At 33.1% G+C, this 110,605-nt stretch carries 137 protein-coding genes, 1 tRNA gene and 2 pseudogenes (2 of these 140 running past the window's edge); 66 read left to right on the forward strand and 74 right to left on the reverse strand.

The window, feature by feature from the left end; genetic code table 11:
- The 39 genes and pseudogenes from ACZ5CF_RS09460 to ACZ5CF_RS09650 all read left to right on the forward strand — a co-directional run.
- On the forward strand, positions 1-1,159 hold the 3' portion of the coding sequence (locus tag ACZ5CF_RS09460) for a GmrSD restriction endonuclease domain-containing protein (RefSeq protein ID WP_464579083.1). Its footprint begins 632 nt before the window's first position; 1,159 of the gene's 1,791 nt are visible here — the last part of the coding sequence; its start codon lies beyond the left edge, outside the window; the stop codon is at positions 1,157-1,159.
- A 679-nt stretch (positions 1,160-1,838) separates the two neighbouring features.
- Positions 1,839-2,039 (forward strand): hypothetical protein, encoded by a 201-nt coding sequence (locus ACZ5CF_RS09465; RefSeq protein ID WP_464579084.1) that lies wholly within the window; start codon positions 1,839-1,841, stop codon positions 2,037-2,039.
- A 483-nt stretch (positions 2,040-2,522) separates the two neighbouring features.
- Positions 2,523-3,632: a serine hydrolase domain-containing protein gene (locus tag ACZ5CF_RS09470; protein ID WP_464579086.1), complete on the forward strand. Its 1,110-nt coding sequence runs from the start codon at positions 2,523-2,525 to the stop codon at positions 3,630-3,632.
- A 185-nt stretch (positions 3,633-3,817) separates the two neighbouring features.
- Positions 3,818-4,417 carry a mercuric transport protein MerTP gene (gene merTP, locus ACZ5CF_RS09475; protein ID WP_464579088.1) on the forward strand — a complete coding sequence of 200 codons (600 nt, stop codon included), beginning with the start codon at positions 3,818-3,820 and terminating at the stop codon, positions 4,415-4,417.
- Positions 4,417-4,623, forward strand: coding sequence for a GDCCVxC domain-containing (seleno)protein (locus tag ACZ5CF_RS09480; RefSeq protein WP_464579090.1), 207 nt, complete (start codon positions 4,417-4,419; stop codon positions 4,621-4,623). Before merTP ends, ACZ5CF_RS09480 begins: the two co-directional genes overlap by 1 nt.
- 298 nt (positions 4,624-4,921) lie before the next feature.
- The gene (locus tag ACZ5CF_RS09485; RefSeq protein WP_464579091.1) at positions 4,922-5,437 is read left to right on the forward strand and encodes a hypothetical protein; all 516 of its coding nucleotides are present in this window, start codon (positions 4,922-4,924) and stop codon (positions 5,435-5,437) included.
- A 165-nt stretch (positions 5,438-5,602) separates the two neighbouring features.
- Positions 5,603-6,229, forward strand: a complete 627-nt coding sequence (locus ACZ5CF_RS09490) for a Crp/Fnr family transcriptional regulator (protein WP_464579092.1) — start codon at positions 5,603-5,605, stop codon at positions 6,227-6,229.
- A gap of 75 nt (positions 6,230-6,304) precedes the next feature.
- Positions 6,305-6,514 carry a YgaP family membrane protein gene (locus ACZ5CF_RS09495; protein WP_464579093.1) on the forward strand — a complete coding sequence of 70 codons (210 nt, stop codon included), beginning with the start codon at positions 6,305-6,307 and terminating at the stop codon, positions 6,512-6,514.
- Positions 6,515-6,737: 223 nt separating this feature from the next.
- Positions 6,738-9,122 (forward strand): AAA family ATPase, encoded by a 2,385-nt coding sequence (locus ACZ5CF_RS09500; RefSeq protein ID WP_464579094.1) that lies wholly within the window; start codon positions 6,738-6,740, stop codon positions 9,120-9,122.
- A 1,028-nt stretch (positions 9,123-10,150) separates the two neighbouring features.
- Complete coding sequence (locus ACZ5CF_RS09505; RefSeq protein WP_464579095.1) at positions 10,151-10,864, forward strand: hypothetical protein; 714 nt, start codon at positions 10,151-10,153, stop codon at positions 10,862-10,864.
- A 12-nt stretch (positions 10,865-10,876) separates the two neighbouring features.
- The gene (locus tag ACZ5CF_RS09510; protein WP_464579096.1) at positions 10,877-11,296 is read left to right on the forward strand and encodes a hypothetical protein; all 420 of its coding nucleotides are present in this window, start codon (positions 10,877-10,879) and stop codon (positions 11,294-11,296) included.
- Between the two features lie 131 nt (positions 11,297-11,427).
- Positions 11,428-12,195, forward strand: a complete 768-nt coding sequence (locus tag ACZ5CF_RS09515) for a hypothetical protein (protein WP_464579097.1) — start codon at positions 11,428-11,430, stop codon at positions 12,193-12,195.
- Between the two features lie 744 nt (positions 12,196-12,939).
- Positions 12,940-13,533 carry a DUF3841 domain-containing protein gene (locus ACZ5CF_RS09520; RefSeq protein WP_464579098.1) on the forward strand — a complete coding sequence of 198 codons (594 nt, stop codon included), beginning with the start codon at positions 12,940-12,942 and terminating at the stop codon, positions 13,531-13,533.
- Positions 13,534-14,392: 859 nt separating this feature from the next.
- Positions 14,393-14,878, forward strand: coding sequence for a hypothetical protein (locus tag ACZ5CF_RS09525; RefSeq protein WP_464579099.1), 486 nt, complete (start codon positions 14,393-14,395; stop codon positions 14,876-14,878).
- Entirely contained in the window at positions 14,871-15,446 is a 576-nt protein-coding gene (locus tag ACZ5CF_RS09530) for a helix-turn-helix domain-containing protein (protein ID WP_464579100.1), read from the forward strand. The genes ACZ5CF_RS09525 and ACZ5CF_RS09530 overlap by 8 nt, the downstream gene beginning before the upstream one ends.
- Positions 15,447-16,056: 610 nt before the next feature.
- The gene (locus tag ACZ5CF_RS09535) at positions 16,057-16,479 is read left to right on the forward strand and encodes a nuclear transport factor 2 family protein (protein WP_464579101.1); all 423 of its coding nucleotides are present in this window, start codon (positions 16,057-16,059) and stop codon (positions 16,477-16,479) included.
- A 300-nt stretch (positions 16,480-16,779) separates the two neighbouring features.
- The gene (locus ACZ5CF_RS09540) at positions 16,780-17,544 is read left to right on the forward strand and encodes a DUF6090 family protein (protein ID WP_464579102.1); all 765 of its coding nucleotides are present in this window, start codon (positions 16,780-16,782) and stop codon (positions 17,542-17,544) included.
- A gap of 8 nt (positions 17,545-17,552) precedes the next feature.
- Positions 17,553-18,581, forward strand: coding sequence for a serine hydrolase domain-containing protein (locus ACZ5CF_RS09545; protein WP_464579104.1), 1,029 nt, complete (start codon positions 17,553-17,555; stop codon positions 18,579-18,581).
- 101 nt (positions 18,582-18,682) lie between these two features.
- Positions 18,683-20,128: an amidohydrolase family protein gene (locus ACZ5CF_RS09550; RefSeq protein ID WP_464579105.1), complete on the forward strand. Its 1,446-nt coding sequence runs from the start codon at positions 18,683-18,685 to the stop codon at positions 20,126-20,128.
- A gap of 151 nt (positions 20,129-20,279) precedes the next feature.
- Positions 20,280-21,212, forward strand: coding sequence for a hypothetical protein (locus ACZ5CF_RS09555; protein WP_464579107.1), 933 nt, complete (start codon positions 20,280-20,282; stop codon positions 21,210-21,212).
- Positions 21,213-21,543: 331 nt separating this feature from the next.
- Positions 21,544-22,659, forward strand: coding sequence for a hypothetical protein (locus ACZ5CF_RS09560; RefSeq protein ID WP_464579108.1), 1,116 nt, complete (start codon positions 21,544-21,546; stop codon positions 22,657-22,659).
- A gap of 11 nt (positions 22,660-22,670) precedes the next feature.
- On the forward strand, positions 22,671-23,201 hold the full coding sequence (locus ACZ5CF_RS09565) for a hypothetical protein (protein WP_464579109.1): 531 nt from the start codon (positions 22,671-22,673) through the stop codon (positions 23,199-23,201).
- Between the two features lie 180 nt (positions 23,202-23,381).
- Positions 23,382-24,173 carry a hypothetical protein gene (locus ACZ5CF_RS09570; RefSeq protein ID WP_464579110.1) on the forward strand — a complete coding sequence of 264 codons (792 nt, stop codon included), beginning with the start codon at positions 23,382-23,384 and terminating at the stop codon, positions 24,171-24,173.
- Between the two features lie 404 nt (positions 24,174-24,577).
- Complete coding sequence (locus ACZ5CF_RS09575; RefSeq protein ID WP_464579111.1) at positions 24,578-25,042, forward strand: RDD family protein; 465 nt, start codon at positions 24,578-24,580, stop codon at positions 25,040-25,042.
- 248 nt (positions 25,043-25,290) lie between these two features.
- Positions 25,291-26,553, forward strand: coding sequence for an MFS transporter (locus ACZ5CF_RS09580; protein ID WP_464579112.1), 1,263 nt, complete (start codon positions 25,291-25,293; stop codon positions 26,551-26,553).
- A gap of 85 nt (positions 26,554-26,638) precedes the next feature.
- Positions 26,639-27,550, forward strand: coding sequence for a hypothetical protein (locus ACZ5CF_RS09585; protein WP_464579115.1), 912 nt, complete (start codon positions 26,639-26,641; stop codon positions 27,548-27,550).
- 145 nt (positions 27,551-27,695) lie between these two features.
- A complete protein-coding gene (locus ACZ5CF_RS09590) occupies positions 27,696-28,058 on the forward strand; it encodes a DUF2200 domain-containing protein (protein ID WP_464579117.1) in 363 nt (120 codons plus the stop codon).
- A 155-nt stretch (positions 28,059-28,213) separates the two neighbouring features.
- The gene (locus ACZ5CF_RS09595) at positions 28,214-28,960 is read left to right on the forward strand and encodes a toxin-antitoxin system YwqK family antitoxin (RefSeq protein ID WP_464579118.1); all 747 of its coding nucleotides are present in this window, start codon (positions 28,214-28,216) and stop codon (positions 28,958-28,960) included.
- A 39-nt stretch (positions 28,961-28,999) separates the two neighbouring features.
- Positions 29,000-29,491, forward strand: coding sequence for a hypothetical protein (locus ACZ5CF_RS09600; protein WP_464579119.1), 492 nt, complete (start codon positions 29,000-29,002; stop codon positions 29,489-29,491).
- A gap of 79 nt (positions 29,492-29,570) precedes the next feature.
- On the forward strand, positions 29,571-30,380 hold the full coding sequence (locus tag ACZ5CF_RS09605; RefSeq protein ID WP_464579120.1) for a helix-turn-helix domain-containing protein: 810 nt from the start codon (positions 29,571-29,573) through the stop codon (positions 30,378-30,380).
- A 92-nt stretch (positions 30,381-30,472) separates the two neighbouring features.
- A complete protein-coding gene (locus ACZ5CF_RS09610; RefSeq protein WP_464579121.1) occupies positions 30,473-31,021 on the forward strand; it encodes a cupin domain-containing protein in 549 nt (182 codons plus the stop codon).
- A gap of 658 nt (positions 31,022-31,679) precedes the next feature.
- The gene (locus ACZ5CF_RS09615; protein ID WP_464579122.1) at positions 31,680-32,312 is read left to right on the forward strand and encodes a hypothetical protein; all 633 of its coding nucleotides are present in this window, start codon (positions 31,680-31,682) and stop codon (positions 32,310-32,312) included.
- A gap of 11 nt (positions 32,313-32,323) precedes the next feature.
- Positions 32,324-32,692 (forward strand): hypothetical protein, encoded by a 369-nt coding sequence (locus ACZ5CF_RS09620; protein WP_464579123.1) that lies wholly within the window; start codon positions 32,324-32,326, stop codon positions 32,690-32,692.
- A 52-nt stretch (positions 32,693-32,744) separates the two neighbouring features.
- A complete protein-coding gene (locus tag ACZ5CF_RS09625) occupies positions 32,745-32,942 on the forward strand; it encodes a hypothetical protein (RefSeq protein WP_464579124.1) in 198 nt (65 codons plus the stop codon).
- A gap of 10 nt (positions 32,943-32,952) precedes the next feature.
- Positions 32,953-33,174 (forward strand): annotated as a pseudogene (locus ACZ5CF_RS09630) (FEKKY domain-containing protein); the annotation flags it as partial.
- Between the two features lie 115 nt (positions 33,175-33,289).
- Complete coding sequence (bla, locus tag ACZ5CF_RS09635; protein ID WP_464579125.1) at positions 33,290-34,030, forward strand: subclass B1 metallo-beta-lactamase; 741 nt, start codon at positions 33,290-33,292, stop codon at positions 34,028-34,030.
- A gap of 10 nt (positions 34,031-34,040) precedes the next feature.
- On the forward strand, positions 34,041-34,505 hold the full coding sequence (locus ACZ5CF_RS09640; RefSeq protein WP_464579126.1) for an AraC family transcriptional regulator: 465 nt from the start codon (positions 34,041-34,043) through the stop codon (positions 34,503-34,505).
- Between the two features lie 60 nt (positions 34,506-34,565).
- Complete coding sequence (locus ACZ5CF_RS09645; RefSeq protein WP_464579127.1) at positions 34,566-35,039, forward strand: DUF1572 domain-containing protein; 474 nt, start codon at positions 34,566-34,568, stop codon at positions 35,037-35,039.
- A gap of 21 nt (positions 35,040-35,060) precedes the next feature.
- Positions 35,061-35,741 carry a GNAT family N-acetyltransferase gene (locus tag ACZ5CF_RS09650; RefSeq protein WP_464579128.1) on the forward strand — a complete coding sequence of 227 codons (681 nt, stop codon included), beginning with the start codon at positions 35,061-35,063 and terminating at the stop codon, positions 35,739-35,741.
- 63 nt (positions 35,742-35,804) lie between these two features.
- On the opposite strand, the gene murA is transcribed toward ACZ5CF_RS09650, so the two are convergent.
- The 3 genes from murA to ACZ5CF_RS09665 all read right to left on the reverse strand — a co-directional run bounded on the left by murA (position 35,805) and on the right by ACZ5CF_RS09665 (position 38,142).
- The gene (murA, locus tag ACZ5CF_RS09655) at positions 35,805-37,112 is read right to left on the reverse strand and encodes a UDP-N-acetylglucosamine 1-carboxyvinyltransferase (protein WP_464579130.1); all 1,308 of its coding nucleotides are present in this window, start codon (positions 37,110-37,112) and stop codon (positions 35,805-35,807) included.
- Positions 37,113-37,134: 22 nt separating this feature from the next.
- Entirely contained in the window at positions 37,135-37,770 is a 636-nt protein-coding gene (locus tag ACZ5CF_RS09660) for a DUF4290 domain-containing protein (RefSeq protein ID WP_464579132.1), read from the reverse strand.
- A gap of 84 nt (positions 37,771-37,854) precedes the next feature.
- Positions 37,855-38,142: a DUF493 family protein gene (locus tag ACZ5CF_RS09665; protein ID WP_464579133.1), complete on the reverse strand. Its 288-nt coding sequence runs from the start codon at positions 38,140-38,142 to the stop codon at positions 37,855-37,857.
- Between the two features lie 97 nt (positions 38,143-38,239).
- Here ACZ5CF_RS09665 and ACZ5CF_RS09670 point away from each other — a divergent pair, with 97 nt between their 5' ends.
- The 5 genes from ACZ5CF_RS09670 to ACZ5CF_RS09690 all read left to right on the forward strand — a co-directional run bounded on the left by ACZ5CF_RS09670 (position 38,240) and on the right by ACZ5CF_RS09690 (position 42,766).
- A complete protein-coding gene (locus ACZ5CF_RS09670; RefSeq protein ID WP_464579134.1) occupies positions 38,240-38,785 on the forward strand; it encodes an AAA family ATPase in 546 nt (181 codons plus the stop codon).
- A complete protein-coding gene (locus tag ACZ5CF_RS09675) occupies positions 38,785-40,683 on the forward strand; it encodes a RecQ family ATP-dependent DNA helicase (protein ID WP_464579135.1) in 1,899 nt (632 codons plus the stop codon). The genes ACZ5CF_RS09670 and ACZ5CF_RS09675 overlap by 1 nt, the downstream gene beginning before the upstream one ends.
- Entirely contained in the window at positions 40,680-41,630 is a 951-nt protein-coding gene (fmt, locus tag ACZ5CF_RS09680; RefSeq protein ID WP_464579136.1) for a methionyl-tRNA formyltransferase, read from the forward strand. Before ACZ5CF_RS09675 ends, fmt begins: the two co-directional genes overlap by 4 nt.
- Before the next feature lie 183 nt (positions 41,631-41,813).
- Positions 41,814-42,086, forward strand: coding sequence for an HU family DNA-binding protein (locus ACZ5CF_RS09685; RefSeq protein WP_464579137.1), 273 nt, complete (start codon positions 41,814-41,816; stop codon positions 42,084-42,086).
- Between the two features lie 119 nt (positions 42,087-42,205).
- Complete coding sequence (locus ACZ5CF_RS09690) at positions 42,206-42,766, forward strand: YqgE/AlgH family protein (protein WP_464579138.1); 561 nt, start codon at positions 42,206-42,208, stop codon at positions 42,764-42,766.
- Here the strand turns inward: ACZ5CF_RS09690 and ACZ5CF_RS09695 are convergent.
- Positions 42,763-43,608 (reverse strand): aminotransferase class IV, encoded by an 846-nt coding sequence (locus ACZ5CF_RS09695; RefSeq protein ID WP_464579139.1) that lies wholly within the window; start codon positions 43,606-43,608, stop codon positions 42,763-42,765. The genes ACZ5CF_RS09690 and ACZ5CF_RS09695 overlap by 4 nt on opposite strands.
- 58 nt (positions 43,609-43,666) lie before the next feature.
- A complete protein-coding gene (locus ACZ5CF_RS09700) occupies positions 43,667-44,050 on the reverse strand; it encodes an START-like domain-containing protein (protein ID WP_464579140.1) in 384 nt (127 codons plus the stop codon).
- A gap of 136 nt (positions 44,051-44,186) precedes the next feature.
- Here ACZ5CF_RS09700 and ACZ5CF_RS09705 point away from each other — a divergent pair.
- Both ACZ5CF_RS09705 and ACZ5CF_RS09710 read left to right on the forward strand, forming a co-directional pair.
- A tRNA-Met gene (locus tag ACZ5CF_RS09705) sits at positions 44,187-44,260 on the forward strand.
- A gap of 46 nt (positions 44,261-44,306) precedes the next feature.
- Entirely contained in the window at positions 44,307-45,524 is a 1,218-nt protein-coding gene (locus ACZ5CF_RS09710) for a tyrosine-type recombinase/integrase (protein ID WP_464579141.1), read from the forward strand.
- On the opposite strand, the gene ACZ5CF_RS09715 is transcribed toward ACZ5CF_RS09710, so the two are convergent.
- Genes ACZ5CF_RS09715 through ACZ5CF_RS09725 form a run of 3 tightly spaced genes read right to left on the reverse strand, consistent with a single transcriptional unit; the run spans position 45,516 to position 46,567 of the window.
- Entirely contained in the window at positions 45,516-45,941 is a 426-nt protein-coding gene (locus tag ACZ5CF_RS09715) for a hypothetical protein (protein WP_464579142.1), read from the reverse strand. The genes ACZ5CF_RS09710 and ACZ5CF_RS09715 overlap by 9 nt on opposite strands.
- A complete protein-coding gene (locus ACZ5CF_RS09720) occupies positions 45,941-46,165 on the reverse strand; it encodes a hypothetical protein (RefSeq protein ID WP_464579143.1) in 225 nt (74 codons plus the stop codon). The genes ACZ5CF_RS09715 and ACZ5CF_RS09720 overlap by 1 nt, the downstream gene beginning before the upstream one ends.
- A gap of 57 nt (positions 46,166-46,222) precedes the next feature.
- Positions 46,223-46,567 (reverse strand): hypothetical protein, encoded by a 345-nt coding sequence (locus tag ACZ5CF_RS09725; RefSeq protein ID WP_464579145.1) that lies wholly within the window; start codon positions 46,565-46,567, stop codon positions 46,223-46,225.
- A gap of 143 nt (positions 46,568-46,710) precedes the next feature.
- Between ACZ5CF_RS09725 and ACZ5CF_RS09730 the strand changes: the two genes are divergently transcribed.
- The gene (locus tag ACZ5CF_RS09730; protein ID WP_464579146.1) at positions 46,711-46,998 is read left to right on the forward strand and encodes a hypothetical protein; all 288 of its coding nucleotides are present in this window, start codon (positions 46,711-46,713) and stop codon (positions 46,996-46,998) included.
- Here the strand turns inward: ACZ5CF_RS09730 and ACZ5CF_RS09735 are convergent.
- From ACZ5CF_RS09735 to ACZ5CF_RS09790, 12 genes are all read right to left on the reverse strand, one after another.
- Entirely contained in the window at positions 46,951-47,424 is a 474-nt protein-coding gene (locus ACZ5CF_RS09735) for a hypothetical protein (RefSeq protein ID WP_464579147.1), read from the reverse strand. The two genes, ACZ5CF_RS09730 and ACZ5CF_RS09735, sit on opposite strands and share 48 nt — an antisense overlap.
- A 5-nt stretch (positions 47,425-47,429) precedes the next feature.
- The gene (locus tag ACZ5CF_RS09740) at positions 47,430-47,876 is read right to left on the reverse strand and encodes a lysozyme (RefSeq protein WP_464579148.1); all 447 of its coding nucleotides are present in this window, start codon (positions 47,874-47,876) and stop codon (positions 47,430-47,432) included.
- Positions 47,860-48,423: a hypothetical protein gene (locus ACZ5CF_RS09745; protein WP_464579150.1), complete on the reverse strand. Its 564-nt coding sequence runs from the start codon at positions 48,421-48,423 to the stop codon at positions 47,860-47,862. The genes ACZ5CF_RS09740 and ACZ5CF_RS09745 overlap by 17 nt, the downstream gene beginning before the upstream one ends.
- Complete coding sequence (locus ACZ5CF_RS09750) at positions 48,420-48,608, reverse strand: hypothetical protein (protein ID WP_464579152.1); 189 nt, start codon at positions 48,606-48,608, stop codon at positions 48,420-48,422. Before ACZ5CF_RS09750 ends, ACZ5CF_RS09745 begins: the two co-directional genes overlap by 4 nt.
- A gap of 2 nt (positions 48,609-48,610) precedes the next feature.
- Positions 48,611-50,038, reverse strand: coding sequence for a hypothetical protein (locus tag ACZ5CF_RS09755; RefSeq protein ID WP_464579153.1), 1,428 nt, complete (start codon positions 50,036-50,038; stop codon positions 48,611-48,613).
- A complete protein-coding gene (locus ACZ5CF_RS09760) occupies positions 50,038-52,107 on the reverse strand; it encodes a phage upper tail fiber protein (RefSeq protein WP_464579155.1) in 2,070 nt (689 codons plus the stop codon). Before ACZ5CF_RS09760 ends, ACZ5CF_RS09755 begins: the two co-directional genes overlap by 1 nt.
- On the reverse strand, positions 52,104-52,619 hold the full coding sequence (locus ACZ5CF_RS09765; RefSeq protein WP_464579156.1) for a DUF6712 family protein: 516 nt from the start codon (positions 52,617-52,619) through the stop codon (positions 52,104-52,106). The genes ACZ5CF_RS09760 and ACZ5CF_RS09765 overlap by 4 nt, the downstream gene beginning before the upstream one ends.
- Positions 52,600-53,745, reverse strand: a complete 1,146-nt coding sequence (locus tag ACZ5CF_RS09770) for a hypothetical protein (RefSeq protein WP_464579157.1) — start codon at positions 53,743-53,745, stop codon at positions 52,600-52,602. Before ACZ5CF_RS09770 ends, ACZ5CF_RS09765 begins: the two co-directional genes overlap by 20 nt.
- 42 nt (positions 53,746-53,787) lie before the next feature.
- The gene (locus tag ACZ5CF_RS09775) at positions 53,788-54,402 is read right to left on the reverse strand and encodes a hypothetical protein (RefSeq protein ID WP_464579158.1); all 615 of its coding nucleotides are present in this window, start codon (positions 54,400-54,402) and stop codon (positions 53,788-53,790) included.
- Positions 54,386-54,973: a hypothetical protein gene (locus ACZ5CF_RS09780; RefSeq protein ID WP_464579160.1), complete on the reverse strand. Its 588-nt coding sequence runs from the start codon at positions 54,971-54,973 to the stop codon at positions 54,386-54,388. Before ACZ5CF_RS09780 ends, ACZ5CF_RS09775 begins: the two co-directional genes overlap by 17 nt.
- A gap of 71 nt (positions 54,974-55,044) precedes the next feature.
- A complete protein-coding gene (locus tag ACZ5CF_RS09785) occupies positions 55,045-56,106 on the reverse strand; it encodes a hypothetical protein (RefSeq protein ID WP_464579163.1) in 1,062 nt (353 codons plus the stop codon).
- Positions 56,106-57,314, reverse strand: a complete 1,209-nt coding sequence (locus ACZ5CF_RS09790; protein ID WP_464579164.1) for a hypothetical protein — start codon at positions 57,312-57,314, stop codon at positions 56,106-56,108. The genes ACZ5CF_RS09785 and ACZ5CF_RS09790 overlap by 1 nt, the downstream gene beginning before the upstream one ends.
- Positions 57,315-57,400: 86 nt before the next feature.
- Here ACZ5CF_RS09790 and ACZ5CF_RS09795 point away from each other — a divergent pair, with 86 nt between their 5' ends.
- On the forward strand, positions 57,401-57,634 hold the full coding sequence (locus ACZ5CF_RS09795; protein WP_464579165.1) for a hypothetical protein: 234 nt from the start codon (positions 57,401-57,403) through the stop codon (positions 57,632-57,634).
- 46 nt (positions 57,635-57,680) lie between these two features.
- Here ACZ5CF_RS09795 and ACZ5CF_RS09800 read toward each other — a convergent pair whose 3' ends face one another.
- The 14 genes from ACZ5CF_RS09800 to ACZ5CF_RS09865 form a co-directional block, all read right to left on the reverse strand.
- The gene (locus tag ACZ5CF_RS09800) at positions 57,681-57,899 is read right to left on the reverse strand and encodes a hypothetical protein (protein WP_464579166.1); all 219 of its coding nucleotides are present in this window, start codon (positions 57,897-57,899) and stop codon (positions 57,681-57,683) included.
- Complete coding sequence (locus tag ACZ5CF_RS09805; protein WP_464579167.1) at positions 57,899-58,153, reverse strand: hypothetical protein; 255 nt, start codon at positions 58,151-58,153, stop codon at positions 57,899-57,901. The genes ACZ5CF_RS09800 and ACZ5CF_RS09805 overlap by 1 nt, the downstream gene beginning before the upstream one ends.
- Entirely contained in the window at positions 58,153-61,080 is a 2,928-nt protein-coding gene (locus ACZ5CF_RS09810; protein WP_464579168.1) for a coiled-coil domain-containing protein, read from the reverse strand. Before ACZ5CF_RS09810 ends, ACZ5CF_RS09805 begins: the two co-directional genes overlap by 1 nt.
- Entirely contained in the window at positions 61,080-61,610 is a 531-nt protein-coding gene (locus ACZ5CF_RS09815; protein ID WP_464579169.1) for a hypothetical protein, read from the reverse strand. Before ACZ5CF_RS09815 ends, ACZ5CF_RS09810 begins: the two co-directional genes overlap by 1 nt.
- Before the next feature lie 5 nt (positions 61,611-61,615).
- Positions 61,616-63,634, reverse strand: a complete 2,019-nt coding sequence (locus ACZ5CF_RS09820; protein WP_464579170.1) for a hypothetical protein — start codon at positions 63,632-63,634, stop codon at positions 61,616-61,618.
- Positions 63,624-64,736, reverse strand: a complete 1,113-nt coding sequence (locus ACZ5CF_RS09825; protein WP_464579171.1) for a hypothetical protein — start codon at positions 64,734-64,736, stop codon at positions 63,624-63,626. The genes ACZ5CF_RS09820 and ACZ5CF_RS09825 overlap by 11 nt, the downstream gene beginning before the upstream one ends.
- Positions 64,736-65,206 (reverse strand): hypothetical protein, encoded by a 471-nt coding sequence (locus ACZ5CF_RS09830; protein WP_464579172.1) that lies wholly within the window; start codon positions 65,204-65,206, stop codon positions 64,736-64,738. Before ACZ5CF_RS09830 ends, ACZ5CF_RS09825 begins: the two co-directional genes overlap by 1 nt.
- Before the next feature lies 1 nt (position 65,207).
- Positions 65,208-65,639 carry a hypothetical protein gene (locus tag ACZ5CF_RS09835; RefSeq protein WP_464579173.1) on the reverse strand — a complete coding sequence of 144 codons (432 nt, stop codon included), beginning with the start codon at positions 65,637-65,639 and terminating at the stop codon, positions 65,208-65,210.
- Positions 65,608-66,213, reverse strand: a complete 606-nt coding sequence (locus ACZ5CF_RS09840; RefSeq protein ID WP_464579174.1) for a hypothetical protein — start codon at positions 66,211-66,213, stop codon at positions 65,608-65,610. Before ACZ5CF_RS09840 ends, ACZ5CF_RS09835 begins: the two co-directional genes overlap by 32 nt.
- Positions 66,189-67,616, reverse strand: coding sequence for a terminase large subunit domain-containing protein (locus ACZ5CF_RS09845; RefSeq protein WP_464579175.1), 1,428 nt, complete (start codon positions 67,614-67,616; stop codon positions 66,189-66,191). Before ACZ5CF_RS09845 ends, ACZ5CF_RS09840 begins: the two co-directional genes overlap by 25 nt.
- On the reverse strand, positions 67,597-68,172 hold the full coding sequence (locus tag ACZ5CF_RS09850; RefSeq protein WP_464579177.1) for a terminase small subunit: 576 nt from the start codon (positions 68,170-68,172) through the stop codon (positions 67,597-67,599). The genes ACZ5CF_RS09845 and ACZ5CF_RS09850 overlap by 20 nt, the downstream gene beginning before the upstream one ends.
- Positions 68,165-68,386, reverse strand: coding sequence for a hypothetical protein (locus ACZ5CF_RS09855; protein WP_464579178.1), 222 nt, complete (start codon positions 68,384-68,386; stop codon positions 68,165-68,167). Before ACZ5CF_RS09855 ends, ACZ5CF_RS09850 begins: the two co-directional genes overlap by 8 nt.
- Positions 68,358-68,690: an HNH endonuclease signature motif containing protein gene (locus ACZ5CF_RS09860; protein ID WP_464579179.1), complete on the reverse strand. Its 333-nt coding sequence runs from the start codon at positions 68,688-68,690 to the stop codon at positions 68,358-68,360. Before ACZ5CF_RS09860 ends, ACZ5CF_RS09855 begins: the two co-directional genes overlap by 29 nt.
- Positions 68,691-68,817: 127 nt before the next feature.
- Complete coding sequence (locus tag ACZ5CF_RS09865) at positions 68,818-69,042, reverse strand: hypothetical protein (RefSeq protein ID WP_464579181.1); 225 nt, start codon at positions 69,040-69,042, stop codon at positions 68,818-68,820.
- A gap of 438 nt (positions 69,043-69,480) precedes the next feature.
- On the opposite strand from ACZ5CF_RS09865, the gene ACZ5CF_RS09870 reads away from it, so the two are divergent.
- The 3 genes from ACZ5CF_RS09870 to ACZ5CF_RS09880 all read left to right on the forward strand — a co-directional run bounded on the left by ACZ5CF_RS09870 (position 69,481) and on the right by ACZ5CF_RS09880 (position 71,447).
- Complete coding sequence (locus ACZ5CF_RS09870; RefSeq protein WP_464579183.1) at positions 69,481-70,038, forward strand: hypothetical protein; 558 nt, start codon at positions 69,481-69,483, stop codon at positions 70,036-70,038.
- 146 nt (positions 70,039-70,184) lie between these two features.
- Complete coding sequence (locus tag ACZ5CF_RS09875) at positions 70,185-70,547, forward strand: hypothetical protein (RefSeq protein ID WP_464579184.1); 363 nt, start codon at positions 70,185-70,187, stop codon at positions 70,545-70,547.
- 108 nt (positions 70,548-70,655) lie between these two features.
- On the forward strand, positions 70,656-71,447 hold the full coding sequence (locus tag ACZ5CF_RS09880) for a TIR domain-containing protein (protein ID WP_464579185.1): 792 nt from the start codon (positions 70,656-70,658) through the stop codon (positions 71,445-71,447).
- Between the two features lie 373 nt (positions 71,448-71,820).
- On the opposite strand, the gene ACZ5CF_RS09885 is transcribed toward ACZ5CF_RS09880, so the two are convergent.
- The 18 genes from ACZ5CF_RS09885 to ACZ5CF_RS09970 form a co-directional block, all read right to left on the reverse strand.
- Positions 71,821-72,207, reverse strand: coding sequence for a protein-export chaperone SecB (locus tag ACZ5CF_RS09885; protein ID WP_464579186.1), 387 nt, complete (start codon positions 72,205-72,207; stop codon positions 71,821-71,823).
- Between the two features lie 3 nt (positions 72,208-72,210).
- A complete protein-coding gene (locus ACZ5CF_RS09890; RefSeq protein WP_464579188.1) occupies positions 72,211-72,435 on the reverse strand; it encodes a hypothetical protein in 225 nt (74 codons plus the stop codon).
- Positions 72,432-73,019, reverse strand: coding sequence for a hypothetical protein (locus ACZ5CF_RS09895; RefSeq protein ID WP_464579189.1), 588 nt, complete (start codon positions 73,017-73,019; stop codon positions 72,432-72,434). Before ACZ5CF_RS09895 ends, ACZ5CF_RS09890 begins: the two co-directional genes overlap by 4 nt.
- Before the next feature lie 24 nt (positions 73,020-73,043).
- Positions 73,044-73,217, reverse strand: coding sequence for a hypothetical protein (locus ACZ5CF_RS09900; RefSeq protein ID WP_464579190.1), 174 nt, complete (start codon positions 73,215-73,217; stop codon positions 73,044-73,046).
- Positions 73,214-74,026, reverse strand: coding sequence for a hypothetical protein (locus ACZ5CF_RS09905; protein ID WP_464579191.1), 813 nt, complete (start codon positions 74,024-74,026; stop codon positions 73,214-73,216). Before ACZ5CF_RS09905 ends, ACZ5CF_RS09900 begins: the two co-directional genes overlap by 4 nt.
- Entirely contained in the window at positions 74,023-74,814 is a 792-nt protein-coding gene (locus ACZ5CF_RS09910; protein WP_464579192.1) for a hypothetical protein, read from the reverse strand. Before ACZ5CF_RS09910 ends, ACZ5CF_RS09905 begins: the two co-directional genes overlap by 4 nt.
- An 8-nt stretch (positions 74,815-74,822) precedes the next feature.
- On the reverse strand, positions 74,823-75,005 hold the full coding sequence (locus ACZ5CF_RS09915; protein WP_464579193.1) for a hypothetical protein: 183 nt from the start codon (positions 75,003-75,005) through the stop codon (positions 74,823-74,825).
- On the reverse strand, positions 75,002-75,262 hold the full coding sequence (locus ACZ5CF_RS09920; protein ID WP_464579194.1) for a hypothetical protein: 261 nt from the start codon (positions 75,260-75,262) through the stop codon (positions 75,002-75,004). The genes ACZ5CF_RS09915 and ACZ5CF_RS09920 overlap by 4 nt, the downstream gene beginning before the upstream one ends.
- 15 nt (positions 75,263-75,277) lie before the next feature.
- On the reverse strand, positions 75,278-75,724 hold the full coding sequence (locus ACZ5CF_RS09925; RefSeq protein ID WP_464579195.1) for a hypothetical protein: 447 nt from the start codon (positions 75,722-75,724) through the stop codon (positions 75,278-75,280).
- 21 nt (positions 75,725-75,745) lie between these two features.
- Positions 75,746-76,039: a hypothetical protein gene (locus ACZ5CF_RS09930; protein WP_464579196.1), complete on the reverse strand. Its 294-nt coding sequence runs from the start codon at positions 76,037-76,039 to the stop codon at positions 75,746-75,748.
- A complete protein-coding gene (locus ACZ5CF_RS09935) occupies positions 76,036-76,599 on the reverse strand; it encodes a 3'-5' exonuclease (RefSeq protein ID WP_464579197.1) in 564 nt (187 codons plus the stop codon). The genes ACZ5CF_RS09930 and ACZ5CF_RS09935 overlap by 4 nt, the downstream gene beginning before the upstream one ends.
- A gap of 1 nt (position 76,600) precedes the next feature.
- Positions 76,601-77,812, reverse strand: a complete 1,212-nt coding sequence (locus ACZ5CF_RS09940) for a PD-(D/E)XK nuclease-like domain-containing protein (protein ID WP_464579199.1) — start codon at positions 77,810-77,812, stop codon at positions 76,601-76,603.
- Positions 77,813-77,814: 2 nt separating this feature from the next.
- Positions 77,815-78,231, reverse strand: a complete 417-nt coding sequence (locus ACZ5CF_RS09945) for a hypothetical protein (RefSeq protein WP_464579200.1) — start codon at positions 78,229-78,231, stop codon at positions 77,815-77,817.
- A 56-nt stretch (positions 78,232-78,287) separates the two neighbouring features.
- Complete coding sequence (locus ACZ5CF_RS09950) at positions 78,288-78,431, reverse strand: hypothetical protein (protein WP_464579201.1); 144 nt, start codon at positions 78,429-78,431, stop codon at positions 78,288-78,290.
- A 253-nt stretch (positions 78,432-78,684) separates the two neighbouring features.
- The gene (locus ACZ5CF_RS09955) at positions 78,685-78,882 is read right to left on the reverse strand and encodes a hypothetical protein (RefSeq protein ID WP_464579202.1); all 198 of its coding nucleotides are present in this window, start codon (positions 78,880-78,882) and stop codon (positions 78,685-78,687) included.
- Between the two features lie 9 nt (positions 78,883-78,891).
- A complete protein-coding gene (locus tag ACZ5CF_RS09960) occupies positions 78,892-79,149 on the reverse strand; it encodes a hypothetical protein (protein WP_464579203.1) in 258 nt (85 codons plus the stop codon).
- Positions 79,150-79,160: 11 nt separating this feature from the next.
- Positions 79,161-79,322 (reverse strand): hypothetical protein, encoded by a 162-nt coding sequence (locus tag ACZ5CF_RS09965; RefSeq protein ID WP_464579205.1) that lies wholly within the window; start codon positions 79,320-79,322, stop codon positions 79,161-79,163.
- Positions 79,322-79,651, reverse strand: a complete 330-nt coding sequence (locus ACZ5CF_RS09970) for a hypothetical protein (protein ID WP_464579206.1) — start codon at positions 79,649-79,651, stop codon at positions 79,322-79,324. The genes ACZ5CF_RS09965 and ACZ5CF_RS09970 overlap by 1 nt, the downstream gene beginning before the upstream one ends.
- 89 nt (positions 79,652-79,740) lie before the next feature.
- Between ACZ5CF_RS09970 and ACZ5CF_RS09975 the strand changes: the two genes are divergently transcribed.
- The 5 genes from ACZ5CF_RS09975 to ACZ5CF_RS09995 all read left to right on the forward strand — a co-directional run bounded on the left by ACZ5CF_RS09975 (position 79,741) and on the right by ACZ5CF_RS09995 (position 83,495).
- Positions 79,741-80,430 carry an XRE family transcriptional regulator gene (locus tag ACZ5CF_RS09975; protein ID WP_464579207.1) on the forward strand — a complete coding sequence of 230 codons (690 nt, stop codon included), beginning with the start codon at positions 79,741-79,743 and terminating at the stop codon, positions 80,428-80,430.
- 29 nt (positions 80,431-80,459) lie between these two features.
- Positions 80,460-80,981 (forward strand): hypothetical protein, encoded by a 522-nt coding sequence (locus ACZ5CF_RS09980; protein ID WP_464579208.1) that lies wholly within the window; start codon positions 80,460-80,462, stop codon positions 80,979-80,981.
- A gap of 305 nt (positions 80,982-81,286) precedes the next feature.
- Positions 81,287-81,745: a peptide-methionine (R)-S-oxide reductase MsrB gene (gene msrB / locus ACZ5CF_RS09985; RefSeq protein WP_464579210.1), complete on the forward strand. Its 459-nt coding sequence runs from the start codon at positions 81,287-81,289 to the stop codon at positions 81,743-81,745.
- Complete coding sequence (msrA, locus tag ACZ5CF_RS09990) at positions 81,738-82,277, forward strand: peptide-methionine (S)-S-oxide reductase MsrA (protein WP_464579211.1); 540 nt, start codon at positions 81,738-81,740, stop codon at positions 82,275-82,277. Before msrB ends, msrA begins: the two co-directional genes overlap by 8 nt.
- Positions 82,278-82,280: 3 nt before the next feature.
- Positions 82,281-83,495 (forward strand): bifunctional alpha/beta hydrolase/OsmC family protein, encoded by a 1,215-nt coding sequence (locus ACZ5CF_RS09995; RefSeq protein WP_464579212.1) that lies wholly within the window; start codon positions 82,281-82,283, stop codon positions 83,493-83,495.
- Here ACZ5CF_RS09995 and hisS read toward each other — a convergent pair.
- From hisS to rpsF, 6 genes and pseudogenes are all read right to left on the reverse strand, one after another.
- On the reverse strand, positions 83,492-85,174 hold the full coding sequence (hisS, locus tag ACZ5CF_RS10000) for a histidine--tRNA ligase (protein WP_464579213.1): 1,683 nt from the start codon (positions 85,172-85,174) through the stop codon (positions 83,492-83,494). The two genes, ACZ5CF_RS09995 and hisS, sit on opposite strands and share 4 nt — an antisense overlap.
- Positions 85,175-85,252: 78 nt before the next feature.
- Entirely contained in the window at positions 85,253-85,723 is a 471-nt protein-coding gene (locus tag ACZ5CF_RS10005) for a DUF6495 family protein (RefSeq protein ID WP_464579214.1), read from the reverse strand.
- Positions 85,724-85,789: 66 nt separating this feature from the next.
- Positions 85,790-88,964 (reverse strand): annotated as a pseudogene (locus ACZ5CF_RS10010) (TonB-dependent receptor).
- 98 nt (positions 88,965-89,062) lie between these two features.
- Positions 89,063-89,515, reverse strand: coding sequence for a 50S ribosomal protein L9 (gene rplI / locus ACZ5CF_RS10015; protein ID WP_464579215.1), 453 nt, complete (start codon positions 89,513-89,515; stop codon positions 89,063-89,065).
- A 14-nt stretch (positions 89,516-89,529) separates the two neighbouring features.
- Entirely contained in the window at positions 89,530-89,829 is a 300-nt protein-coding gene (rpsR, locus tag ACZ5CF_RS10020; RefSeq protein WP_464579217.1) for a 30S ribosomal protein S18, read from the reverse strand.
- 3 nt (positions 89,830-89,832) lie between these two features.
- Positions 89,833-90,171, reverse strand: a complete 339-nt coding sequence (rpsF, locus tag ACZ5CF_RS10025; RefSeq protein ID WP_464579218.1) for a 30S ribosomal protein S6 — start codon at positions 90,169-90,171, stop codon at positions 89,833-89,835.
- 242 nt (positions 90,172-90,413) lie between these two features.
- Here rpsF and ACZ5CF_RS10030 point away from each other — a divergent pair, with 242 nt between their 5' ends.
- Positions 90,414-91,106, forward strand: coding sequence for a LytR/AlgR family response regulator transcription factor (locus ACZ5CF_RS10030; protein WP_464579220.1), 693 nt, complete (start codon positions 90,414-90,416; stop codon positions 91,104-91,106).
- Positions 91,107-91,114: 8 nt separating this feature from the next.
- Here ACZ5CF_RS10030 and priA read toward each other — a convergent pair whose 3' ends face one another.
- Genes priA through nadC form a run of 3 tightly spaced genes read right to left on the reverse strand, consistent with a single transcriptional unit; the run spans position 91,115 to position 95,401 of the window.
- A complete protein-coding gene (gene priA / locus ACZ5CF_RS10035; protein ID WP_464579221.1) occupies positions 91,115-93,571 on the reverse strand; it encodes a replication restart helicase PriA in 2,457 nt (818 codons plus the stop codon).
- Between the two features lie 40 nt (positions 93,572-93,611).
- Entirely contained in the window at positions 93,612-94,541 is a 930-nt protein-coding gene (locus ACZ5CF_RS10040) for a YihY/virulence factor BrkB family protein (protein WP_464579222.1), read from the reverse strand.
- 2 nt (positions 94,542-94,543) lie between these two features.
- The gene (gene nadC / locus ACZ5CF_RS10045) at positions 94,544-95,401 is read right to left on the reverse strand and encodes a carboxylating nicotinate-nucleotide diphosphorylase (protein WP_464579223.1); all 858 of its coding nucleotides are present in this window, start codon (positions 95,399-95,401) and stop codon (positions 94,544-94,546) included.
- Positions 95,402-95,472: 71 nt separating this feature from the next.
- Between nadC and rlmH the strand changes: the two genes are divergently transcribed.
- The 5 genes from rlmH to ACZ5CF_RS10070 all read left to right on the forward strand — a co-directional run bounded on the left by rlmH (position 95,473) and on the right by ACZ5CF_RS10070 (position 99,858).
- Positions 95,473-95,946, forward strand: coding sequence for a 23S rRNA (pseudouridine(1915)-N(3))-methyltransferase RlmH (rlmH, locus tag ACZ5CF_RS10050; protein WP_464579225.1), 474 nt, complete (start codon positions 95,473-95,475; stop codon positions 95,944-95,946).
- Between the two features lie 3 nt (positions 95,947-95,949).
- Complete coding sequence (locus tag ACZ5CF_RS10055; protein ID WP_464579226.1) at positions 95,950-96,522, forward strand: non-canonical purine NTP diphosphatase; 573 nt, start codon at positions 95,950-95,952, stop codon at positions 96,520-96,522.
- Between the two features lie 149 nt (positions 96,523-96,671).
- Complete coding sequence (locus tag ACZ5CF_RS10060; protein WP_464579227.1) at positions 96,672-98,363, forward strand: DEAD/DEAH box helicase; 1,692 nt, start codon at positions 96,672-96,674, stop codon at positions 98,361-98,363.
- A 79-nt stretch (positions 98,364-98,442) separates the two neighbouring features.
- Positions 98,443-99,204, forward strand: a complete 762-nt coding sequence (locus ACZ5CF_RS10065; protein ID WP_464579229.1) for a carboxypeptidase-like regulatory domain-containing protein — start codon at positions 98,443-98,445, stop codon at positions 99,202-99,204.
- A gap of 12 nt (positions 99,205-99,216) precedes the next feature.
- Positions 99,217-99,858: a SanA/YdcF family protein gene (locus tag ACZ5CF_RS10070; RefSeq protein WP_464579231.1), complete on the forward strand. Its 642-nt coding sequence runs from the start codon at positions 99,217-99,219 to the stop codon at positions 99,856-99,858.
- 6 nt (positions 99,859-99,864) lie between these two features.
- Here the strand turns inward: ACZ5CF_RS10070 and ACZ5CF_RS10075 are convergent, their stop codons facing one another.
- The 7 genes from ACZ5CF_RS10075 to ACZ5CF_RS10105 are packed head-to-tail and all read right to left on the reverse strand — an operon-like array spanning position 99,865 to position 102,963.
- Positions 99,865-100,458 carry a hypothetical protein gene (locus tag ACZ5CF_RS10075; RefSeq protein WP_464579232.1) on the reverse strand — a complete coding sequence of 198 codons (594 nt, stop codon included), beginning with the start codon at positions 100,456-100,458 and terminating at the stop codon, positions 99,865-99,867.
- Positions 100,459-100,474: 16 nt separating this feature from the next.
- A complete protein-coding gene (locus ACZ5CF_RS10080; RefSeq protein ID WP_464579233.1) occupies positions 100,475-100,702 on the reverse strand; it encodes a VOC family protein in 228 nt (75 codons plus the stop codon).
- 7 nt (positions 100,703-100,709) lie between these two features.
- Positions 100,710-100,850, reverse strand: coding sequence for a VOC family protein (locus ACZ5CF_RS10085; protein ID WP_464579234.1), 141 nt, complete (start codon positions 100,848-100,850; stop codon positions 100,710-100,712).
- Between the two features lie 7 nt (positions 100,851-100,857).
- Positions 100,858-101,385 (reverse strand): SRPBCC family protein, encoded by a 528-nt coding sequence (locus ACZ5CF_RS10090; protein WP_464579235.1) that lies wholly within the window; start codon positions 101,383-101,385, stop codon positions 100,858-100,860.
- A gap of 37 nt (positions 101,386-101,422) precedes the next feature.
- Positions 101,423-101,839 (reverse strand): SRPBCC family protein, encoded by a 417-nt coding sequence (locus ACZ5CF_RS10095; RefSeq protein ID WP_464579236.1) that lies wholly within the window; start codon positions 101,837-101,839, stop codon positions 101,423-101,425.
- 7 nt (positions 101,840-101,846) lie between these two features.
- Complete coding sequence (locus tag ACZ5CF_RS10100) at positions 101,847-102,257, reverse strand: VOC family protein (RefSeq protein ID WP_464579238.1); 411 nt, start codon at positions 102,255-102,257, stop codon at positions 101,847-101,849.
- A gap of 40 nt (positions 102,258-102,297) precedes the next feature.
- Complete coding sequence (locus ACZ5CF_RS10105) at positions 102,298-102,963, reverse strand: TrmH family RNA methyltransferase (protein WP_464579239.1); 666 nt, start codon at positions 102,961-102,963, stop codon at positions 102,298-102,300.
- Between the two features lie 44 nt (positions 102,964-103,007).
- On the opposite strand from ACZ5CF_RS10105, the gene ACZ5CF_RS10110 reads away from it, so the two are divergent.
- A complete protein-coding gene (locus tag ACZ5CF_RS10110; RefSeq protein WP_464579240.1) occupies positions 103,008-103,682 on the forward strand; it encodes an SIR2 family NAD-dependent protein deacylase in 675 nt (224 codons plus the stop codon).
- Here ACZ5CF_RS10110 and ACZ5CF_RS10115 read toward each other — a convergent pair.
- Together ACZ5CF_RS10115 and ACZ5CF_RS10120 are read right to left on the reverse strand one after the other, a co-directional pair.
- Entirely contained in the window at positions 103,671-104,909 is a 1,239-nt protein-coding gene (locus ACZ5CF_RS10115) for a glycosyltransferase (protein WP_464579241.1), read from the reverse strand. The two genes, ACZ5CF_RS10110 and ACZ5CF_RS10115, sit on opposite strands and share 12 nt — an antisense overlap.
- A gap of 6 nt (positions 104,910-104,915) precedes the next feature.
- The gene (locus tag ACZ5CF_RS10120) at positions 104,916-105,386 is read right to left on the reverse strand and encodes a heme-binding domain-containing protein (RefSeq protein WP_464579243.1); all 471 of its coding nucleotides are present in this window, start codon (positions 105,384-105,386) and stop codon (positions 104,916-104,918) included.
- 42 nt (positions 105,387-105,428) lie between these two features.
- Here ACZ5CF_RS10120 and ACZ5CF_RS10125 point away from each other — a divergent pair, with 42 nt between their 5' ends.
- Positions 105,429-105,992 (forward strand): adenylosuccinate lyase, encoded by a 564-nt coding sequence (locus tag ACZ5CF_RS10125; protein ID WP_464579244.1) that lies wholly within the window; start codon positions 105,429-105,431, stop codon positions 105,990-105,992.
- A gap of 63 nt (positions 105,993-106,055) precedes the next feature.
- Positions 106,056-107,399 carry an adenylosuccinate lyase gene (gene purB, locus ACZ5CF_RS10130; protein WP_464579245.1) on the forward strand — a complete coding sequence of 448 codons (1,344 nt, stop codon included), beginning with the start codon at positions 106,056-106,058 and terminating at the stop codon, positions 107,397-107,399.
- Between the two features lie 50 nt (positions 107,400-107,449).
- Here the strand turns inward: purB and ACZ5CF_RS10135 are convergent, their stop codons facing one another.
- Genes ACZ5CF_RS10135 through ACZ5CF_RS10150 form a run of 4 tightly spaced genes read right to left on the reverse strand, consistent with a single transcriptional unit; the run spans position 107,450 to position 109,541 of the window.
- Complete coding sequence (locus ACZ5CF_RS10135) at positions 107,450-107,992, reverse strand: DUF4252 domain-containing protein (RefSeq protein ID WP_464579246.1); 543 nt, start codon at positions 107,990-107,992, stop codon at positions 107,450-107,452.
- 56 nt (positions 107,993-108,048) lie between these two features.
- On the reverse strand, positions 108,049-108,588 hold the full coding sequence (locus ACZ5CF_RS10140; protein WP_464579248.1) for a DUF4252 domain-containing protein: 540 nt from the start codon (positions 108,586-108,588) through the stop codon (positions 108,049-108,051).
- Positions 108,589-108,610: 22 nt separating this feature from the next.
- The gene (locus tag ACZ5CF_RS10145; protein ID WP_464579249.1) at positions 108,611-109,045 is read right to left on the reverse strand and encodes a hypothetical protein; all 435 of its coding nucleotides are present in this window, start codon (positions 109,043-109,045) and stop codon (positions 108,611-108,613) included.
- Complete coding sequence (locus ACZ5CF_RS10150) at positions 109,032-109,541, reverse strand: RNA polymerase sigma factor (RefSeq protein WP_464579250.1); 510 nt, start codon at positions 109,539-109,541, stop codon at positions 109,032-109,034. Before ACZ5CF_RS10150 ends, ACZ5CF_RS10145 begins: the two co-directional genes overlap by 14 nt.
- A gap of 148 nt (positions 109,542-109,689) precedes the next feature.
- Here ACZ5CF_RS10150 and ACZ5CF_RS10155 point away from each other — a divergent pair, with 148 nt between their 5' ends.
- Positions 109,690-110,605, forward strand: the 5' portion of a protein-coding gene (locus ACZ5CF_RS10155; protein WP_464579252.1) for a S41 family peptidase. The gene runs 587 nt beyond the window's last position; 916 of the gene's 1,503 nt are visible here — the first part of the coding sequence; it begins with the start codon at positions 109,690-109,692; the stop codon falls past the right edge of the window.

The raw sequence follows: 110,605 nt of genomic DNA on the forward strand, positions 1-110,605 counted from the left end.
TGCAATGAGTAAAATTGCAGCCGATACAGAAAATGGCGGTAACGATTTAAGGAAAGCAATTGATTATTTTTGTCATCTAACCATAGCACCCGACTTTTATAAGCATATTGTAGATAATGACAAGGAATTTGCAAAGTCAAATTACTTTCAAAAAATGCAATGGCTAAAAACTGAAAACGAAGACCTTTACGACCCTGATTATACAGATTTAATTCGTGTTGCGTTCACTTCGCAATTTAACAGAGGACGACTTTCAGATTTGGTTAGCTTACTTTCGGGTAGAAATTTTGAAACAAGAGCTTATGAGGCAGAAATCGCTCAAAAATCTTTTGAAACCCTAAAAATTGGCGTAGAAAATTTCATCAATGAAACCAATTTCAAAAGGTTTTTAATGATAATTAAATCGGCAGGATTTATTTCGCCAAAACTTATTCGCTCTAAAAATGCAATAAATTTTGCGTACATCATTTACTTAAAGTTAAAAGACCTTGGAGTAAATTCAGTTGATATTGAAACTTATGTCAGACGTTGGTTTGTATATTCCATTCTTACAGGAAGATATTCAGGTTCACCTGAAAGTACTTTTGACTTTGACATTAAACAAATTTCAAAGAAGCCTTTCAATGAAATTTTAGAAGAACGCGAAGAAGCGGAACTTTCGGACGCTTATTGGAACGCTTCACTTCCGCAAAGTTTAGACACATCAGTTGCGAGCAGTCCATATTTTCACGTTTTTCTTGCTTCACAAGTTAAAGCGAACGACAAAGGATTTTTATCAAAAGACGTCTTGATTGGCGACCTTATTTCACTTCGTGGAGACATTCATCATCTTTTCCCAAAAGATTATTTAAAGAAAAATGGACTTGATAGAGGAAAATATAACCAAATTGCCAACTATGTTTATATGCAATCGGAAATCAACATAAAAGTTGGAAACAAACCACCGAAAGAATATTTTGACTTGATAAAAACACAAATGATTGATGACAATAAACAAGTAAGCGGAATCTCAACTGAACAAGAACTTTTAGACAATTTAAAACAAAACTGCGTTCCAAAAGAAATTATGGAAATGACAATAGACGATTATCAAGACTTTTTAATGCAACGTAGAAAGTTAATGGCAAATAAAATGAGAGATTATTATTTTGGACTCTAAAAAATAAACAACGAACAGCCAACATTGGCTATAAACAATTGGGGCGAAAGTGATAAAGCCAAAAGTATAAACATAAAAACAAAGGTCGGTGCTAAACCGAAAAGTTAGGGTATAAAACGCCCAACTGTTCATAGCTGAGACCGTTGGCATTCATTGACAAAAAAACTCAAAAATGAATTAAAAATAAAAAATATGATTAAAAGAAACCTAGCATCAATTTTAATAATAATTTCAAGTGTTATGGGAATCTTGACTGTTGATTTCTCTAATGTTTCAGACCCAAAACATTATTGGAATTTAATTTTACCATCGTTTATTATTTTGGCATCATTAATATTAATTTACAATACTGAATCCAAATTCAAAAGAAACTGAATTGAAAAACAAGGTCTTATTGAACATTATATTGACCGAATAAATTCAAATACTAGAAAAGCGAGAACAGAATTAAGTCTAATAAAATAAGTTGGAATAAAAAACGAAATGCCAACAATGGCTATAATTCAGCGTGGCTGACTAACTTTAAATTAAAAACATTCTTATTGGAATTATTTCTCTATTATCTTTTTCGATCTATTCCCAAAATAATAATCCCGAAAAGTTTCAAACAGAAGCAAATGTCTCTAAAATCGAAATAACTATTGAAACCTTTGATGAGTTAAAGAATTTTAACTGGAATATGATTAATGAAGCTTTCGAAGGAAATAATCCAGATCAAGAAATAAGTGTTCGATTCATGTTTGAAAACAATGAACAAACTGATAAATCTGACACAAGAGTTGAAAAATTTAATTTCGCTGTTTCTGGTAAAACCTCTGAATTGAATAAATTAATAGAAAAGCTGAAAAATTCGGTTTCCAAGATATTGGAAATACAATAAAAACTAAAGCCAACAATGGCTATAATTCAACGTTGCTTTTTTTTCTTACAAAATATTTCCTACTTTTAAACAACTGATTTCTTTAGCGGAAAATCTTAATCAGATTTTCCACGTCGAAATCATAGCCGAGAACGTTACCTATAATTCGCAAAAAAATACACGTTGCGTATATCGCTCCGGTTGAATTTCCTCCTATTCTATCTTTTTAATAAGCCGAATAATTCGAGCTCTTTTTGAAACTACTCGGAATTTTTAATTGTTCAAATCCTGCCCAAGCCGAACGGCTAAAGTTCAATTGCCTTTGCTTTCCCGTGTTTTGCGCTTGCAAACAATAGGTAACAATGGCTATAATTCAACGTTGCTTTTTTTCTTACAAAATATTCCCTACTTTTAAACAACTGATTTCTTTAGCGGAAAATCCTAAGCGGATTTTCCACGTCGAAATCATAGCCGAGACCGTTGGCGGTCATTAAAAATAAAAATATGAACTATAAAATTAGTATTGTATTCCTCCTCTTTTTGGGGTGTAAATCAACAATGAAATTTTCAGCTCCGGTAATAGAAAATAATATCTCGGAAACTCAATTGTCAAAAGAACAAATAGAACTAATTAGCAATGCAATTGCCGAATTTCCAAATGAATCTGAAATGTCGATTGCTATAATTAATGATGATAATACTACCTTCTACGGCATAAAAAGACAGAACGACACACTAAAGCTCAAGACTAATTATAAAAGTGTTTTTGAGATAGGTTCTATTACTAAAGTTTTCACAACACAACTTTTATTGAATGCGATTAACGATGGTTTAATAGAAAGTTTAGATGAACCCATTAGCAAATATTCTCCATTTACAATTAAAGGAAACCCAAACATAACATTTAAGCAATTGGCAAACCATACCTCAGGGTTACCTAATAATATTTCAGTAAGTATCTTTAATACAAAGCGTACAAATCCTTATAAAAATTGGGACTATGACAAATTGAAAACATTTCTTAAGGAAGATATCGAGATAAAAAGCACTCCGGGAGAAAGATATGTTTATTCTAATATTGGAATGGCACTACTTGCCAACATAATTTGCCATATCAGGGCAAATAACTATGAAAACATTTTGCAAGAAGAAATATTTACACCCTTGCAAATGACAAACACAACAACGAAAAGAGAAGCAGTTCAAAAATCATTGGTTATAGGATATAATTGGAAAGGAAAACCTACCGATAATTGGAGTTTGGCAGCATTTGAAGGAGCTGGGGCAGTTTTATCAACTTCTGAAGATTTGTCCTTATATCTTAATTGGTGCTTCGCAGCCTTAAAATCGGAGCTTAATATAATGAGCCAACCAACGATAAACATTGAGGATAAATTTACGGTTGCTTTAGGATGGTATATCGTAAAAGGATATACGACTGAACCGTTTTTGTGGCATAGCGGAGGAACTGGAGGCTATAAATCTTCAATGGCTGTTAATCTGTCAAATAATACTGGAATAGTAATATTGACCAATATTGGTGCAACCAATAACCCCAAAAAAGGAATGATTGATAAACTTTGTTATAAATTAATGAATACAATTGAAGAATAACGAACCGCCAACAAAGTGTATATGCCAATTTGGGCTAAACGCCCAAACTGCATATACACGGGACGTTACCCACAAGCTTGACCCGTCCTGAATAAAGGCTACATAATTTTAAACATTATGTATAAAAACGACAAAGTAATCAGACGGTATTCAGAATCCTTTAAACTCAAAATTTTAGAAACGATATGAAAAGTGAAAATAAATTAATTGGTGCAGGTTTGTTAACTGCAATTACAGCTTCCCTGTGTTGTATTACACCCGTTTTTGCTCTAATCGCAGGAACAAGCGGAATTGCTTCTGCATTTTCTTGGATTGAACCTTTTAGACCTTATTTAATCGGACTGACAATTTTAGTTCTTGGTTTTGCTTGGTATCAAAAACTAAAACCTCAAAAAGAAATTGACTGCGAATGCGAGACGGACGAAAAACCAAAATTTATTCAATCAAAAAAATTTTTAGGAATCGTAACTGTATTTGCAATTGTAATGTTGGCTTTTCCATACTATTCAGGAATATTTTACCCAAATACAGAAAAGCAAATAATCGTAGTTGATAAATCGAACATTAAAACAACTGAATTTAAAATTAGTGGAATGACTTGTGCAAGCTGTGAAATACATATAAATCACGAAATAAATAAGCTCGACGGAGTTGTAAACCAAAAAGTGTCTTACGAAAAAGGAAATGCAATTATTGAATTTGATAAAACAAAAACCAACGTAATAGAAATCGAAAAAGCAATTAACTCAACAGGTTATAAAGTAACCAACAAAAAAGAATACTAATGGAAGTTCAATTAAAATCAGAAATCATCTGTCCTAATTGCGGGCATCCAAAAGTAGAAGATATGCCAACAAACGCTTGTCAATTTTTCTACGAATGTGAGAATTGTAAAACGGTTTTGAAACCAAAAGAAGGAGATTGTTGTGTTTATTGCTCATACGGAACAGTTGCTTGTCCACCAATTCAAGAAAATAAAAGTTGTTGTTAAAAAGCCAACGCTAAAAGCCATACACATTTGCAATTCGCACCAACCAACACACAAGCCAAAAATTACAAAAGAGTATGTCTTATCCAACGCTGAAAACCAAGCTGAACGGAATAAAGCCAGTGGGTAACAACGTATATAAAAAATAGCGGTTTAAGTGCTAAATCGAAATGAATTACATAAATTTAAGGTCAGAGTTTACCTGAAAAATTTGTGCTTAAAATCCGCTACTTTTCATATACGAGACCGTTGTAACCAATTTAAAAAAATGCCATTCAATCATACATCTAAATCTTCGAAATTGACAGATAAACAATTTGAATTGATTGGAAAATTACTGCTTGAATTTTCAAATTTGGACTACCTTATTGGAATATTATTGAATCGGTTATTAATCACGCCTGAATATCTTGGCCTTACCTATAACGACCAATTAACAGTTATGAATAAAATAACAGCATTGGAAAATGCAATTGAATTGCATAGGCATCGTTACGACTATAGAATAATTCCTGAACCAATTTTAAATGACTTAACTGAACTGGTTCAAAAAGTCAAAGGAATAAAGACATTAAGGAATAAATTTGCACATAACTTATGGAGTCGTTGGTCTGACGAAAAAATTTTCGGAACTAAACTTACAGGCAAATTAATTAACTATAAAAAACCGAATAGGGACAGTATTACAATTACAAATACTGAATTGAATAAACACTATGAGCAAGCTTATGAATTAGTTGAAAAAGCAAGTGATTTGTTGGACGTAATCCCAAAGTTTGAGGAAAATATTGAATTAATAAAAAAGACAATAAAATAAAAACTGGTTACAACATCGGCTATAGTTCATTACGGCTGAAATTCCTAATCGGAATTTCAAGCCTTTTTGCTAAATTTATGGTTACGGCGGAATGATACTCGCGTACCATTCCGTAACGAAACCATAGCCAATACCGTTGTGTGCAACCTAAGGAAATGACAGAAAATGGAACTTGACAAAAAAAAATTATCTTTTCTTAAACCTGATTTGGCTGAAAAAATACTACAAGAATCCTCCATTAAAGAATTCCCAAAAGGAACTGAAATATTGAGGGAACAGCAGTATGTCAAAGCTTTACCTATTGTTGTTAATGGTCTGATAAAAGTATATTCTAGATTTGAAGAGAAAGAATTGCTACTCTACTACATTGAACCAGCCCAAAGCTGCGTAATGTCTTTTTATGCGGCTTTAAAAAATACACCGAGCAAAGTATTTGCTCAAACAGAACAAGATTCAACAGTTCTTTTGTTACCCGTTTATTTGTTGCCAAATTGGTTAAAAGAATACCCAGACTTCAACGAACTTTTCTATAATCAATTTAATCTGAGATATTCAGAGCTATTGGACACAATAAGCAGCTTATTATTAGATAAAATGGATAAAAGACTATACGACCATTTGAAAAAGAAAACTGAATTAAGTCATAATAATTCTGTTAATATGAGTCATTCCCAAATTGCGAATGAATTAGGAACTGCACGTGAAGTAGTTTCTAGAGTATTAAAAAAGCTTGAAACAGATGGGAAAGTTGAACAAAATTCAGGTATAATAAGAATTATTGACGCGTGGTGACCACAGTCACTGCATAGCTCTAGTCGACTATCTAACTTTGTAAGGTAATCTTTCAATAATTTAAAATTTTCAATTATGACAAAAAATATGGGTTCAGCAGACAGAATTATAAGAGTTATAATCGCTGCAATAGTTGGTATTCTTTATTTCACGGGAACAATATCAGGTACTTTAGGAATCATTTTAATGGTACTTGCAGGAGTATTCGTTTTAACAAGTGTGATTAGCTTTTGTCCACTCTATGCACCATTTGGTATCAAAACTTGTAAAATCAAAGAAAAATAAAAGGCAGCACACAACAATGTGTATAAGCAATAGCGGTTTGGGTGCTAACCTGAACCGCTTTTTCATTTTAAAAAAGTATCTTGTAACCCGCAAGGTAGTTGCATAAAGACCCGCTACTGCTCATACACGAGACCGTTGTGCTTCATACAAGAAAAACTTAAAGAGACAATCCATTCTAATTATTCTATCATGGGATAGCATCGATCAATAGACAAAAAACTATATGATTACAAAGTTTAAATACATTAAAAACCTTGCCGTATTTCAAAATTTTGAATGGGATAAGGCTGTAAAAGAGAAAAATGGAACTATTAAAGAATTCAAAGACATAAATATTATCTATGGGAGAAACTACTCAGGAAAAACAACCCTATCACGAATACTTCGAGCATTGGAAGTAAATGAGATATCAGATAAATATGTTAACCCTGAGTTTGCGGTATCATTTAAAGGAGAACCTGATGTTACACAAGAAAATCTAAGTGGACACTCCAAAAAAATCCGTGTTTTTAATGAAGACTTCATTAGGAAAAATTTAAAATTCATAATTGATCCAGATGCAAGCATTGAACCTTTTGCAATCTTAGGCGGTGACAACAATAAAATTGAAGAAGAAATTAAAAAGTTAGAATCTAAACTGGGTAAAAAAGAAGAGGGCAAAGAAACAGGGTTGTATAAAAGTCTATCTGAAGCAAGCAAAAACTATGAAAATGCTAAACAAACTTATTCAACAGCGAATGATACTCTTAATAATCAATTAAAGTCAAAAGCTACAGGAAAGAAAAATGGCATTAGATACAGCGCAGATAAATTTGGCGATCAGAACTACGACATACGAAAACTAAAGAGTGACATTAAAAAGGTATTAAACGAAGGCTTTAAACCCATCTCCAATGATGAAAAAAAAGAATGGGAGAAACTCCTAGATGAAAAAACTTTAGAACCTATTACACCATTACCCCAAAAGGATCTGAAATTTTCTAAGCTCATTGAAGAATCTAAAGAATTAGTAGCAAAACCAGTTAGCGAAAGTGGAAAAATAGAAGAACTTGTAAAAGATGCTATCCTAAATAAATGGGTCAAGGAAGGCCGAAAACTACATAAGAATAAAAGAGACAAATGTGGGTTTTGTGGAAATGATATTTCAGAAAACAGATGGGCATTACTTGAAAAACATTTTGATGAAGAATCTGAAAAACTTGAAAAATCAATTAATGAGTTGATTGAAAAAATCAATACAGAAAAACAATCTATAAAAGAGTCATTCAAACTGGACAAGAGCCTATTTTACTCTACTTTTCATTCTGAAATAGACGATTTAATTGAATCATTTTCTGAACATTCAAAAGAGTACATAGACTCATTAGATAGTCTTTTAAAACAATTGAAAAGAAGAAAAGATGACTTACTTCACGCTTTTAATCTTGATATTCCAACTGACAATTCAGAGAAAATTCAATCCATTTGGAATGATTATGAAAAGATTCGCATAAAATCAAATGAATTTTCTGATTCAATAAGTGATAAGAAAAAAGAAGCTCAAAATAAGCTACGATTAAGAGAAATTTCGGATTTTATATCAACCATAAATTACACTAATCAAATAGAAAAAATTAAAGAATATGAAAAAAATGAGGAAACAGCCAAAACAAATTTCAAATCAATCAAAGAAGAAATAAAACGAATAGAGGAAGCAATAGAAAGTAAGAAAAGAGAATTAAATGATGAGGAGAAAGGAGCGAAAAAAGTAAATGAATATTTAAATGACTTTTTTGGCCATGGTTCCTTATCTCTACGTGCCATTGAAGATGAATCGGATGAACAAAAACAAATTCGATTTCAAGTGATAAGAGATGAGAAAAAAGCACATCACCTAAGTGAAGGAGAATGCAGCTTACTTGCTTTTTGTTACTTCATGGCAAAACTTGAGGACATTGACACAAAAGGAAGCAAACCTATAATTTGGATTGATGATCCTATTTCCAGTTTAGATGGTAATCATATTTTCTTTGTATACAGTCTTCTTAAGGATGAAATAGTTAACAAAGGATTTTATGAGCAATTATTCATTTCAACCCATAATCTTGATTTTCTTAAATATCTAAAAAGAATAAACTTCAAAGGAAGTGGCAAGCAGTGTAGATATTTTGTCTTAAATAGATTTGACAATCGTTCGGTAATCCAGTCTATGCCCAAATATCTTCAGAATTATTTTACCGAATTTAATTTTCTATTTGAGCAAATCTATAAATGTGCTGACATTGATATTATTGATGATTCAAATTACACTCTTTTCTATAACTTCGGTAATAACGCAAGAAAATTTCTAGAGATATACCTTTATTATAAATACCCTGATGATACAGAGCAAATGGATAAACTTGTAAAGTTCTTTGGAACAGATACGGTTCCAGCAATACTTACTGACAGAATAAACAATGAGTATTCGCACTTAAAAGGTGTCTTTGAAAGAGGATCAACTCCAGTTGAGGTGCCCGAAATGAAGAAGACTGCCAATCTTATTATTGAAAAATTGAAAGCTGACAAGGATCAGTTTAATTCTTTGCTTAAAAGTATAGGAATAGAAACTGAATTAGTTGATGAGTGATTTTTTTGTCAGAAAATGAGAATTTACTAATAAACGATGAAATAGACCTAAAATAGAAAAGCACGAAAGCACAACAATAGCTATAAGTAATTGCTTGTTCTCGCCTACTTCTGAAAATCCGCGAGGATTTTAAGTTTGGTGTGTACTTGCTAAATTTAACGCTAAACCACGCAACTACTCATAGCCGATACCGTTACCTATAATTCGCAAAAAAATACACTTTACGTGTATCGCTCCAGTTGAATTACCTCCTATTCTATCTTTTTTATAAGCCGAATAATTCGAGTTTTTTTGAAACTACTCGGAATTTTTAATTGGTCAAACCTAGCCTAAGCCGAACGGCTAAAGTTCAATTGCTTTTGCTTTCCCAAGTTTTACGCTTGCAAACAATAGGTAACAATGGCTATAATTCAACGTTGCTTTTTTATAAGAAAAATATTCCTACATTTATGAAGGCTGATTTCTTTAGCGGAAAATCCTAAGCGGATTTTCCACGTCGAAATCATAGCCGAGACCGTTACCTATAATTCGCAAAAAATACACTTTGCGTGTATCGCTCCAGTTGAATTACCTCCTATTCTATCTTTTTTACAAGCCGAATAATTCGAGCTTCTTTGAAACTTCACGCAATTTTTAATTGGGTAAATCCTGCCCAAGCCGAACGGCTAAAGTTCAATTGCTTTTGCTTTCCCATGTTTTGCGCTTGCAAACAATAGGTAACAATGGCTATAATTCAACATTGCTTTTTTGGTATGTAAAAAATTCCTACATTTATGAAGACTGATTTCTTAGCGGAAAATCCTAAGCGGATTTTCCACGTCGAAATCATAGCCGAGACCGTTATGCCACATTAAAACAAGCATAGCGGTCAAAAACGGACTGACCATCCAAAATCGGAAATGTGAAAGTTGAAACCGAAATAAAAGAAAAAGTAAACCGAGTTACGAAAATCGAAAGAGTAGAAAAATTATTAATTTGGAAAAGTCATAAAAAAAGTCAAAAAGACTTTTTCCCTAAAAATAAAAATTATGAATATTTTAAACACTTTAAGAAAACCTTATGTAGCAACCTTTCTTGCTACATTGATATTGTTTATGTCTTGTTCTGAAACAGATAATAACTTAGAAGGTATTAATAAGTTCAATTATACAACTTTTGAGACTTTCAAATCAGCGGAGTACAAAGTATCAATACCAGAAAAAATACAATCAGCTGATGATAATATAGAGAAATATGAAAATATAAATCAATTGATTAATGATAAGTTAGGTTCAGATATTTTTATAACTAAACTAGACAAAAGCTACTTAACAAATGCAGTTTATAAGAGCAATGTAGAGTCATTTAGTTACGAATATTTAAGTCAAACAGATTTAGATTTAATAAATAGTCTAAAAGAAGACATTACTAATTTAAGTTTTAACGATGCAATCAACCAATTCGAAAATAACGTGATTGCTCTTAACTTAACCGATAGTGAATTTAATAAGTATAATGCCTACGCTAATGTTTTGAAACTTTTAAAAGAGCAAGAACCGAATATATTTGACAATTATAATCAAAAATATAGTGCAAAAGCAGCTAGTGATTGTGGTGATGCTATTTTAAGTTATTCATTAGCAACTCTTGCTTTAGCAGCTTGCGGAGCCTCTGGTCCAGCAGCTCCATTACTTTGTGGTATTGCAATTGCTAATAAAATTAGAACTTTTAAAAATATGGTTGAAGCTTGTAAGGATAAGTAAAAATTTATAATTATGACAACAGATAAGATTTACAAATTAATTTTAATAGTCGGTATTATAGGTTCTTTTGTTCTTTCATTAGTTTACTTGCTTAAATCATATAGTTCATTACAATTTGATGATAATAATTTTATATTTAATACATCAATATTGTTTTCAAATACAACTTCCTTGGTAATTTTAATTTATTTGATAAGAAGAGTTTATTTGACAAGTAAAAAAACACAAAGTTTATTATTTTCAAAATATATGTTATTTGGTTTACTCATATTTTTAACTCTTCCTTTAGAAATAGTAGTATACAACATATACAAGTACGATATCAAAAATTTTGCCTTTGAAAAATTAACATTATTTTTATTTGGAATTGCTTGTTTAGCTTTAACAATTTATATGATAAAGGGTAAAGATATAGACAGTAACGTGGCATAACACGGTATATAAAAAATAGCAGTTAAGGGATAATCAAATGGTTATCTCTTTTCTGCTATTTACGTTTTAAACTGAAAATTATTGCATATCTACTCTGCTACTTTTCATATACAAGACCGTTGGCACCAATTATGAAAAATTTGATTTTCTTAATATCTATTCTTTTTTGCACCAGTGCGCTCGCTTGTGATTGTGCAATAATCGGACTTGTAGATAGATTTGAGAGGGCAGATTTTGTTGCAACAGCTAAAATTGAAAAAATCACTCCTTATGGTGATAATTACCACAACATAGAAATCAAAATCAGTGAGATTTTCAAAGGCGAGAGAGTTATCAAATTGAGAATCGAAAGCATTCTGAATTCTTCATGTGCATTTTATACTCCAGAGAATTCGAATTGGCTGATATTCGCCTATGAGGATAGTGAAAAAGGACTTGTTTTCGGTTCATGTTCTGGGGCAATTCAACTGGATAGAAAAGTGAACGAAGAAAAATACCCAGGACTCACTAAAAAAATTGAATTAAGCAATGATAGAAAACTAAATGTACTCCGCTACATAAAAGAAAAGGAACTGGACATTAAAAACGACTTTCGCTTGAATTACTCTTTTTTGAACTATTGTCTTGACAATGGAAAAGGATTTAAACTTGAAGAAGGGACTTTTGGACTTTTCAAAATAAGGGTTAGTAAAAAACTAAAAGTCAAAAAAGTCACTCAAATAAAAGGATTGCAAAACAAAGTGCTTAACGGCATTGTAACTCAGTGTTTTAAGGAAAGTTTTGAAATTTACAATAATGACCGATTGAAAATCCCCAAATCTTCTGAAATTATAGTTGGAATTTATTTCTATGGAGCTGAAGGTGAACACCAAAGTTTTGTAACAACACATGACTTATAAATAACTGGTGCCAACATGGGCTATAATTTATAGCTGCAATTCGTTAACTTGAAACTAAGAAACTAACAAAGGCTGGATTTGCCACGGTTGGAAATGCTCCGCATTTCTGCACCGCTACAAATCATAGCCTAGACCGTTACCTATAATTCGCAAAAAATACTCGTTGCGTATATCGCTCCGGTTGAATTCCCTTCTATTCTATCTTTTTAATAAGCCGAATAATTCGAGTTTTTTTGAAACTAATCGAAATTTTTAATTGGTTAGATTCTGCCCAAGCCGAACGGCTAAAGTTCAATTGCTTTTACTTTCCCATGTTTTGCGCTTGCAAACAATAGGTAACAATGGCTATAATTCAACGTTGCTTTTTTTCTTACAAAATATTTCCTACTTTTAAACAACTGATTTCTTAGCGGAAAATCCTAAGCGGATTTTCCACGTCGAAATCATAGCCGAGACCGTTACCTATAATTCGCAAAAAAATACACGTTGCGTATATCGCTCCGGTTGAATTCCCTCCTATTCTATCTTTTTTACACGCCGAATAATTCGAGTTTTTTTAAACTACTCGGAATTTTTAATTGGTTAAATCCTGCCCAAGCCGAACGGCTAAAGTTCAATTGCTTTTGCTTTCCCATATTTTGCGCTTGCAAACAATAGGTAACAATGGCTATAATTCAACGTTGCTTTTTTTCTTACAAAATATTTCTTACTTTTAAACAGCTGTGACCGTTGGCAATAATTTAAATGAAACTCTGGACAATTCAACCAATAGAATTTTATCAAAGACTCAATTCTGAAAAAGAAATTACAGTTTCTAATAAGTTTATTGAATCTGATTTTAAAAGTTCATATGATTGGATGACTAACCAAATGGAAAAAAGAATTGGACAAAGGCCAAACAAAAATTCTTATCCTATTTGGGCTTGGTATCAATATGAATCAGAATTAAAAAAGAAGCCTGATTTAAGAAATTCTGGATTGTTAGAAAAAAACACTAAAGGCGTTCGAATTGAATTTACAAAACCAACAAATGAAGTTCTTTTATCGGATTTCAATTTATGGCATTATGTACTAAATTATTGGCATATTGCCGACAATGAGAATCAAGAAAAAGAATTTTATAAACTATTAGAAACCAACCAAATAGAATTTGTTGATAAAGAAAAATATTTACCTGAGATTAGACAAAAAATTGAGAAAAGCTGGAATAAAATATTTGATATGAACTATGATTTAGAATATGTTGCAAAACCGTTCAGTAATAAATCCATCCAAGCCACAATATGGAAATTGAAAATAGATGAAATTACAAAAGTTGACTTTTTTAATGCAAAATAAAAAACGATAGCTAACAATGTATAACCGGAATTACGATGGATTCGATTACGTCCAAATCCACTCGGAATTACTAAAATCTGAGTCAAACTGAAAATGAACGCTAATTTAACCCTTAACTGATGGTTATACGAGACCCTGTGACGGCCTTGTAGGTTGCTTGGCTCAAGCTACAAACCCAGTTCTCATTGCAGCAGTAATAGCAGGGCATTGTGCAGCTTGCTAGTCTCACTAGTTTAAACTCAAAAATATGGCTAAAAAAATAAAATGTTTATAAGGCTATTAGTATTAGCATTTATCGCAATAATAATTGGCTCAATACACAAAGTAAATGGAAATGAATATGCTTATATTTTACTAGTAGCTGGACTAATTATGAAAACTACAGCGATAATTTCACTGATTGTTTATAATTGGTCTAAGATAAAAATGAACTTTAAATAACGTGGCATAACATGGTATATAAAATATAGCATTTTTATTCTGCTACTTTTCATATACAAAACCGATGGAGGCAATTTGATGAAATATAGATGAAAATTAAATTACTACTTCTTATACTTTTTATATCTACTAGAGTTTTTATACAAAATGACAGTATCCAAAAAGAACGAAATGAAGAACGCTTATTTGTATTAATAAATAAAGGAAAATAATGAATGGATAGTTCGTTGTCGAAAAGAAGTTTATGTTCGATTCGACGACTGATAAAAACTGTTATACACAAGCTCAAAAAAAGCTCTGTTTTATTGATTCTTCTCATATTGAACATTGATGACGTAATAATGTCATAAACATGACGACATCAATGTCCACGCTACTGTTTTACTTTTGTTTCAAACATTTAATCATAGTTATTTTAATGGAAACAGAATTAGACATCAATCAAAAATCAACAGTTTATAGGGCTTTTCAACTCGCAAAAATACCAATAATAATTGCTTTAATTTTAACACCAATTCGCTTCTCACTTGAAATTATTGGATTACCAAATAGTGTCATTTTTATTATTGGATTGCTTTGGCTAACATTAGCATTTGCAATTTATTGGGGAACAAAGTTATATAATGAAAAACATGCCCATCTTTTACTATTGTTGAGTTTGCTAATTTATTCACCAATTTCAAGGTTTCCTGTTGCGTTGTTTTGGTGGATTGACACTAACTGGGAAATAGGCACACATTATGGATTATATTTTAATAATTTTGGACAAGCTCTATTAAATCATATAGGTTATGGATCTTTGGTACAAATCATACCTGGATTTGTATTTGGCTCAATAACAATTGCATTTATGGGTAATAGAAAAAATAAAATGCAAAAAACTGATACTTTAAAAGATGAATAAGAATCTCTTAGGACTAAGAATAAAAGAATTAAGAAAACAAAAAGGGATGTCTCAAGAGTTTCTATCCGAAGAATCAGGGCTGAGTTTGAGAACTATTCAACGAATTGAAAATGGAGAGACAAATCCAACTGGTGAAACACTCAAACGATTGTCAAATGCATTAAATATAAATCCAGATGAATTAATTGATTGGTCTATAAAAGAAGACAATAGATATTTGACGCTTCTAAATCTGTCAGCTCTAACTTTTCTGTTCTTTCCTCTACTTGGAATTTTAATACCATTCATATTATGGACATCTCGAAAAGGAAAAATCAAAAACATCAATAAATTAGGAAAGGATCTAATCAATTTTGAGATAACTTGGACATTACTTCTGTTTTCTATTCCTTTTTTATGGTTTATCTTTTCAAAAATTGGAATATTAGAAAGTTTTACTCTAAGCAGGATTTTCATTATTATTGGAGTCATGTACTTTATCAATTTAATTTTCATATTACTAAATACATTAAGGATTAGTAATGGAAATGATATAATTTACAAACCGAAAATTAAATTTTTAAGATAAAAGCCTGCGTACAACACCGTGTATAGCTCATTTTGGCAGAATTCCTAACATCTACGCCAAAGCTTCGGTGTTCAAAACGGACTTGGAAACAATTTTTAAGGAGCGTACAGGTAGACTTCTAATACCTCTTTTTTGGCGTCTTTTTATCGTGCCACCACAAACGTATTATCTATATATAACTGAATTCAATTCCTATTGGCCAGATATATATAGAAAAAAAGATTTGAAACCAACCATCTTTGGTTTATAGAAAACCTCTACGTAATTTCTGTTCTTCTAATTCTTTTGATCATCTTTATTAAATGATAAAGTCTTTATAAATGGAATCAACGGGATTACTTACAATGCTGGATCCCAGTTTATAGAATATAATCAAGCGATAAATGAAGTGACTTAATTGATAAAATTAATTGATGAAGAAATTGTTAGAACAACGAAAGTACAACAACATTTAAAAACCATTGCTCTAAATGGTTAAGCAAAAGAATATTTCCTACCTTTAAATAAGGTACGATTCCTACTCGAAAATTTTGTAGGTAATAAAATCATAAAAAGGGATTCTAAAAAAACCTTCGAGAGCACAATTGCAAAAACAAAAAAACACCGACAGATGAATCAAAATCTAACTAAAACTCAGGAAATTTATCAAGGGGTTGCAGCAGGAAACTTGCAGCCTCTTTTTGATGTCATTGCAGATAACATAGTCTGGCACAGTCATAGTCACCCATCCTCTCCTTTTCATGGCGTTCATAGAGGCCCGAAAGAAATTGCACTCTATTTTTCAAATATGGAAAAAGTAGAGTTGCACAAATTTGAACTCCAATCAAGGGTGGAAAGTGAAAATAAGATTATAATTCTGTTTGATGTGGATAGAACAATTAAAGAAAGTGGGATCAAAAACACTGGTCAATTTGTCCACGTAATAGAGTTTAAAGAAGATAAAATTATCAAAGTAGATATTTATGAAGCTTGTTCAGAAATAAATAAAAAAAGAAAAATACTACCTAAAACAGTTGTAGAGCGTAAAAACTAGTCTATAAATAGAAATACAATTTTATTAAGACATATAAACCATTACACCACCACAGAACTTATTTATTCAGAGCTTAAAAATTAAAATTGCTATAAAGTAGATTAAAGGGAAACAAAATAATTAAAACACAACATCGCTTATAATTCATTGATATTCTTCTATTTCAAAGAATATTTACTACTTTTAATCATATACGATTTCTCAACAGGAAATTCTTAGTAACATAAGGTAGCTACAAGTCCGAATTTAACCACCACAAAATCTTACTCAAAACCGTTGTGGCTAATTTGAATCAAATGAATGAAATTATTTAGAAGAATACGATATAAACTAATTTTAAACAATAAAAAAACTCAGTACCTAAAGTATGCTTTAGGAGAAATAATACTGGTTGTCATCGGAATTTTGATTGCACTACAGATAAATAATTGGAACCAATCAATTAAGGATAATGATTCTCTGAAAGAATATTTAACCAAAATAAAAACACACACAATTGAAGATATTAAACAATTAGAAGAATTATCAAAAGGGAGAAAACAAATTGCAGACCTCTGCAAAAAAGCACGAAATAGCATCTTGAACAAGACTGAAAATGAAAATCTCTTTTTATTTAAAGTAAGTGGTGCTGCCTTTGTAGATTTCTATTTCAAACCTAATTCAAGTGGTTATGAATCATTGAAGAATTCGGAGTATTATGGTAAAATAAATAATACCAAACTTGATTCACTTTTAGGCAAATATTATGGTTTGGTGGATATTATTGCAGAAAATGAGAGGAACTATAATCAATATGCCGTTCACCAAGAGAATTATCTAGATACTCAATTTGATAGGTCACTTATTTTTGCCTCTGCATTCATGTCATTGGATTCCTTGGCTACAAAAGCCACACCTCAGTCTGAATATGACCAAGCATTCATTGAGTACACCGCAAAACCAGCTTATAGAAATGTTATTGGTTTGGCTGCTTGGCAATTTGATACGATGATTGAACAATACCAGCAATTAACAAAATTAGGGCAGCAAATCATTAAGGAAATAGATGTCATAACCGAAAATTAAACGAGCACATGATAAAAAACAAAAAAACAAAGTGGATTGTTCGCATTTTATTGCTTATGGGTACAGCAATATCATTGTTTTTTGTGCCGTGGATTTTGGTAAAAGCTTGGATTTTACCATTACCTGATACAGTTCAAGAGCAAGTTGATGAGGCTATTGGGCACGGGTTTGATGGAATGATTGTTTACATAGACCAAGCAGGAAAACAACCCCAATTTTATACAGGTGGATGGAAAGATCGAAACAAAAAAATACCAGCAGATCCAAAATCATTATTCAAAATTGCCAGCATTAGCAAGTTATATACTGCTGTAGCGGCTACTAAATTGGTTAAAGAAAAGCGATTGTCTTTTAATAAAACTCTAACAGATTACCTGCCAGAACTAAAAGGAAGAATAGAAAATGCCGAAGAAATTACCTTGAGGATGATGATTCAGCATCGAAGTGGGATTCCTAATTTCACAGATAATCCAGCTTATTGGGAAAACGAACAAGAAAACGGTAATAATGCTTTAGATTTTGCTCTCTACCTACCAGCCAGCTTTAAGCCTGATAAAGGATATGAATATTCTAATACCAATTATTTGTTGCTTCGTAGGATTATGGATGATGTTTTAGGATACGACCACAACAAATATATCAAGGAAAAAATCTTGGAGCCTCTTGAGCTGAAAAACACCTTTTTTTCGATTAACGAAGTAGATTTAGAAGATGTGATGAGTGGTTATTATGTGGGGTATAACGAAGATTTTAAAGCTCGTGAATACGGAATGTTAGCCACAGCAGAAGATGTCGCTATATTTTTAAGAGCTTTGAACGATGGTTCGGTGTTTAAAGAAGGAGAACAAGAAATTTATCCCTACAAATACAATCATGGCGGTTTAGTTGTTGGTTATCAGAGTCTGGCAGAATACCACAAAGATATTGATGCTGTGGTAGTTCAATTTATAAACACCACAGATTTTGAAGGTTATGAATGGAACTTATCTGAAATTACAATAAACCGAATTGTCAAAATATTAAAAAAGAAAACTTAAGCACAAGACAGATGGAATACATTCAGCTATGAGCTTTAGCAGGATGTTGCACTTCTTTATGTCTAATTCTATATAAAAAAATCAATCTATAAAATATGAGTATGAAACGCCTAATTAATTTATGGTTATTAATTATTTTCATTTCCCTTATATCATGCGACAATGAAAAACGACAATTTGAGGATCTATTGGAAGACCACAACATTGAGCACGTAATTTATAATGTAAATATTGTTGATGTTGAGAGAGGAGATATATTACCTGATAAAACAGTTTTTATATCCTCTGAAAAAATCCATTCCATTACAAACACCTTTCCAATTGATTCAATTAATTCAACGAGGATAATTGATGGAACAGGACTTTACTTAATCCCAGGCCTTTGGGACATGCATACACATTCACAAGGAGCGCCAGCTTTTAAAAATATTCAATTACCACTTTATATAGCCCATGGCATTACTGGGATACGAGAAATGAGTGGACAGCAACATGAACTAAATGTTCGTGACAGCATAAATGCAGGGTTTATTGATGGTCCTCGTATGGTTGTAGGCAGCCCAGTTGTGGATAAATTTCCGAACAAGTTTGGAACGCCATATTTCATTATTGAAAATGAAAACGCTGTTAACCAAGCCGTAGATTCTTTAAAGAAGATGGGATTTGATTTTATTAAAACTTATGATTTCATTGACTATAGTACCTATAAAAAATTGCAGGAAGTTGGAAAGTTAAACGGCTTAGAAGTAACAGGACATGTTCCAGTTGCAGTTAGTATTTGGGACGCAATTTCAATGAAACATAAAACCATTGAACATTTTATAGGAATAGAACTAGGTGCAGCAGTTAATGAACAAGAATTAAGAACTAATTATCTAAATACCCTTAAAGACTCCACCCTAAGAAATAACATTTTTTTAAATGAACTCAGCAAATTGAAATTCAGATCTTGGATTGAACCGGTTGAATATATTGATGAAAATAAGTTAGATTCACTTTACACCTTTATGAAAGACAATGATACATGGTTAGTACCTTCATTGTTCCTTCAGAATGTGATTACGAATCCGCAATTAATGGAAGGTGATGATGGTCTTGAGTTTTATCCCAAAAAATATAGAAGTCCAATGGTCTATAGAATGTTTTATGATCCGAGTAATACTTTAGAAAAAGTACACAAACATCGCATTGAAAATTTTTCTAAAGTTATCAGTTCTGATGTTGGAATATTAGCTGGTTCTGATGCATTTGGTGGTTTCCCCTTACATCGTGAATTAGAATTATATGTTGAAAAAGGGCTTAGTCCCCATGAGTCATTGAAAACAGCTACGATTAATCCAGCTAGGTATCTCAATAAAGAAGATTCTCTAGGTACTATCAGAGCAGGAAAATATGCAGACCTTGTTTTGTTAGAAGAAAACCCATTACTAAATATTAAGCATATTAGGAAGATCAATACAGTTTTCGTCAATGGTAAAAAATATGATAAATCAGCAATTGATGATATGCTGAAAAGAGTAAAACATGCTGTGAATAATATAGAATAACTGGCTACATCAACTACTATAAGTAATTACTTGTTCTCGCCTACTTCTAAAAATCCTCGCAGATTTTCAGCTTGGTGTGTACTTACATAGTTAATGGCTAAATCATGAAACTACTCATAGACAAGACATGTTATTTAAACATACTGAAGAAATGTACTATACAAAAAAGACTAAATATATATTGCTTGCACTAATCACCTCTTTTAATTTAGCGTTTGGACAATGGCCAATGTCTAATGATCCTGAATTTAGCCCAGAAGTGAAAAAGCCTACATTTGCCCCAGGTAAAGGACCAAAAATACTTTTAGATGGTGCCCACCACAACTTTTTTGTTCAGTGGGGTTTTATAAAACCGTTTTCTGACTTGGCACAAGCTGATGGTTATCAAACAATAGTAGATAGTTTAAAATTTACCCCAGACTATCTAGACCGTTTTGATATTGTGATGATTATAACAGCGCTTCCATTTGACTTCACTACTAAGAATGAGGTAACGGACGAATCCACATTTTCTGAAGACGAGATAAATAGTTTGTACGATTGGGTATATAGAGGAGGTTCTCTTTTGGTGTTTAGCGAACATGCTCCTTTTGACCAAGCAATTAATCCGCTACTAAATAGGTTTGGAATTGAATCAAGCATTGGAGGAACAATTGATAGTTTGAACTACAATAAAAAATTTAAAAATAAAAGTTGGATTGAATTCACTCAACAAAACGGAGGGTTAAACAATGAACACCCAATTGTAAAAGGGAGAACAAAAGAAGAAAGAATAACTAAACTAATATCTTTTGGAGGAAGTGCACTAACAGGTAAGAAGTACTCAAACTTGTTAAAGCTGTCTGAAGCATCAGAAAACGTTATGCATCCTACAGGAGTTGGACCAATCGGAAAAGGAAACTCACAAGCATTAGCAGGTATTGTTGGAAAAGGAAAAGTTGTTGCTCTTGGAGATTCAAATGGCTTTACAGCAATGGTTTTTAAAAAAGATGATGGTTCAAAACAAGCAGCCGGAATGAATCTGAAAGAATACCACTGGAAACAATTTGTGTTAAATACATTACACTGGCTTTCATCTAAATAAAAAAAATAGCAACAATGATTATAACTCATTGTGATGAAATCAACTTTTTGTTAATTACACTAAAACCTACTTATATAAAACGATCTCTTTTTTTATAACCCAATAACTAAAGATAATAACCTTTTATTGTAAGTAAAATTAAAATAATGAACTAAGGAATAAAGTTTTAATCTATTTCAGGAATATTAAGAATGTAGAAGATTCTTATAGAGCGTTTTGAGGAAGTTGTTAGAGAAATGACACACCATCTCTTTGAACTAAAACTTATTAAGTTGGCGCATACAGCTATAATTATAAAACACTTTTTAAATAGAACCGATAAAATAAAGAAATGAAAAAAATGGGAATATATTTAATAGCAATCGTTATAGGCATAATCATTATTTTCTTTACTATAAGAGCTTTGCCTATAAAAACGGTTAAACCCATTAATACTTTAGAAGCCCAAAAAAACAAGGGAGCAAAGTCTTTTTTATCAGATATAAATTTACATGATGGTAATTATGCTCTTTATGTTAACCATAAAAAATTAGGAGAGTTTATGGTTCTTGACAATACTGGCTTAATTAAAAATAAAGATTCGATACAAATTAAAACAAGCTGGACAAACTATTTTCCTGGTGAAGGTAAAAGGAAATTTGGATTGATGATGTTTAAAGATAACCAACTTATTAAAGCCAAAACCGGAGGTATTTTTAAGGTTTTTGAAATAGGAGGTTTAAAAAACTATGGTGTTCCAGTGAAAAGGAAGAATTTTACAGGTGTTCGTTCAGAAATCCTAAGTAAAATAGATTCGTTAAGAGCTTTAAAGAGTGCTTATATTTTTAGTGTTCCAAAAATATCTAATTCAGAAAAAGAATTTAATTTTAGAGTATACTTTCCAAGTATGGCTATACCTGTAAGCAGGGCTTTAGATAGTAACGGATATGAGAAAATTACTGCTGTAAATGGAATACCATATGATAGATGGATAAGAGATGAGGAATCAAAATTTACTTCAAAATGGTATGCCCATATAGAAAATAATATTCGGAAACTAGCCGACACAATCTCAGATTTTAAAATTTCAGTAACACACGGTACACTTTCTGGAGCTTACTTAACTAATAATGGTAAAAGTGTATCTGCTCTAAAAAATGCTGCTGGTAGTGTATTAAATTTAAACGACTTTATGTACTACAACTTTAATGCATACATAGAAGCCAATAGCGAAGATGTAAAAAAATTAATGACTTTAAATTATTCTGCTTGCCTTAGTGAAACAGACCTTAATAAGCCTGAATTAGCAAAAAAAATCAACTTATTAGTTAAGCAAAGTACTACCCCTTCATTGAGTTTTGAAAAAGGAGACATAGGACTGTATGGTTATAAAGACCAGGTTTTAATAGATAAAAAACCCTATCAACAAGAATATTCTGTTTATTGGTTAGAGGTAATTAATAACTAAATTAAAAAGTTATGAATTTTGAAATAACTACAAACCCTAACATTCTCTTTCAACAAGATGTTATGGCTTCACAAATCACACTTAACCATCATAAAATTGGAGATAGTGTTTATGACATTGATTTAAAGTCAATTGAACTAACAGGCAATGAAATTTACCCGAATAAAATAGACAGAAAATTTAGAAGAGGCGACAAAGTTTTTGTTGAAATTGATAATAAAAGAATTGAATTTACTTTACAAGAACGGATTGAAGCTGTTATAAACTCCGGGGGGTTTTTAGGGTTTAAAAATGGTTCTATATATAAGATTAAAGACCAAAAAATAGAATTTTTCCAACTAATGGATTATAAATTAAGGCCTTATGTAAAATTTTCAAAAAAAGAACTCATAGAATCTCTTGGAAAAGAAATTAATATAAAAGAGTTTTTTTGCCCAAGGGATAGTTATTTATATAAAACTGAAATCATAAATCTTAAAAGACAAATAATTATTACCTGGGATGATTCCAGAAGTATACTTTCTAATATAATTATAGGGTAATGTTATATATAGCAAAATTTACAACCCACAATCCGGTACATAGACAATTGTGGAAAAAATGCTAAATAAAAAGTTTCTATTTTTAACTATCTTTATATTTAACTGAATAGTAAAGGTATACAAATTCACTACTACTTATAAACAAGACCTTTGTGCTTCAATACAACCAACCAATAACCAATGATAAAATTCTTTAGAAAAATTAGACAGAATTTGCTTTCTGAGGGTAAAATTGGAAAATATTTTAAATACGCTATCGGAGAAATTATTCTTGTGGTTATTGGGATTTTGATTGCACTACAAATTAATAACTGGAATCAAAATAGAATAAATTCAAATAAAGAGCATGAATATTTGATTGGAATTAAAAATGATTTAGAAAAACAAATCCAACTATTTAAAAGAAAAGATCAATTTTATGATATGATAATTGATAATGGTGAAAGAATATTAGCAGACTACAGTAACAAAAGAAACTTAGCAGAAATAGATAGTATAAATACCAAACTAAGTTTTATGATATACTCTGTAACATATACAAGTGTGAATACCACTTTTAATGAATTAAACTCAACTGGACAATTAAATTTAATCAAAAAAAAATCGCTCAGATCAACTATAATCAAATATTATCAAGACTCAAATACCAGCGAGAAGAGCGTAAACAATAACACAATAGAAGTCTTTTACAATCATATTTTTCCGGTTTTAAAGTCTTCTGTTATCTTACATCCAGAAAATTTTAATGTACAATTAGAAAAGGTTAGTAAAGAACATATTGAAACTAAGTTATATTCAACTTTCAAGAATAATTTAAAGGACCCAGTAAAAGAATTTGAAATAATAAATGCAATTACTTTAAGAATTATTGAAACTAAAATAAACAAAGGCACTATACAAACAATAACTAATAAAGCTGAGTTGCTTTTAGAATTGTTAAAGACTAAATTAGAAGCTAATAAACTTGATTAAATTTCTTCTTATTGTAAGCTCATAGCCTGTTGTCCTCCTATAATTTGCAAAAAATACACCTTGCGTGTATTATTCACAGGTTAACTTTCCTCCTATTTTACCTTTTTAATAAACCGAATAATTTGAGTTTTTTGAAAATTTATAGGAAAGTTTAATGGTTAAACCCAGCCCAAGCCGTCCGGCAAATCATCTAAAATCATGGCTCACCCCATTTTTGGGCTTTCAAACTATAAGTTATAAGTGGCAATGGTTATAATTCAACGTTACTTTTTTTGTAAACAAAAGATTTCCTACATTTATACAGCTAATTTCTTAAAGTAAAATACGCTTAGGATTTTCCACATAAAAATCGTAGTTGAAACAGTTGTATGTTATTTGAGAATGAAATAATAAGTTTAATAAGTATGGAAAAAGAACAAAAAATTCCCTGTAATTTAAATCAATATAAAATAGCAAATATCGACCAAAGATTAACTAACTATGTAATTGACACTATAGTATACTTTATATTTTTAATCTTTTTCTTAGCCATAGCTAGATATTTATCGGCAATTGCTGAACTATCCTTTCTAAGGGAATTTTTATTTACAGAAAAGGATTCTTTTTTTAAAAGACTATTAACTACACTTTTTATAACTACCATGTATTATACTTTTCTTGAATATTTTTTAAAAGGTAAAACCGTAGGTAAATATGTAACAAAAACTAGGGCTGTAACAATTGAAAATGAAATAATGGATTTTAAAACTACAATTATTAGAAGTCTTTGTAGAAATATTCCGTTTGAACCATTTTCATTTCTGGGTGATAAACCAAGCGGATGGCATGATAAATTATCTAAAACTAAAGTGATTTTTGAAAATAAATAAAAACTAAACACAAAAATAACTACACTTCAACTCCCCTTTTTACACCTTAATAATCGCTTTTTTTTATGTAAAACCACAAAACAAACTATTGCGGTTAACTATTAACTAAATAACAGAATTTTTACCATTTATTTTTTGCTAAATTAGTTGCCAACACATGTAATAAAATCATTGTTTAGTAAATCAAAGTAGTTATAGCTTCTTTTAAAATATATTAAACCCTCAAAAACCAAAGATATAGTTAGTAAATGAACCCAGAAAAAGCACCGTGGTATTTTTTGTTACTTCTTATTTTAGCCGGAGAATCTGTTTTTATATTACCTTTTGTTTTAGCACGAGTATTCAGACCCACTGTTCTTGAAGCTTTTGGGTTAGATAATGTTCAGTTAGGTATTTGTTTTTCTGTTTATGGTATTGTTGCCCTTTTTTCGTACGTATTTGGCGGGCCATTAGCCGATAAATTTTCACCCAGAAAACTAATTGCTGTAGCGTTATGGATGACTGCTTTAGGTGGTTTAGTTTATGCCTCTTTTCCTAATTATAATACGTTACTTTTTATTTATGGTTACTGGGGTTTTACCACCATATTTTTATTTTGGGCACCTATGATTAAAGCTACAAGAGTATGGGGTGGTGCTACTTCACAAGGTAAAGCATTTGGTTTTTTAGACGGAGGTAGGGGTTTAGTAGGAGCACTCATGGGAACAATGGGAGTGCTTATTTTTTCTTTTTTTATTGGATCTGAGATTGCTAATACAAAAATAAAAGAAACTCAAGAAGCCTTTAAATATGTAATACTTGTTTCGTCTGCTATTATTGCTTTTGTAGGTGTGTTAGTATGGTTTTTTTTAAAACTAGACACTAAAACCGAAAGTAAAATTATAGTAAAACAAATAAATATATCTCAAATAAAACAAGTGTTACGACTTCCCTCTGTTGGCTTGTTAATGATTATTATCCTTTGTGCATATGTAGGATATAAAATAACAGATGTTTTCTCTCTTTATGCACAAGATGTTATGTTATACAATCAAGTACATTCTGCTCAAGTGGGCACATTTTTACTTTTTATCCGTCCGGTAATTGGTGTTGGAATTGGTTTTCTGGCAGACCGATCGCAAACAACTTTATGGCTTTTACTAAGTTTTATATTTTCATTTGCTGGTGCAATTCTTTTTGCTTCCGGATTAATTTCATCATCTTCTACCCTACTATTTTTTATCTCTATCTTAATAGTTGCTACTGGTGTTTATGCAGCCAGAGCTTTGTACTTTGCTGTTATGGAGCGAGGTAATATACCTTTAGTACTTACAGGAACTGCCGTAGGGTTAATCTCTTTAATTGGTTATACTCCTGATATATTTGCCGGGCCTCTTATGGGATATCTGCTCGACAGTTCTCCGGGAGCTAAAGGTCACCAACATGTTTTCTGGATGCTGGCAGTCTTTTCTTTTATAGGTGGAGTTGCAGCTTTTATTTATTATAAACTGTACAGTAACAAAAGTTCTTAAAAATTGGTTCAAGTATATTACAATGGTTTATTAAAATTTATGTAACAAAAAACCTATTGCCCCTACTAATTTGTAAAATTTAATTATGCTAAATAGAAAGCTATTGCTTCTTATTGTTTGTACTTTTAATGCTATAAGCATTAATGCTCAGATTGCATCTGTTTTTGAGGGTTTTAAATTTGGCGATTCACTTAGCACAGTACAGAAAGAATTAGTGAAAATATCTGATTCTATTAGTGTTGTAAAAGTTTCTGAACCAAATTTTCCATTGTCAAAAAACACCGAAACTCATTTATTAGCCTACAAAATCAGGCTTAAAACAGGCACATTAGAAAAAGCTGTATTTACATTTTCAGACAATCATCTTACCTATATTGAAGCCAAGGGTAATTGCACGCAAGTATTCACAGCTAACCGAGAAGATACAGCTGTTAACTTTATGGAATATCTTGTCTTTACAAAAGATTTACTGTTTATACTAAAAAAAGAAGATGCAGCATGGTTACTTACGCCAGAATCTGTACATCCTAATTTATTTACCTGGAACAACCCTTTACTTATTAGCCCTACTAAATTAGTTAGGTATAATCTATCTGCAAGAATCCCAGATTTTATAACAATGGGAAGCTCTTTAAAAAAACAACTTCAAAAACTTAAAAAAGTAAGCAATATTATTGAAGTTGTAGATTTGGATGATTCAGACCCTAATGCCCAAACTCAAATTAATGCCTATGGGATTGAATATGCAGGATTTCCAAGAAAATTTGAAGCTCGTTTTAAAGATGGTAAGCTTACTATGGTTTGGATATTAACCGCTAAAGGAGAAGAAAAAAGAATTAGAGCAGCATTAACCAAAGAATACGGCAAAGCTATTTTTGTTAATGATACATGGGAGTTTTTTAATAATTGGACTGTTGGCTTACGAAAAGATAAACCAGAAGTGCTTTTTTTAAATAAAGAACTTGCTTTACAATACAAAAAAAGCTTAAGCAAATAGGTGATTGCCATATTTCTTGCAAAACAGCATAGCAAACAACTTACTTACATTAAAATGTTAAGTTATATAAATCTTAAATATATTGTAGCTTTATATTCTCACTATTGTATATAAAAACAAATGCTTTTAACGCAAACTAAACAATATGAAAACAACACCAGAACACGATGCTAGGGTTGCAAAGTTGATTTTCGCGTCTATATATCCGCATTACGTAGCTAAAGTTGAGAAAAAAGGTAGAACTAAAGAAGAATTACATCGGGTTATTGAGTGGTTAACAGGTTATGACGAAAAAAAACTCAAAGAACTGATCGATAAAAAAGTAACGTTTGAAGATTTTTTTGCAAATGCTAATTTAAACCCGAATGCACACCTTATAAAAGGAGTTATTTGTGGCTATAAGATTGAAGAAATTGAAACTCCCTTAACAAAACAAGTAAGGTATTTAGACAAGTTAGTTGATGAGCTGGCTAAAGGTAGAAAAATGGAGAAAATTTTGCGTGAATAATAATTAAAATTACATGCTATAAAATAACACCATCACATCCAATTAACCTATTTATAAATACTACAACAGTTAAACTCCTAATAATCTAAAAACTATTGTATATTATACTTTTAAAACATCAATCAATATTGATAGTGTTTTTTTAAAGTTTTTTTATGAATAAACTTTTTTTCATTTTAAGTATATCTCTACTCCTTACAACCAATCTGGTTGCTCAATTAAAAGAGTTAAAACAAACCGATATTTTTTATATGAATAAAAAGTACTATCTAAAAAAGGATAGTTCTTTAGCAAATGGAGTATTAAAACACTGGCATAAAAACAAAACACTCGCTGTAGAAGGAAAAATTACAAACGGGGAACTTAATGGCAAGCTAAAAAAATGGTATGAAAATGGGCACCTATATTCAGAAAGCTTCTTTGTAAACAATAAACCGCATGGTTTGGTTAGAGAGTGGTACTCCGATGGGCAATTAAGAATTAGAGAAAATTATATAAACGGACTTTTAGATGGGGAACGTAAAGGCTGGTTTAATAACGGACAACTAAAATATGTGTTTAATTATAAACACAATAAAAAAGAGGGCGTTTCTAAAGTATGGTATGAAAACGGGCAATTAAGCATGGTTGCTTTTTATAAAAATGATGAGTTACACGGATCTGTAAAAAATTTTCATCAGAGCGGAGCTAAAAAAAATGAAGGTAGGTATGAAAACGGACAATTAGTTTTTGAAAGAATATTTATGCCCGGTGGTGAAGTATCATTTGCCAGCTCGTACATTGAAAATAATTACCAAAACCAACAGCTTGTAACAAAAAAAGTGTTTTACGATTATAAATTGTATTCTGTAACAAAATATGCAGATGGCAAACAAGTTTCGGTAGAATACTTTAAACTTTAAAATACATCTTATAACAGTTAAAACAGCACTACCCTAATTATGAAAATTTTAATTTCTCTATGCTTCACAATGCTGTTTTTAGGCGTTGCTCATTGTCAAAACTTTAACCTTGTTCCTCCCAATAAAGCAGCTCTAAAAAAAGCTGTTGAAAACGATAAAGAAGGAAACGATATAGTTTATCATTATTTAATTTTAAACTACAAACCAACCTCAGATAAAGAAAATGTACAAAAATTTGATTATGATGATTCTATGATTTGTGCATTTAATCAATCGTTTGATAATAAAATTCTATTTTCTACTTCTTCATGCTCAGAATCAGGTGGTGCTCAAGTTACTTTACAATTACCAAAAATTAATAAAACAGAAGTGAAAAAATGGATTGAGCTTATGTATGATGCAAGCTTAACCAATATGCCAAATCAATGGAATAAAGACACTTACGGTCCTACAGACCAAGAAGCCGGATGCTACTATACCTTAATAGACAAGGATGATTTTTGGAAAATTGAAATTTATTGTGGTTGTTAAAATACAACATAAACTATTGTTTTACAGCTGTTTAAAAATTTATTACCTTTAAATGGTGTAATGTTTATGCCTATATTTCATGTCAAATCAAACTATTAAAATATCACAAATACTTAATAAGGTTACACATAGCCCAAATGAAAGAGATTATTATACATTATGTTTGGTTAAAGATGGTGTTAACAGTATTGTAATAAATAATATAACGCACAAACATGTAGCTAACTCTTTATTCTTTTTAAACCCCAATTTTAAATGGGAAATACATAAAAGCGATAGCAATACATCAGCCGGTTATTTAATTTATTTGCCAAAAAGTATTTTAAATCATCCAACGTTTAATAACCTTCAAATTACACAAGTTAGGTATTTTAAAGAAGAGCATCAGATACCTAAAATAAAATTGTCTCCCGGAATAGAAAAACGTGTTCAGGCTATTGTAGAAATGTTAGATGAACTTGTAAGCACAAACCTTAAAAATAAAGAAGATGCTATTTTATCGCTTTTAAATACGCTTTTTATTTATTGTGATGGCCAATGCAATATAAAATCTGTAATAACAGATAATAACGCCAAAGCTGCATTGGTTTATAAATTTAAAAAGAGCATAGATCAGGAATTTTCTAAACATCATGAAGTTAACAGTTATGCACAATTACTTAATGTATCTGATAGGTATTTAAACGAATGTGTTAAAGAGGTGTTGGGTATTAATGCAAAAAGTTTAATAGATGAGCAACTTATAATGCGTACACGCCATAAGCTAAAGTTTACCGATAAATCTATTAAAGAAGTTGGTTACGAATTAGGGTTTTCTTCTCCGGATTATTTTAGTTACTTCATAAAAAAACATACCGGATTGTCTCCTTCGCAAATCAGAAAAAGCTAAACATCTTATATTCTAAGGTTTTACCTACTTTTTCACAACTTTTTTATTGTTAACTCCCCTATCTTTAGTTAGTTGTAAACAATAAAAACAATATGGACCGTAAAAAATTCATTAAAGCATCCGGGTTAGGATTAGGACTAATTATACTACCGGGAATTGCACAAGGTAAAGAACTACTTACCAAAACTAAAGTAGCATCAACACTAAAACCTAAAATTATTAAAGATGCCGAAGGAGATGTATTAAATGTTATCGGAGACATTCAAACCCACAAATTAGTTGGTAGTGATACTAATAATCAAATTGTAGAATGGGTAGATAATGTTGAACCCGGAGTTGGAATACCTCCTCATTTACATACCAAAGAAGATGAAATTTTTAGAGTTGTTAAAGGACAAGTAGAAATAATGGTTAATGGAGAAACTACTATATTAAATCCAGGCGATACAGCTTTTGCTCCTAAAAATGTGCCTCATTCCTGGAAAGTAGTAGGTACAACAAAAGCAAAAATGATTACAAGTGCTTTTCCGGCCGGAATAGAAAAAATGTTTGAAGAATTAGCAGCATTACCTCCTGGTCCACCCGATTTTGAAAAAGTAACCAAAATTTGTCAAAAGCATGGTATTACTTTTATAAAGTAATTTGTTTAACTCTTTTATTTACCGTTTAATACATCCTTAAATTTAGCGCTATTTTCTGGCTGTTAATTTTATTATAATGTACTTAATCCATATATTTAATAGGTATGTTATTAAAAAATTAGATTTATGGGGCTATGGGAAATAGATATGCTTTTAACAAACAGCATTAAACTAATACAACAATCTAACCTTAGTGAAGAAACTAAAAATAATATTATCTGGAACTTAGAAAACATACCAGAGTGATATGAGTTTGATGCCGGTAATTTTCAAAAAACAATTTTCAATCATACGTCAAGTCTTACTAAAGTAAATCCGTATCAAATAGGACTTATAGTTGTTACTGAAGCTAATAAGCAAAAAGCGTATAATTTAATTTACGACTGGGCTGCTTTTTTATTAAACTATTGGGAAGAATACTTTATAGAAACAGATACTATAGAAAGCCTTAAAACTAATTATTTAGCGCCAATAAAAAGTATTTACAATCAAATAGATTTTACAGATTATGAGCCCGTTCATGCTTCATTAACTATGTATAAAAATGGAAACGAATGGTTTAGTGAGGAGCATAATAATTTAATTAAGTGGTTTTGTTCGTAAATCTTTTTATTGATGAGCGCTTTTATCTGATTTATCTGCTCTTAAAAAATCTTAAATGAATAACATTTTAGCCATAACAAAAGATGTTATAATTGCTGCCGTTATTGCTGTATTAACATCAGGTTTGTTTAAAGCATCTAATATTATTTACCAATCTATTATAACTGTTTTAGTATTGGTGATAATTTTTTTGATTTTAAGACGTATTGATAAAAAAGCTAAACAGTTAGAAATCTTATCTGTTTTGTATGTAGAAAGTTTAATTGTACCTCTTATAGAAGCCTTAAACAAAAGAGATAACAGCACTGAATTTACCTATGGCATAAGTAACATAAAAATTTTTATTGTTTTACCGGAAAGCTACGATGATATTTTAGACTTTAGGTTTAGTTTTAAAAAGTTAGATACCATAGAGCTTAAATTTTCTTCAAATACAAACAGAATCTTATCTGTAAAAGGCAAAAAATTAGACAATACACTTTTACTGTTTGATACTCCCTCTTTATGGTTTAAAAGTTTAGAGCATCTAAAAAATGTAAAAGGTATGCGTAAGAAAAAAATTAACAGACTATTAAAGAAAATGGGAGATGATATTAAATCTTACACAAAAGATGTAACCAAAAGAATTAATGCTGATAACAGTATTAATTTTATTTCGCTAAGAGAGTTTACACATTTTTACAGTTAACATTCGTTGTTATGAAAAAAACAATTTTATTGCTCCTATTGCTTTGTTTTTTGTCTTGTGCTGATGATAAAACCAGTTCAACCTCTACTCCTACTAATCAAGCTCAAAAATTTAATAAATCACAATGGCAAGAAAAACGTAACAATGAATATACTTACAGAGAAAAAATGTATTTAGACGTGTTGTATAATGACACCATTAGAAAACTCAGCAAAAAAGAAATTTTAACTCTATTAGGAAAACCAACTAAAACAGTTAACAATCATTACTATTATTTAATTTCAGAAAAAAAGCTTGGTTTCTTTGTCCTACACCAAAAACACCTGGTTATAAAATTTAAAGACAGCACCAATATAGAATGGATAAAAGTGCATGAATAATCTGAACTTGCAACATCGTTACCTTTAAATCGTCTTTTATTTTAAAAACACTATGCTTAAAAAAATAATTCTAATATTAACTTTCATTTCTATTTATCCGCAATCAAGTAATGCCTTTACAATAGCTTCTTATTTTAAACAAAAAAACATAACCAAAAAGCATATAGATTCAATTAAAAGTTATAATACAGCTGTAGCTGAATATTTAACCTTAAAAACCTCTAAAGAAAAAATAAAAGCTATTTTTTAAAAAAGGTAAGTTAAGTTTTATAATTAGTGGTATTAATGCTACTAAAACTAATGAAATGATTGATTTTAAGAATAAATTTAATGTTGATTTTATTTTTGAAAGCTGTGTTTTAAATCCTTTAACTTACAATAAAATAAAAACACATAACAAAATAGTTTCTGAGTTTTTAACAAACTACTTTGGCACTAACTGGAAAACATTTTTGCCTTTTAAACCGTTGGGGGTTATTTAAAAAAATTAATTAGTTAGTTTATATTCTTGACGAGAATACTAAAAATTCCTTTTAAAATAGGTCATTTACAATAAATTGTTTTGCTTCACAGCTGCTAATTATTACATTAGCAAATGTGAAGCACTTTTTTTATTTTCTACTTATATTTTTGTTTATTTCTGCCTGTAAAAAAGCTGATAACGAATCTTTAGTTTACAAAAGCAAATCGTTACTTATTAAACAAGTTGCCGAAAACACATACATTCATACATCGTTTTTAAAAACGCAATCGTTTGGCAATGTTCCTTGCAATGGTATGTTTGTTAAAAATAATTCTGAGGTTGTTGTTTTTGATACTCCCGTTAATGACACTGTAGCAAATGAGTTAATTAATTGGATTCGTAAAACGCAAAACGCTTCTATTAAAGCTGTTGTTGTAACCCACTTTCATAATGATTGTCTTGGCGGGTTAAAAGAGTTTCATAAAGCTAAAATTCCATCTTTTGCAACAAACAAAACTACTTTGTTAGCAAAACAAACAAACAAAATTATCCCTCAAAATAGTTTTACAGATAGTTTGGCACTAAATGTAGGAAACAAAAAAGTTTTTGCTTTTTATATGGGAGAAGGTCACACTCAAGATAATTGCATAGGGTATTTTCCGACCGATAAATCTTTATTTGGTGGATGCCTGATTAAAGCTAAAGGCGCTAGTAAAGGCAACTTAGAAGATGCTAATGTAACCGAATGGCCTAAAACCGTTTTAGCAATAAAACATAAATTTACCGATGTTAAACACATTATTCCCGGGCACGGTAAACACGGTTCTACCGAATTATTAAATTACACCATAACCCTCTTTAAACCTAACAACTAATATATTTTTTATGAAATCAACTATTACTATTAAAAACCTTCCGGAAATACATTTAGCGTGTGTAAATTTTAAAGGAGATAAAAATATTAATCATGCATATAACACACTTTTACAATGGGCAATACCACAAAAACTAATGCAAAACCCAGATACTAAATTAATTACCCTTTTTCACGATAGTTTTAAAAATACTCCACCAGATAATGTTAGAATGAGTGCGTGTATTACGGTTTCTGAAAATATCCCTTTAAATAAAAATATCAGCACTACAACAATTCATAAAGGAAAACACATTGTTGGCAATTTTGTAATTAAAATGGATGAATTTGAACAAGCATGGAAAAGCCTTTTTGGTTGGATGAATAAAAACGGTCATACAAAAGCTTCTAAAAGCCCTTTTGAAATTTATCATAACAATTTTAATGAACATCCGGAGAAAAAATGCATAGTAGATTTATGTATTCCGATACTTTAACCTTTTTAGTTTTCTTTAAATTTAATTTGATTAAATTGTTTACTACAAAAACATACATTTATGAAAGCAACTCAAATACTTGCTAAACACTTACGAGAAGTATATTTTGGAGGAAACTGGACATTCTCTAACCTTAAAGAGCAGCTGGCAGATGTGAATTTAAAAAAAGCAAGCGCCTCTGTTTATGAGCTAAATTCTATCGTAAAATTACTCTATCATATAGACTACTATGTTCGTGCTGCTTTAAAAGTTGTAAAGGGCGGTCCGTTAGATGCTAAAGACAAATATAGTTTTGATCATCCAAATTTTGAATCTGAAGCCGATTGGAAAAACTTTATTGTCAGCGTTTTAAATAATGCCGAAGAATTAGCCTCTCTTATAGAACAAATGCCCGAAGAAAAGCTGTCTGAAACCTTTGTAGAAGAAAAGTACGGCACTTACTACCGAAACTTTCTGGGCATTATAGAGCATACACACTATCATTTAGGGCAAATAGCTATAGTTAAAAAAATAATTAACCAGCAAAAAGAGTAACACAAAATTTAACTCGTTGCTTTGCTTTCAAATACCTTACAACAATTAAATAATCCTGTATGGCATGCCTTAAACCAAACCCATGCCAACTTTAATATGGGTAATACTATCTTTAAAATGTACCCAACAAATATTTGTCCGTTTGCAGCTATCAAAGAAAACCATGTTCTAAAAAAGATTACATACAAAGCTGTTTCTAAAGAACCTTTTTATTTGGTTGGAGAAGTAGCAGCTATTCCACAAAATGTAAACATTATAAAAACGCTTGTTTGTAATCAAATGTTAATTAATAACCCTATTAGTCTTCCTATCACAACAACAATAACAAAACTAACAACTGCACACCAAAAAGAGTTGTTTACATTGGTTAATACCGTTCAGCCGGGATATTTTAAAGAAAAAACTCATTTAATGGGCAACTATTACGGCATAATAAAAAACAATCAACTAATTGCTGTTGCCGGAGAACGAATTAAACTACATGATTTTACCGAAGTTAGCGCAATTGTTACCCACCCTAATTTTACAGGAAAAGGCTATGCAAAACAACTAACTGCATATGTTGTAAATAAAATTATAGCCGAAGGCAAAACACCTTTTTTGCATGTTTTAAACACCAACAGTATTGCAATAAACTTATATGAAAAATTAGGCTTTTACACGCGCAAAGAAATCTCCTTTAATTATGTTGTTAAACATTAAACTAAAGGATTTTTAGCTAAGATTATCTTAAAAACAATTACTCTGTTTTTTCTTAAGGTTACATTATAACCTTTCTATTTTTGCACCAATAGCCCTTAATCTTTCATCTATATTCTCGTAACCTCTGTCTATTTGCTCTATATTATGTATTACAGAAGTACCTTTAGCAGATAAGGCAGCTATTAAAAGTGATATTCCGGCTCTAATATCCGGAGAAGTCATTGTGGTTGCCTTTAATTGCGATTTGAAATTATGGCCAATTACTGTTGCTCTATGCGGATCACAAAGAATAATTTTTGCTCCCATATCTATAAGCTTATCTACAAAAAACAATCGGCTTTCAAACATTTTTTGATGTACAAGTACCTCTCCTTTTGCTTGTGTTGCAACCACTAAAACAATACTCAATAAATCCGGAGTAAAGCCCGGCCAAGGAGCATCGGCAATGGTTAGTATAGAGCCATCAATATAGTTTTGTATTTCGTAACCATTAGTGTGTTCCGGTATATAGATATCGTCTCCTTTACGCTCTAACGTGATTCCTAATCTTGCAAACACATTAGGAATTTGTCCTAAGTTATCCCAACTTACATTTTTTATGGTAAGCTCGCTCCTGGTCATAGCAGCAAGTCCTATCCAACTACCAATTTCTATCATGTCTGGTAGCATGGTATGCTCAGTACCATGAAGCTCTTTAACACCTTCTACAGTAAGTAAATTAGAACCAATACCAGATATTTTGGCTCCCATTCTATTGAGCATTTTACACAGCTGCTGCAAATAAGGCTCACAGGCCGCATTGTATATAGTAGTAGTACCTTTAGCCAAAACAGCTGCCATTAGTATATTGGCTGTACCGGTAACAGAAGCCTCATCTAACAACATGTAAGTACCGGTAAGCTCTTTTGCCTCTACTCCGTAAAAATATTCTTCTCTGTTATACCTAAACTTTGCTCCCAGCTTTATGAAACCTTCAAAATGGGTATCTAAACGCCTTCTTCCAATTTTATCTCCTCCGGGTTTTGGTATATATCCTTTTCCAAATCTGGCTAAAAGCGGACCAACAATCATGATAGAACCTCTAAGCCCCTTACCCTCTTCTTTAAATTGTTCAGATTGAAGGTAATCTAAATTAATCTCATCTGACTGAAAAGTATAAGAGCCTTTACCATTTTTCTTTATTTTAACCCCCAGGTTTTCAAGCAATTTAATTAGCTTGTTTACATCTACAATATCGGGTATGTTATTAATGGTAACTTTTTCTGGAGTTAATAAAACAGCACATAAAATTTGTAATGCCTCATTTTTAGCGCCTTGCGGAGTAATAGCACCTTTTAATTGATGCCCGCCTTCAATCTTAAAGGTTCCCATAAAAGTAGGTAGTTAAAAAGTTTTAGTATCTGTTTTTACGTTTGTTGCTTTTGTGATGTTTCTTGCCACCGTTTCTGCTTTTTCCTCTGTTTCGCATTAACTCGTTACTGGTGGTTAAATCTTCGTCGTGTTTAGCCAAGTTAATTTTACCATCACTAAGCTCATAAAGATGTTCAAAAATCACATCGTCTTCTACGGTATCTTTGTTCCAATTCAGGTAGCTCTTTTTCATGTGGTTTGCAATAGCGTATTTTAAGGCTTGTTTTAAATCGCCTTCTTCCCAACTATTACAGATATCTATCATTTTCTGAATGTTATTACCGTAAAAGCGATATTTTGGATGGTTTTGAGGATATCTTAAGCGTTCTGGTCGTTCCTGCAGTTTTTCTTTAGAGGGTTTAGGGAAAGGTGAATCTACATCTAATTTAAAATCAGACATAATAAATAGTTGATCCCATAACTTATGCTGAAAATCAGGCACATCGCGCAAATGCGGATTTAAGTTACCCATAACAGCAATAATTGCTTTTGCAACACGATTACGCTCTTCTCTGTCTTCTATAGACACCGCATAATCAACCATTTTTTGCACGTGCCTTCCGTATTCGGGTATAATTAACTTGGGACGCTCTGAATTGTATTCTAAATTATCTATCAAAATATAAAAATTAAGCTTGTTTGGTTATCTGTGGAAAGTTGTCTGGGTGCAAAATACAAAAATTTACATAGCAAAAGCAAGTTGCTATAACGAAATTACCCCTTCTATTTTTCCAACTTCCTTATAGTAAGCTATTACGGCATCAGGATTTTTTAAATTTACTGTAACCGAAACACTGGTATAAGTGCCTTTAGACGATTGTTTGGTTTGTATGACAGCGCCTGTATCATTAAAAACATTGTGTATAGCCTCTATTTTATCTTTTTTAGAAGGAACAATAAATTTATACAAGTAATCTGCCGGCCAAAGTGTAGAATTAGATAACTCTTTTTTTAATCGTTTATAAAAGTCTTCAGATTTTTTGCTTTGCATAATCTTACAACTATTTTACTGCAAAGATACTGCATCAAAATCAATTTTTTAGTTTAATATGTATTTCATTATTTTGCCGTTCTAACAATTAAATACGGTGAGCGCAAAAAAGATAGTTATTACCGGAGGACCCGGCACTGGAAAAACTTCTATTATTAATGCCTTAAAAGAAAAAGGGTATGTTTGTTTTCCTGAAATATCCAGACAAGTAACTCAAGAAGCCAGACAACAAGGTATTGAACAACTTTTTTTAACCGACCCGATTTTGTTTAGTAAAAAACTTTTAGAGGGTAGAAAACAACAATATTTAGACGCTGTACAACACCATAATAATGTTGTATTTTTAGATAGAGGTTTGCCAGATGTATTGGCATATATGGATTATATTGGTGATGCATATCCGGAATATTTTATAGAAACGTGTAAAGAGCATATTTACGATCATGTTTTTTTACTGCCCCCTTGGAAAGAGATTTACACATCAGATAGTGAACGCTATGAGAGTTTTGAGCAAGCAGTAGCTATACATGATTATTTACAAAAAACATACGAGCGTTTTGGATACGATATGACTGATGTGCCTACCGGAACCATAGCCGAACGTACACAATACATTATTGAGGCTACCGAAAAAATTATATAGTGCTAACACCCAAACAAATATTACAAGAATACTGGGGATTTAATTCGTTTAGAGAACCACAAGAACAAATAATACAAAGTGTTTTAGAAGGCAAACATGTTGTTGCGTTATTGCCCACCGGAGGAGGAAAATCGGTTTGTTATCAAATTCCTGCTTTGGCAAAAAAAGGCATTGCTATAGTTGTGTCTCCGCTTGTGGCACTAATGAAAGAACAGGTGCAACAATTAAAAAATAAAGGGATTAAAGCTGTTGCTTTAACCGGTGGTCTATCAGCCTCAGAAGTAGATGCCATTTTAGACAACTGTATTTATGGTAACTATAAGTTTCTTTACTTGTCTCCAGAACGACTTCAGCAAGACATAGTGCAGTACAGAATAAGGCAAATGAACGTAAATGTTATTGCCATAGATGAGGCTCATTGTGTATCGCAATGGGGACATGATTTCAGACCCGCCTACTTGCAATGTAATTTACTGTTAGAATGGTTTCCGGAAACGCCCGTAATTGCCGTTACCGCAACTGCAACTAAAACCGTGTTAAACGACATAACTCATCAATTAAAGTTAAGAAACCCGGTAGTCTATAAAAAATCGTTTGCCAGACCAAACATCTCTTTTAATGTTTATTACGAAGAAGATAAACACTACAAATTACTAAGCCTTTTAGAAGAAAATAAAGGTAGTGCTATTATATATGTTAGAAATAGAAAGGCAACCGTAGACATTGCAAATTATCTTAATAATCATAATTGTAAAGCTACTTTTTATCATGGTGGTTTAACCTCTCAAAAAAAGCAAGAGCATTTAAACTTTTGGCTTAATAACAAGGCTAATGTAATGGTTGCCACTAATGCTTTTGGAATGGGGATAGATAAAAGCAATGTTTATACCGTTGTACACTTGCATTTGCCGGATAGTATTGAAAGCTACTATCAAGAAGCCGGAAGAGCCGGTAGAGACGGAAACCCATCACAAGCTGCAATAATTACCAGTAGTGCAGATGTATCTAAACTACAAAGCCAATTTCTTGGGGTTTTACCCGATGTGAGTTTTGTTAAAACCGTTTATAAAAAGCTAAATAGTTACCTTCAAATTCCTTATGGAGAAGGCTTTTTAGACACTTATCAGCTTCGATTTAACTCATTTTGCCAAGCATATGGTTTTTCTCCAACTAAAACCTACAATACTTTAAAAATATTAGACAAGCATGCTGTAATAAGTTTGTCTGAAGAATTTAACCGAAAAGCCACCATACATTTTATAGTAAGTAATAATCAAGTTTTTTACTATTTAGAACAACACAAAAGTTCTGCACATGTTTTACAAACTATTTTAAGAACTTATGGTGGTGTTTTTGATGTCCCTACAAAAATAAATACAAGCTTAATTGCAAAAAAAAGTAACACACCAGAAGACCAGGTTTTTAAAATTTTAGAGCAAGCTGCCAAAGACAATATTATTAATTACAAGGCACAACACACCGATTTAGAAATTACTTTTTTAGTTGCACGTGAAGACGATAAAACAATAAACGTTATTGCTAAACACATTAAACAACAAAATCAACTAAAAACTAAACAAGTTAATGCTGTTATAGAATACATTAAAGACACTAAAACTTGTAAAAGTGTTTTCTTGCTAAACTATTTTGGAGAAAATGTAACTACTCCCTGTAAACAATGTTCTGTTTGTAAAAAGCAAGCTTCTACCCCATCTGCAAATTTACCGGCACTCAAAACTACAGTAGTAAACTTACTAAAAAAACAACCTTACAGCTCAAGAGAAATTGTAAAAAAACTAGACTGTAAAGAAGAAGATATTTTAAAAGTATTAAGATCTTTGCTTGAAGAAAATAAGATTATAATTAACCATAAAAATCAGTATAGTTTACCGGAATGAGAAATAAGCTTAAAATAGTTTTTATGGGTACTCCCGATTTTGCAGTAGCCTCATTAAAAAAAATAATGGAATCTGAATATGAGGTTGTTGGCGTAGTTACTGCACCAGATAAACCTGCCGGGAGAGGAAGAAAAATACAACAGTCTGCTGTTAAGCAATATGCGTTACAGTATAACATACCAATTTTACAACCAACTAATTTAAAGGATCCTTATTTTCTAGAAGCGTTAGCAAGCTTACAAGCCGATGTTTTTGTGGTAGTTGCCTTTAGAATGTTACCAAAAGAGGTATGGCAAATGCCTAAATACGGGACGTTTAATTTACACGCATCATTACTGCCGGATTACCGAGGGGCAGCCCCTATTAATTGGGCAATAATTAACGGAGAAACCAAAACAGGTGTTACCACTTTTTTTATTGATGAAAAAATAGATACCGGTGCTATAATATTACAACAAGAAGTAGCTATAACCCCTACAGACAACGCAGGCTCACTACATGATAAATTAATGAATATTGGTGCACTCTTAGTGCTTAAAACATTAGATTTAATTGCTGTAAACAAAGCTAATCCGGTACCACAACCAAAAGATGGTAAGGTTAAATTAGCTCCAAAAATTCATAAAGAAACTGCCAAGATTAATTGGAGTAAACCACTCAACTACATTCATAACTTTATAAGAGGATTAAGTCCGTATCCGGGAGCTTGGTGTGAAATTAATACTGGAGAAGAAACTCTTACTGTTAAAATATACGAAACAGAAATAGTGCGCAAAACTCCTACAAAAAATCCATTATCCTTAATTATAGAAAATAAACAAATTAAAATTGTACATCCAGAAGGATATTTAATAGTTAAGCAATTACAATTACCCGGAAAGCGAAAAATGAGTGCTAAAGAACTTTTAAACGGATTTAGCTTTCCGGAAGTAACTACCGTTTGTTAGCCCTTACCAGCCGTAAGGTTAGCTAAAACTTGTAAAAAATAGCCTACTTTATTAACAAAGTGCTTAAGTTATTAACAAAATCCTTGATTTCCCGCTGTTTTACTTGCATGGTAAGCAAATCCGCCTAAATTTGTGTTGCTATTTAAAAATAATGTTTAACCAACAATTTAAATTACTTCGATTATGAACAAAACAGAATTAATTGATGCAATGGCAGCTGACGCTGGCATCACTAAAGCAGCAGCAAAAAAAGCATTAGAGTCTTTTTTAGGCAATGTAGAGAGTTCGCTAAAAAAAGGTAATAGAGTATCTTTAGTAGGATTTGGATCTTGGTCTGTTTCTAAAAGATCTGCAAGAGAAGGTAGAAATCCTCAAACTGGTAAAACTATCAAGATTCCTGCAAAAAATGTTGTAAAGTTTAAAGCAGGTTCAGATTTAAGCAATGCTGTTAACTAAAATCTTACCCTCTTATTTTACAAAAATATAAACGCCACAATGTGGCGTTTTTTTTTGCTATAACCATAAAATTTGATGGTTTCAGAAAAAAAACTTAGATTTATTAAAAATTGCACTTTATGATTGCTCTGAAACCAGCAAAAGGGCATCTACTAATAGCAGAGCCTTCTATCATTGGAGACGTATCTTTCAATAGATCGGTTGTGCTTCTTGCAGAACATAATTTAGACGGTTCTATTGGCTTTATCTTAAACAAGCCTTTTAAGTTTAAATTAAATGAGCTGGTTTCTGAAATAGAGAAAGATTTTACGGTTTATAATGGTGGTCCGGTAGAGCAAGACAATCTTTATTTTATTCATAAAGTTCCTGATTTAATTACAGATAGTGTAGAGATTTCTCAAGGCATATATTGGGGTGGAAATTTTGATAAGGTTATTGAGCTTATAAATACCGGCGTTCTCACACCTAATGATATTAGATTCTTTTTAGGATATTCCGGTTGGGATGCCCAACAGCTAGATCGTGAACTTGCTTCTAACTCTTGGGTAGTTGTAGAAAATATTTACGAGAGTAATATTATTAAAAAATCTTCCCGCACTTTTTGGAAAGAAAAAATGATAGAGCTTGGAGGTAGCTACCTCTTGTGGTCTAATGCCCCCGAAAACCCCACGCTCAATTAAGCCAACCTGGCTTGTGCATTTAGTTTTCCTATTAAACTTTTGGCAACCTCTGCTTGATATGTTTTTTTGCGGTATTTAGTAATTGGCTGTATTCCTACAATGGTGTTGGTTATAAAAAGCTCATCGGCTTTTTGAAGCTCAAACGGAGAAATAGATTCTTCTTTAAATTCAAGTTCATCGGTAGTATTAAGTATTTTAATGAGCTGTTTCCTAATAATTCCGTTTAAACATCCATCTGTAAGAGGTGGAGTTTTTATAGTATTTTCTTTAACTAAAAACAGATTTCCGTTTAAAGCCTCTACAACATTTTTATGGTTGTTTAGCAATAAACAATTGCTATATTCATTCTCTTTAGCAAAAACACTTCCTACAACTTGAATTATTTTATTAGCAGATTTTAAAGTGCTTAATAATCCGGCATTAACATAATAATCTTTAAAAAGCTCTACCTCATAATCTGCATCAGTAATAGTATAAAAAGCGCTGTTTAAAACTTGGGCATCTATAATGTAAGATACCTTGTTATCTTTTGGTAAATAAGTGCCTTCTGTGTCTCTAAATACCGTTAACCTAACTCTTGCACTGGCTTCTGTTAAGTTATTGGCCTCTACTGTTTTTAAAATTTCTTCTTGTAAATATTCTAGCGTAAAATGCATCGGGATTTCCATTCTAAGAATGCGCATAGATGCCATTAGGCGTAAATAATGGTCTTCCCAAAAATATATTTTACTGTTTCCTACTCTAATTGTTTCAAAAACAGCATCGGCATAATACAAACCTCTGTTATTGTATTTTAAAACAGGAGTGTTTTGATTAACAAGATTTCCGTTAAAATTTACCATAAAAAAAGCCTTGTTTTTTAACAAGGCCAAAGATACTTTTTAATATTGAGTCTTTTAACTAAACTGAACCTAAAATTTGTTTTAAATCTGAAATCTGATTTTCCCATAATAATTTAGCTTCTTCAAGCTCATCTTCTTCGGCAAAATCTGTAATCATTAACGATACATCTTTGGTGATTTCATCTACAACAATTCTAAATTCAAAATAGCTATCATCATCACTTTCTAACCACCTAAATTTAACCATCTCGCCACTTTTCTTTTTTACTAATTTGGCTTGTTCTTCTGATTCTTCCCAAATAAAAGTAAAAATTTCACCACGAGAATTTACATTATCTGCAAACCACTCTGATAGCCCCGATGGTGTAGATAAATACTGGTATAAGAGTTGAGGAGAAGATTGTATTACAAATTCTAATTCATACTTAACTTTGTCTTCCATTGGTAGTTATTTAGGTTGAGCCTAATATATATATTAATTAAAAAGTACAAAAGAAAAGGTATAAATTTTTTGTTGGGTAATCTTTTTAAAAACAAAAAAAGATATTATATATTTGCACCCGCTTTACAAGAGCAATGGCGAGGTAGCTCAGTTGGTTAGAGCGTCGGATTCATAACCCGGAGGTCACGAGTTCAAATCTCGTCCTCGCTACAAAGACATAAATCCAGTAAAAATGCGCTTTAAAGCGCATTTTTTTATGGGTTCAATTCTAAATAAACTTCGGACCGAATATAAAACCGAATATAAAAGCGAATATGCTGTGAAAAAATACACTACTCCAAAAATTTATCATGGCGGTAAAGATTATGACCTTTCTAAAAGGTGGTACGTGTATTACAGCTATAGGCATCCTAAAACCGGTAAGCTGGTTCAGCAACCCCCTATTTACTACAATATAAATAGAGATTTTAAGACCAAAACAGAAAGGCTCGCAATGCTTAAAGAGCTTCGAGATGATGTTGAAGAACTTTTAAAACAAGGATTTTCTCCTTATAAAGAAGATTCTGATTCTGATAATTACACCGTTAAAAATGCGCTTGAGTTTGCTTTGTCTATAAAAAAGAAAACAGTAACAGAGCGAACGTACAAAGATTACGAAAGTAGACTTGGTTTATTCTTAGCCTTTTTAAAGGATAGAAAACTTGATGAAATTGACATTACAGATTTAGAACGCTCTAATGTTGTTGATTTTTTAAACGAAGTTCTAAAAACTTCAAGCGCACGTAACAGAAATAACACACGAGCAGTACTAAGCTCTTTATTTGAGGTGCTTGTAGACCAAGAAATTATAAAACACAACTTTGTAGATAGCATTAAAAAACTCAAAACTAAAGTTGTTAGAAACAAAACCTACTCCAAGAACAACTTAGAGAATATTTTTACCTACCTAAAAGACAATGAACCCGAATTGCTATTCTTTATTCAGTTTGTTTCGTATAACTTTTTACGACCTGTTGAAGTTTGCAGGTTGCAGGTTAAGGATATAAATGTATCTGAAAAAACGCTGACGGTAAGGGCAAAAAACAAACCTTTAAAAACTAAAATAATACCAGATATTTTAATACAAAAACTTCCGGACCTTAACAAGTTCAGTCCGGAAGATTATTTATTTACTCCAAATGGTATAGGAAAATGGAACTCTAAAGAAACATCCAGAAGAGACTATTTTTCTAAAAAATTCACAAAAGTTAAAAAGGCTTTAGGACTTGGTCCAGAGTATACAATGTACTCTTTTAGGCACACCTTTATAACTAAAATGTACAGAGAATTAAGAAAGCAACATTCTCAAATTGAAACTTACGATAGGCTTATGCTCATAACCGGGCACGATTCTTTAAGTGGCTTAAAAAACTACCTTAAAGATATTGATGCCGAACTGCCTCAAGACTATTCTGATTTATTAGAACTAATCTAATTGCGCTCTTAAATCTCTGTTAAGCTCGTAGGTTAAAAAGTAATAAAAGAATGTAGCTCTCATTGGCTTAGATAATTCTCTTTTGCCAGAAAAAATAAGGCTCAAGCTTGATTTATCTATAGCTAACTGACTAATTAAATCATTACGTTTAATACCGTATTCTTTCATCTTTTCTTCTATCCAATCTATTGTAATTTCATCTACTTGCAAAGAGAAAGTAACCGGTCGAATATGCTTGTCCGGGAAAATTTCTCTTGCCCTATCATGCAGCTGTTTATTGGTTAAAATATAACCATTTATAAGCCTGCTTTGCTTTATTTTAACGGTATCATTATCTATTAACTCAATATCTATACCCATTCTGGCATAGTTGTTTATTGAGTTTTTTTGTGCTTTTGTTAGGTTTATTGTTTTCATTATACGGACTCTAATATTTGTAAATTATTTTGTGATGCTATTTTAGAAACTTTATCAATAAAACTTTTAAAACGTTTTTGAGCAAAAAGGATTTTACCATTTAGTGTAAATAAAAATGCTCCTTTTCTAAAAGTTAATAACGCAAGGTCATCCTCGTTTACTAATTCAATAAATTCACCATTCATTAATGGCTCTTTTAACTCGTTCAATGTATTTGTTTTCATCTCTTCATTATTTTAAATATTATTAAAAAAGCAAGGGCGAGGGCTTTTGCAAGCCCTCTATTTAATTCTTATTTCTTTTAAGTTAGTTAAATCAAAAATTGCTATTTGATTGTTTTTTTTAGCAAATTCTATTGCTTTATTTAGTTCTGAATTTTTAAAGACCTTTACACTATCAAAGTAATAAAGTCCGTTATCTGTATTAAGCCACCCACCTATTATATTATCGTGGGCTTTAGCGTGAATTAGTACGTTTTTTAATGATTGTTTTCCGAATGAATTTTGCGTTTCTTGATACGCTACTACTATTCCGAATTTTATAGGTTTAAAGGTTAAAATATTAAGGGTAAAACCGTGGGGATTGTTTTGTGAGTATTCCCAAACTCTATCAATTAAGTTTCTCATTTTTTGAACTTTTTTGTTAAACATTATTTCAAAGAACCCTTGCTTGATTACTGATGTAAAGATACAAAAAAGTTTGCTTTACGCAAACTTTTAGTAAATTATTTTATTGCATTTCATCGATTTTTTTAATGTAATTTTACCGCATGAACTTGGTCTACATTCATACCATTAGTAAAGATGCTTGTAAGAAAGCTTATGAAGAGTTTAAGCATGAAGTAACTAACGCTCTATTTGATTTAAACTTGGTGTTTGACTGTTGTATGAACAATTTAAAGGAATCTATCCGACAAAAAGCTATTAAGGCTATTTACAAAAATTATACTCCAAGTAAAGAACAACTAATAATTATAGAATCTATTTTACAGCATTACGAAACAATTACTTTAACTACTGCCAGAGCTAAATACCGCCCATCTTCTAAAAAAGTATAACCCGAAGCACATTACAATAGCTAAAGTTACCCACATCCAAACGGGCGTTCGTGAGGTTTCTATATTAGATGTGTTGTTTTTATTTGATTGTTTCTTGTTATAGCCTGATTTATCTTTTGCGCTTACAAAAGAGCTATCTGTTTTAGTTTTTTGATACTGTAACGTATCGGTTTTAATATTGATAATAGCGTTTATCGTCTCTACACCATTTACTACCATAGGCTTGTTTTTATTGGCAGGCGTGTACGTTATTTGAGTTGCTTTTTTAAAGAGTGTAGCATTGGTTTTTATGTTATTTTGTTGCTGTATGGCCACGTCTTTTTTTACTGAAACTGACGTGCGCTCTTTAGTACGATTAGTTACTTTCTTTTTTGCACTACAAGAAATTGCTAATACAGCTATTAATATGTAGATAATGATTTTCATGTTTATTAATCAAAATAAAGTGAGGCCTCATGCATTCTTCTTCTTACTAAACCGTGTAATACCCTGCCCCCTGCTTTGTTCCAACGTAAAAACTCATTTTTTATACTTGGGTCTGTTGGGTTTGCATTTACTTTTTTTAATAGTGTAGAGCGTTTAAACGCATAAAGTCCTACGTTATAGGCAAAAGAAACTAAAGCGTCAAACTGGTTTTGATTAATGTTACTTGTTACATACCTATTTACACCATCCTCAAAACGTTTGGTTATAACTTTTAGTAGCTGTTCTGCTCTTTCTTTTGTAATTGGTGCATCGGTTAGGCTTACTTTGGTGCCGTCTTCATAATACGTATTGCCATAACCAATTGTTGGTACCCCTACGCTATCTAAATATGGTTTTAAGCGTAGCCCCTCAAACCTTTTAATAATGCTTAATCCTTTATTGCTTAGCCTCATCTGGTTTAAATGTTTCTAAGTTTAAATTTTTATTGAACTGACTGATTTTTTTTAACCATGATATTGGCGGAAACACGCCCTTTGTAATAATTGCGCAATTCATTAATGCAGAGCCTGCCGGATAAATAAATACCATGAGCCTACTAACCACACTAAAGTAATCTGTTATAAAGTTGTCTTGCCCTAATATGTGGTTAAAGCCCTCTACTATGGCGCCAACCATTAACACCATTACACATTTAATAAACAGCCCAGAAATGTTTTTGCGCATTGAGAAATCTCTCTTAATAAAACCATGAACCCATGTGCCTAAAAAGTGGTCAAATAAAATGGCTATAAAAACAAAGGTTACATACCCATAATTAAGGTTGTACCAATGCATAAACCTCTCAAAGATAAAGGCTATAGGGGAAGACACTAACGATAGGTATAACGTAGATTTTGTTTTACCTATTAATGTGCCTTTGTGTATTATAAGTAAATTGTGATACAGAAATTTTAAAGCCATTTTAAATTTTCCTTTTAGTATTGGGAGTACCGATTTCATTTTTCTTTTGCTTCATCTGTGTTCTGCTCGTTAAGTTTGGCTGTTAATTCTTTGTTTTTTTGAATTAAATCTGAAACTTTTTTACTCAAACTATCAAAGCAGTTTGCTATGTCTCTGTTCTGGTCTATTGTAAAGTTACCAGTTGATGCATTTAAGGCTTGTTTTATTAGTTTTAATTCTTCCATAGTTATGTAGTTAATTGAATTTTTAAACCTGTTAATTGATAGTCCGGATTATCTCTACCTGCAGCTATATATAAATACATTTGGTTTCCTTGTATGTATGGCGAGGCAAATCCGCCAATATGGTCCCAGAAAAAGCTTAGTGCAGGATACTTTCTGAAAAGTTGTGTTGGCGTAACTATTAGCGGACTTCTAACATCGTTTATCCATGTAGTTGTACCGTTTAATTTTGCTATACCGTACTCCCTGTTATTTGAAGTAACCCAACCAGGTGTTACTTCTTGCTCACTACCTATTAAAATGTACAAATCGTTGCCGTCATATATATACTCTATATCATCCACCTTTCCGTTTAAATAGCCTTGGTCCAAATTAGCATCAAACACAACATTTTTAGTACTATATGAGGTTACCCCGGTTAAAAAGTTAATAAGGTTAGTATCTGACTCTGACACCGCTTTGGTGTACTCTATAGAGCTTTTATTTATATCTGCTCCATCTGCCCGATCGTGTATAAAAATTCTATACCTTCCGTTGTGGTAAGTTAATGCTAACGGAAAATAGTTTTTACTAGTGCTGTTGTAGCCGTCTATATTTAATAGTGTAGGTGCAGTAACTATACTTAAGTTGTCATTTATAACCATGTAAGCACCTGTGTAATTACCATTTGTGCGTTGTACAGCTAACAAAAACAACCAATTACCGTTTGATAATTTATAAGGATTACCTACCGTGAATACATTACCCGGGTTTTTAGCAAATGGTATGCTCGAGGTGTCTAATAGTTTTGTGTTTTGAAAGGTCCAGTTTTCTAAATCGTTAGATGTTGCATAGTACAAGTCTCTACTTGCATGACTACCAAACACAACCGGACACATTAGCACATACTCTCCGTTTGCTTTTTTAAAAATACCTCCCGGTTGTATGTAGTTAAATGTTTGTCCGCCAACTGTTGTAGGATACGGATTTAGCAATGGCGCCTCTGTTGGTATTATCTGGTAATTTACAAACGGATTTAAAAGCTCTACTTTCTGGCCCAAGTTAAAGTTTGGTGTACCTAAGTAGGTATTGCCATAATACACTTTGTTGCTAATTTGGGCATCAAACCCTGTTATTTCTACTATTGTAGAGGCTTCTGTGCCTTGACAAATAAACCAAGACTTACCCGGCACTTGATTGTTTTTCATATGTTGCACTACAGTAGTGCTACTTAACCCTATGTACTTTTCTGTTGCGTTGTGCGCTACTATGGTAATATTATTAGAGCGAACAATATTGTTAGTTTCATCGCTAATTAGAGCGTTTTTAAGTGAGTTTTCTAAACTAAAAACATTTGTAGGCCACACTAATGTGCTACCCAAATACACTTTTTGAACTTGGGTATTGCCTAATTTTAGGTTAGCTATTATGTTGTTACCACTATTAATTGCCATTAGGTAATAAAGTATAAAGTGTTACTGTCTTTTGTAGAAATAGCATCGTAGGCAGCTTGAGAGCCAACCCAAACATGTTTGCCGTCAATCTTATCTGCATCTAAGCCACTACCGGAGCCATCATTGCCTTCATGCCAAACTGTTTTGTCTGAATCTGCTTTTATTTCTCCTGCTAAGGTTAAATCTCCGTCAATAGTTAATAACATTGAAAATACATCATAGTTATCCCAACGCCATCCATAAATAGTACCTGAACCACTTCTTCTTAAACGATAGTAATTATCTTCAAATTCAGAGTTCATTGTGCCACCATCCCCTTTTTCGTGTACATAAGTTTTATTGTTATTTATATAAAAATGCCCCAAGCACTTTAGCTGTTGGTCGCTGTATGTAACTGTATCTTCTATTCTAATTTTACTAACATTATTCCTTCTGAATATTAAATCATGATCAGTGCCTGTACCAACAATCCCTCCAAAACCATCTAAACCTATGATTTCTATTTTTGCAATGTTGTCTCTTGAAACTGTTAAATCTCCAGACGTCATTATAAGGTTTCCATGTTTCGTATCACTTACATCCTTTCGTAAAAACATAGTATCGCTCTCGGTTTCTGTGTAGTACCTGTCGTCATGATTATGGGCGCTTGGTGTAAACGTGGTGGGTTTACCGGTAACTTCATTCCATGAGGGCCAGCGTGTAGCGGTATCTGGTTTGTTTGTAATGTTACCCCAAGTTAAATCTGCAGGTTGAACCGCAGAAGCCACCAAAGCTTTTTCTGCATCTGTGAATGCGTTGGTGTCCGGATTGCTTTCGTACTTAGATTTTATACTGGCTGGGGTTTCTACTGTGCCAGCTCCTGTTTCTATCCAAGTTGCATCATTACTATCCCAAATGTACAGCTTTACATCTTCTCCTACTCCGGTATCTACATACGCATAACTACCTTCTTCTGCAGTTGGGTATGCTGTGTTTAATGCAGATACGGTGCTGTAAGTGCCTTTAAATTTGCTCTCTTCTATAGTAGCAAGTTTATTTTTTTCGGCATCTGTAAAGGCATTTGTATTTGGATTGCTCTCGTATGCTGTTTTTAGTTGCTCTGGGGTACGCTCTTTATAGTATGGCTTTTCATCAGACCCTAATACTAATGAGTTGTCTGCATCTACAGATACTCCTTTACCATTTTCTTTATTCCAAAAATTAAATGTGTATAGCTCTCCCTCAATATATGGGTTGCTATTTAATGTTAATTGCCATGCTTGGTAATTAGCCGTTGTTATGCTTGGGGTGTCTAAATCAAAAAAGGCATCGGCACCCGGTAAATAAATACGTGCTCCTTTTAGGGTTTCTTTATTGGTTAATTGAGACACAAAATAAATGTCTCCGCTAACGGTTTCTACCAACGAAAAACGCTCAATTTGTATAAGGTCGTTTAAATCGTCTTCTATATTTTTTTGAACCTCAAAAACATCATAATACGTTTCTTTTGCTTTTATACTTGCAGTAGATAGTATCTCTCCTTTATCGTTTTTTAAGGTTAGTATTCCGTTAGCAAAGCTAAGTAGCGTGCCTTGTCTGGTAAATGTGGCAGCATCTACTGTAAACACTAATGCATTATTGCCGTCGTAGAATTTAATTTGGTCTCCATCTACCTCGCCTCTATCTATTAAATCTGAGTTAGACACCACGCTTTGAATCATACTATCTACCTGAGATTTGGTATAGTATCTGGAATCGTGGTTATGTGTAGTATCAGATTTGTTGTTTTGTAAATCTATAATTGCTAATCTGTTTAGCTCTATCTGCTCATTATTTACATCTCCGGTTACGGTTCGAGAAAACAGTACATCGTGAATTGCATTTATTAAATCGGTTGCATTATTGTAAGTAGTTGCATCTACTTCTATTTCTGATACGTGTGTGCTACTTATTAACGGCAATTTGCTATCGTAAACATTTACGATTTTTATATGATTGTTGTCTATAAATAACGGAATGAACGTTTTATACAACGTTCTGCCATTAATAGAGAATTTAGATGATGATATGTTTACAAAACTGTAGGTCATTGTATTACTCTACTATTGTAGTTAATGGATTTGGTTTCACAACTATTTTCGCATTTCCAGCTATTAAAAGTTTCTTGATGCCTGTTTAAATACTTTTTAACCTCATCAAACAAAGTATTGGCATCTTTACGATAGCTGTAGTAAAAGTTTTTTCTTTCTTCTAATGATAAAGGTTCTGAATGTGGTGTTTTTTTAATTGTAAAACCGTGCGATGTACTCACAACATTAGATTTTAGTATAAATCTGGCATACGCAAAATACGATAGTACTTTACCTAAACCCGAAAAATAATAGGTGCGATTTTGGTAATTGTAGTTACCACCATTTAGTAAAGTTTGGTATTCCGGTTTGTTTTGGTTTTGAAGCAAATCAAAATAAAACTCTTCGCAAACCAATGGTTTTAAATCTAATTCTTGAGCTTCTGCAATGAAAGTGTTAAAGGCACTCTCATTATACCCAATGGCTGTTTGCAAATGCTGTGCTACGGTATTTTTATTGATTAACAGTTCCATCTTCTAAAAGGGAGTATTGTTTAATGGACCAGTTTTGCTCCGGATTAATATTTTCTTTGTAATTGGTAAACAACTCTTTAAAAAGCATCTCTATTTTAAGGCGGTCTCTTGCCGTGAACGAGTTGTAAATAGATTGTGCTTTTATTAAATCTTCTCCAGAAGTGTTACCTAACTTACCTTGCACGTAATCTACCAGTTGTGGCGGTATGTTTTTAAATGCTTTACGAATAAAGTTAGACGAGCTGTCTTCAAAATGTTTATAGCGGTCCGGCTTTTGGTCGCTTACAATTTTATCAAAACGGACATTGCCTGTTTTCTCTGAATCTTCGTCCCAATCGTCTTCAATCATCCAAACCGAACTTGCATTCTCTACGCCTGTAACTTTTTTAGCATCGTTTATAAAGGCGTTTTCTTTTAAGGTATTTTCAAATGGTCTGTGCCTTACAATGGTAATATCGTTAAAACCTCTTTTAACGGTAGCGTTGTAAAACATGCCAATATGGTTTTCTACATCGGCAAACATGTAGGCACTTTCTATAAGGCTTTTAGGATAGGTGTACTTATCGCTAAGTTTAAAAAATAATATTTGCCCTTTGTAGTTTTCCCAACCACCTGCAGCTTCTACCTGTGCTTGTATTACGTTTGGGTTTGGGTTGTAGGCATCAAAAACATCTACTTGTTCTTTTTTTAAATACCTGCCCCAGCCTTTTGGTGATACTACAATTTTCCCTGAAAATTCTTCGCTGTCTTTTTTGCCTAACCTGCATAAAGTATACGGCACAATTTGAAAGCTCTCTTTCTCAAAATTAGCATTGTAACCAACGTGAATAAATACGCCTTGATGTCTGGCCAGAGGGTCGCAAGCTTCAAAGAGTAAATCGTCTGGGGTTATTACTTTCCAGAATTTATTTGAGAGGTTTACGTGAGATAAATTTGCCTGAAACCCGCCACCACCTAAGAATGATTGATAAATCCATGCGCATTGAAATGCAGTAGGACTGGCATCTATTAGATTCTCTATAATTAAAGGCTTGAGGTTATCTTCTCCATTAAAGATAACCCCAAATCTTTTATTGAAAATTTCTTGTTTTTCTTCTTTATATGCCTCTACAACTCGGCTTTTCATGGTAGCTAAGTGTCTGAAAAGTTATTACTCTGTTTCTTCTGTTTACGCTTGTTTTTCTTCTTGCGTTTCTGGATGTACTACTTTTTTAAGCGCTTGTAACTCATCATCAGAAAGAGATTCTAACTTTTTTGTAATGCCTTGCGCTGTAGATGCTCTTGTAGAAAGGCCTGCTTCTTGAAGTAGCTCTTTAGCTTCTTCTACAGTAAACTCTCTATCAAACAATACAATTTGCTCATTGTCTTGGTGTTCTTCTTGCGCAAGCAACTCGTTTAAGTTTTCCGGAACAACCTCAAACAAAGAAGCTCTATTAGGATTCTGCTTAATTAAACTTAGAGCAATCTCGTCTGTTAAATTATGCTCTGAATATGCTTTAGAGGTTCCGGGTACTGGTATTACTACACCTTTTTTTAGTGTGAATGCTGATTTTTTGGTTTCTGTTTTTGCCATTGTATTGAAGTTTTTTACTCTGTTAATGTATGTAGGTATCTCGCTGGGGCATCCGGTACATGTTTCGCCAAATAGTAGCTCGTGAAGCCTAAATATGTGTTGTAAGTAAGGTGTGCCGCTTTCGTCTTTACCTTTGGTAAGGGTTTGAAAGCTGGCAGACCTTACAAACTTTAAAAGAGAACTGTCTTTTTCACTAAGGCGTATCAACATACTCATTAGCTGCTATCCATGCTTCTGTACCGGCAAGGTCTGTTTCTACCCAAAGTTTAGCTCCGGTAGATTCTTCTTCTCCCTCTTGCGTAGCTACCGTTAGCGTTGTTGTACCGCTATTTTCTGAGCTGTTCCAGGTGTCTTCTGTGATAACCATACCACTTTCGTAACCAAGAACCTCGTACGATAACTCGCCAGATACACCTGTATCTACTTTTTCTACAATGGTAATTACTCTACCACCCTCTACAAGCTCTTGTATGCGCTCTCTTTCTTTCTCGCCTCTGTATAAAACTGTGAAGTTATCTGTATGGATGTAACCATTACCGAAGTCTAATACAGATAGTGTATGAGAGGCTTTGCTTGTTTTGTTATTACCCTCTGCCGGGTAAATTTTGGCACCGCTTTTTAACACTAATGCGGTTATTTTTGTGCCTTTGTTTGCTAATTGAGTAGCAACACGGTCTACATCATCCCAGTTTAAATACCATTTTCTTCTGATACCTTGCTTTGGACGGTGCCCGCATTGTCTTGCAAACTTTCCGGCTAATTTTGCATCGCAACTTGCCATTATTTATTGTTTTTTTTTGATTAAACTGAATTTTGAAAAGTAATAAAAGGGGCGTTGTAAGCCCCCTTATATTAAAGTGCTGCCTTAAACTCGTATGGATTAACCATTTTAAAGTCTATCATGTAATTACCTTTGATGTAGAAGTGCTCATCGTCTCCACCAATGTACTCAAAGGTTAAGTTTTCTAAGGCTGCAGTATCATCTACACCTACTTGCAAGTACTCTTTTTTAGTGTACAAGGCAAAGTGTGGTAAATGCGTAACAAGGTTACCACCACCATCATCTTTTACGAAATCTGCTTTTCTCCAACGGTCGTAGTTTTTGATTGGTACAATGTTCTCGCCGTCTACCTTAAGGTTTTGAATACCGTTTTGGATTTCGTCTTTAGAACTTTGTACACCAACACCTGCTAAACGCTTAAAGTAACGCTCGTAATTTTTGTAAAGCTTGTTGTTTGTTAGCAAGATGTCTCCATCAAAATCGTCTACATCTACAACTTCTTCAAAAAGGTTCAAGGCGTAATCGTTAGTTAAGTTAAACTGGTCTGTACCGGTATTTTTATCTAACGTTACAAAGTTTTCTTGCAGTTCTGTAATGGTTTTAAAGTACTGCAATGTTGGTATTAACCCTTTTTTAATGATGTCGTAATAAGCTGCTTTGTTAGCATCTGCAAGAATGTCTTGTGAAGCAATGTTTTCATCGCCAAATAGTACAATTCTCTGCATGTCTAACTTCATTGCTTCGGCAATCATATCTTGTATGAAGAGTACAAATTCTGCCTCGCTTAAGTCTTTAATTTTATACCCGTTAGCAAGACCCCATTGCGTAAATTTTTGCATGAACTCTGTATAGCAATACTTAATTTTTACCTCTGCTAATTGTGGCTCCCATTTTTGAGAGATAGCAGGGAAACTTGGCGATAATGAAGTGCCACCACAACCTTGAGATTTACGAGTTACATACTCTATACCTCTCATGGCTGCAACTTGCTGGCCACCTTTAATACCCGGAACAATGTTAAAGAAGTTGCCGGTATCTTCGTACAATACTTTGCTTTTAACGACTTCTTTTATGTCTTGAATAAATCTTTCGTCTGTAGCAATGCCTGTGAACGTGCTGTGAATGTTTACCATTATTTATTTTTTTTAGCGTTTAACTTTGCTTGAACCTTCTCGTATAGGCTTAACTCGCCTTTTTTGTTCTTACCGGTAGGTTCTGCCGGTGGAACATTGTATTCTTTAGATTTAACTGTTTTAGCCAAATCCGTTAATCTGCTATCAAAAGCTTGCACTTGGTCTGCAACAAGCTCTATAGCTTTTTGATTTTCTTGATTGTTTTGTTGGAAAGCGTTTTTAAAATCTTCAAACTGTTTAGAAAGTTTGTTTACGCTTTGCATTACCTCTTGGGCTGTAACCTCATCTTCTTCATCAGAAGATTCTGGTTCTTTAATTTCTGAAATGGCGCCGTCTACAATTACCCATGTAGTGCCATCTTTAATTAATAAATCGCCGTCCGGAACTGGATTACCGTCTTCGTCTACAACCTTATCTCCAACTTTAGGTTGTTCGGCATCAGTAATTACCTTTACAATGCTACCGGTTGCGGTAGTTTCTTCTATGTTAAAGGCAGATTGTTTACTGAACTTTTTAGAAATTTTACTTAAAAAACTCATGTCTGTTTTGGTTTTATACGTGTTTAAATAGTTTGCATACCTGTTGAAGAAATCTTCTATTATGGCAGGTTCTTTTTGAATGGTTGCGAAGATTTCGGGGTTTTGGTCTAAAAATTGAGTAATGACAACGCCTAAATCGTTTGTGTTAAACAAGCTGTCTGTTGCTGCAGGCTCATCTACTAAATCTGATGCTAAAAAGGCATGCAGTACGTGAGACTCGAACACCTTTTTACCTACTTTTTCTTGGAAAGTTTCGCTATTAATTACAATAGAGTTGCCAAACATATCCGGGTTGTTCTCTGCCATATCAAGAACATACTCCCACATACTTATACCTTTACCCTCTACCTCTGTTTTTTGAGTAATGGGGTCTAAGGTTAAATCGGCAAATACTTTGTTGTTTTTTACACGAAAGTTATTATACCTGCCTAAGAAAGTGCCTAATGAATTTGAACACATATTTGGATGCCCAAAACGGCATTTTACGCCTTGTTTTTGCGCATTGCCTTGGTTTGCTAAATCTTGTAAGAATTGCTGATTAAAATAGGTGCCGTTTTTATTGGCGCCCTCTTGTACAATAATTACTCCGTTTATTACACCATTATCTCTATCTACTTTTATTTCTGGAGTAGAAAAGGCTACTAAGGACTTAAAATGGCTTTTGCTCATTAGTTTTAGACTTTAACCAAATCTAATTCTAAAACTTCCTTAGTAGTGGGTAAGATTTTTTACCTAAAATTTTGTATTTTAGTGGTATGGAAGATTTATTAATCTTATTTTTATTATGGTTTGTAATGGCATCAATAGGCTACACAGTCTATTTGTTGGTGAAGTTTATTTTTAACCTGCCTAAGAAAGTAAGATTAGGTGTTGAGCGTTCTTTAGATAATGCTGCAGCTAAAGTGGCTAACCAGCAAAAAGATATTAAAGTAGAACACCATTACCATTTTAATGATGTAAAGGTGCTTAACTATAAAGACAAAGATTAGTTTTTAAAAACTAAACAATTAAGCGGTCTGTTTTGACCGCTTTTTTCTATTTTTTTAATCTGTTAATTATTTTTTTTACAGAGTCTGAACTAATGCCTTCTTCTTCTGCAATAATCTCGTATTTACAATACACACACAAGTTTTCCGGCAGCGCATGAAATGCTTCAAATACACGTAAATCTCTTAACCACTTAGGCGATACTACTCCTAATTGTGTTAGCTCTTTTAGCTCTTTTTGTTTGTGTTTTAACTTGGTGTATAGCATTACCATTTATTTTTTGGGCAATTAGTGTTTTGGCTTCTTACTTTTGCCGGCAATGGGCAACCGCATTGGTTGCAAAACAGTCCGTTAATTTCTGATAAGGTTAAATCCGGTAGTAATGCTGCATGCAACCCTCTTTGTGCATACGGGCACGTTGCACATATTGAGGCTCTTTTTTTAGCAGTATCTTGTACCACCTTATTACCCCCAACAAAGTAGTTTTTATAACCGTTTAATATTTCTGTTACTTTGCTCATTATAAGTTTGCGCCGCTTACTACTTGGGCATAATCTATTTGGCCCGTATTAATATCTTCTACTGTTACAACCGGTCTTGGTAATTGTCTGTTAGCCTCACTTACTCTGTCTCCTATTTTTGCTGCAAGTGTATCTGTATCTATTTTAATTGCAGGGCGTGTTGTATTTATAGTTTGTAAACTTCTGGATACAATACCACCATTACTAAATAGTCCGGGAGATGATTTACCTATTTTGTATTTATTGTTTATGTGTTCTAAAAGTGGCCTGTATACAGCAGTAGCTTTTTTGTTTACAATAAACTCACCTCCCTCTGCTTCAAAGCCTGGTTGCCCTTGCACCGTGAACGGTATACCACCTTGTGCATGGCTTTTACCCTCTAAATAACCACCGTCTTGAAATTTTGCTTTTGTGCTCACTATTTTTTTTACAGCAGATAAACCACTACCTAAAACAATACCGGTACTTACAACTTTTTGAGCGGTGCCAAACGGCTCCGGTAAAACCGAAGGTGCACGCCAAACCTGTGTAACCCCTTGATAAGTGTTCATGGTAGCTTGTGCAATTGCAGCCGCCTTACCTGCTGCAGTTTCTTCTCCTAATAGTTTAGATATACCACCTAATAAATCTTGTTGAGCCTGAAACTTAGCTTGAGTTTCTTGTTCTTTAATATTAGCTCTAAGTGAAGCATATTTTTCATCAACTTTTGAGGTGTCTGCACCAATTTTTTGAGCCTTTTCAAGTTCAGCTTGGTACTCACGCTCAAGTCTTTCTTTTTTTAACTGAAATTCTGATTCTCCTCTCAGCCTTCTTGTTTCGAACTCTGTTTCGTACTCAAACTGCTCAACTTCTTTTTGCTGTTCTTTGTATTGCCTGTCTAACTCCTTTTTTTGTTCAAGAAAGTTGTATTGTAGTTCTAACTTTCTTAGTAGAAAATCTTGCTCGCTAATTAGCTCATTTTCTCTTTGTTCTTCGAGAATTTCTACTCTACGTTGATAAATTTCTTCAAGTCTGCTCTGCTCGTTAGCTACAAGTTCTTGTGTTAATTTTTCGTCCTCTTCTATTTTAGAACGATTTTGAGCAATGTACAGATCGAGCTCTGTTTGCAGATTCTCTATAGTAGCTTGATTTATTTTCTCTGTGTATTCTTGCTTTTTTTGTAACACCGCAAGCTCATACTCTTGCTGGGTTATTTTACGAGCCTCGAGCTGTTTTTTTAATATCTCTGTTTCTTTATTAAGCGCTGTTTGGTATAGTGTAATACGCTCTTGTAAGGTTGAGTTTACCTTATTGTTTTCAAGTATATAGCGCTCTAAAGCAACTTCGGCAGCTTTAATTTCTGCATCTACTCTTTTTTTTGCTTCTGCAATTGCCTTGTTTGTTGCTTCTTTACGTATAGCATTAAGCTTGTTTTGCTGTGTAGTTTCTGCCTCGAGCAATGCTGCATTTGCTTCTTTTAGTTCTGCAATTTTTCTGGCTATTTCTGCTCGGTCTGCATCGCTGGTATCATTAGAGGCAGCTTTAAGTTCTAACAATTGCAACTCTAAAGCGTTGCGCTCTCTTTGTGCTTGGTTGGTTTCTTTTAATATTTGAATAGACTTTAACGCTGCTGCTTCTCTTTCTTTTAGCGTTTTAGTTTGGTCTTCGGCAATTTTGTTTTGCGCTTTAAATTGCTCTTTTCCCTCGGCTACTTTTTTAATAAAATCTGCTTCTCCGGCACTTAGTTTTTGCTGGATTTCTGCAATTTGTAAACCTCGCTTTGCTGCCTCGTCTATGGTTTCTTTTATAGCTGTAGCGCTGTTTTTTATTTTACCAAGTACTTCTCTCTCTAACTTAGTAGCTGTATTAAAACCTTCTTTTATTTTTTTAGGATTAAACGTGAATAATCCTTCGGCTATTTGCTTTATTCCTGAAAGTTTATTTTTTAGGTTTTCTAAAAACGTATCTGATAAATCTTTAATTAATTTTTTTGGTTTTGAAAAAGAATCTACTATTGCTTTACCAAAGTTTTGAGCCAACCCCAAAAGTGATTGAAAAATTGTTTTTAATGGTATTAGTACTTTATTTATTTTGTTAATACCATCTTGAGTAGAAGTAAGGTACGCTACTAAAGAACCTAACAATACCAAAATAGCACCAATACCTGTACCTAAAAGTGCTACCTTAAAAATTTTTAAACTTTTAGCTGTGCCTTTAGTAGCTGCTGCAGCTTGTAATTGCCCTTTTGCATAGCCACGAATGTATTTAGTTGTAAAACCCAATGCTGTACCTAATACCGGTATTTGTGCAATTTGTGCATCTAACTGTGTTGAGAACGCACTTGATTCTCTTAGCGCTTCTTTTATTTGTTCCTTATAGTTACCTACCTCTACTTGTGTTGTACCTATTGATTTTTGAAGCTCTTTATACTCTCTGTCTTGTTTTTGAATTAGCCCAAAAAGTTTTCCGCCTATCTCTGTATTTTCTCTTTGTTCTTTTGATAGGGAACGGTATATTTTACGGTTTTGAGCTAATGCTTGGTTAAGCTGCTCTATAGAGCCATCTGTTTTGGTAATTATATCGAGCTCTTTTTCTACCGTTTTATTGTAAACATCTATTTGCTTTTGCGTAAGTCTGTACTCTTTGTTTTGCTTTCTAATCTCACTATTAAGTACCTCGAGGCTCTGACGGTTTTCGTTTTGTTTTTTCTTAACAGCTTCGAGGTTTTTTTGCATTATGCTGTACTCTTTAGTGTTTTTCTTGCCTTGTTTTTCTAATTGGGCAAGCTCGTCTGTATACGATTCTATTAAAGTATTGCCCTCTTTAATAGCGCTTTGAAAAAACTTTGCTTCTGTTTTTAAGTACTCTAATTGCTTGCGAGCTTCTGCCCCTTTTTTAATGAGGCTTTCTGCATCTATATCTATTTCTAAGAGTTTTATTTTTTCCATTAGATTACAATGATTTCGAGGTTAATACTTTGTGATTTGCCTGATAGCTCTCTAATAGCTACATGAATACGTGTACTTGAAATTCTTCTAAGAACCGGTGTTCCAAAATCGTTTGCGTTACCCCAATATTCACTACTGTTATAGGTGACTATTGGTACTATTCTTCTGTTGGCTACACTTTTAGAAAAATTAATTTCGATTAAAGAATCGTTTGTTTGACGGTCTATAGCTCGTGCAGATGATACTATTCCGGATGTTGAGTAACTTGATAGGTTGCTACTGCCCGGGTCTATGTTTAAAACTTCTCCGTATTCCGGTAATGAGCCAACTATACTATTTAGGTGCTGTTGCAAGGTTGTGTTGCCTTCGTACTTGAGGTCTTTTAACTTATCATCTAAAAGGTTAAAGAAAGAGTCTCTAAAATCGTTAAACACAGCTCTAACCATAGAGGCCATTACCTCTTTATTGTTGTTGTCGTAAATGTTACTGCTAATAGCGTTGGTTATATCGTTTCTGTTTTTTTGTGCCATGGTTTTTATGTATTAAAATCGTTATTGAAATCATCACTAAACTGTCCGAGCTTTTCTATTGCTCTTACTTGTATAAGTTCTACTTTAGTTTTACCGCTACCTGAAAAATTTGACACTTTGTTTAGATAAAAAAGACCGCCCAACTGTTTTAGGTAAATAAGCTTGAAGAAGTCTAACGTGTGAATGTCTGTTTCTGTAAGGTAAAGCTCTACGGTGTATTTTTTACCATAGTTCACCATGTTGGCAAATGCTGCATAGCGGTTAGGCAGTACGTTGTTAAAATCTAAATCATCAAACACCATAAAAGGCACTATACCGGTATAGGTGTTACTGCTGGTAGCACCTGCCAACTTGTATTTGATGCTTGTTTGTAGATGTTTTACTTTAAAAAAGTATGGTTCTGCTTTTTTTGCTTTAACGCTTTTTAAAGTACCATCATCGTCAAATTCTTTTTGGTAAAACGAACACTTTCTAAGTAATTGCCCTGCAATAGAAACGGTAGAACGGTCTGGTGCTCTGTATGGTCTTTCTATTAATGTGGTCTCGGTTGGCAGGGTTTGGTCGTCTATCTTTAAAACAGAATTTGCAAAGGTGTCTTCCGGATTGTCGTACTTATACCTAAATAGGTTGTTTTTTGCGTAGTTGCCTACTTTCGTGTCTACACTTACTATGCGATTAAATTTTTTAGACCAATCTACCAGAACGGTATTTTCTTGGTGGGCATCATAATTAGCATAAACGGCAAGCGGGTCTAAAAGTTCTTCTATACTTCTAAACTCGTAGGTGTCTTCTTTTCGTCTAAATACTAATCCAAAATATTGCAGTACATCTTTAAAGAAATCTTTTTGCTTAATTTTAGAAAGATATGAGCTGAAATTTACACTTGTAACGGTGTTGTCTAACCAAAGTTCTAACTTAATATCGTAACTGTAATACGACTCGTTGTTTTTTGGTAAGGTGCTTACTTTTACAAACAGTTCTTCACCTTCTCTTAAATACAATTTGTTTGAGAAACCAAAGTTGCTTTGCCCCTGGCTAATATCTTCTTTTACTGTGAATAGATTGTAGCCGTCTTTCTCTATAAATATTGAAGCGTTCTCTGTGTTATGATTATAAAATATGCCGTTAATGTTGATTTTGTAGAATCCGCTTTCTTTTACTCTAATTCTGGACCTATTATACTGGGTTGAGTTTGAAAATACGTGTATGCCGTCTGCATCAAAATCTGTAATAAAACGAACGTACTCGTTTATATGGCCTGTTAAATCTTGCACTACTACTTGATTACCAAAGTAGTTAATGGTAGCGCCTTTAAACTGACTGGTTTTTATTTTAGAAAGCTCTAATTTTTTTTCAGGATTTACACTTTGTTTTGGTGTTGGAAAACCCTCATCTATTGTTATGGCTATACTTTTCCATTCGTCTGTTAGAAATGGATTGTAGTCGTTTTGGTTGCCTCTACCGTAATACCGCCATTTAAAACCGTTTTCTGCGAAAATTTTGCTCCACAAAAAAGCAACATAAAGTGCCGGAACTTGATAGTTTACTTCTATTTCTTGGTCTGTTTTGCCATAATCTGCAACAGCATAGGTGTAGTCTTTTCTGGTGAATGAGTTTAACCAACTTTCTATGTTTAAATCATGATTAAGGTTTGACAGGTTTAAATCGGCTAAACTTTTATCGCCCATTTTATCAAACAAATCTATGTTCTCACTATAAACGAACATATTAAAATGATTGTTGGTAGTTTTAAAGTAGCCAATACCGTTAGCAATAGTTTGTATGCCGTTTCTGTAAACAGACACTTTGTGTATTCTGTAGGGAGCAATAGAGGTATTGCCTATAATGCTCATGCCTCCTAATATTTTTTTGTTTTTTTCTGTTATAGGAAGCCTGAACGAATTGGTATACGATGTTTGCCTGTCTCTAAGCTCAAAAAAATCGTTTATTTGCTTTGTCTCGGCAATTTTAGTGCTCGTATCTGTATCGAGCTTTTGTTCATTTATGTAAATTTCAACCTGCATAGAATTGTGTATAGTCTTCCGGTAACTCTATTTGAACTACAAATTCTGTATTCTTGTTTTTGGTATTAAGCGTTTCTAAATTCACATCTTTAACCGTAACTTCTTTGAAGTTTAAAAGTTGAAAAGGTTGTAAAGGGTCTTGATTATACAAATACACTTTAGGCGATGTGAATAGTTGCGATAGCATGTATCTCTCGTGTTCGTTTACTTTTCCGGTAGCAAGTATTAATGTTCTGTTAGCCGTAATTGCCGGCACTATTGTTCTTGTTATTGCGCTGTCTATATTCTCATAATCATTATTGATTTCTGAGCGTGTTTTTGTTTTTAGTTTCTGGCTGTAGATTTTGCTAAATTTCCAGTAGGACCATGCTCCTTTTTGGTTAAACCACTTTAAATACACGCCACAACCCACCTGTACTTTGTTTACAAAACAGGTTATTTTGTTTGAAGCATCTACCGTTAGCTCGAGCTCATTTACACCTAAGTAAAGTGGCATGTTACCTTCAAAGCCTTGATTGTCGTTTTCTCCGTTAGAAAGAAATAGCCTGTTTACTCCTTTGCTTAAACTAAGGTTTAAACCGGTACCGGTTCTTTTATTGGTTAAGGTTACTGTTCTTGATGCGTTTGAGTAAATAGCAATATCAAACGGGTAGCCCTCAAAATATGTTACGTGCGAAGTGCTGTTGGTTGCCGGAATTAAAAATCTAACTAAATTGTTTTCTTGATAATTTGCATCTATTATTTGCTTAACAGATTTTAGATAACTGTAATTTTTAGTAGTAGTTTCTGCATTGCCATTTGTTTTAATTACAGTGAACTCTACTTCTTGCTCTAAAAACAATGTGCTGTCCGGAAATAAATATGTAGTTGGTAAAGCAACCTCAACGCTATCTGAAAACACATCTTGGTTAATAAGCATTGTAATTACACTCTTTAAGTTAAAGTGAAATTTGTTTTGATTAGGTGTAACCTCGAAAGTGTAACTACCAACCTTAATTATTGCTCGTGCTGCAATGCCAGAATCTGTACCAAATTCTACAATACTATTATTGTATGCGTTTAATACTGTGCCTTGAGGTTCTTTGTAAAATACTACTGCCATTATGCTGCTTTTAAAATTGTTGTTACATCTGATTGTATTCGTTTAGCCCATAAAATGCCGAGTTCTTCTATCATTTGGTAAATGTCGTCTGCCAAGAAATCGTTTACTACTTCTGATACTACTTCTCCTTTGTTATACTCATTTGGTACCGTAATGCCCTCGTTGGCAATCTTACGGCTAATGATGTAAGCGAATTGGCGTTTTTTTTCTTTAAATTCTAAAGGCAAACCTTGCTTCTTATCAATCCAATCTTCTATTGCTTTTCTTGGCGGAAACTTGCCTGGACCTCTACCATGCTCCATATAGTAAGCATGTTTTGCGCCCCACATTATTAATGTGTTTTGCTTTACTTGTGGCTCTAACTCTTTTTCGTATTTACCAGTAGCACGTAAGCCAAGCTCGTTGTATTTTGCAATGAGTTTTTGGCGTAATCTTTCTAAATACTTTTGGTAAATTTTATCTGTGCTCATGCTAAAGCGTTACTTGTATTGTGAAACTTATTTTAAGTCCGTCTAAGTTGGTATCGTATTGGTTTTCTACTTCAATTTCTTTCCACCTTTTAATTTCCCAATCTTCGCAACTTGTAAACTGCTCAAAGAGTTTGTTTACCTCGGCTTCTAAACTTTTTATATGGTCTTCATATTTTTGATTATAATCTTTATCTGATAGTTTAGACCTCACACAAAGCACCGCCTCTCCTGCATAAGTGTATCCGGTTATTGCTCCGTATTCATTTATTATGAAGTCTCTATCTTTCCAGAGTAAAAGCAGGTGTTTTTGGCGTTGCTCGAATGGTAAATGAGCATCATCTGCTATGTCTTGCAAATTTTGCCAATGCGATTGGCCGTAATTGAATTTCCAGCCTATTTGATTACACTCTTGTTTTAGCTTTTCTACTAACATTCTCTATATGTCTTTTTTGTATTTCTGTTTTAACTTTTTCTAAGCACAGTTTTCTAAAAATTACGGCGTATGGTTTTTGTAAAATGGCATCGTACTTAAGTATGTCTCCATTTGCCAGTGCGTCTAAAGCCACGGTATAATCAAACCTTACTAACTCTTCTACTCCTGCATTCTTTTCGTCTGCAGTAAGCTCTGAGTGTAATTCTTGTTCTTCTGCTTTTTCAATTTCTTTTAGTTGTTCTGTAATCCATTTGTACGAGGCAAAGCAGTTAAACAAATCGAGCTTTAAAAATGTTTTTTCTGCCACACCGTAAACAAGCTTGAATACCTCTGGCATATTAACATCATTTACAGCTTGTTTTACTTGAATTAATTGTTCCCATGATAGCAACCAAAAATCGTCCTGTACCGGCTGCATACTCTTTCCTTTTACCCGGATTATTTTGTTTGGCTTTAAATTGTGTTTAATTATGCTGTCTACAAATTCTTTAACCTCGTGGTTAAGCGTAGCATAATCTGCAACTGTTGGTCTGTTACTAAAAATGGTTTCTATACTGTACGGCTGCTTCCCCATGCTTTTCTTGGTTTTACATAGTTAAAGTACATGCGCATTAGCAACATATCTCTCCAGTCTGGCGAGCGCCCTATATCTTCTTTTATTTTGGCTTTTTTAACTACCGCCAATTTTTTAGTTTTTGCAGGGTCTCGTTCTATTTTAGCAAGCTCCTCTATTATCATTTCTTTGTCTGTTGGTGCTACATCTGCAGCTATGTATATATTGTGCTCATTAATTGCATCGGCAAGCTTGAATAGGCATTGTGTTTGTAGGTTTTCATATTGCGGTGTGTCTTTATGCTTATCTGTTATTACCTCTTTAAATGGGGTTGCATTGTTTAAAAACCCTTTAATACCGCAATTATCTACAACGCCACCACCAACACCGTCTTCGTCTGCTATGCAATTGTGTTTAGGTATTTGATGCTTTGTTCTAAGAGCTTCTATAGCTGCTTGAATGTCTGTTGTTTTGCTTACATCAAAACTTATTACCTCTTTAAGCACCATACCGTACCATACACCAATACGTGCTTTGTCTGAACCGAAACGAGCTATATCTGCCGTTATATACTTTTGGCTACTTTCTTGTACATGGTTGTTTTCAAACACCGCCACAATGTTATCGTACTCACAAAGCGCATAAGGGTTATCGTCATAATCCCAATTACCTTTTAAAAGGCGTTCTCGTTTGGCTTTGTCTTTTACTCGTTTAAGGCGTTCTATGTAACCGCTTTCTATAAACGGATTGTCTTGCACAAAGGCTTGAAGAAACTTTTTTACTCCTGTAAGCTTACCGGAAATAAACGGCTTATAAAACTCTGTGTATAGCCAGTTTTTTTTTGGGTTTGCCGTTATGAATAGTTTTGCCAGAATACCGTACCTGTCATTGTAATGCCTTCCTACACGTGTTTTTAAAACATCGTAGGCGCCAAAGTTTATTTCTCCGCCTTCTTCTATCCAACCGCCTGTGTATTCTGTAGAACCAAACCGCTCGTAGTAGGGATCTCTGGGTAAGTACTTTAGCTCCAACAAATCTATTCGGCTGCCATTCTCGAAAATGATAAAGTTTTTCTGGCCGTTGTACTTAAACGATTTCACACCGTATGCTTTTGCTACCTTGAAGAAGGTGTTTAGCGTAGATTCTGTAATTCGTTTAAGCTCCTCTCTCCCTATAAACCATTTAGTTTCCGGATAGGCTAAGCACATAAACATGAGCCAAACACAACCGGTCCAAGATTTAGCGCCTCCTGCAGCACCGCCATATACAATTTCTTCGGTTTCTGCATCTGTAAGTAACAATAAAGCTTCTTCTTGTTTTTTGTGCTTTTTGCCATTTACAATAGTTATAAAGTCAAAGAACCTAATTTTAAACAGCGCTATTGCTGCTTGTAATGGGTTTATGTTAATCTGTGCTTCTTGCATTCCAGATTTCCATTAGTACTTTTGGTGATAGTTTTGAGTAATCTATAGTTGCTTGCTTTTGGCGATTGTGTTTTTCATAACCGCCTAAGTGTTTCATTAGCTCTACAATAGCCGCCCTACGATCTGCTGTTTTTATTTTTTTGGTGTAGCCAATTAATTCTCTTTGCTCTCCCTTTCCTTCAAATTCTTCAAAAACAGAAATCTCTGCTATGGCCGCTCTTGCTTGTTTTGGTATTTGGTGTATTGGCTTTAAACTTCCGTTTTCATCGTAAAACTCTGCTATATCAAATCGCATTAAATTAGCCAGGTACGATACGCACTCATCTATGGTTACTTTATTGCGTTCTGCAATTTCGTTTTGTAGTTCTTGTACCCTTATCCTAATCTTATCCGTTTTAAACAACTGAACTGCTTTTACGTTAATGGTTTCGGGCTTCATTTTCTTGGCGTTATAAGCAAGCCTGTACGCCTCTGATTTACTTCCGGTTTTAACGTATTCTTGGCAAAACTTTTCTTGTTTTGCAGTAAGCTTTGTATTTTGAGTTGTTTTACTCACTATCACTTATTTTATCTTTCCAATTTCCTAACCATGCAACAAATACAAGACCTGTAACTAACAGTATTACTTTGCCTACACTACTTAGTATGCTGTAAACAAATTGCACCGGATTGATTAAAAAATCATAAATGGCGATTATTACCGATGCTACAACTGTAACAATTGCCAATATTTTAAACAGTTTATAGGTGTACTTTTTGACTGTTTTCATAAGCTTCTATTTTGGTTTTGATATACGTTTTGCTAAACGGCACGCCTTTTTTTTGAAGAAATTTCATGTGTGCTTTAAATAGTTTTGCTTTGTACTGCTTTTTGTCTCCGTAGAAATTGTGTTCTTCTCTGGTAAGTGCAATGAGATTTTCTATTCTGTCTTTATCTGCAGAAGGATTACCGCCCATTCCTCTGGCATCAATATGATGAATGTCTGTAGCTTTACGTCCGGAAAGCTCAGATGGAATGAAATCGGTTTCTGTATAACCGAAAGCTTGAAGGTAAATTTTAGTGTGGTTCTTCAATTAAGTGCGCATCGAAGAAGAGTGTTCGTAAGCTGAACTGCTTTGAAGAGTGTCTTTTAAGGCGATACAACCTAAAATCAAATATAAGTAATTATGTGAATAGTACAAAATATTGAACAAAAGCCGGTTAGTAGTCCGGCTTTTTGAACATTAAGTTTGCTTGCTCCGGTGTGGGGGTAAGTTCTTCGAGCATGTCTAATACTGTTGCCACGTCTTCATTCATGGTAACATCTTCATTCTGGTTTTTGAGCAATCTAATAAGCGCTTTTTGCCTGTTTACAAATTGCTCTCCGTGGTGCGTATCTATATTAGTTGTAATCTGCAGCGCACCATTTTCATCAATCGTAACCATAAATAGGCTTTGTTTTGGGTTTAGTAAAAGGCTCGTTTAGTTTGTACCAGAAATACAGCAGGGCTGCATTTTAGGCGTTGCGAACATAATACAGAGACTATGCCCCAAACCTTTCGGAGTGGGATGCCATTATACAGCCCCTTATCTTTTTCTGATAAGAATATGTATATGTCTCTGTAAAAATGTTCGCAGTGCGAAATTAAAAAAATTCGTCTTTTATAAAACGTGAGAAATGTTAAAAATAATTGTTTAGGTTTTTGCTTACAGTTTGCTTTGAATTTTGCTTAAGCAAATGTTGATAAGTTTACAATTAGAATATTAAAGTAATGGTATTTTTCTTATAAATTTAATACTGTTTGTAAAACGTTTATTTGTAAACTATTTAATGTTGAGTTCTTAATTTATTTTATGAAAAAAATATTTTTTTTAATTCCTGTTTTGATTTTTTCATGTACTGAAAACCACAATCTAAATTATAACAAAATAGATTTTGATGTTAGAAAACTATTAGCTAATCAATTAATAATTCTTTCTGAACCTAATATTCAACTACAATCTATAAAAGAAGAAAAGCTGTATTTGTTATTGGAAAAAGAATTAAAACATTATTTCACAATGTATGAAGAATCGAGTGAGCGGTTAGACTCTTTGATAGATTACAAAAAAACTTGGATGACTCGTTTAAAGGAAAGATATGATAGAGTAATGAAGCATGGTACAAAAGAAAAAAAGAAATTGTATAAACGATTATACCCTACTATTGAAGATTATTATAATGAACTTGTTGAGGATAATAGGTATACATCAGGCTATTCTTATGAGAAAATTGATTCTTTAAAAAAGGAAATACAAAAGGTAAGAGAGAGTGATGTGTACTATGAAATTGACTATTTTATAGTAGATGATGGCCCTGATCCTGAAATTAAAGACACTTTAAAGATTTGTGTTTACGTAGATAAAAACTCTAATATTTTTGATTTCAGGTGGTTAGAATAATGAGTTGTTAAAAAATCTAATTTACTTATTAACATATATCTGATTATTACTTATTTACATTTTATTTTTAAACCACACCTAATTCTTTTATTTTTAAATAGTTACCAGAAAGCCTGGTGCATTATAACAAACAAAATTTTAAAAAAATGAAACTATTAGCAATTGGTAAAGTAGCTAAAGATGGTACTTTAATTAAAGGAACTAAAGGAGTAAAAGTTGAATTTAAAGAAACAATGGATGATATATTTGGTAGTGAAACGAGTTCCGGATATGTGGTTTCTTTACCAGAGGGATTAGTGCCAGATGATAACTATATTTTACAGCTAACGCCAGAGTTGTTTGGTGAAAATGGTCCTGATTATACCATTACCACTATTGGTTACAGGCGTCAAAACAGACTCGGATTTCAAGTTTTTATTTGGGGAGATAGAGGGCAAGGAAAACTAAGTAAAAACCCAATAATGACTGTTAGTTCTGGGTGGAATTTTTGTATTTATGATATGGAATAGGTTAAGTTGAAATATAGCTCATAAGTATTGTTTTTAAATAGATACTTAGAAATATTTTTTATGATTTATACGCATAGTTAGAAGTTGTATACCATTTAAAAGAAATACATGAATAAAAAATCATTAGAACTAATTGAAAGTTTACTTCAAGAAGCTGAAAATCTTGAATATAATGACAGTAATATTGATAAAACTATAAAGCGTTCCGAAATGATTGCTAAGAAAGTATTTGGTATGAATACAGAATATGTTAAAAAAATTAACTCTATCAGATTTTCACCCTCTATATCATTCAGTGGAATGGATGAAAGTATTTATAATTCAAGTTTTCAAAGTGGAAAAAAAGAATTAATTAATCTTATAAGTGTAATGTTGGAAGATGTTAGCATTACAATGAACGAGGAAATTTCTGATATTAAAAACATAAAACAAACAAACAAAAAATCAGCAAGTATTTTTTTGGTTCATGGACATAATGAAGAGATGAAACAAGCAACTGCCAGATTTTTAGAAAAAATTGGGCTGATACCAATAATTCTACATGAGCAACCAAATCAGGGTAGAACAATTATTGAAAAATTTACTGACTATGCTAATGTTGGTTTTGCAGTTGTGCTTCTATCAGCCGATGATGTTGGTTTTAAAAAATCTGAAAGCGTAAATAATGGGAAATTAAGAGCCCGACAAAATGTAATACTTGAATTAGGTTTTTTCCTTGGTAAAATTGGGAGACAGAATGTCGTAGTATTACATGAACAAGTTGAAAATTTTGAAATACCATCTGACTATCATGGAGTTCTATATGTACCTTATGATTCAAGTGGAAATTGGAAACTTTCAATTGCAAAAGAATTAAAAGCAAGTGGATATAATATCGATGGAAACATATTATTAGAATAAAAAAAATTACCCGATAATGTGAACACAACTAAAGATAGACTTGTATTTTTCCAACTTTCAAGTCAAAGATAGCTCTTACTGTAGAGGGTTATTAAATTCTTCGAAATTCCCTACTATTCATAACCGAGACCGTTAAGCATAATAGTGGAAAAATAAATAATAATAAAGTTATTACGCATCAGAAGTTAAAACTGAAATTCCTATGAATATAGGCTTGGTAATAAAATCCTCAGAAATTTTAGAATTTGATATAATTTTTACTGAAATGCTTAAGTCAAAATAAAACTTAATCAAATTCTGAATATTTAACCTTTGATTTTACTAATAAGAAAAATTAGAATTATTTAAAATAGCTGTATTTTAAGTAAAAAAATTAACCGTCTGTTTCTTGCTCTTTAGCCAAATTAACAAAGTTTATTGAAGGTAGTATAACAGGCTTGAATCCAGACTGTAGAGTTAAGTTTGAAATAAAAGCTCTTAAATATGGAAATGCAATTGCAGGAGCATTAACTTTTGGAAAATCTGACAATTTAAATTCTTCTGTAATTTGACCATCAACACTAAACATAAAAGTGGCTTTTAAATTTAAATCAAAGCTACTATCCTTAATGTTAATAATAAAGCCAACACCAAAACTATCGGGAGCTTCTTCAGGGAAAAAATGACCAAGATTTAAATCAAAAGAATTTTTTTGTCGTTCTTCATCAACTATTGAAAAACTTAATTCTTCTATATTCCAATTATCTAATTTAATTCTCATATTTTAAGCTGCAAATGGCATTGATGTGTATAAATCAACGTCTAAACTATCGTCAAATATAGAACAATAAAATTTCTGTCCAAGAACATCAAATGATTGGTTATTTAAATCAATGTCATTATCGATTTTAAAACCGTATTTTTTCACTGCAATATCAAACAATTCTTGGGCATCAATATTTTCAAAATATTTATCTATCCTATCTTTTAATTCTTTACTCAACTTCATTTTATATATCCTATTTTAACAACCATAGTTTCTTTTAAGTTCTTATTTGGATCAAAAACTGTACATATTGTACAATTAGCTGTTCTCAAATTAATCCGCTTAATTCTTTCTTCTGCAAATTTAATGTAAAAATTTCCTTTAACAACATCTATAGTTAAAATACTTTCGCCTCTTGCTAAGTTAATTAACATCCCGTCTAAATATTGTAACCTTTTATTTAGAGTGCTAATTTTCTTTTCAAAAAGATTATATAAATAGTTAAGAACTTCAACCCCTTCTTCTTTCGTCAAATCTAAAAAATTTTCTTCAAGAACTTCTATTTTTGATTTTAAAACACAATATTCTTTATATGTATATTTTCTTTCTTTTTTATCCCAAGATTTTGCAATAGCCCATTTTTTTGCCTGTTCATTAGGATTCGAGCTTAATCCCTCAACAAAAAAATATACACCATCTCCTAACCATTCATCATCACCAATTGATTTTTCATAATTTGAATTTATTATAAGTTCAGCTGACCCTACACTAGTTCCGTGGTAACCTTTAAGACTTATTAATGACATTAAAAATGGTATTTGAGACAAACATAAAAATTTAAAAAAGTATAGTCAACAATTTTTGTTTTTAAAACAAAACCCTTTCTGGTATGCCAGTATGCTCCACCCTTTTTGTTTGGCTTGTAAAATCATGCCTTTGTAGGCTCTGTAGGGCATTTCTTTTCGCATTACTACTTCAACTATTTCATTATCCGGCAGTAGATCGGTTGATTTTTTCTTGCTCATTTTCTAAAACTTTTGCCGGTGAAAACAATAATGTTAAACATTTCAAACAGCCTGTCGTAAATGTGATTGCCGTAACGGCTAAACTCTCTTAGCGCATCGTCTACATCGCCTTGGTGGTCTGTTTCCCTAAAGTTGCAAGTAATGTGCGTAAGCAATTTTTTATCGTAACGTTTTTCGAGTATGTCTCTAATAACTTCGGTTTTACCAAAATTAGATGCTTGCCTTTCTTTTTTAACATCATCTATGTATAATGCTTTGCATGTATATTTTTCAAAAAACAACGATTTATCTCCAGGCGTTTCTAATCCTTCCCATTCTGTAACGAGTTCGTGAGCGTTCACCATTCTGTACTTTATAGGCATATTATAATACTTATACATTTCGCCTAAGGCTCGCATAATTGTTGTTTTACCATTGCCAAACTTTCCTATAATTAGGAGTCCTTTTTTAAATGATGGTTGATTGTAGCTTTTTATCAAATTCTGACAATCAAAAAAGCTCTCATCTCTGGCAAAATATTTTATTACCGGCTCTATGTTTTTTATAGCATCTGTAGTTTGCTCAAAATTGTTTCCGGTTAATTGTTTGTAAAAAACCTTGAAGTTTTTCCATAACAGCTCTTTTGTGATAAGTACTTTTTTCTTTGGTTCTTCTCGTTTTACCGTCTTAGTAGTTTTGTATGAGTTTTTTTGCATTGCCTTCTCAAACTCTTCTACTTTTTTTTGCTCGTGAGGCTCTAATTGTTTAAATGACTTTAGCCAATTGTATTCTCTTTGGGTTATTACCCCTATTTTTTCTGCTTGTTTCATCGGTTAGATACAAAGGTTTCTGATTGTTCAACTGTATTTTCTCTTAAAGGAAAGAAGCCTTTCCAGCCATTGTCTATACTTTGCTGAATTATTTTAATGGCCAGCTTCTCATTGTCTCCGGAAAGATTTTTTAGCTCCGTAAGTTTTCTTTGCTCAGATTCAGTATTTAGAAAAGTAAACTTGTGTTGCTTTTTTCTAAACACCTTCCATAAATCCCATTGTGCTAAAAATGCTTTTGATGTAAACGGATATTTTAATTGTTTTTCCCCCTTACCCCCCTTTTCTTTATTATCATTTTCATTTACATTTTCAATTACAATTCCATTTACAGTATTTGCTTTGTTTTTTGCTTTAGCAAAATTATTAGCAAAGTTTTCGTTTAAAGTTTCTTTACTTTTTTTTGAAGATTGTGCAGCTTTACCACCAGAACGCCCTGATTTAGCACGTTTAAGTGAAATCTCGGCATCCTTTACCATACGCTTGCATACTAAATAGTCTCCATCTATAACTAATATCTTCTCATTTATTAGCTCATGTAATGGTTGTTCTATTTCAGCAAAATCAAAAGCACTTAGTTTAGCTATTTGTAAAGCAAAATTTTTGATTTGGTTAGTGTTTTGCTTAAACTTTTGCTTTAGCAAAATCTTTCCGTATTGGTCTTCTTTATGCATAATGCACATTATTGCAATCATGATTCCGTGCGCTGCAGGAGTGCATAGTTTTAGCTTGTTATTATTCATCCAATCATCCACATAAAGTGGTAGATAAGGTTGGTCTGTTAGTGCCATAATTACTATTAATCAATTTGTATTTTCTTTAGAAAGTGGTTTCTAAATTGTTTTTCTTCTTCTGGTTGTAAATCTGTGTCTGATATGATTATATCTTGCTTGATAACAACCTTCACTTCTACACCATTTTCCCGGATTACAAACCAAGCATTTGGCTGATGAAGTGAAGGCACTATGTAGAACTCCATCACAAAATCACAATATCTTTAAGTATTAGATTGTTAATTCTTCTGGTTTCTTTGGTTTCATTACAAAACTTCTCGCCAAGCTCTGTTTTATAAGACACCTTTACTAATTGCCCGGTATCTATTACCACAGTTTTAGAGAAGTATCTGGGCCTTACCTCAAAGCTAAAGGTGTTACCAAAGCCGTCTTGTACTACTATATCTATTTTGTTTTGTGAAAGCCTACGTTCTTTTTTTAAAACTTTACCAACTGTTGTTATCATTTTCTGATTTAGGGTTTAGTGTGTCTCTAAAATGTTTTCTAATTGCTTGATTTGTTTCTGAATTTTTTTGAGCTCTTTATCTACAAGTTGCCTTGTTAAGTTGCTTAATCCTAAGTGGTAATCGTTAAGCAGCTCATCTTTTTTTGTTATGAGCTCACCATACTTTTGGTTTATTAATGCAATGCGCTCAATTTGGTTATTTATGGCTCTATACAGCGTGTTTTGTTTTCTGGTATAGTTGTTCTCTTTGCTGCCTACTTCTATTAGCAAACACTCGTCTTTTAGGTTTGTTATACGCCCTACTACTTCGTTTATAGGAATTAAATACTTGGTAGCAATATCCCAAGCCGTGCAAGGCTCGTTTTCTTTTATTAGTTGATAAATAAGTTGTTTTTTTTGTGGTATTTTTTCTATAACAGCTACAAAAGCATTGTCTCTGTTTTTTATTGATTCTGTTTTCATTTTCTTAGTGTTTATGGTTGGTTAAAAGGGTAAATCGTTAAAATCTTCTTCGGTAGCTTTTTGCAATCCTTTATCTGGCCAGATTCTGCCTCTACCTATAAAAATTCTTTTTACTTCTTGACCTTGTTTTTTTGCTTCAATTTCTTCTTTTGTAAGTGATATTGATACCGAAAAATCTTTATCGTACATGTCCGGTTCATCGTAATCGTACGTCTCTAAAAGCAGGTATAATTTTCCGTTTTCGTGCTTAAAAATTCTCTCTTTTGGTATGTCTGTTAAGCAAATGCTCATTGTTCTTTTACGTCCTTGTTTCATGGCTTTTTTATTAAATCGTATATTTTTTTAGTTATTACTATATCGTAAAATCCGTCGTGTGCTTTTTCTTCTTCTATTGCTATTCCCAATTGCTTTGCAACAGTCATTAGCTTAAAATTGGGCATGGTATGGCGTACCTCTTTTAAATACTCTCCGGCTAACACCATTACATCTATGTTGTTAGACCAGAAATAAGAGCCGAAGTAGTTATCGTTACATTGCTTGAAAAATGCTCTCATAAAAGCGTTGTCAAAATGAGCGTTGTATGCGCAGAAGAAGTACTTATCGTTTCGGTTAAACTTATCTACGTACTTATCTAAAATGCTTACCAACTTCTTATGCACTTCTGTTCTGTGCGGATAACTCATAACTTGCTCTAAGGTTAAGCCGCCTAATTGCAAAGCTTCTGGTTCTATTTTAGCTTTCTCGTGTGGGCGCACTTTAAAATCAAAGCTCTCTTTTAGCTTATTGTTTATGTAAACCCCACCGGATATTTGGTGTACCGAATGTTTCCAGAAATGCACTCCGGTGGTTTCTACATCTATAAATACCTGTTTCATATTAGTTGCTTAAGTCTACAGGTTGAAGTTCTTTTGCGTTCCACTCGGGCTGTTTCATATCTATTAACCCAAGGTTTCCCGATTCTGAAAAAGCATCGTATGTTGGATACTCTCCTGTTTGCTCGCATTGCAAAGCTGTTTGTAATGCCTGGCGGTATTTGTATTTACCAATTTCTATATCTTCTCCATCCCAAACTAATACCGCAACGCCGTAAGGTGCCACCGTTTGTAGCATTATCATAATAGTGGTATTAAAGTCTCTGCCGGTTACCTTACTTGCTACTTCTTGGTACATACCTTCTGTAAGCTCGTAGTTAAGCTTTGCTGTGTGGTAGTAGAAGTGTGATAAGCTTTCGCACGATGTGCTTTTAACAGAGATAACGGCATTCACACCTATGTTTTCTTCAAACTGTAAGGCATCCGGGCGAACTTTAATAGGCAATCCGGTAGCATCATCTTGAGTATAGAGTGAAATTTCTCTTTTAGAATGCTTTAGCAGCTTTGGTATTATACCGTTACCGTACGCCATATAATTGCGCTTAACTACATCTACAATTATTTTATCTGATTCGCTTATAGATTGTAGGCCAGAAAGCTCTTGCAACAAATCAAGGTATAATTTCTTATCGTTTCTTTTTGTTGTATCCGGTACTTGGGCATCTACAAAAGCTATTAGCTCTTTTGGTGATACCTCATTGTTATTTAGCTCGCATACTTGTAAGGCTAAAATTTGTTCTTTCCAGAATGCAATTAGCTTATCTAAATCATCATTAGCGTTACGATTTAACTTTGGCTCTACTACTACCCTACTAAACTTGGTAGGCTCGAGCATGCATTCGTGTAAAAAGCTGCCTAATTGAAAATGTTTTTTGTTTTGAAGTTTCTCTAACTCTCTTCTTGCTTCATCTTCTCTTTCAAAATACAAGTGCAATGGTGTTTTAAGCGCAGCTTTTAATTGTCCGCTTGAGTATCCGGAATTAGCCAAATACTTATCCATTTTATCTTGTACGGCAACACCATTTTTGTTTAGTGTTTTGGTGTAAATATGTTGAGTACCTTCTCTTTGCTTTATAAAATCAGCTATAAAAGATGCCGTTGGGTAATCGGTTAAAGGTCTTGTATAGTCTATACCTTTTGTAAAAAGTTCTTTTTCTGAAACCTCTGCCGAGTGTAAATTCGGCAGAGATTGTTTTAACATGTCTATGGCTTGCATAATTACAGAATTATAGGTTTAACACTCCATCTATCGCTTAGGTAGGTATTGGTTTTGTTTTTTTGTTTTCCGAGAAAAACAATCTTCACCGGTGTTTTGCCTAAAATCATTTCCCCACTTTCTACAGCGTTTTCAATGGTTGCTACTAATCTCTTAGAACCATTACGAATGGTGTTAAAACTTCCATCTTCTTCTTGCGATAGCATAATTATGCATGGCAGCTTAATAGTTTCTCCGGAGCGATCGTCTGTATAGTTTTCTTCTCTGATGTCTATTACAACACCTACTTTATACTCACCTTCAATTTCTGGTGTCCAGTAGGTAGAAGAAAGCTCTCTTGGAGATACTTTTGCTTTGTGTAAGTTTGGCAATTGGTCTAAGGTTGCCAGTCCGTTTACATTGTTTGTTGAATTTTCCATAATTTTGGATTTTAGAGTTAAACTTGAATTTTTTAGAGTTAAACTTGATTACGGCTCTATGTTGCGTTGGTCTGTGGCATAGAGCTTTTTTGTTCAGAAATGAATGTTCCTAACTCTTGTTGCTGGTTCAGGTACATTTCGTTAAATGTTTTGCCGTTACAGTACCATCTTCCGTTGAGTAAGTAGAATTCATTTTTCATGACTATATTTTTTTAGCAATTGTTTGTACTCTTTTTCTAATTGCACACCCTGCTTTATGGTTTTAATTAACAGGATTAAAAGGGCAATGTTCACCAAGCAAATAAGTAAGATTAAGGCGTTCATGGTTTTAATTATATTAATGTTAGTACTCCTTTTACTGCAAGTACAAGCACTACCATTAAGAGCACTATACCGCTTGAAATTGCAGCGTAGAGATAGCATTGTTTGAAAAAATCTTTGTCATTCATTTTCTTAGTGTTTTGGCGGATAAAAAACATGTGTTTTTAACCATTTCATTCTTTCGGCCTTTCGCTGTTGTTTTGGGGTCATCACTTTAGGTCTTTGTGTATTATTGATTGCCTTTAGCTCTTTCTCTAATTTTTTGAAGAGCCTGTACTGCTCTTCTTTAGAGAGAGATTTAACAATTGGGTATATTGTTTCGGCAATCATTACTACTGCTTAGCTTTTTTGAACCAAAGTGTTTTGTTGCATTACATCTTTAGCTATATCTGCAGAAGCTTGTTTAATGGCCTGATGAACCAACAAAAGAATTGACTCATCTTTTCTACCTTTTGTAATTATATCATCTAATGTTTGACGAGTGTAGCCTGTTATAACTGCTACCCTTGCCTTAGTGCCATAGGGTGCACTCTCCCAAGCTTTAACCACTCTTTCGTGGAGTTCTGCTGTTTCTCTTTTTTTCTTTGTTGAAAACATAGTGTCTCGTTTTATAAATCGATTATTAATTGGTTGGCTAATTCTGTTAGATTAAGTTCTTGAGCTGCTTGAATAAGACTCTTTGCCTTATCAAATGTCCATGGGGTATTTTCAAGAGCATAAAACTCTTTACTAATTAAACCGGCTATTATTTTGTTAGTTTCAGGACTCATTATGCTAATATTTTAGATTGCAACAGATTTTCAAGTTCAATTTTTTGAACATCAGTTAAGAGTATTTCTTCATCATTTTCATCATAAACATTTAATTTTATAGTTACTGCATCTGAAATTTCAGACTCTCTTATTATCTCCGAGATACCGTAATCATAAGAGCCTCCTACAACATTTTTAAACTCTGCAAACACTTGTAATTCTGCATAAATGAAGTAATTACACAACTCTTCTTCAATGGTTGTATACACCACTTCATCATCTAACTCTACTGGTATGTTTATCTCATTTAAAGCGTTCTTAATCGAATTAAAGGCTACAGTATCCATTTTTTTGTATATTTGGTTGTATTGCAATACAAACATAGTACAAAATATTGAACTATGCAATACCCGTTGTACAAAATTTTAAACTTTTTATGGATATACGCAAAATCAAAGAAATAGCTGATAAGCGTGGCGTATCTCTAAAGCAATTAGTAGAAGAGACTGGTATTAAACGAGGTACGTTGTTTAATTACTTAGGTGGCCATACACCAATTACGCTTGAGGCATTTTTTAAAATAGCTAAAGTGTTAGATGTTACTCCTGCAGAATTATTAGCAATAGTTCAAAATATTGAATTTGAAAAAGAAGCTGAGCCAGTAAATGTTGCTAATGCTAACGTTATGATGGTGCCTTTGGTTAACAAATACGCTTATGCCGGATACCTTAATGGTTTTGGAGATGAAGAATATATAGAAGAGCTCCCTAAACTTCCTTACTTAGCAGATAAAGAATACAAAGGAAATTATGTGTTTTTTGAAGTAAGGGGCGACTCTATGGATGATGGTAGTTACGAAAGCTATCTTGAGGGAGATTTAATATTATGTAGGGAGGTTAGGCAAGAATACTGGCACAGTAGTTTACACATACACAAATGGGATTTTGTAATTGTACATAAAGAAGAAGGTATTTTACTGAAAAGAATTATTAAACACGATGTTGAGAAAGGCATAATTGTGGCCCATTCACTTAACAATTATTATCCGGATTTAGAAATACACTTAAAAGATGTTTCTAAACTATTTAATGTGGTAGATGTTAGAAGGCAAAAAAGTAGAAGATAATTTATAACCCAAATAACTATTGCTTAACTATGAAGAAAACTTTTTCACTACTATTGGCTGTATTTTTATTTGCATGCAGCTCTGACTCTGATAATGAGAAAGAAATTTTAAGAGCAGAACAGTACGGTATTTACGTAAAATCTAAATCTAACGAGCCTTTAACTTTTTCCTATAAGTTTTATGATTATAACGGTGGTTCTGGTAAAGGAGAAATTTATTATCAAGGAGAAAAAACTATTAACGAACCTACTTTTATTTTAACCAATTTACCCTCTGACACTAATTTAGAAAATGCTGTTATTGAAATTACATTAGATGAAAAGGACCTTGATTCTTTTGCAGGATATTGGTTTTCTATACAAGGAGACTACTATTTGTTGAGTAATAATTTAGAAGAAATAAATACAGAAGCTCAAAATATTTTTGAGGTAAATAAAGTAAACTATGTGAGCAACCCAAATGGCACCGACTATTTTGAGGCTGTAGTTTATTTTGATAATAGATATAACAATTATGAATGGGTAGACAAGGATACTTGGAAACCTTATTAATTAACTTAGCATTTTTACTGGATTTGAACGGGTTAGAATAGTAAATAGAATAGAAAAGCGAATAGAATAGACCTGAAATCAGGTGTTTTTCAAATCGTAACTTATTGATTATCAACACTTACTTAGATAGTCGTAAAATTCATAACCCGGAGGTCACGAGTTCAAATCTCGTCCTCGCTACAAATTAAAGGCTTCACATTTTTGTGAAGCCTTTTTTATTATTTCTTTTATTTCACTTCGCTTTTTTGTACTATTAATGTAAACTTTTGGTACTTTTTTAGACCAACACTTGCAAAACATTTTTTATGCTTACCTGGAAAGATATTATACATTTTACCATAAACGGAAATCCGAAACCTGATACAAGAGTTCAAAAAACAACCGAAGAGTGGAAAGCTATTTTAACTACAGAGCAGTTTGCTGTTACACGCTTAAAAGGAACTGAAGCCCCTCATAGCGGAGCATTATGTGCATCTTTTGAGCCGGGAAAATACAGCTGTATTTGCTGCAACACGCCGTTGTTTGACGCTACCATTAAGTTTGATTCGGGTACAGGCTGGCCAAGTTTTACGCAACCCATTAAACCTAATGCCATTAAATACGTAAAAGACACTTCGTATGGTATGGTTAGGGTTGAAACGCTTTGTAATACTTGTGATGCACATTTAGGACATGTATTTCCTGATGGGCCACCACCCAGCGGATTACGTTATTGTATTAATTCGGTAGCACTTAACCACATAAAAGAATCTGAGAATGCATAGTAATTTAGAAATAGCCACTTTAGGCGGAGGGTGTTTTTGGTGTTTAGAAGCCGTTTTTCAGGAAGTTAAAGGTGTAGAGAATGTAGTCTCAGGGTACTCTGGAGGTGTAGCTCCCGGAAAACCAACTTACAGAGAGGTCTGTTCTGGACTTACAGGGCATGCAGAGGTTGTTCAAATACATTACAATCCAGAGGTTATATCGTATCAAGATATTTTATATATTTTTTTTACATCGCATGATCCTACAACACTAAATCGACAGGGAGCAGATGTAGGAACACAATACCGTTCTGTTATATTTTATCATAACGAAACGCAAAAGCAAATTGCGCAAGATGTTATGATTAAAATGCAAGCATATTATAGTGATAAAATTGTTACAGAATTAAGTCCGTATACTAAATTTTACGAAGCAGAATCGTATCATCAAAACTATTACAAAAACAACCCAAACCAAGGATATTGCTCTTTTGTTATTGCTCCTAAGCTTAGTAAACTTAGAGCTATGCATGCTAACAAATTAAAATCATAATTTATGAGAAGTGATATCATTAAAATTGAAAACGCTAAGGGGATAGCACTACACGCTCATTTAGATTTACCAGCTAATAAAAAACCTAATTATTACGCTATTTTGCTTCATTGCTTTACCTGCAGCAGCAATTACAAAGCAGTAAAAAATATAAGTAGAGCGCTAACAAATAACGGTTTTGGGGTATTGCGTTTTGATTTTACAGGCTTAGGTAAAAGTGAAGGAGATTTTTCAGATAGTCATTTTTCTGCTAATGTTTCTGATGTAGAAACAGTTAACAATTTTTTACTAAATCAAAATAAAACGCCTTCTTTACTTATAGGACATTCTTTAGGTGGTGCTGCAGCAATTGTAGCAGCTTCTAAACTAAACAACATAAAGGCAGTTGTAACTATAGGTGCACCGGCAACAGTAAACCACGTTACAAAACATTTTTCTCATGCTTTAGATGATATAGAAGAAAAAGGAGAAATTAAAGTTAATATTGGAGGAAGACCGTTTAAAATTGACAATGATTTTGTTGATGATTTTAGCCAAACCAATCTGCCGGAAATTACAAAGAGTTTAAGGAAACCTATTTTAATAATGCATGCTCCTTTAGACACTATTGTAGGTGTAGAAAATGCTCGTATGCTTTATAACAATGCTCATCACCCAAAAAGTTTTATCAGTTTAGATCAGGCAGACCATCTTTTAACAAATCCAGAAGACAGTATTTATGCGGGTAATTTAATTGCTACATGGGTTAATAAATATTTGCCCTTTAAAGATAACCAGATGTTACCAACAAAAGGAGAGCAATTAGTAGCTCATTTAAATGTAAAAGAAGATACATATACAACCTACATTCAAACCCAAAAGCATAGTTTAATAGCCGATGAACCTGAAGATGTTGGTGGAGCAGATTTGGGCCCGTCTCCTTACGATTTGCTAAGTGCTTCGCTAGCTGCTTGTACAGTAATGACATTAAAAATGTATGCCCAGCAAAAAAACTGGTCTTTAGACGAAGTTTATACCTACATTACACACTCTAAAAAGCATAGTGAACATTTAGCTATAAATAACAAACCCACCAAAATAGACCACTTAGTAAAAAAGATAGAATTTGTTGGAGACTTAACTCAGCAACAAAAAGAACGTTTATTAGAAATTGCTGCCAAATGTCCGGTTCATAAAACCTTACAAAGTAATGTAGTTATAGAAACAGAGGCTTTTTAGTTAGGTAAAAAAACTTTTTCTAATTCAGAAAAATTATAGGTTTCTTGTGTTCCTGTTTCCATGTTTTTTAACACGAAAGTATTGTTTTGCAGCTCTTCTGTACCAATTAAAACTACTTTAGGTACATTACGCTTATTAGCATACTGAAACTGCTTTTTCATTTTTGCTGCATCAGGATATAAATCTGCTTTTATCCCTTTATTTCTTAAAAATGTTACCGCTTTTAAAGCTTGCAACGCTTCTGATGCTCCAAAATTAATAAACAAGACATCTAACGTATCTGAAACAGTTTCAGGGAACAGATTAAGCTCTTCTAAAGCTAAATATATTCTATCTAACCCGAACGATATACCTATACCACTCATTCCCTTTAACCCAAAAATACCGGTAAGGTCATCATACCTTCCTCCTCCTCCAATAGAGCCGAGCTTAACTTGTAACGGGGCAGCTACCTCAAAAATGGCACCGGTATAGTAGTTTAAGCCACGCGCTAAAGTAACATCTATAGTAACATTAGCGGTTTTTAATCCTAAGTCTTTAATAGTATTTATAATAAATTTTAAATCGGTTACTCCTGTCAATCCTTCCTGAGAGCTTTGTAGCATTTGCTCTAAATCTTCTATTTTTTTTGCATTGTCTCCAGAGAAGCTAAACAGTGGCTGTAGTTTAGTAATGGCCTCTTGCGAAATACCTTTGCTGAGCATTTCTTTTTTAACGCCCTCTTCACCAATTTTATCAAGCTTATCTAAAGCAACCGTAAAATCAATTAATTTATCTTTTGCCCCAATTACTTCGGCTATACCTGTTAAAATTTTTCGGTGATTAAGCTTAATCGTTACTCCGTTTAATTGTAAACTACTAAATACAGCATCATACAATTGTATAAACTCTACTTCTTGCCATAGTGAAGTAGAACCTACCACATCTGCGTCACACTGATAAAATTCTCTAAACCTTCCTTTTTGTGGTCTATCGGCTCTCCAAACCGGCTGTATTTGGTAGCGTTTAAACGGAAAATCTATCTCATGTTGGTGCATAACCACGTATCTGGCAAAAGGTACTGTTAAATCGTAGCGTAATGCTTTTTCAGATATTTGATATGAAACTTCATTAGATTTTCTTTTAACATAATCATTAACTATCTCTTTTATCAATAAGCCTATTGATTTATCTTCTAATTCTTTATTACCCCCCTTATCTGATTCAAAATATATTTTTATTAAATCTTTAATTAATTTTTCTTTTTGAGTAAATTCTAAATTTGTCTCTTTTGCAAAATCATACTCTTCAAGTATTTTACTACTAATACTTTCAAGGCCTTGATATGATATTGCCCCTTTGAATAAATTAATTTTAGTTTTTCGTCCCTTTAAGATTTTGCTTAATCTGTAATATTCTTGAACAACAAACTCTTTTATTCTAAAAATGTTATAAAAAAAATTCTCATCTACTTTAGATAGATAATCGCCTGAGTTTAAAATTTTAAAAATTAACCTATCGCCTTCTTCTCCATACTTTCCGGTTAACGTTTCTAAATTCTCAAACGATGGAGTCTCTATAGGCCTAAAACCAAATACCTCAAAATGTTTTTTTATGGTAGTAATTATATAGTTTCTTTTAGCAACTTCTTGTGGAGAAAAATCGCGAGTTCCTTTTGGTATGCTTGGTTTCTGGGCCATAAAATTCTGCTTTTGCTTTAAAATTTAAAAGAGAGTTATGCGCTAGCAAATATCTTAACTTTTGGGTGTTTTAAAAAATCAGGATAAGATTTCTTCGAACCATCGGTATAGCTCTCCTTTGGTAATTACTGCTCCTTTTTCTATGAGATTAAATTTATCTAAGTTTTTGTCTTCACTATATGCTTTAGAGGCTTGCATGATTTCTACGCTATCTGTCATAAAGTTTTTCTTAAACCACGCAAAACCTTCTTTTGTAGTTAAATCTATACTAGGGTTATTAACTCTAATAGCAATTAGTTTCATTTCTTTATCGGTTAAATGAAACAAATGCATTTGTTGTGCCGATATGTTTTCTAAGTATTTAACATTTGGTAAAACACCTTCCCAAATTAAATCGCTAAACACGTCTAGTTCTTGCTCTGCAACTTTAGGTTTTTCTTTTTTTATTTGCTCCCACTCATCGGCAGTGATAGATTGTGTAGCTAAAAAATTTATAAACTCTTGGTGTAGCTCTTCAAATTGCTCTTTTGTTAGCCTTCTGTACTTCATTTTTAAAATTTATGTATAAAAAAACCGCCCTATTTAAGGGCGGTTCAAAAATACTATTTTTTATGCTTAGTTAAAGGTGTAACGAACTCCAAATTGTGCTTGCCATCTAGATTGTAAGCTAGAGTCGTAACTAAATGTTTCTGTTAAATTAGGATCAAAAGTATATGTTGGGTTATTGTTGCTATCTACAGTTACTCCTAAAACTTGAGTGTTTGTAGGCTCTTGAACTACACCCCAATCTGAGTTGATTAAGTTTCCGAAGTTAAGAACATCTAAACTTAATTGTAGTTTGTTTTTATCTCCTAATTTAATGTCTTGTAAAATTTTAAGATCCCAACGACCTCTCCAAGGTGCTAAAGCAGCATAACGCTCAGCATATTTACCTCTGTTTTCACGTAAATAATCATCTTGCTGAATGAATGCTTCAAAAGCTTCTGCTTGACCAGGACCGCTAAAGTTCATTTGGTTAACCTCAGCTGCTGTTGGAATGTATAATAAATCGTTTATGGCAGAACCATCATTATTTAAATCGCCACCATAAATGTAGTTATAACGCCCACCTTGAGCATACTCAAAGAACGTAGAGATGGTTGTACCGGTTTTAAACGATTTAGAAATTACACCTATAATTCTGTGTGTATCTCCATACTTAGAGTACGATAAAACATCGGCATTGGCATTACCAACTACAGCATTAGCTACAAAGGCGTCTCCTGTAATTTCTGCTTCAATAGAGTTTACATCTTTAGAGTTTAAGTAGCTATAAGCTAAACTGGTGTACAGACCGTTATCAAATGTTTTTTGTGCTTTTACTACTGCATTCCAAATTCTTCCTTTATCAGAATTAGAGAATACGTACGCACTTGTTGGTCCGCCAAAAATTTGCGATTTATCTGAGTTTGAATACACCGGACGGTTATCTACCCCGTTTAATGTTTCTGATGGAGTGTTTAACCCCCAGTTTTGTACATGCGGTGCATTTAAATCTTTTGTGTATGATAGGTCTCCTGTTAAAATAACTCCGTTTTCCATCTTGTAATCTACCCCTAAGCTACTTCTCCATACTTGAGGCCACTTAAAATCTGGGTCTATTACTTGGTAGAAGAAGAAATCTACACCTTGTACTTGGTTACCTAACCACACAAATGGGAACCTACCTGTAAATACTCCGGTACCACCACGCACTTGGAAAGTTTTATCATTTCTAACATCCCAGTTAAATCCTAATCTCGGAGATACTAAAATGCTATTAGAAGGCATTTGCTCTGAATCTAAGAAAGTTTCTTCTCCGGTTTCAGGGTCATAGTACGTAATAGATGGAATGTATGTTCCGCTAGAGCCCCCTTTACGCTCTATGTTTTCACGAACCTTATCGGCTGTATCAAAGTATAAAGGCTTATCAAAACGAATACCGTAGGTTAATTTAAAGTTCTCGGTAGCATTCCACTCATCTTGTAAATAGAACGCTAATTGTCCAACATTAGTTTCTGCTAATGCCCAACCACCAGGATTTCCGGTTCCGTTTGCCTCTAAAGAGTTATGTGCTGCAATTGCATCATTAAAAATACCTTGGTAGAACGAAACTAAGTTTGCTTCGTTTGCAGGATTTCTAAAGTCTGCAATAGTACCTGTAGGGAAGAATGTCCCTATTGCTCCGTAAGCACCTAAGTTAAACGAGTTATCAAACTCAAACTTCTCAAACGATACACCAATAGTGTAAGTATGGTCTCCTTTAAAGAAATTCAAGTTGTTTGTAAACTGAAATACTTTTTGATCTAATCTGTTATGAATAGAAAACGGCTCATGACCGGCAATAATATAGTTAGAGCTACCATTTTCATCTAAAATAGTGATAGCCGGTGCCGGTGTAGAAAGCGGATTTCTAAAATCATCAAAATGAGTATAACCAATTTGTAATTTATTGGTAGCCTCATCAGATAATGTTGAGTTTAATTCTATTTGAATTGAATTGATACGGTTGTTAATTTGGTATCCTGCATTTTCAAACTGAAGTGTTGCTTGGCTTGGACCTCTAAATCCAAGAGCTGTAGGGTGAGCAGGCTTTTCTTTTGATGCATCTAAGAAATTGTAAATAATTGCTAAACGATTTTTATCGTTTATGTTCCAATCTAACTTAAAGATTCCTTTAGTAGACTCGGCATCGAAAGTAAATCCTGAATATCTTCCCGGATTATAAAAAATATCATTCCCTTGCGCATCTTGCCCAATTACAACTTGGCGTAAAATGTTATCAACTAACTGAAAATCTGATTCTAAAACACGAGATTCGTTAATTGCACCAGAACCTGTGTTAGGAACAAAGTTGCTACCAAGCTCTGTTAATTGATCTCTTTCAAAATTAGCAAAGAAGAATAATTTATTTTTAACAATTGGTCCGCCAACGCTAAAACCATATTGTTTTTGCTCTAAATCTGCTTTAAACACATCATCTCCTCTAACTTTTCCACCGGTCATATCTTCATTTCTAAAGAAACCGTATGCAGTTGCATAAAACTCATTAGTACCACTTTTAGTAACTGCATTTACAGATGCCCCGGTGAAGCCGGCTTGAGTTACATCGTATGGCGCTGTAGAAACTTGAATTTGATCTATTGCGTCTAATGAGATTGGTTGAGCGTTAGTTTGTCCTCCTGGAGTTGGAGCATCTAAACCAAATGGGTTGTTAAAAATTGCACCGTCTAACGAGAAGTTGTTAAACTGATCGTTTCTACCTCCAAAAGAGTCTCCGCTTGCCGTTGGCTCTAATCTTGTAAAATCTTTTGCAGAACGAGAAATTGTTGGTAATCTGGTTAGCTCTCTTCTACCAACACTTGTTTCTGCACCGGTACGATCACTACCAAAAGTACCTGTAACATCAGATGTTACAACAACTTCATCTAACTGTTGGCTGTCTGGTACCATTTTGGCATCTACGTTATACGTTTGTCCTAAAGAAAGGTACACATCGTTAATTTCTTGGTCTTTGTAACCAATGTAAGAAATGGTAATTTTATAGGGCCCACCTACACGAAGGTTTAGTAAGTTAAATCTACCGTCTTCGTTAGCAGGCTGTTCCGTAAGTTGTTCCGGTTGGGGTATGAACAGCTATTACGTTTGCCCCAAATAGAGGTTGGTTTTGTTCGTCAAGCACTACTCCTCTAATGTTAGATGTAGTAACCTGAGAGAAAACTGTACCTGCAAAAAGTAGTAAGCAAATACTGAAAAATAATTGTTTTTTCATACGTTGTTATGTTAGTTAGTAAACTGTTTTGCAAGGCAAAAATATAAAAAAAAGGCTGCCATATGGCAGCCTTTATATCAATTTAGTAACAAAGTTATTTACTTAGCTTCTTCTACAACCTCAAAAGGGAAGTCTATAACTACTTCTCTATGAAGGCGAATTTCTGCATTGTATTTTCCGGTTCTTTTAACTAAACCTCCGTTAATTTTAATAAACTTCTTGTCTATTTCGTGTCCTTCTTTAGCAATAGCTTCTGCTAAATTAACATTAGAAACAGAACCAAATAGTTTATTACCTTCACCGGTTTTAGCAGCAATTTTAATTTCAAGCTTTTTAAGAGATTCTGCTAATTTTTGTGCATCTTCTACAAGCTTTTTCTCTTTGTATGCTTTTTGCTTAAGCATTTCGGCTAAATCTTTTTTTGCCGATGGAGTAGCCAATACTGCTAAGCCTTGAGGTATTAAATAGTTTCTTCCGTAACCGTTTTTTACTGTAACTATATCGTCTTTAAAACCTAAGTTTTCAACGTCTGCTTTTAAAATTAGTTCCATAATACCTTAAGTGTTTATTTTAATAAATCTCCAACGTATGGCATCAAAGCTAAATGACGCGCTCTCTTAATAGCAGTAGCTACTTTTCTTTGATACTTTAATGAAGTACCTGTTAATCTTCTTGGTAAAATCTTACCTTGCTCATTAACAAACTTCATTAAAAAGTCTGGATCTTTATAATCTATGTATTTAATACCTGCTCTTTTAAAACGGCAGTATTTTTTTGCTTTAGTAGTCTCAATATTTAAAGGCGTTAAATATCTGATTTCTCCGTCCTTTTTGCCTTTTGCTTGTTGCTCTATTGTTGTTGACATAGGTTACGCTTTTTTGTTTAGTTTTTCTCTTCTTTTCTCTGCCCAAGCAATAGCATGCTTGTCTAACTTAACAGTTAAGTAACGCATAACGCGCTCGTCTCTTCTGAATTCTAACTCAAGTGGGTCAATAGCTTCTCCCGGAGCTTTAAATTCAAATAAGTGATAAAAACCACTTTTCTTGTGCTGGATTGGGTATGCTAACTTTCTTAGCCCCCAGTTTTCTTTAGATACAATCTCCGCACCTTTAGAACGTAAGAAATCTTCAAACTTCTTAACTGTCTCCTCTATCTGGCTCTCAGATAGAACGGGATTTAAAATGAAAACAGTTTCGTAATGATTCATAATATTAATTTATTTGTTAAATTTAAGGGTGCAAAAATAAGAATAATAAAAATATTAGCAAACCATATACTTTTTATTTTTAAGAAACGTTATGATAAAAACCCAAATGAAACAAAATTTTTGGTTGACCTACATTAAATGATTGTTGACAACATTTTATGGATTGTTCACATCTTTAATGACCGTTGAACGGATATTTTTGTTAAATTGCCGATGAAAACCTACAAACTTACCTTTTTGTTATGAAATTAAAGTGCATAATTGTTGACGACTCTACTATCCAGAGAATGGCTGTGGCAAAACTTGTAAACAACCATCCCTCACTTACATTGGTTGCCGATTACAGCAACGCTATTGAAGCTAAAAGCGGATTAAAAAACAACGCTGTTGACCTGATTTTTTTAGATATAGAAATGCCCATAGTTAACGGGTTTGATTTGTTAGAGTCTTTAGAGAGCCCTCCTCAAGTAATACTAGTAACCGGTAAAGCAGATTATGCTTTAAAGGCTTTTGATTACGACGTTACAGATTATTTACATAAACCTTTCACACAAGAACGTTTTGATGCCTCTGTTAGAAGAGCCATTGCTCACTATGAGCAGGCAAACAAGGTACAGGAAGACGACGACCATATTTTTGTAAAAAGCAATCTTAAAAAGCGTAAAGTAATTTTAAACGAAATTAAGTGGATTGAAGCTCTTGGAGATTACATAAAGCTAGTTACTAACGATGCTAATATTGTAATCTTATCTACTATGAAAGCTTTCGAAAAGCAATTACCTGCTGATCGTTTTTTACGAATTCACAAATCGTATATTGTTAATCTAGATAAGATTGAAAAATTTAACAGTAAGAATGTAGAGGTGCAAGGAAAACAAATTCCGTTAAGCCGAAACAAGAAAACTGAACTTGCTCAAGCACTTAACAACATTTAATTTATACTTTAAAAATAATCTACGTGATATATCACTCTTATACTTTTAAAGTGGGCTATTGCGTTAAAACTTTTATGCACTCTTAGCACAGCTGTCTTACACTGTTCTATATTTTTATTTTTTGGTAATTTTAATAATGTGTTTTTTAAATAGAAATTTCTAATCCTCCCAACAGGAGGTGCCTCGGGCCCCAAAACCGCATCACCAAAAACTTGGCGTAACGATTTAGTGAACCAAGCAGCACCTTCGTTTAACCTATTAAAATCTTTAGCTTTAAACGTAATTTTAATGATACGATGTATGGGTGGATATTTAAACTGTATCCTATCATTAATTTGGTCTGTGTACATCCCAAAATAATCTGAAGTAGTTACTTGCTGTAATATTTGATGATATGGGTTGTATGTTTGAATAATTACCTTACCTCTTTTTTGGGTTCTCCCTGCCCTACCCGCAACTTGCACCAGCATCTGAAATGTCCTTTCATGTGCCCTGAAATCTGGAAAATGCAGCAAATTATCAGCATTTAAAACACCTACCAATTGCACTTTTCTAAAATCTAACCCTTTAGACAGCATTTGTGTGCCCACTAAAATATCTATCTCTTGCTGCTGGAAAGCAGTTAATATTTTCTCGTAACCGTGTTTTCCTCTGGTAGTATCTAAATCCATTCTGGCAACTTCGTACCCCGGAAAAAGCTTTTTACATTCTTGCTCTATTTGTTCTGTTCCAAACCCTTTTGTATTTAACGTATTACTACTGCATGCCCAACATTGTTGTGGTACAGCTGTAAAATAACCACAATAATGACAGCGCAATTGGTTTCTGTATTGATGATAGGTTAAACTAACATCGCAATTTGTACATTGAGGCACATGTCCGCAAGTTGTGCACTCTATAATTGGAGCATACCCACGTCTGTTTTGAAAAAGTATAACTTGCTCTCCTTCTTGTAACGTTTGATTAATTTCTTCTAGTAATCTATCTGAAAAATGACCTTTTACTTGTTTTCTTCTGGTTTTATCTTTTAAATCTACCAACTCAATATCGGGTTCAAGCACATTGCCATATCTTCTGTTTAGCTCTACCAGTGCATACTTATTGTTTTTGGCATTGTAATAACTTTCTATTGCCGGCGTGGCAGAACCCAACAATACGTTGCATTTATTTTGAAGCGTTGCCAAAACTATTGCAGCATCTCTGGCATGATAACGCGGTGCTGGATCATGCTGTCTGTATGATGGCTCGTGCTCTTCATCAACTATTATTAATCCTAAATTAGAAAAGGGTAAAAACAGTGCTGATCTGGCACCTAAAATAATTTGTGCTTTGTCTTTATTTTGCAATACATTATTCCAGACCTCTACTCTTTCGTTTTGAGAATATTTAGAATGAAAAACACTTATGCTCCCCGAAAAATATTGCTGTAATCTGTTTATTAGCTGTGTTGTTAAAGCAATCTCCGGTACTAAATACAACACCTGCTTTTGCTGTTTTAATTGCTCTTCTATTAGTTTTACGTAGATTTCTGTTTTCCCGGAAGATGTAATGCCGTGCAATAAAACAACACGCTCTTGTTTAAAATTTTGTTGTATGGAGTTTAATGCTTCTTGCTGAAAACTATTTAGTGATTTTGAGGGTAACGTTCCAGATGATTGCTCACCAATTCTATCTGTTTTAACCTCATAAACTTCAATTATGTGTTTTTGAACTAATGCGTTGGTAATAGCAGCAGAGAAGTTTCCGGATTGTTGTAATTCTTTTAATTTAATTGGCTTCTTTGTTTTTGCGTTTAGCATAAAGAGCTGCATTACCATCTCTTTTTGTTTAGGAGCCCTGCTTAAATCATCTAATAAGGCATGTAATAAAGTTTCGTCAGCATATTTTTCGTGAAGCTTTACGTATTTAACAAGCTTAGGCTTATACTGTTCTACTACATTTTCTTTGAGCTTTATAACACCCTTAGCAAAAAGTTTGTTTATTACCGGAAGTACCGTTTTTTTATCTAATATATCCTGAACCTCATCTATTTTTAAAACCGATTGTTTTTTTAGCGCCTCTACAAGTAAAAATTCATCGTCTTGCAGTAAGGATTCATCAATTTCAGCCTGATTATTTTTTTCTATTAATGTTTCACTTTCTAACAAAAACGGGGTTGGAATGGCAGTTCTAAAAACCTCCCCTAATGTGCACATGTAATAATCTGCAATCCATTTCCAGTGTTGTAACTGAATGTTATTTACAATTGGCTGCTTATCTAAAATTTCATGAATTTCTTTTGCCTCATAATGTATTGGGGCATTCGTGTGAATAGTAATTACAAGCGCCGTATAAATTTTACGCTTCCCAAACGGAACGGCAATACGCATTCCAGGTTTTAAAAAATTGGCTTCTGCCTCTGTAATTTTATACGTAAAGTGCTGTTGTAAAGGGATTGGAAGAATTACATCTACATAATGCTGCATACTCCAAAGGTAAGGTTCTGTTTATGAACTTAAAAGTTTTTTAAAATCGTTTTCGCAATCTATTCATACTGGCATTTAATTCAAATCCTAACAATAAAATATTAGAGTTTAACCAGATGTAAACCATTAAAATTAAAAGTGCTCCGATAGAGCCATAAAGCTCATTATACTTGGCAAAATTATCTACATAAATACCAAATAAATACGTAGTTAAAACTATTAAAATTGTGGTTAAAGCCGCTCCCAACGAGAAAAACCTAACTCTGCCGTCTGATGTGCCAAAAAAGTATAAAATGGCGGTAGAGAGGTAAATTATAAGTACAAAAAACAGTAATCTCCCAATTTGAACGCCTAAATCGTCTCCTTTAACCACATCTACTTCGTTTGTTAATTCGCTTACGTATTGCGCTATATAAACTTCATAATACGTAAACCCGGCTACTAAAATGAGCATTAAGAATGCTAAAAGCAGTGCTACTCCCATGGCATACAGATACTGCTTTATCATAGAACGCGTAATCTCTACATGATACGAATACTCAAAACCTCCAAAAATTGCATTTATACCATTAGCCATTAAAAAAATTGATAAGATAAAAACCGAAGAGAGTAAACCTCCCCTCCTGTTTTTTACAATATCTTCTAAAATTTGCCCGAAAAAGTCGGCCGTTGTTGGCGGTAAAAGTCCTTCTATAAACTTTAAAAAATCGGTTTGAAAGCCGTCTATTGGGATATAAGGAATTAAATTAAGTACAAACAATAAAAAAGGGAAAATAGCCATAAAAAAGCTAAACGATATGGCACTGGCTCTAGAAGACAACGCTCCTTTGGCTATACCAATAACATACATCTCTACTAAATCGTATAGTGAAAGGCCTTCAAAAGCAGCAGGTTTTACTTTTTTTAAAACCTGAATGAGTTGTTTTATAACAGGTATTTTTTGCAGTTTTTCTTCTACTTCTTTGGTCATGCTTATACTGCTTTTAAGCTTAAATCTAAATTATAAACAGAATGTGTTAAAGCGCCGGAAGAGATATAATCTACTCCACACTCAGCATATTTTCTTAGAGTTTGTTCGTTAATACCACCGGAAGATTCTGTTAAACACTTTCCGTTTATTAAGGTAACAGCTTTTTTGGTGTCAGAATAATTAAAGTTATCTAATAAAATTCTGAAAACTCCCCCTGCATCAAGTATTTCTTGTACTTCTTGTAAATTTCTTGCTTCTACAATAATTTTTAAATCTTTATTCTTTTCTTTTAAATAAGTTTTAGTTTTTGCAATAGCTTGTGCAATGCCACCTGCAAAATCTATATGATTATCTTTTAGCATAATCATATCATAAAGTGCAAACCTGTGGTTTTCTCCTCCTCCAATAGTAACAGCCCATTTTTCTAAAGCACGAATTCCGGGTGTAGTTTTTCTGGTGTCTAAAATTTTAGTTTTAGTACCTTCTAAAAGCTTAACATATTTAGCAGTTTTAGTGGCAATTGCACTCATGCGCTGCATAGCATTTAGTACAAGTCTTTCTGCTTTAAGAATACTTTGTGAACTACCTTCTACATAAAAAACTATATCGCCATATTTTACACTATCTCCATCATTTTTAATTGTTTGCACTGAAAGATTTTCATCAACATACTTAAAAACCATTTTTGCAAATGCTACTCCGGCTATAATCCCCTCATCCTTAACTAAAAGTTTTGCTTTTCCGGTAGCATTTTCAGGTATACATGCCAAAGAGCTATGATCGCCATCGCCAACATCTTCTCTAATTGCATTTTCAATAATTATATGTAGTTCTTTCTCAAATTGTTCTTTAGAAATCATGCTAAAAAATTGTTTATCGCTAAAATAAGACCATTTTTATAAATAACTTTGGTCTTAGTAATAATAACAACATGACCATAACATTATTAGCTATTGGTAAAACAGATAATAAAGCACTAGAACAACTAATTAATGAATATGCAAAACGATTAAAGCACTATATAAAGTTTAACTTTATTATTATACCAGACATAAAAAACAGTAAAAATTTAAGCGTTCAGCAGCAAAAAGAGAAAGAAGCCGAGCAGCTCTTAAAAAAACTTTCTGCAGCAGATACAGTAATTTTGTTAGATGAAAACGGAAAACAATATTCTTCTGTTTTATTTTCTGATTTTTTGCAAAAAAAAATGAATGCAGCTACCAAAAATCTTGTGTTTATTATTGGAGGTCCTTATGGTTTTGCTGATGCTTTATATAACAGAGCACGAGGACAATTATCACTTTCTAAAATGACTTTTTCGCACCAAATGGTACGGCTGTTTTTTGTAGAGCAACTTTACAGAGCTTTCACTATATTACGTAACGAACCCTATCATCATCAATAAGCTATGCAACTGGTTTTTGCTACACACAACGAGAATAAATTTAAAGAAGTTAAGCTGTTAATGCCTAAGCACATAGAACTACTTAGCTTAGATGATATTGGCTGTTTTGAAGAAATTCCTGAAACAGCGCAAACAATAGCAGAAAATGCCATATTAAAAGCAGAATATGTGTATAGAAAATATAAAGTAGCTTGTTTTGCTGATGATACAGGGTTAGAAGTAGACGCCTTAAATGGTGCCCCCGGTGTGTATTCTGCCAGATACGCAGGTCCTCAAAAAAGTGCTGCCGATAACATAAACAAATTATTGTTAGAGCTTAAAGACAATAGTAACAGAGGTGCTCAATTTAAAACTGTTATTGCACTAAAAACTAAGCAAGAAGAGTTGCTTTTTCAAGGAATTGTAAGAGGCTCTATAACTACCTTACCTATTGGAAGTGGAGGCTTTGGCTATGATCCTGTTTTTATTCCTGAAGGGTATTCTAAAACTTTTGCAGAGCTTCCTATTACAACCAAAAACGAAATCAGCCACCGAGCAAAAGCACTACAACATTTATTAGATTATTTAAAAAAATAATATTTACATGCTATTATTAACTAATTAATGGTACATTTGCGCCTTCAATTTAGCCGCCAGTATGGCATGTGTTGTGAGGGCTTCACAATTTTATACGGATTTTCGCCCCAATACAACACTCGTATTTGCGAAAAAAAGTATAAAAATTTATGACAAAATTTGAAGCACTCGGCCTCAACAACTCTCTTTTGATGGCCATTAATGATTTAGGATTTGAAACTCCTTCTGAAGTACAAGAAAAAGCAATCCCAATTTTACTAAACCAGAAAACAGATTTAGTAGCGCTTGCACAAACCGGAACAGGTAAAACTGCTGCATTTGGGTTTCCGTTAATTCAAAAAATAAACACTAAAAGCTCTATAACACAGGCCTTAATTTTATCGCCAACCAGAGAACTTTGTTTACAAATAACTAACGAGCTCACACATTATGCTAAATATGAGCCTACTATAAATGTTGTAGCTATTTATGGTGGCGCCAGTATTAAAGATCAAGCTAAACAAATACAAAAGGGAGCACAAATAGTAGTGGCAACACCCGGACGTATGCAAGATATGATTAATCGTAACCTTGTAGATATCTCTAATATTGATTATTGTGTGTTAGACGAAGCAGACGAAATGCTTAACATGGGATTCTATGAAGATATTACCGCAATTTTATCGCATACTCCTTCAAACAAAAACACATGGTTGTTTTCTGCTACTATGCCTAAAGAAGTGGCTACCATAGCCAGAAAATTTATGCAACAGCCCAAAGAAATAGTTGTTGGCACAAAAAATTCGGGATCAGATAATGTAAAGCACGAGTATTATGTGGTTAACGGCAGAGACAGGTATTTGGCTTTAAAGCGTCTTGCAGATGCTAATCCGGGGATATTTTCTGTTGTGTTTTGTAGAACTAAAAGAGACACACAAAAAGTTGCCGAAAAGTTAATTGAAGACGGTTATAATGCGGGGGCGCTTCACGGAGATTTAAGTCAAAATCAGCGGGATATGGTTATGAAAGCATTCCGCTCTAAACAACTGCAAATGTTAGTTGCTACAGACGTTGCAGCCAGAGGAATTGATGTAGATGATATTACCCACGTAATTAACTACCAATTACCAGACGATATAGAAACCTATACACACCGAAGTGGTAGAACCGGTAGAGCAGGAAAATCCGGGGTTTCTATGGTTATTGTTTCTAAAAGTGAAGTTAGAAGAATAAAAACCATAGAAAAAATTATAAAGAAAAACTTTGAAGCAAAAAAACTGCCAAGCGGAATAGAAATTTGCGAAATTCAACTGTATCATCTGGCAAACAGTATAAAAAATACTCCGGTAAACAAAGAAATAGAGAATTATTTACCAGCCATTTATGATGTTTTTGAAGGTATAGAAAGAGACGATTTAATAAAAAGAATGATTTCTGTAGAGTTCTCTAGATTCTACAATTATTATAAGAATGCCCGCGATTTAAATATTAGCAACGATAAGGAAGATTACAGCAGTAACTCTGATAGTGTTAGATATTTTATTAATGTAGGTGAAAGAGATGGTTACGACTGGAGATCTCTTAAAGATTTTTTACGCGCTGTTTTAGAATTAGACAAAGACGATATTTACCGTGTAGATGTTAAAGAAAGTTTTTCATTTTTTAATACCGACACCAAACACAAACAAACCATTTTAGAGATTTTCTCAGAATTTAAACTAAATGGCAGGTTTATAAATGTAGAAGTATCTAACAATCCTAGTAGTAGTAAAAGTAGAGGAAAGAAAAAAGGAAAAGGAAAAAAATCATTCAGCAGGCATCAAAACTCATCTAAACGAAAAGCAAAAAAAAGGTACAATTAAAATTAGTTAATATTACATTAAAATATAGTTTTGCCATACCGGGTTTTCTATTTGTTTAGTATTTTTAGCCCCAATGAGTATGAAAAATTTTTTCTTTTTATTGTTTTTCCTGGTAGGGTTTACCCTTTATGCACAAGAAGATAGTGCATTACAAGCTACTGTTATAAACGCACAAACTCAAGAACCTTTAGAGAGTGTTCACGTAATTAACTTAAATAAAGTAATTGGTACAATTACTAATAAAAACGGTGAGTTTAAAATAACTGCAGCAGTAAACGATACACTTTATTTTTCGTATTTAGGGTTTAAATCTATTAAGGTTCGTGTTACAAACGATATGCTCAAGTTTAAAAACACTAAAATAGAGCTTACAGAACTTGCCTATGCACTAGAAGAAGTTACTGTAAAACCTTACCAATTAACAGGTTATTTAGAAATTGATGCTAAAAATATCCCTATAAATACTGCTTACCAATACAAAATTGCAGGATTGCCAAGAGGCTATGAAGCCAGAAGCTATAACCCAAGTACTATCACAAAAGTACTGGGTGCGCTTTTTAATCCGGCAGACTTTCTACACAATATCTTCGGAAAAAAGCCTAAGCAAATGCGAAAGCTTAGAAAAATGAAAAAAGATGATGAAATTAGAAATCTCTTGGCTTCTAAATTTGATAGAGAAACCCTAACCGAACTACTGCAATTAGAGCGTATTGATATTGATGAAATTTTGCGAAACTGTAACTACTCTAAACAGTTTATACAAACTGCAAACGACTTGCAAATTTTAGATGCCATAAGTGAATGCTATGAAGAGTATAGAGTTTTAAACAGGATTAACTAACTTTATGCTACTATGGCATTTAAAGTAAAAATTATTCCTGTTTTATCTTTTTTGTTTTTAATACTTGTGCTTATTGTAATTAGCTGTAATGCTTGGGTTAATCAATTTAGTAAACGGTGTTACAGTGATGTAGAATCATTACCTAAAAAGAAAGTTGGATTAGTACTTGGTACTGCTAAATTTTTAGTTAGTGGTGGAGAAAACCCCTACTACACAAACAGAATTAAAGCTGCCGTAGAGGTTTTTAATAGTGGTAAAATAGATTACATTATAGTGTCTGGAGATAATGCTACTAAAGCCTATAATGAACCCATTACAATGAAAAACGATTTAGTAGCTAATGGCATTCCTGAAGATAAAATATACTTAGATTATGCCGGTTTTAGAACGTTAGACTCGGTAGAGCGAGCCAAAGAAATCTTCGGTCAGAATTCATTTATAATTATCTCTCAACAATTTCACAACGAAAGAGCTTTAGCCATTGCACAATCTAAAGGTATAAATGCATTTGCTTTTAATGCCAAAGGAGTGTATGGCAAAAAAAGTTTTAAAACCAATTTAAGAGAGCTATTTGCAAGAGTTAAAACAGTTTTAGATTTAACCATTTTGCAAACCAAGCCAAAATTTTACGGTGAAAAAATAATTATAGAGTAGCCAAATCTATTGTTTTCTCACTGTGCCCGTAAAAACACTAATATTTTTACTTATTGGATTTCCGGATGATCTTCTAAAAGATACTACCTGCCCTACATGCCAAATAGCATCTGCTATTGGACCATTTATTAAATTCCAAAAAGGGAACTCAACTATATTATTATCTCGATTAAAAATTATGTTGGTGTTTTCTAAAATTCCGGGATTTGAAAACCGTAAAAAATCACTTGTTTCTTTTAACATGTGCAACGTATTTGCTCGCTTATCTTTAAACGAAGTTGCTTTTAGAGCTTCTTTTTGTAAAACCGTTTTATAAATTAATGAGACAAGACTGTAAATATGATCAATCGTTTCTATTGTAGTTCTTGCATTCTCACTAGGCTTATACGCTAAATCTACTTCTCTTAGCCCCTCTGTAGCCCAATAATATCTAAAACCCAATCCATCAATTAATCTTGCTACGACAGTTTCTGAGGTATACTTTTCTGGATGTTGAGGGATTTCGGCATACGGTAATGTTTGCATAGACGATGTATTTATTTGTGCTTGAAGCATTATAGTTACCCACACAAAACAAAACACAGTAACTTTCTTTTTCATATAAAATAAAATTCTGTTAAGCATTAGAGTGCAAGGCTACTCTGTTTCCTTCTGTATCTATAAACACCCCCATGTAACCATACTCTGGCGAAATTTGTGTTTTTGGTTGATATATTTTTCCTCCGGCAGCTTCTACTCTATCTAACTCATGTTGAACATCATCACTTTTAAAATAAACGAGAGTTCCTTCTTGAGAAGGAATATAAGTATCTTGTTTAATTAGCGTTCCTTGTGCTCCCGGCACGTCACCTCTATCCGGAAACCACCCCCATTAGCATTCCACCAAAATCAACAACATTAATTTCTAGATTAAATACTGTTTCATAAAACTGTTTGGCTCTATCCATATCATGCACAGGAATCTCAAACCAACATACCATATTATGCTTCATAACTTTCTTAGCTTTCTAAACGATTTTTAAGTTTGTTTAATCCGTTTTCAAAATCTTTCCCCACAGCCTTATCCATGTTCATGAACAGCATAAAAATGCTAAACGGAAATTTGTTTTTACCAGAAAATCCCCAAGTAACTTTAGTACTATTTTCTCCTTCTTTAACTACTTTTAAGTATGCATCAGATTCAGATTTCCATGGTTTAAAAAAGCGTAATTTGCTTTCTACCACTTCGTTGTCTACAATTTTTGTGATTTCTTGTTCTCCTTCTCCAACATCTTTATTACCTGCCCATCTGCTTAATGCTCCAACGGTACCGTCTTCTCCTTCAAACTCTTTTTTCATGTTTGGATCTTTTTCTTCCCACGGGCTCCATTCTTCTTGGTTTTTTAAATATTTAAGGTAGGCAAATACTTCAGAAATCGGTTTATTAACAACAATACTTCTGCTTATGTGAAACGTTTTTGGTGCAATTAAACCTAATACAATTACAAGTGCTACCAGACCTGCTAAAATGTAAAGAAAAATACTCATGTTTTTAGTTTTTATGGTTAGTAATTAGTTTAATAAATTATTGGTAAGGTTGTCCAATCCCTTTTTCTACATATTGTCGTAAACTCTCTAAATAACGCCCCCAAGAAAAAGAGCACTGCGCATAAAAATCATCATCTTTTTTCCAATTTGAATGTTCAAATTTAATACGTGTTTTATTGTTGTTAGTATCTAAACTAAATTTGATTGATGTGTTAATCCATTCCGGAGCAGACTTAATACATTTCCATTCTACGTAATTACCGGGAACTAATTTTACAACCTGCATGGTATTAAAAAAATTGGGTGGAAAATTAAACTCTAACAATTTTCCTTCTTCTGGATTGCCGGTTGTATGCACTGTCCACCAAGACTGTAGTCCTTCTAAAGTTGTAAGTGCGTTATAAACAGCATCAATAGGAGCGCTGCAATGAAATAAATGCTTAATACTGTACATAAACTACTTATTTATGCTCACTACTTACCATCCATTGTACACCAAATTTATCTACCAGCATACCAAATTTCCCTCCCCAAAAAACTTCCTGAAAAGGCATAATATCTTTACCTCCTTCGGCTAAACTTTTGTAAATAGCATACGCTTGGTCTTCTCTTTTTATATTTAGACTCAAATGGTAATTGTTACCTTGGTTAAATGGCATTTGCCCTGTATTATCTGACCCCATTATAATTATACCATTGCATTCAAGAGTGCAATGCATAATTTTATTGTGTATTTCTTTAGGAAAAGAAGACCCGTTTGGTGCTTCAGAAAAACGCATAATCATACTAATCTCTCCGCCTAAAACATCAGCATAAAAATTCATTGCTTCTTCGCAATTTCCATTAAATGTTAAATAAGGATTAAGCTGCATTGGTATTGTTTTTAGTTGATTTTTATTAAAGATACGACTTTTACTTTTGATTTTTTTCTGTGTAAAACCTCTCTACAATGGCATCAGAGCTTTTTATGGTGTTTTTTGCCCACTGTAAACGTATAGCTTGTTTTTCTGTTTCTGTAAGTTGCCAATTTATATTAGATCTTTTTAGTTTTTGAGTTACTTGCTGTAAAATTATTGCAGCAGAAACAGATATGTTTAAGCTTTCACTAAAACCAAACATAGGAATTTTTAAATGTTCGTCTGCTTGCTGTAAAACAGTTTCAGAAAGCCCTTCTTTTTCTGTACCAAAAAAGAATGCGGTAGGTTCTGTAACTTCAAAATCATGCAGCACTACAGAGTTAGTATGGGGCGTTGTCGCTACAATTTTATATCCTTTATCTCTTAAATGATCTATGCAGTCTGTAGTTGATTTATAACGCTCTACATTTACCCATTTTTGAGCTCCCATTGCTATATTTTTATCTAAACGTTTCCCAAAACGTTCTTCTATAACATGAGCCGTTTGCACACCAAAAACATCACAGCTTCTAATTACTGCACTGGTGTTGTGCACCTGAAAAACATCTTCTATCGCTACTGTTATAAAATTAGTTCTCTCTTGTAGTACTTGGGTAAACTTTTGTTTGCGTTCGGGAGTTAAATAACCTTCTAAATACTCCAATAACTGTAGGTCTACCATCTTAATTTTTCATCAAATATAAAGAAACTTCTATTTTTACACTTATGAAGCATATAGTAGTATTAACAGGAGCCGGTATAAGTGCAGAAAGTGGTTTAAAAACGTTTAGAGATGCTGATGGTTTATGGGAGGGGCATGACGTTATGGAAGTAGCATCGCCAACAGGATTTGCAAACAACCCAGAATTAGTATTAGAGTTTTATAACCAACGCAGAAGACAGTTATTAGAAGTTAAACCCAATAAAGCGCATTATGCCTTAGCCGAGCTTGAAAAAAACTACCAAGTAACCATAGTTACCCAAAATGTAGATGATTTACATGAACGTGCCGGTAGCAATAATGTAATTCATTTACATGGTGAGCTTTTAAAGGTTAGAAGTACCAATGATGAAAGCTATGTATTAGATTGGAAAACTGATTTAAAACTGGGCGATTGCTGTGAAAATGGTTATCAGTTACGACCTCACATTGTTTGGTTTGGAGAGCCGGTGCCAATGATAGAGAAAGCTATAGAAATTTGTGAAACAGCCGATATTTTACTTATTATCGGAACTAGCTTACAGGTGTATCCGGCTGCAGGATTAATAAATTATGCGCCCCCTAAAGCTAAAATTTATTATATAGACCCGAATCCGGTTATAAGTAGTACAACACAAATAACCGTTATCTCGGAGAAAGCAACAACCGGAGTACCAAAAGCTATTTCTTTACTTACTTAATTTATTTTTAGTTTCTATCCACTTTGCTAAATACATTGTGCTTTTATGGTTATGGTGTTGTAACATAGCGCCTATAAAATTTTGCGTTCTATGTTCCGGCAAATTATTTAAAAGTTTTGTTGTTGCGTTTATTAAATTTTTGGCATGAACTTTTTTAGTAAATCTTTCTTTTAAGATTGTGTAACCATTTACCTGAGCTTCACTCCAAAGAGGTTTATTAGTATAAAGCTTAACAGCTGCAGCTGCAAACTCTTTATCGGTTTGGGTAACAATACCGTTTGGTGTTAATGTACCGAACATGCCTTCTGCCCCAATAGGTGTTGTAACACACGGAGTACCATTTATCATTGCATCTATTAGTTTTCCTTTTAAGCCTGCACCAAAACGTAAAGGCACTAAACAAACCCTATACTGCTGCATAACAGTATGAACGCTTTCTGCCCACCCCTTTATTAAAAAACCTTCTTTAACGCTGTGTAAACTATTTATTTTTTGAGTTTTGTAAGCACCATAAACAGACAATGTTGCTTTAGGTAACTGTGCTTTTATTAAAGGCCATATTGTGTTTTTTAAGTACAATATAGCATCTGTATTGGGCGCATGCAAAAAGTTACCAATTGTTATAAAGCCTTCTCGTTGATTGAATTTTGGTACTGTGTTAATATTTAAATTTTCTGTATTTAGTAAAAATGGCAAATAAAGCAGTAAACTTTTAGGAACAGAAAAATGATTTACAAGAATATTGTATTCTTCTTCAGAGATAATTAAACTTAAGTCGCACCTGTAAATACTTGCTATTTCACGCTTTGTTATATCTAATTTAAAAAGAGATTTTAAGTTAAACTCCTTTTTTTGTTTTATTGCTTTATGCCTGCCCATTCGCAAGCAATGCAAATCTTCTGTATCTAATATTTTAAGCGCATTCGGGCAGTGCTCTGTAACACGCCAACCAAATTGTTCTTCGGTTATAAACCTATCAAATAATACAATATCAGGATTTAAATCAACTATAAAATCATCAAAACTCGAGTGGTTTAATTTAACGGTTTTACAAACAACCCCTAATTCTTGTAAAGGGTACGAGTTGTTGCTTTTTTCTGCTGCACTAACAAAGGTTAAGGAAAAATTGTGTTCTAAAAATGTATTAATTAATTGAAGCATTCTTGAGCCCGCTGCAGTTGTGAAAGGCTCAGGCCATACATTGCCAATTATTAAAACCTTAAGCATAGTTGGTTACTTTATAATGCTCATTTTATATCTAAACCTTAGTGTGTTTGCGTATTGGGTTAACATATTAATTTGTTCATCTGTAAGTTCTGCATCTTTATGCACTATTAAGTAAGAGTCTAATGGCATATGACGTTTTTTTACTTCGTCTATAATTTCTTCTAGCTTTTTGTCTTTTCGTTTTGCCGAAAAACTTTTCCATTCAGAAAAATTAAGCTCTTCTTTACCATGATCTATATGCCACTGTAACCAATAATTTACCGGCGTAATATAACTATACCAAGGGTATTTTGTGTTATTAGAATGGCAATCATAACATGATGTTTTTAGCATTTTAGCAATAGCTTCGGGCGGGCGCTCTGCCACAATAAAATCGGTTTCCAAAACTTCTGTAGAAGTATTTTTATCCGGTCTGAAAAATTGAGCTATTATAAACACTACTAAAGCTAAACCCGCTATTTTTCTAAAGATTTTCATAATAATTGGTTTTAAGCCACCTAAATTAGCTAATTTAGTTGAATGACGTTGCAAGAGTTATACAATAGCTTAAATTATGTAACTGCTTCTAGAGAGCAACGAAGCTTTTACGCAAAGTATATTTTACAACATAATAATGAGCTCCCCAACCTAATTGCTATTGTAAAATTAACAGATGATCCGGTTTCGTGTAAAGCCGGTTGGATTTTAGATTTTGTGGCTCGTAAAGATATAACTGCTATTGTACCTCACATAGATTTTTTTCTGTTAGATTTAGAAAAAGTATACTTAGATTCTTGTGTGAGACCTGTTGCTAAAGTTTGCGAAGAGCTTATAACCCATTATTTTAAATGGCAAACTCCTGCCGTTATTACTGTTGTTACTAAATCCCACTTGCAAAAAATAACAGAGCTTTGTTTTGATTGGCTTATAGGCAAACAAAAAGTTGCCGTTAAGGCTTATGCTATGAACACCCTTTATTTATTAGGTACAAAGTTCTCTTGGATTCATAAAGAGTTAAAGCTTATTTTAGAACAAAATTTTAACAACCACACTGCTGCCTATAAAGCACGTGCTAAAAATATTTTAGCTAAACTTAATAAGTAGTTTTTTAGTTTCTAATTTAGTTTTGTAACAAGTATCTTTGCTGCTTTAAAAAAACAACACAACATGTCGCTCAATACGCTAAACGCTATTTCTCCAGTAGATGGCAGATACCGTTCTAAAGTAAGCTCTTTAGCTAATTTTTTTTCTGAAGAGGCTTTAATAAAATACCGAGTTCTTGTAGAAATAGAATATTTTATTGCCTTATGCGAAATTCCCTTACCGCAACTAAAAGATTTTGATGCTAATTTATTTGCAAAACTAAGGGCTATTTATAAAAACTTTACTGCCATAGATGCATCAGCCATTAAAGAAATAGAGAAAACAACCAATCACGATGTTAAAGCTGTAGAGTACTTTATAAAACAAAAATTTGATGAGCTTGGCATATCTCAATATAAAGAGTTTATTCATTTTGGACTTACATCACAAGATATAAATAATACCGCAATCCCACTTTCTATTAAAGATGCTTTAAGCCAAGAGTATATACCAATTTACACCGAATTAAAAAATACCTTGCAGGCATTAGTTAAGGAGTGGGAAAACATTCCAATGTTGGCTAGAACCCATGGGCAGCCTGCATCGCCAACCCGATTAGGAAAAGAAATTAATGTGTTTGTAACTCGTTTAAACGAGCAGTTTAATTTACTGAACGATATTCCTTGTGCTGCAAAATTTGGGGGTGCAACCGGCAATTTTAATGCCCATAAAGTGGCGTATCCTGATGTAGATTGGAAAGCATTTGCTACAAACTTTGTGCAAGGTAAACTTGGATTGCAACACTCTTTCCCTACTACTCAAATAGAGCATTACGACCATATGGCTGCTTTATTTGATGCCTTAAAGCGTATTAACACTATTATTATTGATTTGAATAGGGATATGTGGACCTACATTTCTATGGATTATTTTAAACAAAAAATAAAAGCCGGAGAAGTAGGTTCGTCTGCCATGCCTCATAAAGTAAACCCGATAGATTTTGAGAATTCTGAAGGAAACTTGGGTATTGCTAATGCTATTTTTGAGCATTTAGCTGCTAAGCTCCCAATTTCAAGATTACAAAGAGATTTAACAGACAGTACAGTTTTACGCAACGTTGGTGTGCCATTTGCACATACTTTAATTGGTTTTAAAGCTACCTTAAAAGGTTTAAGCAAGCTTTTATTAAATAAAGAAAAATTTGAAGCAGATTTAGAAGACAATTGGGCGGTTGTTGCAGAGGCTATTCAAACGATACTTAGAAGAGAAGGGTATCCAAATCCTTACGAAACTTTAAAAGGGCTAACCAGAACAAACCAAAAAATTACTCAGCAAACCATTGCTGCATTTATTGATACGCTGCAAGTATCTGACGCTGTGAAAAAAGAACTCAAACAAATAACGCCAAGTAATTACACCGGTATATAAAAATAAAGGGCTGAGTAAAACTCAGCCCTTTATTTTTTTGCTGCTTTTAGTTAATTTTTAAAAAAATTACTTAGCTGCTCTAACTCTTTAGTTTCTATATTATTTTCATTAATAGCATTAGCCAATTTCATTATTTGAGAAGGTTGCATATTATCTCCTAACACACGCACTAGTGCAAAACCCTTGGTGTCATCACTGCCGTAAACTATAACTTCATCTAAAGCATCACTTTCTCCTTTATATTTTATTGTTGCTTTATTTTTACCAATACTAAAGCGCATAAGCTCTTTATAATTATCATTCACTAAAATTTGCTTTACTTTGGCTTTTTCTGCTTCAAATGCTGCTTTGTTACTTTCTGTTGCTCTGTAAGCTAAAACATTTAGTTTTTTTAGTGATTGGTATGCTTGTTTTTGCTCTGGTGTTAAAGTTGATTCTTCTAACTTTAATAAGCTGGCTGGCAAATCAACCGAAATAAAATCCGGCTTTTCTGAGCTTTCTACATAATATTCTTGAATACTCTGGTTGTTGTCGCACGCTACCAGCAATAAAGTGGCTGCAAATAGCATGGTGATTTTTTTTATAAGTTGCATAGCTGTTTTTTTGATGGTTAAAAGCCTGCAGATTTACTGCAGGCTATGTTGTACATTTATTGTTTTTTACCGGCTTTCTCTAAATCTGAAGGCAGGTTCATTTTTTGTGTTAAACTTCCTATTTTGGTAAGATCTATATCACCTGTAAGTGTAAGTAGCACTGTTTCTACTTTTCTTCCGTTTGTTTCTACATCTTTAATTCCGGAAACAAACATTAACAACTCACTTACATGATCTTCGTCTTTACCTTCTTTAACATAAAACTTAACATTGGCTTCTTTGTCTTTTACTCGCATAAGCTCTTTTAATGATGAGCTTTTTAAGTATTTATTTACTGTGGCCTTCATCTCATCGGCAGTACTTTTATTTTCTGTTATAAAAACTTTAAGGCTGCTTAATGATTTTGCCATATCTATATAATCTTGCGCTTCAGGATCGTTAACATCTACTGCCATTTTACTTAGCATATCAAACATGTTTTTGTTAACAATCACAACAGATACATCGTCTCTATCTTCAAACTTATCAAAAGCCGATTGTCCTATCATGGCTAACGGAGCCAAAAGAAACGCTACTATTACTATTACTTTTTTCATGATTTTTAAATTGTGTTAAAGGTTATTTTAAAATTTTGTTTTTTGCTTGTTCAAATTCGCCCAAATAAGCAATTTTTTCAGTTCCCTTATTTAAGTTTTGCGCAATAAGGTCTAATGCTTTTTTGGTTTCTTGGTAGGCAAGTTCCGGGTTGTTTATAACCTGTTTGTTGCCAGAGGCATTGTTAGTGCCAAAATAAACGCCAAACACCAATGCAACTACAGCTGCCACAGAAATCCACTGATACACAATTTGCTTTTTAGATTTTAATGGAACGGGTCTGGTAGACTGTTCGGTTTTGGCTACAGAAAAGTACTCAAACATTGGTTTGTATTGCTCTAAGTGCGGCGCCACATTATTTTGAGAGAAATACGATTGTAATGTTTGCTCTTCGGCAACGGTTGTACGTGCCTCAAAATACTTTTCTAAAAGGTTTTCTATTTTTTTAACTAACTCCATAGTTGTGTTTTTTTATTAGTTGTTCTCTAACAGCCTTTCTGGCTCTAGAAAGTGTTACTCTAACAGCCGTTGGGTTCATATCTAACATGGCTGCAATCTCATCAAAATCGTATTGTTCTACATCACGTAATTGCAATACTAATTTTTGTTGTTCTGGCAAGCTTTGCATAATTTTTTGTACCCATTGTATGCTATCTGATACTTCTGCCTGTTTGTGTACAGATTGGTTGTTGTCTTTATAATTACTATGAACCAATTTTAAGTTAGATGCTTGTTTAGATTTTAACCTGTCTAAACAGTAATTTTTGGTCATAGTCATTGCAAAAGCTTCAACATTCTTGTAGGTTGCTATTTTTTTATTGTTAGACCACAACTTTAATAATATTTCTTGTGTTGCGTCTTCGGCTTCTTCGTTAGATACGAGTAAGCGTTTAGCTAACCTGTACATTTTATCTTTAAAAGGCAATACAATATGTAAAAAATCTGCCTGCTTCATGTTGCATTAGTTGGTTGTAAACCACTATTTAAAAGTGCGTTACAATAGGAAGACGAAATACTCTTAAAATTGTTACAAAAAATTTTGTTTTGATTTGAATGTAAGTATTTTTGGATAAGAATAGACTAAAAAGTATAAATTTAAAACCATGAAAAATAAATTTTACGGAATGTTTTTTCTTTCGCTCGTAGCAATATTTTTTATTGCTTGTAGTAAAAGTGATGACACTCCTACCCCAAACGGCAATGACAACTCTAACCCAGATCCAGATAATGTTGAGCTTGAAAGTGAAATTAATGATTTTGTCTGGAAAGGTATGAACGAAATTTACCTTTGGCAACAAGACGTTGCTAACTTAGCTGATAGTAAAGATGATGACCAAAATGCATACTATACCTTTTTAAACAGCTACAACACTCCAGAAGCCCTTTTTGATGCCTTGCTATATCAAAAAGATGTGGTAGATAGATTTAGTTTTATTGTAGATGATTATATAGAGTTAGAAAAATCATTTCAGGGTATATCTAAAAGTAACGGTTTAGATTTTAGGTTAGGCTATATTGGAGACTCTAACGATCTTTTTGGATATGTTAGGTACGTAGCTGCCGGCTCTGATGCAGCTACAAAAGATATTAAAAGAGGGGATTTCTTTTTAACCGTAGATGGCCAGCAACTAAATATTAACAACTATCAACAACTATTATTTGGTGAGAATGATACTTATACACTTGGCATGGCAGATGTTAACGGCTCTACCATCACTCCAAATGGTAAAGAAGTTACCCTAACAAAGTTTGAGTTTACAGAAAACCCAATTCTTGTTAGTAAAACCATCGAAGAAAACGGAGTTAAAATTGGCTATTTAATGTACAACGGCTTTATTGCCGATTTTGATGATGAGTTAAATAATGCATTAGCCCAATTAAAATCTGAAGGAATTACCGAATTAGTTTTAGACTTGCGCTACAACGGAGGAGGAAGAGTATCATCGGCTGTAATCTTATCAAGTATTATTGCTGCACAGCAAACATCAACAGCAGATGTGTTCACTACAGAACAATGGA

The sequence above is a fragment of the Lutaonella thermophila genome, from assembly GCF_055387725.1.

Bases quoted from the DNA above. Each gene is read 5' to 3' on its own strand.
- ACZ5CF_RS10070 (WP_464579231.1), top strand. From the start codon at position 99,217: ATGGCATTTAAAGTAAAAATTATTCCTGTTTTATCTTTTTTGTTTTTA.
- ACZ5CF_RS09925 (WP_464579195.1), bottom strand. From the start codon at position 75,724: ATGAAAACAGAATCAATAAAAAACAGAGACAATGCTTTTGTAGCTGTT.
- ACZ5CF_RS10140 (WP_464579248.1), bottom strand. From the start codon at position 108,588: ATGAAAAAAGTAATAGTAATAGTAGCGTTTCTTTTGGCTCCGTTAGCC.
- ACZ5CF_RS10100 (WP_464579238.1), bottom strand. From the start codon at position 102,257: ATGCAGCTTAATCCTTATTTAACATTTAATGGAAATTGCGAAGAAGCA.
- ACZ5CF_RS09480 (WP_464579090.1), top strand. From the start codon at position 4,417: ATGGAAGTTCAATTAAAATCAGAAATCATCTGTCCTAATTGCGGGCAT.
- rlmH (WP_464579225.1), top strand. From the start codon at position 95,473: ATGACCATAACATTATTAGCTATTGGTAAAACAGATAATAAAGCACTA.
- ACZ5CF_RS09765 (WP_464579156.1), bottom strand. From the start codon at position 52,619: ATGGAACTGTTAATCAATAAAAATACCGTAGCACAGCATTTGCAAACA.
- msrB (WP_464579210.1), top strand. From the start codon at position 81,287: ATGCTTACCTGGAAAGATATTATACATTTTACCATAAACGGAAATCCG.
- ACZ5CF_RS09550 (WP_464579105.1), top strand. From the start codon at position 18,683: ATGAAACGCCTAATTAATTTATGGTTATTAATTATTTTCATTTCCCTT.
- ACZ5CF_RS09715 (WP_464579142.1), bottom strand. From the start codon at position 45,941: ATGAAAACAATAAACCTAACAAAAGCACAAAAAAACTCAATAAACAAC.
- ACZ5CF_RS09710 (WP_464579141.1), top strand. From the start codon at position 44,307: ATGGGTTCAATTCTAAATAAACTTCGGACCGAATATAAAACCGAATAT.
- rpsF (WP_464579218.1), bottom strand. From the start codon at position 90,171: ATGAATCATTACGAAACTGTTTTCATTTTAAATCCCGTTCTATCTGAG.
- ACZ5CF_RS09815 (WP_464579169.1), bottom strand. From the start codon at position 61,610: ATGGCACAAAAAAACAGAAACGATATAACCAACGCTATTAGCAGTAAC.
- ACZ5CF_RS09520 (WP_464579098.1), top strand. From the start codon at position 12,940: ATGAAACTCTGGACAATTCAACCAATAGAATTTTATCAAAGACTCAAT.
- ACZ5CF_RS09470 (WP_464579086.1), top strand. From the start codon at position 2,523: ATGAACTATAAAATTAGTATTGTATTCCTCCTCTTTTTGGGGTGTAAA.
- ACZ5CF_RS09995 (WP_464579212.1), top strand. From the start codon at position 82,281: ATGAGAAGTGATATCATTAAAATTGAAAACGCTAAGGGGATAGCACTA.
- ACZ5CF_RS10075 (WP_464579232.1), bottom strand. From the start codon at position 100,458: ATGAAAAAGAAAGTTACTGTGTTTTGTTTTGTGTGGGTAACTATAATG.
- ACZ5CF_RS09620 (WP_464579123.1), top strand. From the start codon at position 32,324: ATGAAAAAAACAATTTTATTGCTCCTATTGCTTTGTTTTTTGTCTTGT.
- ACZ5CF_RS09820 (WP_464579170.1), bottom strand. From the start codon at position 63,634: ATGCAGGTTGAAATTTACATAAATGAACAAAAGCTCGATACAGATACG.
- ACZ5CF_RS09810 (WP_464579168.1), bottom strand. From the start codon at position 61,080: ATGGAAAAAATAAAACTCTTAGAAATAGATATAGATGCAGAAAGCCTC.
- ACZ5CF_RS09645 (WP_464579127.1), top strand. From the start codon at position 34,566: ATGAAAGCAACTCAAATACTTGCTAAACACTTACGAGAAGTATATTTT.
- ACZ5CF_RS09965 (WP_464579205.1), bottom strand. From the start codon at position 79,322: ATGAGTCCTGAAACTAACAAAATAATAGCCGGTTTAATTAGTAAAGAG.
- ACZ5CF_RS10090 (WP_464579235.1), bottom strand. From the start codon at position 101,385: ATGAGTATTTTTCTTTACATTTTAGCAGGTCTGGTAGCACTTGTAATT.
- ACZ5CF_RS09665 (WP_464579133.1), bottom strand. From the start codon at position 38,142: ATGCAAAGCAAAAAATCTGAAGACTTTTATAAACGATTAAAAAAAGAG.
- ACZ5CF_RS09585 (WP_464579115.1), top strand. From the start codon at position 26,639: ATGCTAAATAGAAAGCTATTGCTTCTTATTGTTTGTACTTTTAATGCT.
- nadC (WP_464579223.1), bottom strand. From the start codon at position 95,401: ATGATTTCTAAAGAACAATTTGAGAAAGAACTACATATAATTATTGAA.
- ACZ5CF_RS09785 (WP_464579163.1), bottom strand. From the start codon at position 56,106: ATGGTAAACATTCACAGCACGTTCACAGGCATTGCTACAGACGAAAGA.
- ACZ5CF_RS09540 (WP_464579102.1), top strand. From the start codon at position 16,780: ATGAAATTATTTAGAAGAATACGATATAAACTAATTTTAAACAATAAA.
- ACZ5CF_RS10115 (WP_464579241.1), bottom strand. From the start codon at position 104,909: ATGCTTAAGGTTTTAATAATTGGCAATGTATGGCCTGAGCCTTTCACA.
- ACZ5CF_RS09885 (WP_464579186.1), bottom strand. From the start codon at position 72,207: ATGAGAATTAAATTAGATAATTGGAATATAGAAGAATTAAGTTTTTCA.
- ACZ5CF_RS10055 (WP_464579226.1), top strand. From the start codon at position 95,950: ATGCAACTGGTTTTTGCTACACACAACGAGAATAAATTTAAAGAAGTT.
- fmt (WP_464579136.1), top strand. From the start codon at position 40,680: ATGAGAAATAAGCTTAAAATAGTTTTTATGGGTACTCCCGATTTTGCA.
- ACZ5CF_RS09720 (WP_464579143.1), bottom strand. From the start codon at position 46,165: ATGAAAACAAATACATTGAACGAGTTAAAAGAGCCATTAATGAATGGT.
- ACZ5CF_RS09500 (WP_464579094.1), top strand. From the start codon at position 6,738: ATGATTACAAAGTTTAAATACATTAAAAACCTTGCCGTATTTCAAAAT.
- ACZ5CF_RS10150 (WP_464579250.1), bottom strand. From the start codon at position 109,541: ATGAAGCAGGCAGATTTTTTACATATTGTATTGCCTTTTAAAGATAAA.
- ACZ5CF_RS09605 (WP_464579120.1), top strand. From the start codon at position 29,571: ATGTCAAATCAAACTATTAAAATATCACAAATACTTAATAAGGTTACA.
- ACZ5CF_RS09595 (WP_464579118.1), top strand. From the start codon at position 28,214: ATGAATAAACTTTTTTTCATTTTAAGTATATCTCTACTCCTTACAACC.
- ACZ5CF_RS09735 (WP_464579147.1), bottom strand. From the start codon at position 47,424: ATGAAAATCATTATCTACATATTAATAGCTGTATTAGCAATTTCTTGT.
- ACZ5CF_RS09920 (WP_464579194.1), bottom strand. From the start codon at position 75,262: ATGATAACAACAGTTGGTAAAGTTTTAAAAAAAGAACGTAGGCTTTCA.
- ACZ5CF_RS09465 (WP_464579084.1), top strand. From the start codon at position 1,839: ATGATTAATGAAGCTTTCGAAGGAAATAATCCAGATCAAGAAATAAGT.
- ACZ5CF_RS09490 (WP_464579092.1), top strand. From the start codon at position 5,603: ATGGAACTTGACAAAAAAAAATTATCTTTTCTTAAACCTGATTTGGCT.
- ACZ5CF_RS09980 (WP_464579208.1), top strand. From the start codon at position 80,460: ATGAAGAAAACTTTTTCACTACTATTGGCTGTATTTTTATTTGCATGC.
- ACZ5CF_RS09750 (WP_464579152.1), bottom strand. From the start codon at position 48,608: ATGGAAGAATTAAAACTAATAAAACAAGCCTTAAATGCATCAACTGGT.
- ACZ5CF_RS10060 (WP_464579227.1), top strand. From the start codon at position 96,672: ATGACAAAATTTGAAGCACTCGGCCTCAACAACTCTCTTTTGATGGCC.
- ACZ5CF_RS09790 (WP_464579164.1), bottom strand. From the start codon at position 57,314: ATGAGCAAAAGCCATTTTAAGTCCTTAGTAGCCTTTTCTACTCCAGAA.
- rpsR (WP_464579217.1), bottom strand. From the start codon at position 89,829: ATGTCAACAACAATAGAGCAACAAGCAAAAGGCAAAAAGGACGGAGAA.
- ACZ5CF_RS09825 (WP_464579171.1), bottom strand. From the start codon at position 64,736: ATGGCAGTAGTATTTTACAAAGAACCTCAAGGCACAGTATTAAACGCA.
- ACZ5CF_RS09625 (WP_464579124.1), top strand. From the start codon at position 32,745: ATGCTTAAAAAAATAATTCTAATATTAACTTTCATTTCTATTTATCCG.
- ACZ5CF_RS09940 (WP_464579199.1), bottom strand. From the start codon at position 77,812: ATGCAAGCCATAGACATGTTAAAACAATCTCTGCCGAATTTACACTCG.
- ACZ5CF_RS09640 (WP_464579126.1), top strand. From the start codon at position 34,041: ATGAAATCAACTATTACTATTAAAAACCTTCCGGAAATACATTTAGCG.
- ACZ5CF_RS10120 (WP_464579243.1), bottom strand. From the start codon at position 105,386: ATGAAAATCTTTAGAAAAATAGCGGGTTTAGCTTTAGTAGTGTTTATA.
- ACZ5CF_RS09930 (WP_464579196.1), bottom strand. From the start codon at position 76,039: ATGAAACAAGGACGTAAAAGAACAATGAGCATTTGCTTAACAGACATA.
- ACZ5CF_RS09525 (WP_464579099.1), top strand. From the start codon at position 14,393: ATGGAAACAGAATTAGACATCAATCAAAAATCAACAGTTTATAGGGCT.
- ACZ5CF_RS09755 (WP_464579153.1), bottom strand. From the start codon at position 50,038: ATGGCAATTAATAGTGGTAACAACATAATAGCTAACCTAAAATTAGGC.
- ACZ5CF_RS09890 (WP_464579188.1), bottom strand. From the start codon at position 72,435: ATGAAGTTGAGTAAAGAATTAAAAGATAGGATAGATAAATATTTTGAA.
- ACZ5CF_RS09575 (WP_464579111.1), top strand. From the start codon at position 24,578: ATGGAAAAAGAACAAAAAATTCCCTGTAATTTAAATCAATATAAAATA.
- hisS (WP_464579213.1), bottom strand. From the start codon at position 85,174: ATGGCCCAGAAACCAAGCATACCAAAAGGAACTCGCGATTTTTCTCCA.
- ACZ5CF_RS09760 (WP_464579155.1), bottom strand. From the start codon at position 52,107: ATGACCTACAGTTTTGTAAACATATCATCATCTAAATTCTCTATTAAT.
- ACZ5CF_RS09770 (WP_464579157.1), bottom strand. From the start codon at position 53,745: ATGAAAAGCCGAGTTGTAGAGGCATATAAAGAAGAAAAACAAGAAATT.
- ACZ5CF_RS09515 (WP_464579097.1), top strand. From the start codon at position 11,428: ATGAAAAATTTGATTTTCTTAATATCTATTCTTTTTTGCACCAGTGCG.
- ACZ5CF_RS09835 (WP_464579173.1), bottom strand. From the start codon at position 65,639: ATGTTAGTAGAAAAGCTAAAACAAGAGTGTAATCAAATAGGCTGGAAA.
- ACZ5CF_RS09960 (WP_464579203.1), bottom strand. From the start codon at position 79,149: ATGTTTTCAACAAAGAAAAAAAGAGAAACAGCAGAACTCCACGAAAGA.
- ACZ5CF_RS09880 (WP_464579185.1), top strand. From the start codon at position 70,656: ATGAATAAAAAATCATTAGAACTAATTGAAAGTTTACTTCAAGAAGCT.
- ACZ5CF_RS09745 (WP_464579150.1), bottom strand. From the start codon at position 48,423: ATGAAATCGGTACTCCCAATACTAAAAGGAAAATTTAAAATGGCTTTA.
- ACZ5CF_RS10085 (WP_464579234.1), bottom strand. From the start codon at position 100,850: ATGAAGCATAATATGGTATGTTGGTTTGAGATTCCTGTGCATGATATG.
- merTP (WP_464579088.1), top strand. From the start codon at position 3,818: ATGAAAAGTGAAAATAAATTAATTGGTGCAGGTTTGTTAACTGCAATT.
- ACZ5CF_RS09830 (WP_464579172.1), bottom strand. From the start codon at position 65,206: ATGAGCACAGATAAAATTTACCAAAAGTATTTAGAAAGATTACGCCAA.
- ACZ5CF_RS09615 (WP_464579122.1), top strand. From the start codon at position 31,680: ATGAATAACATTTTAGCCATAACAAAAGATGTTATAATTGCTGCCGTT.
- ACZ5CF_RS09905 (WP_464579191.1), bottom strand. From the start codon at position 74,026: ATGAAACAAGCAGAAAAAATAGGGGTAATAACCCAAAGAGAATACAAT.
- ACZ5CF_RS09780 (WP_464579160.1), bottom strand. From the start codon at position 54,973: ATGGCAAGTTGCGATGCAAAATTAGCCGGAAAGTTTGCAAGACAATGC.
- ACZ5CF_RS09900 (WP_464579190.1), bottom strand. From the start codon at position 73,217: ATGAGCAAGAAAAAATCAACCGATCTACTGCCGGATAATGAAATAGTT.
- ACZ5CF_RS09875 (WP_464579184.1), top strand. From the start codon at position 70,185: ATGAAACTATTAGCAATTGGTAAAGTAGCTAAAGATGGTACTTTAATT.
- ACZ5CF_RS09565 (WP_464579109.1), top strand. From the start codon at position 22,671: ATGAATTTTGAAATAACTACAAACCCTAACATTCTCTTTCAACAAGAT.
- ACZ5CF_RS09740 (WP_464579148.1), bottom strand. From the start codon at position 47,876: ATGAGGCTAAGCAATAAAGGATTAAGCATTATTAAAAGGTTTGAGGGG.
- ACZ5CF_RS09910 (WP_464579192.1), bottom strand. From the start codon at position 74,814: ATGGCACTAACAGACCAACCTTATCTACCACTTTATGTGGATGATTGG.
- ACZ5CF_RS09955 (WP_464579202.1), bottom strand. From the start codon at position 78,882: ATGATTGCCGAAACAATATACCCAATTGTTAAATCTCTCTCTAAAGAA.
- ACZ5CF_RS09495 (WP_464579093.1), top strand. From the start codon at position 6,305: ATGACAAAAAATATGGGTTCAGCAGACAGAATTATAAGAGTTATAATC.
- ACZ5CF_RS09730 (WP_464579146.1), top strand. From the start codon at position 46,711: ATGAACTTGGTCTACATTCATACCATTAGTAAAGATGCTTGTAAGAAA.
- ACZ5CF_RS10135 (WP_464579246.1), bottom strand. From the start codon at position 107,992: ATGCAACTTATAAAAAAAATCACCATGCTATTTGCAGCCACTTTATTG.
- ACZ5CF_RS09690 (WP_464579138.1), top strand. From the start codon at position 42,206: ATGATTGCTCTGAAACCAGCAAAAGGGCATCTACTAATAGCAGAGCCT.
- ACZ5CF_RS09580 (WP_464579112.1), top strand. From the start codon at position 25,291: ATGAACCCAGAAAAAGCACCGTGGTATTTTTTGTTACTTCTTATTTTA.
- ACZ5CF_RS09510 (WP_464579096.1), top strand. From the start codon at position 10,877: ATGACAACAGATAAGATTTACAAATTAATTTTAATAGTCGGTATTATA.
- murA (WP_464579130.1), bottom strand. From the start codon at position 37,112: ATGGGAACCTTTAAGATTGAAGGCGGGCATCAATTAAAAGGTGCTATT.
- ACZ5CF_RS09935 (WP_464579197.1), bottom strand. From the start codon at position 76,599: ATGAAACAGGTATTTATAGATGTAGAAACCACCGGAGTGCATTTCTGG.
- ACZ5CF_RS09545 (WP_464579104.1), top strand. From the start codon at position 17,553: ATGATAAAAAACAAAAAAACAAAGTGGATTGTTCGCATTTTATTGCTT.
- ACZ5CF_RS10095 (WP_464579236.1), bottom strand. From the start codon at position 101,839: ATGTACAGTATTAAGCATTTATTTCATTGCAGCGCTCCTATTGATGCT.
- ACZ5CF_RS09975 (WP_464579207.1), top strand. From the start codon at position 79,741: ATGGATATACGCAAAATCAAAGAAATAGCTGATAAGCGTGGCGTATCT.
- ACZ5CF_RS10145 (WP_464579249.1), bottom strand. From the start codon at position 109,045: ATGGAGTTAGTTAAAAAAATAGAAAACCTTTTAGAAAAGTATTTTGAG.
- purB (WP_464579245.1), top strand. From the start codon at position 106,056: ATGTCGCTCAATACGCTAAACGCTATTTCTCCAGTAGATGGCAGATAC.
- ACZ5CF_RS09700 (WP_464579140.1), bottom strand. From the start codon at position 44,050: ATGGAAGACAAAGTTAAGTATGAATTAGAATTTGTAATACAATCTTCT.
- ACZ5CF_RS09590 (WP_464579117.1), top strand. From the start codon at position 27,696: ATGAAAACAACACCAGAACACGATGCTAGGGTTGCAAAGTTGATTTTC.
- ACZ5CF_RS09795 (WP_464579165.1), top strand. From the start codon at position 57,401: ATGGAAGATTTATTAATCTTATTTTTATTATGGTTTGTAATGGCATCA.
- ACZ5CF_RS09530 (WP_464579100.1), top strand. From the start codon at position 14,871: ATGAATAAGAATCTCTTAGGACTAAGAATAAAAGAATTAAGAAAACAA.
- ACZ5CF_RS09805 (WP_464579167.1), bottom strand. From the start codon at position 58,153: ATGAGCAAAGTAACAGAAATATTAAACGGTTATAAAAACTACTTTGTT.
- ACZ5CF_RS09725 (WP_464579145.1), bottom strand. From the start codon at position 46,567: ATGAGAAACTTAATTGATAGAGTTTGGGAATACTCACAAAACAATCCC.
- ACZ5CF_RS09840 (WP_464579174.1), bottom strand. From the start codon at position 66,213: ATGGGGAAGCAGCCGTACAGTATAGAAACCATTTTTAGTAACAGACCA.
- ACZ5CF_RS09950 (WP_464579201.1), bottom strand. From the start codon at position 78,431: ATGAAAAATGAATTCTACTTACTCAACGGAAGATGGTACTGTAACGGC.
- priA (WP_464579221.1), bottom strand. From the start codon at position 93,571: ATGCAGCATTATGTAGATGTAATTCTTCCAATCCCTTTACAACAGCAC.
- ACZ5CF_RS10005 (WP_464579214.1), bottom strand. From the start codon at position 85,723: ATGAAGTACAGAAGGCTAACAAAAGAGCAATTTGAAGAGCTACACCAA.
- ACZ5CF_RS09970 (WP_464579206.1), bottom strand. From the start codon at position 79,651: ATGGATACTGTAGCCTTTAATTCGATTAAGAACGCTTTAAATGAGATA.
- ACZ5CF_RS10105 (WP_464579239.1), bottom strand. From the start codon at position 102,963: ATGGTAGACCTACAGTTATTGGAGTATTTAGAAGGTTATTTAACTCCC.
- ACZ5CF_RS09800 (WP_464579166.1), bottom strand. From the start codon at position 57,899: ATGCTATACACCAAGTTAAAACACAAACAAAAAGAGCTAAAAGAGCTA.
- ACZ5CF_RS09505 (WP_464579095.1), top strand. From the start codon at position 10,151: ATGAATATTTTAAACACTTTAAGAAAACCTTATGTAGCAACCTTTCTT.
- ACZ5CF_RS09570 (WP_464579110.1), top strand. From the start codon at position 23,382: ATGATAAAATTCTTTAGAAAAATTAGACAGAATTTGCTTTCTGAGGGT.
- ACZ5CF_RS09685 (WP_464579137.1), top strand. From the start codon at position 41,814: ATGAACAAAACAGAATTAATTGATGCAATGGCAGCTGACGCTGGCATC.
- ACZ5CF_RS09695 (WP_464579139.1), bottom strand. From the start codon at position 43,608: ATGGTAAATTTTAACGGAAATCTTGTTAATCAAAACACTCCTGTTTTA.
- ACZ5CF_RS09555 (WP_464579107.1), top strand. From the start codon at position 20,280: ATGTACTATACAAAAAAGACTAAATATATATTGCTTGCACTAATCACC.
- ACZ5CF_RS09855 (WP_464579178.1), bottom strand. From the start codon at position 68,386: ATGAAAACAGTCAAAAAGTACACCTATAAACTGTTTAAAATATTGGCA.
- ACZ5CF_RS09865 (WP_464579181.1), bottom strand. From the start codon at position 69,042: ATGGTTACGATTGATGAAAATGGTGCGCTGCAGATTACAACTAATATA.
- ACZ5CF_RS10110 (WP_464579240.1), top strand. From the start codon at position 103,008: ATGAAGCATATAGTAGTATTAACAGGAGCCGGTATAAGTGCAGAAAGT.
- msrA (WP_464579211.1), top strand. From the start codon at position 81,738: ATGCATAGTAATTTAGAAATAGCCACTTTAGGCGGAGGGTGTTTTTGG.
- ACZ5CF_RS09775 (WP_464579158.1), bottom strand. From the start codon at position 54,402: ATGTTGATACGCCTTAGTGAAAAAGACAGTTCTCTTTTAAAGTTTGTA.
- ACZ5CF_RS09535 (WP_464579101.1), top strand. From the start codon at position 16,057: ATGAATCAAAATCTAACTAAAACTCAGGAAATTTATCAAGGGGTTGCA.
- ACZ5CF_RS09845 (WP_464579175.1), bottom strand. From the start codon at position 67,616: ATGCAAGAAGCACAGATTAACATAAACCCATTACAAGCAGCAATAGCG.
- ACZ5CF_RS10065 (WP_464579229.1), top strand. From the start codon at position 98,443: ATGAAAAATTTTTTCTTTTTATTGTTTTTCCTGGTAGGGTTTACCCTT.
- ACZ5CF_RS10030 (WP_464579220.1), top strand. From the start codon at position 90,414: ATGAAATTAAAGTGCATAATTGTTGACGACTCTACTATCCAGAGAATG.
- ACZ5CF_RS09610 (WP_464579121.1), top strand. From the start codon at position 30,473: ATGGACCGTAAAAAATTCATTAAAGCATCCGGGTTAGGATTAGGACTA.
- ACZ5CF_RS09945 (WP_464579200.1), bottom strand. From the start codon at position 78,231: ATGGAAAATTCAACAAACAATGTAAACGGACTGGCAACCTTAGACCAA.
- ACZ5CF_RS09560 (WP_464579108.1), top strand. From the start codon at position 21,544: ATGAAAAAAATGGGAATATATTTAATAGCAATCGTTATAGGCATAATC.
- rplI (WP_464579215.1), bottom strand. From the start codon at position 89,515: ATGGAACTAATTTTAAAAGCAGACGTTGAAAACTTAGGTTTTAAAGAC.
- ACZ5CF_RS10125 (WP_464579244.1), top strand. From the start codon at position 105,429: ATGACGTTGCAAGAGTTATACAATAGCTTAAATTATGTAACTGCTTCT.
- ACZ5CF_RS10040 (WP_464579222.1), bottom strand. From the start codon at position 94,541: ATGACCAAAGAAGTAGAAGAAAAACTGCAAAAAATACCTGTTATAAAA.
- ACZ5CF_RS09600 (WP_464579119.1), top strand. From the start codon at position 29,000: ATGAAAATTTTAATTTCTCTATGCTTCACAATGCTGTTTTTAGGCGTT.